General features: G+C 42.3%; 82 protein-coding genes and 1 pseudogene (1 of these 83 cut by a window edge). 36 read left to right on the plus strand and 47 right to left on the minus strand.

Annotated elements, in window-relative coordinates; translation table 11 throughout:
• The 17 genes from H8B06_RS13830 to H8B06_RS13910 all read left to right on the plus strand — a co-directional run.
• A protein-coding gene (locus H8B06_RS13830) for a WG repeat-containing protein (protein ID WP_190994860.1) crosses the window boundary here: on the plus strand, window positions 1–973 show its 3' portion. 923 nt of this gene lie to the left of the window's left edge; only the last 973 of its 1,896 coding nucleotides appear in the window; its start codon lies beyond the left edge, outside the window; it ends in the stop codon at window positions 971–973.
• Between the two features lie 156 nt (window positions 974–1,129).
• Entirely contained in the window at window positions 1,130–2,236 is a 1,107-nt protein-coding gene (locus tag H8B06_RS13835) for a WG repeat-containing protein (protein ID WP_190994861.1), read from the plus strand.
• A 19-nt stretch (window positions 2,237–2,255) separates the two neighbouring features.
• Entirely contained in the window at window positions 2,256–3,266 is a 1,011-nt protein-coding gene (locus tag H8B06_RS13840) for a hypothetical protein (RefSeq protein WP_190994862.1), read from the plus strand.
• Between the two features lie 149 nt (window positions 3,267–3,415).
• Entirely contained in the window at window positions 3,416–3,634 is a 219-nt protein-coding gene (locus H8B06_RS13845; RefSeq protein ID WP_190994863.1) for a hypothetical protein, read from the plus strand.
• A gap of 126 nt (window positions 3,635–3,760) precedes the next feature.
• On the plus strand, window positions 3,761–5,140 hold the full coding sequence (locus tag H8B06_RS13850; RefSeq protein WP_190994864.1) for a hypothetical protein: 1,380 nt from the start codon (window positions 3,761–3,763) through the stop codon (window positions 5,138–5,140).
• A gap of 158 nt (window positions 5,141–5,298) precedes the next feature.
• A complete protein-coding gene (locus tag H8B06_RS13855; protein WP_190994865.1) occupies window positions 5,299–5,523 on the plus strand; it encodes a hypothetical protein in 225 nt (74 codons plus the stop codon).
• Window positions 5,520–5,750 carry an addiction module family protein gene (locus H8B06_RS13860; protein ID WP_190994866.1) on the plus strand — a complete coding sequence of 77 codons (231 nt, stop codon included), beginning with the start codon at window positions 5,520–5,522 and terminating at the stop codon, window positions 5,748–5,750. Before H8B06_RS13855 ends, H8B06_RS13860 begins: the two co-directional genes overlap by 4 nt.
• Entirely contained in the window at window positions 5,740–6,036 is a 297-nt protein-coding gene (locus H8B06_RS13865) for a type II toxin-antitoxin system RelE/ParE family toxin (RefSeq protein WP_190994867.1), read from the plus strand. The genes H8B06_RS13860 and H8B06_RS13865 overlap by 11 nt, the downstream gene beginning before the upstream one ends.
• A 52-nt stretch (window positions 6,037–6,088) precedes the next feature.
• Window positions 6,089–6,757, plus strand: coding sequence for a hypothetical protein (locus H8B06_RS13870; protein ID WP_190994868.1), 669 nt, complete (start codon window positions 6,089–6,091; stop codon window positions 6,755–6,757).
• 10 nt (window positions 6,758–6,767) lie between these two features.
• Window positions 6,768–7,265, plus strand: coding sequence for an OmpA family protein (locus tag H8B06_RS13875; RefSeq protein WP_190994869.1), 498 nt, complete (start codon window positions 6,768–6,770; stop codon window positions 7,263–7,265).
• Between the two features lie 12 nt (window positions 7,266–7,277).
• On the plus strand, window positions 7,278–8,300 hold the full coding sequence (locus tag H8B06_RS13880) for a hypothetical protein (protein ID WP_190994870.1): 1,023 nt from the start codon (window positions 7,278–7,280) through the stop codon (window positions 8,298–8,300).
• A 69-nt stretch (window positions 8,301–8,369) separates the two neighbouring features.
• On the plus strand, window positions 8,370–9,644 hold the full coding sequence (locus H8B06_RS13885; protein ID WP_190994871.1) for an ATP-binding protein: 1,275 nt from the start codon (window positions 8,370–8,372) through the stop codon (window positions 9,642–9,644).
• Window positions 9,645–9,686: 42 nt separating this feature from the next.
• Window positions 9,687–10,292: a hypothetical protein gene (locus H8B06_RS13890; RefSeq protein WP_190994872.1), complete on the plus strand. Its 606-nt coding sequence runs from the start codon at window positions 9,687–9,689 to the stop codon at window positions 10,290–10,292.
• A gap of 14 nt (window positions 10,293–10,306) precedes the next feature.
• Window positions 10,307–11,305, plus strand: a complete 999-nt coding sequence (locus H8B06_RS13895) for a hypothetical protein (RefSeq protein ID WP_223857677.1) — start codon at window positions 10,307–10,309, stop codon at window positions 11,303–11,305.
• Window positions 11,306–11,319: 14 nt separating this feature from the next.
• The gene (locus H8B06_RS13900; RefSeq protein WP_190994874.1) at window positions 11,320–12,345 is read left to right on the plus strand and encodes a formylglycine-generating enzyme family protein; all 1,026 of its coding nucleotides are present in this window, start codon (window positions 11,320–11,322) and stop codon (window positions 12,343–12,345) included.
• Window positions 12,346–12,520: 175 nt separating this feature from the next.
• Window positions 12,521–13,153, plus strand: a complete 633-nt coding sequence (locus H8B06_RS13905) for an outer membrane beta-barrel protein (protein ID WP_190994875.1) — start codon at window positions 12,521–12,523, stop codon at window positions 13,151–13,153.
• A 116-nt stretch (window positions 13,154–13,269) separates the two neighbouring features.
• On the plus strand, window positions 13,270–13,605 hold the full coding sequence (locus H8B06_RS13910) for a MerR family transcriptional regulator (RefSeq protein WP_130141571.1): 336 nt from the start codon (window positions 13,270–13,272) through the stop codon (window positions 13,603–13,605).
• A 10-nt stretch (window positions 13,606–13,615) separates the two neighbouring features.
• Here the strand turns inward: H8B06_RS13910 and H8B06_RS13915 are convergent, their stop codons facing one another.
• Both H8B06_RS13915 and H8B06_RS13920 read right to left on the minus strand, forming a co-directional pair.
• Window positions 13,616–14,110 (minus strand): metallophosphoesterase family protein, encoded by a 495-nt coding sequence (locus tag H8B06_RS13915; protein WP_190994876.1) that lies wholly within the window; start codon window positions 14,108–14,110, stop codon window positions 13,616–13,618.
• A gap of 1 nt (window position 14,111) precedes the next feature.
• Window positions 14,112–14,819 carry a tRNA1(Val) (adenine(37)-N6)-methyltransferase gene (locus H8B06_RS13920; protein WP_190994877.1) on the minus strand — a complete coding sequence of 236 codons (708 nt, stop codon included), beginning with the start codon at window positions 14,817–14,819 and terminating at the stop codon, window positions 14,112–14,114.
• Between the two features lie 339 nt (window positions 14,820–15,158).
• Between H8B06_RS13920 and H8B06_RS13925 the strand changes: the two genes are divergently transcribed.
• Complete coding sequence (locus tag H8B06_RS13925) at window positions 15,159–16,322, plus strand: hypothetical protein (RefSeq protein WP_190994878.1); 1,164 nt, start codon at window positions 15,159–15,161, stop codon at window positions 16,320–16,322.
• A gap of 322 nt (window positions 16,323–16,644) precedes the next feature.
• Here H8B06_RS13925 and mutS read toward each other — a convergent pair whose 3' ends face one another.
• On the minus strand, window positions 16,645–19,221 hold the full coding sequence (mutS, locus tag H8B06_RS13930) for a DNA mismatch repair protein MutS (protein ID WP_190994879.1): 2,577 nt from the start codon (window positions 19,219–19,221) through the stop codon (window positions 16,645–16,647).
• Between the two features lie 141 nt (window positions 19,222–19,362).
• Between mutS and mtgA the strand changes: the two genes are divergently transcribed.
• Window positions 19,363–20,097: a monofunctional biosynthetic peptidoglycan transglycosylase gene (gene mtgA, locus H8B06_RS13935; protein WP_190994880.1), complete on the plus strand. Its 735-nt coding sequence runs from the start codon at window positions 19,363–19,365 to the stop codon at window positions 20,095–20,097.
• Between the two features lie 21 nt (window positions 20,098–20,118).
• On the opposite strand, the gene H8B06_RS13940 is transcribed toward mtgA, so the two are convergent.
• The 6 genes from H8B06_RS13940 to H8B06_RS13965 all read right to left on the minus strand — a co-directional run bounded on the left by H8B06_RS13940 (window position 20,119) and on the right by H8B06_RS13965 (window position 29,705).
• On the minus strand, window positions 20,119–21,462 hold the full coding sequence (locus H8B06_RS13940) for a DUF5125 domain-containing protein (RefSeq protein WP_190994881.1): 1,344 nt from the start codon (window positions 21,460–21,462) through the stop codon (window positions 20,119–20,121).
• A complete protein-coding gene (locus H8B06_RS13945) occupies window positions 21,462–22,949 on the minus strand; it encodes a glycoside hydrolase family 30 protein (RefSeq protein WP_223857679.1) in 1,488 nt (495 codons plus the stop codon). The genes H8B06_RS13940 and H8B06_RS13945 overlap by 1 nt, the downstream gene beginning before the upstream one ends.
• A 16-nt stretch (window positions 22,950–22,965) precedes the next feature.
• Window positions 22,966–24,492, minus strand: a complete 1,527-nt coding sequence (locus H8B06_RS13950) for a RagB/SusD family nutrient uptake outer membrane protein (RefSeq protein WP_223857680.1) — start codon at window positions 24,490–24,492, stop codon at window positions 22,966–22,968.
• Window positions 24,493–24,510: 18 nt separating this feature from the next.
• Window positions 24,511–27,474: a SusC/RagA family TonB-linked outer membrane protein gene (locus tag H8B06_RS13955; protein ID WP_190994883.1), complete on the minus strand. Its 2,964-nt coding sequence runs from the start codon at window positions 27,472–27,474 to the stop codon at window positions 24,511–24,513.
• Between the two features lie 217 nt (window positions 27,475–27,691).
• Window positions 27,692–29,311 carry a DUF6377 domain-containing protein gene (locus H8B06_RS13960; protein ID WP_190994884.1) on the minus strand — a complete coding sequence of 540 codons (1,620 nt, stop codon included), beginning with the start codon at window positions 29,309–29,311 and terminating at the stop codon, window positions 27,692–27,694.
• Complete coding sequence (locus H8B06_RS13965; RefSeq protein ID WP_190994885.1) at window positions 29,298–29,705, minus strand: RNA-binding S4 domain-containing protein; 408 nt, start codon at window positions 29,703–29,705, stop codon at window positions 29,298–29,300. Before H8B06_RS13965 ends, H8B06_RS13960 begins: the two co-directional genes overlap by 14 nt.
• A 286-nt stretch (window positions 29,706–29,991) precedes the next feature.
• Between H8B06_RS13965 and H8B06_RS13970 the strand changes: the two genes are divergently transcribed.
• Genes H8B06_RS13970 through brnQ form a run of 4 tightly spaced genes read left to right on the plus strand, consistent with a single transcriptional unit; the run spans window position 29,992 to window position 33,567 of the window.
• Window positions 29,992–30,813 (plus strand): 2,3,4,5-tetrahydropyridine-2,6-dicarboxylate N-succinyltransferase, encoded by an 822-nt coding sequence (locus H8B06_RS13970; protein ID WP_190994886.1) that lies wholly within the window; start codon window positions 29,992–29,994, stop codon window positions 30,811–30,813.
• The gene (locus H8B06_RS13975) at window positions 30,813–31,394 is read left to right on the plus strand and encodes an L-threonylcarbamoyladenylate synthase (protein WP_190994887.1); all 582 of its coding nucleotides are present in this window, start codon (window positions 30,813–30,815) and stop codon (window positions 31,392–31,394) included. The genes H8B06_RS13970 and H8B06_RS13975 overlap by 1 nt, the downstream gene beginning before the upstream one ends.
• 18 nt (window positions 31,395–31,412) lie before the next feature.
• On the plus strand, window positions 31,413–32,252 hold the full coding sequence (gene folP, locus H8B06_RS13980) for a dihydropteroate synthase (RefSeq protein WP_190994888.1): 840 nt from the start codon (window positions 31,413–31,415) through the stop codon (window positions 32,250–32,252).
• A gap of 22 nt (window positions 32,253–32,274) precedes the next feature.
• The gene (brnQ, locus tag H8B06_RS13985; RefSeq protein WP_223857681.1) at window positions 32,275–33,567 is read left to right on the plus strand and encodes a branched-chain amino acid transport system II carrier protein; all 1,293 of its coding nucleotides are present in this window, start codon (window positions 32,275–32,277) and stop codon (window positions 33,565–33,567) included.
• On the opposite strand, the gene H8B06_RS13990 is transcribed toward brnQ, so the two are convergent.
• From H8B06_RS13990 to H8B06_RS14020, 7 genes are all read right to left on the minus strand, one after another.
• Window positions 33,524–34,783: a sugar MFS transporter gene (locus tag H8B06_RS13990; protein WP_190994889.1), complete on the minus strand. Its 1,260-nt coding sequence runs from the start codon at window positions 34,781–34,783 to the stop codon at window positions 33,524–33,526. The genes brnQ and H8B06_RS13990 overlap by 44 nt on opposite strands.
• A gap of 11 nt (window positions 34,784–34,794) precedes the next feature.
• Entirely contained in the window at window positions 34,795–35,979 is a 1,185-nt protein-coding gene (locus H8B06_RS13995; RefSeq protein ID WP_190994890.1) for an AGE family epimerase/isomerase, read from the minus strand.
• A 35-nt stretch (window positions 35,980–36,014) separates the two neighbouring features.
• The gene (locus H8B06_RS14000) at window positions 36,015–36,866 is read right to left on the minus strand and encodes an endonuclease/exonuclease/phosphatase family protein (RefSeq protein ID WP_190994891.1); all 852 of its coding nucleotides are present in this window, start codon (window positions 36,864–36,866) and stop codon (window positions 36,015–36,017) included.
• Window positions 36,866–38,629, minus strand: coding sequence for a RagB/SusD family nutrient uptake outer membrane protein (locus H8B06_RS14005; protein WP_190994892.1), 1,764 nt, complete (start codon window positions 38,627–38,629; stop codon window positions 36,866–36,868). Before H8B06_RS14005 ends, H8B06_RS14000 begins: the two co-directional genes overlap by 1 nt.
• A gap of 10 nt (window positions 38,630–38,639) precedes the next feature.
• Window positions 38,640–41,813 carry a SusC/RagA family TonB-linked outer membrane protein gene (locus H8B06_RS14010; RefSeq protein ID WP_223857682.1) on the minus strand — a complete coding sequence of 1,058 codons (3,174 nt, stop codon included), beginning with the start codon at window positions 41,811–41,813 and terminating at the stop codon, window positions 38,640–38,642.
• 75 nt (window positions 41,814–41,888) lie between these two features.
• On the minus strand, window positions 41,889–43,091 hold the full coding sequence (locus H8B06_RS14015) for a DUF5689 domain-containing protein (RefSeq protein ID WP_130141590.1): 1,203 nt from the start codon (window positions 43,089–43,091) through the stop codon (window positions 41,889–41,891).
• 7 nt (window positions 43,092–43,098) lie between these two features.
• A complete protein-coding gene (locus H8B06_RS14020; protein ID WP_190994894.1) occupies window positions 43,099–45,216 on the minus strand; it encodes a hypothetical protein in 2,118 nt (705 codons plus the stop codon).
• 275 nt (window positions 45,217–45,491) lie between these two features.
• On the opposite strand from H8B06_RS14020, the gene H8B06_RS14025 reads away from it, so the two are divergent.
• Complete coding sequence (locus tag H8B06_RS14025) at window positions 45,492–46,727, plus strand: ROK family transcriptional regulator (RefSeq protein WP_130141592.1); 1,236 nt, start codon at window positions 45,492–45,494, stop codon at window positions 46,725–46,727.
• A gap of 179 nt (window positions 46,728–46,906) precedes the next feature.
• Here the strand turns inward: H8B06_RS14025 and H8B06_RS14030 are convergent, their stop codons facing one another.
• The 3 genes from H8B06_RS14030 to metG are packed head-to-tail and all read right to left on the minus strand — an operon-like array spanning window position 46,907 to window position 49,756.
• Window positions 46,907–47,227 (minus strand): hypothetical protein, encoded by a 321-nt coding sequence (locus tag H8B06_RS14030; RefSeq protein ID WP_190994895.1) that lies wholly within the window; start codon window positions 47,225–47,227, stop codon window positions 46,907–46,909.
• A gap of 33 nt (window positions 47,228–47,260) precedes the next feature.
• Window positions 47,261–47,677 carry a helix-turn-helix domain-containing protein gene (locus H8B06_RS14035; protein ID WP_190994896.1) on the minus strand — a complete coding sequence of 139 codons (417 nt, stop codon included), beginning with the start codon at window positions 47,675–47,677 and terminating at the stop codon, window positions 47,261–47,263.
• A 9-nt stretch (window positions 47,678–47,686) separates the two neighbouring features.
• The gene (gene metG, locus H8B06_RS14040) at window positions 47,687–49,756 is read right to left on the minus strand and encodes a methionine--tRNA ligase (RefSeq protein ID WP_190994897.1); all 2,070 of its coding nucleotides are present in this window, start codon (window positions 49,754–49,756) and stop codon (window positions 47,687–47,689) included.
• A 100-nt stretch (window positions 49,757–49,856) separates the two neighbouring features.
• Between metG and H8B06_RS14045 the strand changes: the two genes are divergently transcribed.
• Window positions 49,857–50,768 (plus strand): S66 peptidase family protein, encoded by a 912-nt coding sequence (locus H8B06_RS14045; protein ID WP_190994898.1) that lies wholly within the window; start codon window positions 49,857–49,859, stop codon window positions 50,766–50,768.
• 143 nt (window positions 50,769–50,911) lie between these two features.
• Window positions 50,912–52,522 carry a phosphoenolpyruvate carboxykinase (ATP) gene (pckA, locus tag H8B06_RS14050; RefSeq protein ID WP_223857683.1) on the plus strand — a complete coding sequence of 537 codons (1,611 nt, stop codon included), beginning with the start codon at window positions 50,912–50,914 and terminating at the stop codon, window positions 52,520–52,522.
• Window positions 52,523–52,524: 2 nt separating this feature from the next.
• Here the strand turns inward: pckA and H8B06_RS14055 are convergent, their stop codons facing one another.
• The 16 genes from H8B06_RS14055 to H8B06_RS14130 all read right to left on the minus strand — a co-directional run bounded on the left by H8B06_RS14055 (window position 52,525) and on the right by H8B06_RS14130 (window position 69,677).
• Window positions 52,525–52,989: an ABC transporter ATPase gene (locus H8B06_RS14055; RefSeq protein WP_190994900.1), complete on the minus strand. Its 465-nt coding sequence runs from the start codon at window positions 52,987–52,989 to the stop codon at window positions 52,525–52,527.
• 34 nt (window positions 52,990–53,023) lie between these two features.
• Window positions 53,024–53,560, minus strand: a complete 537-nt coding sequence (locus H8B06_RS14060) for a DUF420 domain-containing protein (protein ID WP_190994901.1) — start codon at window positions 53,558–53,560, stop codon at window positions 53,024–53,026.
• Window positions 53,561–53,572: 12 nt separating this feature from the next.
• Window positions 53,573–54,292, minus strand: a complete 720-nt coding sequence (locus H8B06_RS14065; RefSeq protein ID WP_190994902.1) for an SCO family protein — start codon at window positions 54,290–54,292, stop codon at window positions 53,573–53,575.
• 21 nt (window positions 54,293–54,313) lie between these two features.
• Window positions 54,314–54,691, minus strand: a complete 378-nt coding sequence (locus H8B06_RS14070; RefSeq protein ID WP_130141599.1) for a cytochrome C oxidase subunit IV family protein — start codon at window positions 54,689–54,691, stop codon at window positions 54,314–54,316.
• 37 nt (window positions 54,692–54,728) lie between these two features.
• Window positions 54,729–55,466, minus strand: coding sequence for a cytochrome c oxidase subunit 3 (locus tag H8B06_RS14075; RefSeq protein WP_130141600.1), 738 nt, complete (start codon window positions 55,464–55,466; stop codon window positions 54,729–54,731).
• Window positions 55,467–55,475: 9 nt separating this feature from the next.
• On the minus strand, window positions 55,476–56,063 hold the full coding sequence (locus tag H8B06_RS14080) for a cytochrome c oxidase subunit 3 (protein ID WP_190994903.1): 588 nt from the start codon (window positions 56,061–56,063) through the stop codon (window positions 55,476–55,478).
• Window positions 56,064–56,972 carry a heme o synthase gene (gene cyoE / locus H8B06_RS14085; RefSeq protein WP_190994904.1) on the minus strand — a complete coding sequence of 303 codons (909 nt, stop codon included), beginning with the start codon at window positions 56,970–56,972 and terminating at the stop codon, window positions 56,064–56,066. It abuts the gene before it with no gap.
• Window positions 56,973–57,044: 72 nt separating this feature from the next.
• Window positions 57,045–58,088 (minus strand): COX15/CtaA family protein, encoded by a 1,044-nt coding sequence (locus tag H8B06_RS14090; protein ID WP_190994905.1) that lies wholly within the window; start codon window positions 58,086–58,088, stop codon window positions 57,045–57,047.
• Between the two features lie 32 nt (window positions 58,089–58,120).
• Entirely contained in the window at window positions 58,121–59,998 is a 1,878-nt protein-coding gene (locus H8B06_RS14095; RefSeq protein WP_190994906.1) for a cytochrome c oxidase subunit I, read from the minus strand.
• 19 nt (window positions 59,999–60,017) lie between these two features.
• Window positions 60,018–61,361: a cytochrome c oxidase subunit II gene (locus H8B06_RS14100; protein WP_223857684.1), complete on the minus strand. Its 1,344-nt coding sequence runs from the start codon at window positions 61,359–61,361 to the stop codon at window positions 60,018–60,020.
• Between the two features lie 45 nt (window positions 61,362–61,406).
• On the minus strand, window positions 61,407–62,642 hold the full coding sequence (locus H8B06_RS14105; RefSeq protein ID WP_190994907.1) for a quinol:cytochrome C oxidoreductase: 1,236 nt from the start codon (window positions 62,640–62,642) through the stop codon (window positions 61,407–61,409).
• 19 nt (window positions 62,643–62,661) lie between these two features.
• Window positions 62,662–63,291 (minus strand): c-type cytochrome, encoded by a 630-nt coding sequence (locus H8B06_RS14110; protein WP_317170921.1) that lies wholly within the window; start codon window positions 63,289–63,291, stop codon window positions 62,662–62,664.
• The gene (locus H8B06_RS14115; protein WP_190994909.1) at window positions 63,284–63,820 is read right to left on the minus strand and encodes a DUF3341 domain-containing protein; all 537 of its coding nucleotides are present in this window, start codon (window positions 63,818–63,820) and stop codon (window positions 63,284–63,286) included. Before H8B06_RS14115 ends, H8B06_RS14110 begins: the two co-directional genes overlap by 8 nt.
• 6 nt (window positions 63,821–63,826) lie before the next feature.
• Window positions 63,827–65,311: an NrfD/PsrC family molybdoenzyme membrane anchor subunit gene (gene nrfD / locus H8B06_RS14120; protein ID WP_190994910.1), complete on the minus strand. Its 1,485-nt coding sequence runs from the start codon at window positions 65,309–65,311 to the stop codon at window positions 63,827–63,829.
• Between the two features lie 28 nt (window positions 65,312–65,339).
• Window positions 65,340–68,354: a TAT-variant-translocated molybdopterin oxidoreductase gene (locus tag H8B06_RS14125; RefSeq protein WP_190994911.1), complete on the minus strand. Its 3,015-nt coding sequence runs from the start codon at window positions 68,352–68,354 to the stop codon at window positions 65,340–65,342.
• A 39-nt stretch (window positions 68,355–68,393) separates the two neighbouring features.
• Window positions 68,394–69,677, minus strand: a complete 1,284-nt coding sequence (locus H8B06_RS14130; protein ID WP_190994912.1) for a cytochrome c3 family protein — start codon at window positions 69,675–69,677, stop codon at window positions 68,394–68,396.
• Window positions 69,678–70,078: 401 nt separating this feature from the next.
• On the opposite strand from H8B06_RS14130, the gene H8B06_RS14135 reads away from it, so the two are divergent.
• Window positions 70,079–70,456: a methionine-R-sulfoxide reductase gene (locus tag H8B06_RS14135; RefSeq protein ID WP_317170923.1), complete on the plus strand. Its 378-nt coding sequence runs from the start codon at window positions 70,079–70,081 to the stop codon at window positions 70,454–70,456.
• Window positions 70,457–70,463: 7 nt separating this feature from the next.
• Here the strand turns inward: H8B06_RS14135 and H8B06_RS14140 are convergent, their stop codons facing one another.
• A complete protein-coding gene (locus H8B06_RS14140; RefSeq protein WP_190994914.1) occupies window positions 70,464–71,444 on the minus strand; it encodes a LacI family DNA-binding transcriptional regulator in 981 nt (326 codons plus the stop codon).
• Window positions 71,445–71,545: 101 nt separating this feature from the next.
• Between H8B06_RS14140 and H8B06_RS14145 the strand changes: the two genes are divergently transcribed.
• Window positions 71,546–71,878, plus strand: coding sequence for a DUF493 domain-containing protein (locus H8B06_RS14145; protein WP_190994915.1), 333 nt, complete (start codon window positions 71,546–71,548; stop codon window positions 71,876–71,878).
• Window positions 71,879–71,947: 69 nt separating this feature from the next.
• Here the strand turns inward: H8B06_RS14145 and pnp are convergent, their stop codons facing one another.
• The 3 genes from pnp to H8B06_RS14160 all read right to left on the minus strand — a co-directional run bounded on the left by pnp (window position 71,948) and on the right by H8B06_RS14160 (window position 76,213).
• Window positions 71,948–74,122: a polyribonucleotide nucleotidyltransferase gene (gene pnp / locus H8B06_RS14150; protein ID WP_190994916.1), complete on the minus strand. Its 2,175-nt coding sequence runs from the start codon at window positions 74,120–74,122 to the stop codon at window positions 71,948–71,950.
• A 509-nt stretch (window positions 74,123–74,631) separates the two neighbouring features.
• Window positions 74,632–74,913, minus strand: coding sequence for a 30S ribosomal protein S15 (gene rpsO / locus H8B06_RS14155; RefSeq protein ID WP_130141614.1), 282 nt, complete (start codon window positions 74,911–74,913; stop codon window positions 74,632–74,634).
• An 85-nt stretch (window positions 74,914–74,998) separates the two neighbouring features.
• A complete protein-coding gene (locus H8B06_RS14160; protein ID WP_190994917.1) occupies window positions 74,999–76,213 on the minus strand; it encodes an acyltransferase family protein in 1,215 nt (404 codons plus the stop codon).
• Between the two features lie 223 nt (window positions 76,214–76,436).
• Here H8B06_RS14160 and H8B06_RS14165 point away from each other — a divergent pair, with 223 nt between their 5' ends.
• The 6 genes from H8B06_RS14165 to H8B06_RS14190 all read left to right on the plus strand — a co-directional run bounded on the left by H8B06_RS14165 (window position 76,437) and on the right by H8B06_RS14190 (window position 87,625).
• Window positions 76,437–77,636, plus strand: coding sequence for an ROK family protein (locus tag H8B06_RS14165; protein ID WP_190994918.1), 1,200 nt, complete (start codon window positions 76,437–76,439; stop codon window positions 77,634–77,636).
• Window positions 77,633–80,878, plus strand: a complete 3,246-nt coding sequence (locus tag H8B06_RS14170; RefSeq protein ID WP_190994919.1) for a SusC/RagA family TonB-linked outer membrane protein — start codon at window positions 77,633–77,635, stop codon at window positions 80,876–80,878. The genes H8B06_RS14165 and H8B06_RS14170 overlap by 4 nt, the downstream gene beginning before the upstream one ends.
• 29 nt (window positions 80,879–80,907) lie before the next feature.
• The gene (locus H8B06_RS14175) at window positions 80,908–82,509 is read left to right on the plus strand and encodes a SusD/RagB family nutrient-binding outer membrane lipoprotein (protein WP_190994920.1); all 1,602 of its coding nucleotides are present in this window, start codon (window positions 80,908–80,910) and stop codon (window positions 82,507–82,509) included.
• A gap of 66 nt (window positions 82,510–82,575) precedes the next feature.
• A complete protein-coding gene (locus H8B06_RS14180) occupies window positions 82,576–85,119 on the plus strand; it encodes a carboxylesterase family protein (RefSeq protein ID WP_190994921.1) in 2,544 nt (847 codons plus the stop codon).
• A gap of 21 nt (window positions 85,120–85,140) precedes the next feature.
• Window positions 85,141–86,583, plus strand: coding sequence for an alpha-L-fucosidase (locus H8B06_RS14185; protein ID WP_190994922.1), 1,443 nt, complete (start codon window positions 85,141–85,143; stop codon window positions 86,581–86,583).
• A gap of 7 nt (window positions 86,584–86,590) precedes the next feature.
• Window positions 86,591–87,625: a sialidase family protein gene (locus tag H8B06_RS14190; protein WP_190994923.1), complete on the plus strand. Its 1,035-nt coding sequence runs from the start codon at window positions 86,591–86,593 to the stop codon at window positions 87,623–87,625.
• A 29-nt stretch (window positions 87,626–87,654) separates the two neighbouring features.
• Here the strand turns inward: H8B06_RS14190 and H8B06_RS14195 are convergent, their stop codons facing one another.
• From H8B06_RS14195 to H8B06_RS14210, 4 genes are read right to left on the minus strand one after another with little or no spacing between them, the layout of a single operon-like run.
• Window positions 87,655–88,728, minus strand: coding sequence for a family 10 glycosylhydrolase (locus H8B06_RS14195; protein ID WP_190994924.1), 1,074 nt, complete (start codon window positions 88,726–88,728; stop codon window positions 87,655–87,657).
• Window positions 88,721–89,815, minus strand: a complete 1,095-nt coding sequence (locus H8B06_RS14200) for a carbohydrate-binding family 9-like protein (RefSeq protein WP_190994925.1) — start codon at window positions 89,813–89,815, stop codon at window positions 88,721–88,723. Before H8B06_RS14200 ends, H8B06_RS14195 begins: the two co-directional genes overlap by 8 nt.
• A complete protein-coding gene (locus H8B06_RS14205) occupies window positions 89,815–92,187 on the minus strand; it encodes a glycoside hydrolase family 3 N-terminal domain-containing protein (protein WP_190994926.1) in 2,373 nt (790 codons plus the stop codon). The genes H8B06_RS14200 and H8B06_RS14205 overlap by 1 nt, the downstream gene beginning before the upstream one ends.
• A 22-nt stretch (window positions 92,188–92,209) precedes the next feature.
• Entirely contained in the window at window positions 92,210–94,495 is a 2,286-nt protein-coding gene (locus H8B06_RS14210) for a GH92 family glycosyl hydrolase (RefSeq protein WP_190994927.1), read from the minus strand.
• Between the two features lie 252 nt (window positions 94,496–94,747).
• Between H8B06_RS14210 and H8B06_RS20980 the strand changes: the two are divergent.
• Window positions 94,748–95,776, plus strand: a pseudogene (locus H8B06_RS20980) (alpha-L-fucosidase); the annotation flags it as partial.
• Window positions 95,777–96,502: 726 nt separating this feature from the next.
• The gene (gene bla, locus H8B06_RS20985; protein ID WP_190994942.1) at window positions 96,503–97,210 is read left to right on the plus strand and encodes a BlaB/IND/MUS family subclass B1 metallo-beta-lactamase; all 708 of its coding nucleotides are present in this window, start codon (window positions 96,503–96,505) and stop codon (window positions 97,208–97,210) included.
• A gap of 72 nt (window positions 97,211–97,282) precedes the next feature.
• Here the strand turns inward: bla and H8B06_RS14225 are convergent, their stop codons facing one another.
• The 4 genes from H8B06_RS14225 to H8B06_RS14240 form a co-directional block, all read right to left on the minus strand.
• The gene (locus H8B06_RS14225; protein ID WP_190994928.1) at window positions 97,283–98,788 is read right to left on the minus strand and encodes a S41 family peptidase; all 1,506 of its coding nucleotides are present in this window, start codon (window positions 98,786–98,788) and stop codon (window positions 97,283–97,285) included.
• 153 nt (window positions 98,789–98,941) lie between these two features.
• Window positions 98,942–99,223, minus strand: a complete 282-nt coding sequence (gene ppnP, locus H8B06_RS14230; RefSeq protein WP_190994929.1) for a pyrimidine/purine nucleoside phosphorylase — start codon at window positions 99,221–99,223, stop codon at window positions 98,942–98,944.
• Window positions 99,224–99,257: 34 nt separating this feature from the next.
• Window positions 99,258–99,833 (minus strand): biliverdin-producing heme oxygenase, encoded by a 576-nt coding sequence (locus tag H8B06_RS14235; RefSeq protein ID WP_190994930.1) that lies wholly within the window; start codon window positions 99,831–99,833, stop codon window positions 99,258–99,260.
• Between the two features lie 71 nt (window positions 99,834–99,904).
• Window positions 99,905–100,225 carry a DUF6686 family protein gene (locus tag H8B06_RS14240; protein WP_190994931.1) on the minus strand — a complete coding sequence of 107 codons (321 nt, stop codon included), beginning with the start codon at window positions 100,223–100,225 and terminating at the stop codon, window positions 99,905–99,907.
• Window positions 100,226–100,676: the final 451 nt, after the last annotated feature.

Genomic DNA, 100,676 nt, shown 5'->3' on the forward strand with positions numbered 1-100,676 from the left:
GAGCTATATTTTCAAAATCGGTCAATCTACCGAGGCTGAACAGACCAAAGAAATAGATCAGGAAAATCCAACAGAAGCACAGCAGACCGATGTAGACTGGAGAAAAAGGTATCATGCCATTGAAGACTTTCACGAGGGTCGTGCGGTGGTTTTTTATAATCAAAAATATGGATATGTTGACTTAGATGGAAATGTTGTCATTCCATTGAAATATTGGACAGCTGATCCATTCAAAGATGGGCTTGCACGAGTAGGCATCAACCATAAATATGGGTTTTTAGATAAAAATGGTCGTACTGTTATACCTCTAAAATATGATATGGTACAAGAATTTAGGGAAGGACTTACTCTTGTAAAGCTGAATGAAAAAGTAGGGTTTTTAGATGAAATTGGAAAAGAGGTTGTCCCTTTAAGATATGATGACGCAAACAGTTTTTTTGGAGGAATTGCTCTTGTGAAATTAAATAAAAAATACGGATATGTAGACAAAACCGGAAAGGAAATTACGGCAATAAATTACGATTATGGAGGGATTAATTCTAATCTAGAAGGAGTGATTGTAGTAAAGAAAGATAAGAAGTATGGATATATAGGTATAACAGGAAATGAGGTCATTCCATTAAAATATGATTTCGCAAACCCTTTCGAGGAAGGATTGGCAAGCGTAAAATTGAATGGAAAACATGGATTTATAGATAAAACAGGGCAAGAGGTAATCCCTTTGAAATATGAATATACAAGTAGTTTTTCGCATGGACTTGCAGCTGTAAAGCTAAACAACAAATGGGGGTATGTAGACAAATTTGGGCGTGTTGTTATTGATTTTAAATATGATAAGGCTTATGATGCCGCAAATATTGCAAAACATGGCGGGATTAGTATGCATGTGGTAGTCAATGATAAAACGTTTTATATCAATAGTCAGGGTAAGTGTATCGAATGGTGTGAAAATGCACCTGAGGGTCACCCCTAAATGCTATTAACAATTTAAAAAGTTTAGGAATAACAAAGTATGATTAATGGTCAATAGTTAATGTAGGGGTCGATTGCATCGACGCTCTTAACCACATCGGAAGGGCCGCACGGATTAACAAACAATACAAAAGTCTAAATACTAGCGACTAGTAAAATGAAAACATACGGTTACATAAACACCAAAAATGAAATGATCATCCAATCCCGTTACCACGAGGCAGGAGCATTTTGCGAAGGCATGTCCGTCGTGGGCATTGACGGGAAATACGGGTTGATCGACCAGTGGGGAACAGAAGTCCTGCCCTTGCAATATGATGCTGTGCGCATGATGTCGGACGGGATAGCTGCCGTACAGCAGGGTGAAAAATGGGGGTTTGTCGATCGGCAAGGAAAAATCTTCATCAGTCCACAATTTGACAATGTCGGTGAGTTTGCCGAAGGTCTAGCAGCGGTTTGCGTCGATGAGAGCTGGGGTTTTGTAGATCGGTTTGGCACCTTACGCATCCCCTGCCACTACGACGACGCCTTTTCTTTCGAACAAGGTATGGCGATGGTCGCCAAAGACAAATGCTATGGTTTCATTGACAATGCCGGCTCAGAGGTCATTCCGATCCGGTATGAGAATATCCTTCCATTAAACGATGGACTCGCTCCTATATGCGTAGACGATCGCTGGGGCTGTATCGACAGTAGCGGCACAACCGTCATTAAACCTTGCTATGAAGACATCGGTCTACATCAACAAGGATTATTGACCGTCAAACAGGACAACAAGTGGGGATGCGTAGACATCTACGGCAAGACGGTCATTCCCTTCCAATACGAGGAAGCTATCCATTTTAAGGAAGGGTTGGCTCCCTTAGTACAGGAGGGCAAATATGGTTTTCTGCGCAGAAACGGAAATTGGGCAATAGCGCCTGTCTTCGATTATGCAGATCACTTTATAGCCGGATTGGCCCTCGTAGAACGTGACGGCAAATACGGCTTTATAGACCATACCGGCACCATGGTGATACCCTTGGACTACGACGACGGTTACAGCTTTGATGCAGAAACCGCTTCCGTAAAGAAAGGCGAATACTGGGGGTGTATTGATAAGAGAGGTAGTGTCTGTGTGCCGTTTGTGTATAACGAGCCGGTGTTTTTCAGTGAAGGAAGAGCGAGAGTGGGGGAATGGATTGGTAAAGGAACCCCGAAGGGCTCAACGAAGTTAATAACAGAAAGCAAAAAAATAACAAACGATACAAGCACTGACAACTGATTACTGATCACTGACTACTATGACGAAGGAACAAGCATACGAAAAACTCGAACTACCGGTAGGCACCGACCTGCAGGTGGTACGACGGAAATTCAACCAGATGTACAACGAATTTCTGATGCATATCGACGGAGTTTCCTTCAGTCCGACGATGAAGCAACGGATGGAACAACAGCTGGAGGATCTGAAAGTGGCATTCGCAATACTGAATGAAAGCAAGGGTGTGGACGATTCGGCATCGTTGCCATATACGGAAAAAACTTTTTTCCAAGAGGAAAGTTTCCAAAAAGCAGCTTATACAATCCCGCCACCACCGGTGCCGCCTATACCTTCGCAGATGCCGGAACAACAGTATATGGCGTATACGGAACGTCATGCTAGTCCGATCCGCGAGCCAAAATGGTGGTATGTCGTGATCACGATACCCATGCTGATCGCCTGTGCCCTGCTGATCGCTGAGCTAGCAACCGCAGGAGGGTATACACGCGGATTATTTGGTCAGGCATTCTGTTGGGTCATCGGAACCATTATCGGAAACAGTATCTTGCTCAACCACTTCTCCCCTACCTTGGTACCTCCATATTTAAGAGGTTCTTGGTTTCAGGGAATCCGCGGAGGCATCACTCTATTCACTATCCTCGCATTAACAGGCTATCTGGTGTATATGCTATACACGACCGGGGCCAACAGTACAAAAATATATGGTATACGGTGGAGCCATTACAAGGAGTACGCAGGCAGTGGCATCGTCATCTTACAGTTCGGATGGCTTCTATTTATGGGACTGATGTTCATTATCGGTCTGGCCAACCCCCGCACACTCTACTTCCAAGAGAGAGGCAGCATAGTCGGGGCCTTAGCAGCTTTGGTCGGCTATCAGATGATCTTGATCTTTTGCCTGTTCATGACAGTACCCTCCGATGAGCGGTTACGAAACATCTCGGACGGGTCGTATTACGGAAATCCGGATTGGTATAATGAAGAGCTACCAGATGAGGAATACGAGTATGAAACGGACAGCGTACAATAAAATAAAGCTATGGGCTTTAGGCAGTAGGCTATACTGCAATCTCACAAGTTGAAAACTTGCGAGAGCTGAGTACAATAAAAGGAAGATAAATTGTAGAGACACAGTGCCTGCGTCTCCGAATAACAAAGAAAACATTAAAAAGCAAAAACATGAGCAATCAACAAAAAACAAAAGAACGAGTGGTGCCGTATTTAACAATCGTCTGCGCAATCCTATTGCTGATCAATCTCTTTATTCTGTTTAGAAACCAAGCGCTGCTAGCAGAATGCACGGCTTTGCGCGATGAAGCCGAAGCATTACGGGATGAGGCAACTACCTTAAGAGATGAATCCGCAGCTCTACGAGATGAAACAATACAAGGGAATTAACCCATTACCAAATATGGAATACCATGAAGACAAAAAAGGACAATATAATGATTGATTGTTAATGGATACAGAGACTGATTACTGACAACTTACTACTGATAACTTACTACTTACTACTCAAAGAAAATGACAAAAGAACAAGCTCTCCAAAACCTTTCCCTGCCGGCAGATGCCGACATGGAAACCGTCCGTATGCGTTTTGCCGCTCGCTATACGCTGAGCGATGCACAATACGACCACACACTCACCGACGGTATGAAAGCTGTACACGAGCAGCACCTTCGGGAACTCGAGCAGGCCTATAAGGTCATTACCGACAACCCTGTTATTGACGATATGGGCGCCTTGCTCTCCTTGGGCAAAGGCTACGTAGAGGAAGACGGGGATACGATCCGTACGGACAGCGTCATCCCGTCTGATGAGGCATTGGCTTTCTTTGCGCTATACCCGCACGACAGCCCCGTACTTGCCGAACAGCGCTATACACAATATGTTTCGGAACTGGAGGTCGCCATAGAACAGGTAGGGCTAGAAGCGTCAAAAGAACCGTATAGAAAGGAGATTGCCCATGCAGAGGCCTGCCTGAATGTGGTCATCAATTACCTCTTGGCTAGCCAGATGCTGGCCTTCCAACAGGAAGAAGCTATAGAGGTCGCAGAACAGCAGGAATCTATCCCCGAACCGGAGTGGGACAAGATGGACAGACCGATTGATGCCGTACCTGCAGCGTCCAGGCCGTTCAACAAACGTATATATGGTCTGATAGCTATAGTAGCCATGATGTTGCTCGCTATAGGGGTCTGGATAGGCAAGCGTTCGGGCGCAGATAAAGACGATAAGCCCAATCCGGAGATGCAGGCTCTTACCGAAGCAGAAACCACCCGAGCTCATATGCCGAATACGCAAAGCAGCGCCGCCGCGCCTGAAGTAGCGAAACCATCGGTACCAGTTGCGCACGAGGTAGATGAAGCACGGCTGGACCAACAGCTGGATCCATCGCCAACGACTATCGTAGCATCACTATTAGAGCAATACATCTCGGGATATAAGGTCACCGTCTCCGATGGGCTGATACTATTGGAAGGAAATCAAACCTATCGGCTACCCATTCGGAATATCGATCATATAAACGATGAAGGAGCGTTCGTTAGCGTATTTGGCAGCTCGCTTTATGTCGATAATCAACCCAAAAGAACCAGCGAAGGCCTACAGCTTACCCGTGTATCCCGGGAAGACCGCGACCGTTTGCTGAAAGCAATCCGCAGGATAGCGCCTGCGCGCAAAGCCGCCGAAAAAACAATAGCTTCTCCTTCTACGAAACCCACAACGGAAACGGCAGATCCTGTATCTTCAACTGGGGAGCATACAGCGGGGCCTGCCAGCAGTAAGCCAACGACAGACAAAAACAATAGTACTCGGCAGGATAACACGGAGCAGAAAAAATCGCCCGACACGAAACCGACAGAAAAAACGACACCCTCCGAAAACGAAATAGCAAAAAGTTAAAGTACAGATATTGATCAATTTACCTAACCAAGAAACATAAAAAACATCTACATGATTATGGTTATGCTAACATTACTTGTTACAACATCCGGGATAATCTTAAACGAATACAATATGAACAAAGTGGCTATATTGATGGGCAGGGAGCCGTACGTGTTATGCATGTCATCGAAGCAAACAACCACTTCGAAAAGCTCACTAACAATATCCGCTTTGCTTACGACACCTCCGTATTGCCCTCGGAAAGCTATGCTGCGCTGGACAGCGTTATTTCTGTCATCAAAACATACGAACAAGAAGGTTTTCGTTACATTTTCCGTGGCGTTCCGAATTTAAACAAAAAACTTTTTGTATTTTTGATAGAAAGGAGGTATTCATTATGAGTACAATAGAACTAAAAAAACACATTAAAAATTATATTGATACCGCTGATGAGCGTATGTTGAGAATATTTAATGCTATTATTGAAAGCGAATCAGAAAACGACTTAGTTTTCAGAGATCATAAAGAAGAATTAGACCTCCGCTTACACCTGCACGAAGAAAATCCTACAGCAGGAAAAGAATGGTCGGCGGTAAAAGATTCGCTTCAGAAAAAATATGGCATATAAACTGGTCATAAAGTCTTTGGCCGAGAATGATATTCAACAGGCTATAGAATGGTATCTCGAAAACAGTCCGCCTTACGCTTCTGCCCTTTTAAAAAAGATTGACCAAACACTTCAACGAATAAAACAGAACCCTCAGCATTATCAGAAACGATATAAAAAGCTACAACTAGCATTGACCGACAAGTTTCCATATGGACTTTACTACACAACTGAGGGAGATACGGTTTATGTCCATGCCGTTTTACATACGAAACAAAATCCCGAACAGGGTGTAAAAAGAGTATAGCATTCGCAACCTTCCGAAGGAACCACCCCCTCTACATTAAAAATACCCATTAATGGGTATTTTTAATCAAATTACAACTCTTACCTTTAGAGACATGCATACCATCACCCGAAAACAAGTATTTGAAGCATACCCCATTATCGCATCGCTGATTACCGATTTTCAGCAGCAATCCTTCGATCCCGAATACAACGACGCTGACGATCCGCTGTATGATGCACTGCACTACCACACTAGCGGGGACACACAGCATCACGGTAACTTTATCGCCATGCTGCCGCATGATGATATACAACACTACCCGAAGGATCTGGCCATGCATCTCCGCGCATTGTTGCATGATCTGACATGTACCCAACTTATTATCCTGTCATTTATCAAAACAGACCTTTTTGGCAATGCTCAGCATCAGGACAGCAGACTGCTACAGGCACGCCAGCTTCTCAACCGATATACTGGAGATGCAGCTTATGATGAAGCGTTACGGACGGATCCCGATCATTTGGACGACTTGCTATATGCTTTCTTTTGGCTATCCAGACTAGACGGCGAACTGTCTGAATATATCTTTTGGGTAGACGAAAAGCAGCGTTTTTGCTTTTTCATTTGCAACCGGGGAAATATTCATTGGTTATCGCTTTCAAGCAGCAGTAGCCTGTCCGAACAGCTTTTGAAAAAACACGGCTTCGTGGTCGGACCAGATATTGATCAATTTAGCTAAACCGGGAAACATGAAAAAGATCTACATGATTATGATTATGCTAACATTACTTGTTACAGCTTCCGGTATAATCTTTAAACGAATACAATATGAACAAAGTGGCTATATTGACGGACAGGCAGCCGTACGTGTGATGTACACCATTGAAGCCAACAACCATTTGGAAAAACTCACTAACAATATCCGCTTTGCTTACGACACCTCCGTATTGCCCTCGGAAAGCTATGCCGCGCTGGACAGCGTTATTGCTGTCATCAAAACATACGAACAGGAAGGCTTTCGTTACATTTTCCGTATACATAGCCACCAACAAAACCGCAGCGATACACAAGAAACTGCCTATGCACAAGCAGTAGCCGCAGCTATCAAACAATATGTGGTGAATGCCGGCATTTCAGGCGATATCATCGACGCAGTCGGTGTTGGACGGAAAAATCGGCTCTGCCTGGACGAAACCGAACCCGATTGTTTCCACCAAAACAACCGATTGGAAATCCACGTTGATTAACTATATTTGATCATGCACGCTATATTACGTCCTATTTTCTTTCTTTGCTTATGCTTTTTAACCGCATCCTGCGGAATTACGTCCAAAAGCCGGCTCCAACAGCTGCCCACTGCATTGCCTCCGGCGAGTTATCCCAAAACGCACTGGCTTCCGACCATGGAACAAGCCATAACGTTCGATAAAAATGCTGTATATGCCAGCCTGCCCCTCCTCTGGTCTGCTTTGCAGGAACAGCTTGGAAAAACTATCCAAGCTAACGAGCAGTCGCAGGCTTTGCAACAGCTTGCTCATGCTGCGGTGGACAAAAATAGTGTCAATGAAAAGCAATTTCAGGCAGCTGTCGTGCGTGACGAAAACACGATTTCCTTAACCGCAACATTAGATGCCACGATCCTATTCGAGCCGTATTTCGAACACATGGCTTCCGGCACGACGTTTAACGGCGTACCGGTGGATGCCTTTGGCATGAGCGAAAATTCCTTTGACCAGCTACATAAGCAAATGGAGATCCACCGCTATCGTGACGATGATCATTTCATTATTGGTTTGCTGCCAACCGACCGGAAACAGCAGGTTTTAATCTACAAAACCGACAAGAAGTACCCGACATTCGCCGCTATGTATGCCGATCTGCAAGAAGAAATTCAGCACGGCCGCGCGGACATGACCATTCCGGATCGTTTATGGCGTTACAGCTGGACACCTTATGACCGCGTGGTCATTCCTCGGGTAGCACTGGGTGTTCAAGGGGAATATCCGCAGCTATCCGGCAGTGTGCTACACAATGGAAATGAGCAGCTGACATTGGCTAGCGTACAACATAAAGTAGCTTTTCTGCTGAACGAAACAGGCACCAAACTGGCAGTCGAAATGAACATGGGCGTGGATATGGACGGCCTGCCCCGAGGAGGCCCCAAACCGAAAAACATGGTATTAGATAAGCCCTTTTATATCATCGTCAAAAAACGGAACGATCATATTTCGCCGTACCTGGTACTATGGATCAACAATACCGAGCTGCTAGATATCGAATAGCAAGATTTCTGTTTTTTGTCTTGCCTACAAGACAAAAATAATGTATTTTTATCTTATCTATAAGACAAAATGAAGAAAACAGATAAAGAAACAATAAAGAATGTATTGGCTGACTTCCGCGAAGAGATCCCTAATTTCGATGTGAATCCACGTGATTTTACATTTGAGGAATTTGGCAACTATGTGTTTGTCGGTATACGCAGGGCAGGAAAATCATTTCTGCTTTATCAGCGCATGCAGCAACTTTTGGAACAGGGCGTGTCAGCAGATGAACTGCTATACATCAACTTTGAAGATGAACGTCTCATGGGTATGACAGTTCAGGACCTCAATCTTCTTTTGGAGATACATCTTGAATTATATGGCAAAAAACCTATACTTTTTCTGGACGAAATTCAAAATATCAATGGTTGGGAGAAGTTTGCCCGCAGGCTGGCAGACACGAAACACCGAGTTTACATTACAGGAAGCAATGCAAAAATGTTAAGCAAGGACATTCAGACCACCCTTGGGGGGCGATATATCGCTGTGGAAGTTTACCCTTACAGTTTCAGGGAGTTTTTAACGGCAAATGGTATCGATTTTTCTCAGAAAACATTGACTTCTACAGCCGGTAAGGCCGAAATATTAAGAAAATTCAATGATTACTTTTATTTCGGTGGTTTTCCTGAAGGAGCTACACTCGCCGCAAAAAGGGACTACCTAACAAGTGTCTATCAGAAAATTTACTTAGGCGATATTGCAGTCCGATATTCCGTCGACAATACTTTTGCTTTGCGGATAATGATCAAGAAGCTGGCAGAGAGTGTAAAACAGCCGATTTCATTTAATCGTATAGGTAATATTGTTTCATCAACAGGAGCAAAAATTGGAACAAGTACGGTAATCAATTATATAGACTATGCAAAAGATGCCTGGTTGATTACTCCCATACAGAACATCACCGATAAATTGGTTGAAAAAGAGACCAAACCAAAATACTATTTTATTGATAACGGGCTTTTAAATCTATTCTTAATTGATGGCAATACTGCATTGTTAGAAAATCTAGTTGCCATCACCTTATTACGAAAATTGGGACGGGAAGATGCCGTTTTTTTCTATCACAAAAACGTGGAAGTCGATTTTTATATTCCCGAATCTGAAACAGCGATACAAGTATGCTACGATCTGGATAGCAGCCCAGACACCTTTGATCGAGAAGTCAATGCATTAGTGAAGCTGACCAAAGTTCTGACGTGTCAAAAGTTACTTATCATTACCCGGGACACCGAAAAAACACTGCAGATCAACGACAAATCCATAGATGTTATACCTATTTGGAAATGGTTATTGGAAAACTAATTTGGACAACTAGCGTATAGCTGTAAAAAATTTGCTTAAAACATGGAACACGACAAACGTACACAGCTAGCGCAAAAACGCGAGCAACTACAGATCAAGCTAAAAGCAGAGACCTACATCGAAAGGTATATAACACCTGTACAGGAAATTTTCGACTATCTGTGTCAACAGGGGGCTGCGTACCAAATCGCCGGACTCTTGAATATACCTACGGAATATCACCCTTATATAAAACAAGCCCTTGCTCGAACACCCTACGATGTCTACGGATTTCAACCCGATCATCTGCAAAAGCCTCGTTTGAAGCAGCTAATTGATACGGTATTCGACCGATTTCCGTCTACGAACGAGCTGCGCTATGTACCGGATTTACCAGAATATGCAAATTACAACGGCATCCCCTCAGAAGACGGGACCCGCGATGCGATACAACAAGTAATACAAGCACTTGGTCTGCAAGATCAGTCGGTATATGTATATTACCTCAATTATGGTCTCGTACTGCAGCTATCCCTTGCCGCGCTTTCCGACCACGAACACGAGGACTTGTTCAACACCTGGCATGGCGATGTCATGGTTTTCCCCGAAAGCCTAGATTGGCTCATCGCTTTTTCACTGGAAGAAGAATGGTTTGGAGGACGAAAATGAAAACACCATTACATATGAACACGGCAATGTGGGTATTGCTCTGCTTTCTCATCAGCACGTTCGTCCATGCCTGTCAGTCACCACGGATTAACCAGACAACTTATGACGTCACATTGGACACCGGTAGCCTCTACTTCGCACCGACCATGCAGCAGGAGCTTCCCATGGGTAAAAACGCCGTATATGCCGTGAGCTTCCCCCTTGCCTGGCAAGTCGTGCGAAAGGAACTTAACATATCCGGACAGGTAAATACCGAATCTGCCGACCTGCACAAACTAGACGGTAGCAAGTCCATAAAAAAGGCGCTGGATGAAGACGATTACGAACGGAAAATTGTACGGGAAGGACGAATGCTCAGCGTGACCACCAAACAGGAAGTCAACCTCCATTTTGTGCCCGCATTCGTAGACTTTCCCAACGGCATAACCTTCGATGGCAAAACTGTGAATGCTTTTGGCACCAGCGGGTTTCAGAACGCGGAATATATGAACCGGCTCCATATCGCCGCCTACCGCGACGATGATCACTTTATTTTGCAGCTCTTGCCCAAAGAGCAAGACCACGAATTGTTCTTATTCAAAACAGATACGGTATATAGCACCTTTGAGCAGATGTATGCCGACTTACTAGCTGCTTGCCGACATGAGCGCGGTCAACATCAGCTGACCGACTTGGACGTGGTATATATCCCCAAAATTGAATTCGATGAACGCCATCAATTCCACCAGTTTTTAAAAAAAATATTCTTTGTAAAAAAGAAAGATTATAGCATAACCGGCGCGCAGCAACAGATTACGTTTGGTTTGAACCAACATGGGGTCAGCATGAAAACCGAGGCAGAGATCATCATCAATGACGGTGCCTATCCAATGGATGATCCGCCGGTACCGAAGCAACTCGTATTTGACAAGCCATTCTATATCCTCATGCGAAAGACCGACATGGAAAATCCATATATGGCACTTTATGTAACCAATGCTGATATACTGGAAAAAGAAAAAACGCGAAAATAAGAACCGGCACTATCATGAAATTTATACTATCCTGCCTCCTATTTTACGTAGCTTACACCACCACACTAGCCCAGCCAACAAGTGCGGCGCGATCCTTCTTGGAAACTCGATTTACACAATCCATCGGTCCGTCTGATTACACACAGTTTTTACGTTTCGCGGATGCTTTCCAACCGGATGGTTTTTCTTACAGCGTGATGGAAGGAAGCCATTATGCGGTGTATAACGTGAAGCTCCAACAGATCAAAGCGATAGATATCGTATCACCGCAGAGGGACACGGCTATAAAGCTTGTACTGACGTTCCGACAGCCAGTGGAAATAGCTATATGCGATAACTTGCACGGAAATAAGGTCGCAACCGAAAACCGCCAGACACTGGCATTACCGCTTCGCAACTACCGGGAAGCCTTGCATGTGCAACAGGCGTTATCGAATATGGACACGATGCTCGATTTCCGTATTCGCAAGCAGCATGCCGACAAAAGCTATCCAGAGATGATGCCTATGCCGGAAATCAAAGCCCGTCTGGTTTGGCTGGGCAAATACCCGGTTACCGTGCAGCAGTACCGCACCTACTGCCAGGCGCAACAAATCCCGATGCCGCCAGCACCAGCCTGGGGTTGGCATGCCGATCATCCAATGGTGGGTATCACCTGGCAGGAAGCTAAGGACTATACGTTATGGCTCAGCCAGAAAACAGGTCAGTGGTTTGATCTGCCTGCAAAACAGGTTTGGCAGTATGCCGCGCTGGACAACTTGGAGGAACGAGTGATCGATGACGTCGCCTGGTGGGGTGAAAATGCAGCGGAAAGCACGCAACCTGTCGGACAAAAGCTACCGAATGGCTTTGGGCTTTACGATATGCAGGGCAACGTATGGGAATGGTTGGACGAACCAGAAGATAATAAACAGCGCACCGCGGCAGGAGGCAGCTGGGACAGTCATTTTGCGCAATGTCAGTGGAACAGTCTAACACAATTGTATCCCAACGGACGGGATTTCAGTACAGGTTTCCGCATCGTACGATACCAACGCTGAAAACATAAACCTCCGTAAATGGAGCACATATATCAATTCCGGTTTATCAAAGAGCCTTGCGCGTGCAACAGCATGTCGACAAGAATTTTCAAAATACCCCTTACTGGGTATTCCATTACTTGGCAATCACGTGTATCTTTACCAACTCATTACACGATAAAAACATATTATTAACATGAAGAAAAACTTACAATTATTGGTCATCTGCATATGTCTATGCGGCATGGCACACGCCCAGCCCGGAAAAACAATGTACGGCATTAAAGGAGGTTTAAATCTCCCCAATATAAAAGGTCTGCATGAAGAATCCATGACATTGACTACATTTCATGGTGGTCTGTTTTACAATTTCGCGTTCGCCCCCCAATCTAGAGGCCGTGCACAGTTTGAGTTGTTGTATTCTGCGCAAGGGGCAGACCTACGTGACAATAAGCAAGAGATACGGCTGAATTATCTTGCCCTCCCGATCTCCTTACAACTCGGATTGGGAAGGAGCGACCGACCATTTTTGGATAACGTGTATCTAGAAGGCGGAATGCAGTTCGGTTATTTGTCCACTGCTAAAATGAAAAATACAGAAACCAAAGAGAGCGTAGACCTCCAAGATTATTACACCACTAAAAATCCAGATGCAAAATTATCTAAAATAGACGCTGCTGTTTTTGGCGGAATCGGCATTAATTTATCTTACACTTATCAAATCAGTTGTCGATATTTATATGGGCTAAATTCTTTTGTAAACTCTTCTAGTACGGAATACGATTTTTCAAATAGCGTTTTTCAGTTATCAATGGCCTTTGCTTTTTAGATCATATTCCTGCTTATCTTGTAACGTAGAACAATGATGCGGAGTTGTTGGATATATTTTAAAATCCAAACTTAGATTGTATATTTGTTTGTTAAGGTTACAAATTCTTGGAAGATATGCCGTACAAAGAACGTGAAATAAACAAGCTATACTATACCATGGGTGAAGTGACCGCCATGTTTGGTGTAAACGCATCACAAATACGCTTTTATGAGCGGGAGTTTGATATTATACAACCCAAAAAGAACAAAAAGGGGAATCGCCTTTTCACGCAAGACGACATCGCTAATCTAAAAATTATCTTCAATCTGGTAAAAGATAAGGGATATACATTGCAGGGAGCAAGAGATTATATCCGCTCCAATAAAAATGAAGTAAAAGAGAACCAGCGGGTTATTGATTCGTTGGAACGATTAAAAAAGTTCTTACTAGAGGTTCGGGACAGCCTGTAAGTTTTACGAATTATCGTATGCCCAATTCAATCACTTCTAGGTTTTCTATTTTATCGCCGTTGATATCAAAACGCATCAACGTACGTACCTTATGCCAGCCTTGTTTACCGGCGGCACCAGGGTTAAGGTGCAACAAACTCAGTTTTGGATCAAACTGTACCTTTAGGATATGAGAATGGCCACAGATAAAAAGTTTTGGCGGATGAAGAACAATTTCCGGCTTTACCTGCACGGCGTATCGCCCCGGATAACCGCCGATATGCGTCATCCATACATCTACCTCTTCGCAATAGAAACGTTGATGCTCTGGGCATACTGCACGTACATCCTTTCCATCAATATTACCCCACACCCCCTTAAAAGGCTTAAAAGCGGCTAGTGTATCGACGATGGCGACCGATCCAAAATCACCTGCATGCCATATCTCGTCACACGGTTCGAAATATTTAAAAACGGCGTCATCTAAAAGACCGTGGGTATCCGATATAAGTCCAATCTTTGTCATGTCAGAATGCTAAAAAATAAGGCTTTAATAATGTTTTATAGTCGGTAGAATAAATGCCTCTTTCTGCATAAATATGAAAAGCCTGTGTTTCCAAGAGTACTTCTTTCTTTCCAATCCCCCATATTTTCCGGATCGGCAATTCCTTCGAAAAAGACGATATGGTTATTTCATCCTGCACATACAATTTATAGTCAGCAAGTATAGGCGCAATTTCTTCGTCTGCCAACGCGACCGGAATAATCAGTTTGAATTGCCCGTTGTCTGTTAAGTAACGCGATACAAAAGACAACAGTTTTTCAAAAAACAACATGTCCGTATGTTTTGCTAGACGTTTTCGCATATCGGGATTATGAAGTGAATTCGTATAAAACGGTGGATTCGATACGATCAAATCATAAGCTAATTCCGGTTGGAGATCAGCAAATGAACCTGAAAACACCTGTAGACGTTCTGCAAAATCTGATTTTTGAAAATTAATATTGGCTTGCTGACAAGCATCTTCTTCAATTTCGACAGCATCGATAAGGGTATGCGGATGACTTTGTGCGAGCATCAATGCAATAACACCAGTACCCGTTCCGACATCCAATATGCGTTTCGCTTCCGGAAAATAGGTGGAGCCCCCCAACAACACACCATCTGTGTTGATTTTCATCGCACAATTGCCTTGATCTATCTCAAACTGTTTAAAACGAAAAATTGAACGCATATTGCAAAGGTAATTTTTTAACTTCTTTTTCCCGTAAAAAGAAGCAAAACCTCGTCGCTTCAAATCTTTGAGGAAAGGGATCGTACTAAGGATGGGGTTCTACAACCTCAAAAATTTGCATGCGACATTCAAGGTTAAGAATGGGACAATGCATTAATGTACAAACCTTCCCTTAACTTTAAAATGTCGCATCCGAATGTTTTACAACTGTACAAACTAATTCTTAATACTATCCCAAATGTAAAACATTCGAAGCGACGATTTTTTTTGTTTCTTTTTTTGAGGTAAAAAAAGAAAAATAAAGAAATTTCCGTACTTTGGTTGGTGATTCATGGAGCCATGGCTAAATTTTTAACATTTCTTCTGTTTATACAGCTTGCTTCCCTTCCTATGCATAGTTATGGGGAAGAACACCAGATATCTAGAAGATGGCAAGATTGCGAACAGGTAACGAAAGTAGCCTTGGATAAACTAGTTGACATTTTTCGCAAGAATAATTTTGAACAACTGGAAACCGTCTTAAACACTATACAAAGCGTATGTGGCGAAAATGAGTTTACACAGCGTCTTCGCATCCTCCGCGCATTGATGGAGAAAAAAACTACCGGCGATGTCATCGCGGATTATTTAGCAAAAAATTATCAAGAGATATTGGTCATGCGCTGGGATTATTCTGTAGAAGAAAAGTATGTGGAAATCTACCAGAACAACAAAGCAGATTTTGATTTTGTTCCCTTAAGACACCCTATTGATGCGCTTATTAAAATGAAAGCATTAGCGCTTTTAAACTCCCCTTCTTATAATTTGACCGAACAAGAAGAGAAAATTGCGCTGCTGTTTGCCGACGATATTAATGCGTTTTATGACCTTCATGGCGGGATCTCTCCGTCGGTAGTGCCGCGTGAGGAGAAACCAAGAGTTGGATCTCCCGATAAATATCGACACGGTGTGAGTATTTATGCTGGCGCTGAAGTTCCATTAACAGGGTCCAATCCCGTATTTAAAACAAGCCCCACTCTCGGTGTTTTATTTTCTTCTAGACTCTCCAATCCCTTTTTGTTTGAAGCGGGGTTAAAGGTCCGAATCAACACAAGCCATGACAGGGAGGTGGAATATAGGCTATATGACGACGTAGAAATCATCAGATCAACTGCGAGTCTGGGTATTGGCGGGACAGTCGGGTACAAGATTTTTGACAATGATAAATTTATTATCGCTCCTAAAGCTGGATTATTCTGGGAACTAGCAACCACCGGGTTGTCAGAAGTCAACGAAAGCTATTACGATGATGGTTATGACTATTACGAAACGGAGAATGTTCGCTATTTCTATATCAATACGATGCGGAGTACCCTGGCACTGTCCGCTATGCGCCATCTATCGGGAAAAACCTATGTTGGACTAGAAGCTGCTTATCATTACGTCCCCTATAACTGGGATAGCAATCTTCTAACGTCAGTCCAACCAAATTACGGAAGCTTACAACTGTTTTTTAGGTTTTAATAAGATTTTTCTTTTACTTTTTTTCCGCAAAAAATTAAACAAAACGGAGCGAAGCGAGCTCATGGATACCAAAATAAACACAAATCCATAAAACTCGTCGTTTTGGCTATTTGAGAGGATTTGTAATGCAAAAGGAATATTTCTACAAACCTAAAAAAGTTAAGGGTGGGACAATACACTGCATGAACCCCTCTTAACCTGGAATGTCGCATCCGGATGTTTTACAACTGTAGAAATTCATCCTTAGTACTACCCACAATGTAAAACATCCGAAGCGACGCTTTTTTGCATAACTTTTTTCTAAAAAAAGTTATACTATCAATCAATTCTTTAATAACCGCTGTATCTCATCCAGCTTCATAAGCGCTTCCACCGGTGTCAGCGTATTTACGTCCAGATTATTCAACATATCCCTTATCTTTTCCAAAACAGGGTCATCGATGGCAAACATCTGTAACTGATAGGCTTGCTTTTGTATCTTGCGCATACTATCTTTAATCTGCTCTCCTCCTGTACGTTCTTGCTCCAACCGTTTCAAAATTTCATTGGCGCGTCCGATTAACTTGGGGGGCATCCCTGCTAATTTCGCTACATGGATACCAAAGCTATGTTCTGACCCACCGGGAATTAATTTTCGCAAAAAAATCACCTTATTATTCATCTCTTTGACCGTCACATTGAAGTTTTTGATACGTGACATGGAATTCGTAAGTTCATTAAGCTCATGATAGTGTGTCGCAAAGAGGGTTTTAGCACGGGCAGCAGGATGGTTATGTAGGAATTCTGCGATAGCCCATGCGATGGATATCCCGTCATAAGTACTTGTTCCTCGTCCGATTTCATCCAATAATATCAACGACCTGTCAGACAAGTTATTCATAATACTGGCGGTTTCATTCATTTCCACCATAAACGTTGATTCTCCCGAGGAAAGATTATCCGAAGCACCCACCCGGGTAAAAATTTTATCTACTAAACCAATAGACGCCTCTTTTGCCGGCACAAAACATCCTATCTGAGCCATCAATACAATTAAGCCTGTCTGGCGCAACAACGCCGATTTACCGGCCATGTTGGGTCCAGTGATAATAATGATCTGTTGGGTTTCGGGGTCTAATAAGGTATCATTTGTGATATAATCTTCGCCTATTGGCAGATGTTTTTCAATAACGGGATGTCTCCCCCCCTTGATATCGAGCACTTTCCCTTCATGAAGGTGTGGTTTGACATAATAGTTCTTCTCCGCGATCAATGCAAAGTTCAGCAGTACATCCAGCTTAGCTATCAATTGTGCATTCAGCTGAATGGGTTTGATATAGGCGGCAATATCAAGTAAAAGCTCGGCGTAGATACGATTCTCAATAGCTTGTATTTTTTCCTCCGCACCCAATATCTGCTCTTCATACTCTTTCAACTCTTCTGTGATGTAACGTTCCGCATTTACCAAGGTTTGCTTCCGAACCCAAGATGTCGGCACTTTATCCTTATGCGTATTTGTCACCTCTAAATAATAGCCAAAAACATTGTTGAAAGCGATTTTCAAAGAAGGTATACCCGTAGCCTCCGATTCTCGACGCTGAATTTCTAATAAATAATCTTTTCCGCCGAAAGCTACTTTACGTAACTTATCCAATTCCTCATCCACACCGTTTGCAATTACATTCCCCTTATTAAGTGCTACCGGAGGTTCTGCTTGGAGGGTCCGCTCCATTTTGTCGCGGATGATCTGGCATACGTTCAACTGCTCTGAAATGACACGCAATGCTTCGGACGCTTCTTGATTAGTCAACCCTTTCAGTTTTTCTACGACATATAGGGCCCGCTTCAACTGTGTAATTTCGCGAGGATTTGCTTTTTGAAGGCCAATTTTAGAAATTAAACGTTCTAAATCGCCAATCTGCTTGATTTCCCTTATCAGCTCGTCCCGTAGTTCGCGGTTATTATAAAAATATTCCACCACGTTCAGTCGCTCATGTATAGACTTCAAGTCCTTCAGCGGCATCACCATCCAACGTTTTAACAGCCGTGCGCCCATAGGTGAAGCGGTTTCATCAAGTATATCGACTAACGTCGCCGCATTTTCATTTGCGGAGCCAATAAGTTCTAAATTACGTATGGTAAAGCGATCCAGCCACATATAGTGGTCTTCCTCTATACGGGAAATATTCGATATATGTTGCAGATTACGGTGTTCTGTTTCATTGAGATAATGCAGGGCAACACCTGCAGATAAGGTGCTTAAAGGCATTCGCTCAATACCAAAACCCTTCATGGATTTAACTTCAAAGTGCTTCAATAGCGTCTCCGTAGCGTAATCTCCCGTATAAGGCCATTCATCTAATGTATAGGTATAGTACTGGCCACCAAACTGCTCTACAAAATCTTTATATTGTTTTTTGGGCAAGATAATCTCCGTCGGTTTAAAACCCTGTAAAAGTTTATCTATATAGCTCGCACTTCCTTGTGCTACCAAAAATTCCCCGGTAGATATATCGAGAAAAGCCACACCATATTGACCTCTTTCATTAAAAATCGATGCCAAATAATTATTAGCTTTCTGCTGGACAATGTTGTCGTTATAGGAGACCCCCGGTGTTACAAGTTCCGTGACACCACGTTTAACAATAGTTTTAGTTTGTTTGGGATCTTCCAACTGATCACAGATAGCAACACGTTGTCCTGCCCGCACCAATTTGGGTAAATAGGTTTCCAAAGAATGATGTGGAAAACCGGCAAGTGCTGTTTCCGATTCGGTTCCATTTCCCCGCTTAGTCAATACAATCCCCAAGATCCCGGCTGCTTTAACAGCGTCGTCTCCAAAAGTTTCGTAAAAATCGCCTACTCTAAACAGCAATAACGCACCCGGATATTTCGCCTTGATCGTGTTATATTGCTGCATTAAAGGTGTTTGCTTCTTCGCCTTTGCCAATGGTTTTATGATTTTTAATGAACCGTAAAAATAAGGGAAATGATGTGATTTGGCAAGGTGAATGATATTTTGAAAAAAATCTTCTAGTTTTGCTTATCGAACCAGAAAAAAATGGCAATCAAACGGTCATCAACGAAAAAAAACACGAGGAAAAAAGCACCCCGTAAGACGTGGCGCACAGCGGTCAAAAAATGGTCGATGCGTCTTATCATTGGCTTTTTCGGGCTTACTATTACTTGGGTATTACTACTTACCTTCATCAATCCTCCCCTCACCTATCTTCAGGTCAAAAGGGCATTTGAACGAAAAGCTGTTGGGAAAGAATGGAAAATAGATAAAAAATGGTTGTCCTATGACGATATGTCTGACAATCTCAAGCTTGCAGCCATCGCAGGAGAGGATGCCTATTTCTTAACACATAGCGGATTTGATACCAAAGCCATCGAGAAAGCCATGGAAAGAAACAAAGCCGGAAAATCGTTACGGGGAGGCAGTACCATCAGCCAACAAGTGGCTAAAAATGTTTTTCTCTGGCCGCAACGTTCGTGGTTACGAAAGGGACTGGAGGCGTATTTCACGGTGTTAATCGAAGCGTTTTGGAGTAAGAAACGTATTCTGGAGGTATACTTAAATGTCATCGAAATGGGACAAGGGGTATATGGAGCTGAAGCGGCAGCACATTACTACTTTCACAAATCTGCTAAAAGCTTAACCAGAAAAGAAGCTGCACTTATTATCGCTATTCTACCAAGTCCTCAAAAGTGGGATGCCAAACGCCCGTCAGCTTACATTAACCGACGGGCGAATAGTATTGTACGATATATGGGGCATTATCGTATTCCGTGACAACGATAATCACCTGTACCTTTAACGTTTCCCGAAAGAAACTATCCCATTATCATTTCCTCCTGTTAAATCGACCGTAAGTACATACGTGGCGCCTTCCTCCAATGTCACACCATCAGCAAGCCCGATATTCCAGCTACTGGTTAGTTTTATCAGGCTTTCCGAGCCTGCTGCTAAAGTCAGACTGCTGAACTCTCCACCCCAGCCGTTCTGGAAGAAAAATTTAAAATCTAAATAATCTGTGCGAAAACGTTGTCCGAGCGATGAACCCTGCTCCGGTCCGGCAATACCGGTAAATTGATACTTTTTAGATGAAATTTCAGATACACCATATGCCGCTCCGGGATTCCAGCCGAATTGCGAATCCAATGAAGGAGAACCTATGCCCCAGCCCATCAGCCAAAGCGCACCGTGTCCATCATCGCCGAGCGTCGCTTCATTTTCGCCTTCCCTGCGGGTAACAGCAAAAGATTTCGATTCTGTATCAGCAACCACACGATATTCCCCGCTCATGGGCAAAAACGTCAAGCTGCCATCGGTTCCTTTTGCAAAATAATCCGGATCAACCCACCATTCGGCCAGTTCCACACCAGTAACTTGAACGGTTTGCCCTTGCGTCAACGTCTTTTGCACATAATAACTATTCGCATCCAGCGCAATCATATCCTCACCATCAAACGTCATTTCTACCAAAGGTCCATGTTCATAAGTCAAGACATTGAATGTCACCTCATATCCCGTTTCCGTACCAGAAAAACTGATTAGATCGGAGGTTTCACCTATGATTATTTGATTGTCGACCGATTTTCCGAAAATAAGCTCATTACCATTTTCACCTACTTTTGGCGATTTTATACGTGCGCGGAGTGCTTGCGGAAAATTACCGGTTACGCTGTAATGATACAGGGATTCTTTCTCCATCCGATACTCCTCTCCATCCGAATCCACTAAGGTCAAGTAGGGAAAGTCCGGACGAGAAAGTGCCAAGTCCTTCTGTTGCTCGTCTTTCACCATCCCGACATTTTCCAGCACAAATTTCAGTTGTGCCGTTCCATCCGGAATATTTTCCAAGAATGGCGCATAAATTTTACCCCTGTAATTACCGTATTCCTTGGTACGGATAACCGTTTCTGAAACCAGATCACCACTAAAATACAATTGCGCTTTTAGTGTGGATAAGGCCTTTCCATCGTCTGATACATGCACGTTGAAAGGGATACTATCGCCAAAAAAGGCGGCTGTAGGCACTTCATTCAATGCCATAACGGGGTTTCCGCCGCCAAGCGGGTACTCATAATCCTCTTTACAGGCTGCCACCGCAACCAAGCAGAAGACAAAGCCTATATATTTCGTTATCTTGTTCATTATTTCCAAGTATATGAAACCACCGATTGTGCCGGAATTTCTGCTCCAAAATAGTTTGTCCCGTCCGAAAAAGTAATACGCATATCCGTCGCATTCTCATTAAGCAACACCACCGCATAACTGTTATCTGGATTCTTAAAAGCCGACAGCACAACCCCATCTTCCGTAAAACCTTCTGTACCGATACGTAATGCGCCAGGTTTTACCACCGATGAGAGGTGCCCTACAATAAAGTAATGTGAATTTTTCTTTATCGTTTTATAGTCTGTCGAACTGATATCTACTGCTCCGAAACACGTTTGACAACCTCCGTCCCGGTTCGGCCCTCGTTCTGAATCTAACATCAAATTCCAAACGATAACACCACGACACCAGTTGTTAACCGTGCCCAATGCGACCTCTTTCATATCTTCCAAAAGCCGTTTGCCAAGATTCTGACCGGTATTCCAGGTGCCGATAGATGTTTCCGTGAACACCAGCTCTTTTTCGGGCGCTTTGGTATGTATATCCAATAATTCTGCTTTATCGCCTCCATAATTATGATAGGCCGCTCCGGCAAAATAAGCTGCCGCCTCCGGATCCTCATAAATCTTAACGGGATAATCTTCCTGACTACTTATATTGTCGTAGTTATAGTTATGGTCAAAAGCATATATTTTTGCGCTGATACCCGCTTGCTGAAACTTAGGTCCCAGTGCATCGCGCACAAAATCACGTTGTTCGTCCCAATACATCAACATGGAAGCCGAGTTTAAGGGGTTCAACGGTTCATTTTGTGGTGTGATGGAATAAATTTCAATACCTTCCGCTTTCAAAGCTTGAATCCACTTTACGAAATACGTGGCGTAGTCTTGATAATATATAGGATTCAGATGACCACCTGTCCACGAATCGTGTGGTGCCAAATCTGTTAGGTTATTTACTTTCATCCACTTGGGGGGTGTCCAAGGCGATCCCATGATTTTGATATAGGGATTAATAGCGAGAATTTCTTTCAGAATCGGAATAACATATTTCTTTTCTTCTTCCTGCAAAGCAAAATTTTCAATACCTGGTTGGTCGGCCAAGGTATATTCACTCATGGAAAAATCTGAACAGCCGATCGCGATACGGATATAGCTTTGTCCCATACCCTCATTTACATCGAACGTCTCTTTCAGAAATTTCGTCCGGTCAGCCTGAGCCATTTTCAACAGGTTATACGCTGTCGAACCGGTTATGGCAGCACCGAAGCCGTCCATCGTCTGATATTTTACATGCTCGTTCAGCAAGATAGTGCGTGGCGACATATTGACTTCGGAACCGAAATCCACATAGGTTTTTCTAAACTCTTGTGTACGCGCTGCTGTCGTTATATATACGGTTACATCACCCGAAGTTGGACCTGGTAGATCCGGCGTCACATCATTTTTAGTACTCGATCCGCAAGCCATAACCATCATGCTCAGGAGATTCCCTAATATCATTTTCTTCTTGAATGTTTTCATCTATTTTATTTCTTGATTAATAACCTAAATTCTGTTTTAAATTCGGATTCTGATCCAGCATACTTTGCGGTATTGGCATACGATACGAGTATTCATTGAACGGGTATACCTGCGTTCTTCTACCCGAATCTTTGGCATATACGCTATTCATCACTTCTTCCACTTTATCCAAACGCCTTAAATCATACCAACGCTGCCCCTCAAAAGCAAGTTCCAACCGCCTTTCTGTCAACAAAGCTTCCAACATAGAGGCCTTATTACCACGAACAGCAGATGAAAGCGCCCCTAGCCCAACCCTTGCGCGTACTTGGTTGATGATAGTAGCCGCTGTATTCAGATCAGGGTTGTCTTTCATAATCAGCGCTTCCGCTTTCAGCAACAGAATATCCGCATAGCGGTATTTGATGATACTGTTCACTGCGGACCGCAGCTTGTACATAAACGGATAATTATTCGCCGGATAGTAGTTGCTCCAAGTCGTTTGATAATACACTACCGATTCGCTAAAGCGTATCTCGTCGCCTTCCCGTTGAAAAGCACTGATCAAATCACGCGAGGGTGTTACCCATTTTGCCCAAGTAAAATTTTCATTGTAGTTGATCAAATTTCTCCCGAACATCCAGGTAGCCCAGTTGCCGTTACCGGAGAAAAACTGCCCTTCCAATATTGATTCCGCAGTGTTGCGTTTCTTCGCATCGGTCTGATCCGCGTTCATCCCAAACAGATTGGTAAAATCTTCTTCCAGTGCAAACCCATCCGCGGCCAACTCATCGGCATACAGAATTACCTTATTATAGTCGCGTAATGGTTTCTCCGCATATATTTTAGCCAGTAACGCGCGAGCAACCGACTTGCTGAATTTTGTCTTGTCGCCTGTGCTATTGGCCGGCGCATCCGGAATAGCCTCCAACAGGTCTTTTTCAATTTGCTGATACACCTCATCCTCCGTATTTTGTTCTGGGAAATACGTTGGATATACCTCTTGAATATTCTCGGAAGTAATATCTTTAGCTACTGTCGTGATCACCGGCACATCACCCCATAGGCGTACCATATCGAAATAGATCATCGCCCGGAATATCTTCGCTTCTGCTTTGTATTGTCTGCGCTCGGTGCTAGTTAGCGATGTATCATCCACAGAATCAATGTAAACAATCAGTCGATTGGCACGTCCTACATCCTCCATGAAACGATCCCAATCCCGCGCCAACACGCTGTTGGAACCATCAATGGCATTATTCTCAAAGGGCAATACCTCTGCACCGGTCGTTCCGGCATAAGCATTATCGGCATGTGCGTCACCTATCAGCAAATAATCCAGATACCAATGTTCCTGTCGGTCACGAATCTGGTTATACAGCAGTTGCAGGTGGCTGACCACCGCGGCTTTATCACGGAAAGCGACGTATTCGCCTGCTTCGTTCACCCCTTCGGTTACATCCGAATAAGCATCCAACGGATCCCGCATTAGCGAACAAGATTGCGTCCAAGTCAGTATCACCATCAAGAGTATACCGTTGCTTATAGTTCTATATCTTTTCATGTTCATCAGATTTGCTAATTAAAACTCTACATTTATGCCGACCACAAAAGACCTGTTCTGTGGATAAGTTCCCCAATCTATTCCCTGTACTGCACCGGAATTACCCCACTGATTCACTTCGGGATCGAAACCCAGATATTTGGTGAAGGTGAGTATATTGTTTACCGATGCAAAAGGCTGCAAGCGGTTGATACCGATACGGCTCAGTGCTCCGTTTTTCACATCGTAAGACAGTGCAATATTCTTTACGCGGAGGAAACTACCATCTTCAACAAAATAGGTGGAATTTTTCAGGTCAAAACCTGCCTTAGGAATAACCGTTTCTTGTCCGGGTACACGCCAGCGGTCCAATACACGCACCGACTGATTTTTGCCATCATACATCCCTTCGGTTTCCATACGCGAAGCATTGAAAATATCGTTTCCATAAGAACCCTGCAGGAATACACTTAGATTAAAACCTTTGTATGAAAAACTATTCGTTAGACCGAAGGTAAAATCAGGATTCGGATCGCCGATATACGTCCTGTCAGATGAAGAAATTCTTCCGTCACCATTCAAATCCCGGTACATCAGTTCGCCGGTCTCTGGGTTTACGCCATCACTGATATAGCCGAAGAAACCACCTAGGGCGCGCCCCGGCTCGTTGCGCACTGCATAATCATTGATAAAATCAGAAGTAGTCGCCGTATAATATATCTTTTGCAGTTCCAATTTATCCAGACGGTTACGGTTGAACGAGATATTGAAGTCCGTAGACCATTTAAAATCGTTCACCATATTCTTGCTGCTTAGGTTCACATCCACCCCCTTGTTCGTTATCGCACCCTCATTCCGTCGGATAGATCCTACATCCCGCGCACCGCTAGGCACTGTGGCATACATCAGCACGTCCCTTGTTTTTTTGTAATAATAATCCAGATTCACCGTCAAACGGTTAGCAAAAGCGGTAAAATCCACCCCTACATTGGTTTGTGCAGTCGTTTCCCAACGCAAATCACGAGTCCGCAGATTTGCTGCGCTTATCACCGGTAACGCGTTCTCCTGTCCGGTTGTAAACCAAGACACCCGCGTTATATTATAGGTCTGCAGATAGGAGTAATCTCCTAACCCCGATTGGTTTCCGGTTTCACCCCAACCGCCGCGGATTTTCAAATCGTTAATCCAGCTAACATCCGCTAGAAAATCTTCTGACGATAGTCGCCAAGCAGCAGATACAGACGGGAATACCCCCCAACGGTAATCTGGGTGCAATTTGGAAGAACCATCTCCACGCAGATTGGCCGTAACCAGATACTTTCCATCAAAATTATAGGCTGCCCGCCCAAATAGTGACATGATAGCCCACTGCGAACCACCTGATCCAGTTCCCGTCCACGAAATTTTGTTCGCTGCGTTTAAGGTTTGGATGAGGTCGTTACGAAAATGTGAACCATTAATCCAGCTATTCCGGTAGTCCGAAGTTGTCCAAGAGGTTCCGCCCATCAGATCAAGACCGTGTTTACCATATTTCTTATTGAAATTCAACACGTTATCAAAAGTAAGCACGGTATTAACATTACGATTATCCGTTGCTTCGCCATATTGGTTGCGCCCCCAAGAGGTAGATATCGGATCCAGGAAAGTCGTCGTCAATCCATTCCGGCGGTCGATAGATAGCATGGTTTTGAAATTTAACTCCGGCGTGAAAGTCAGCGTAGCACTTCCCGACGCGATCAGCCAGTTTTCCCGGCCATTGTTATTTTTTGTACGGGCGATATTCTCCAACGGACTAGTAATATTCACCCCATAAAAATCCGTGTAATATTGCTTCGGATTGTCCAGATCCCAAATTTCAGCATAGCTCGGGGTATTGATGACGGACAGCACCACGCCTCCGCGATTCGCGCCATTACCGGTGTTGATACCATTTATATTCTTGTCTGAATACGAGATATTGGCATTTATTTTCAGCCAGTCGCGTACATTATTCTCTATACTCGCCCGGATATTATAACGACGAAAAAAAGAGGACTTGATCACACCGGCTTCATCCAACATACCACCTGAAAGCATATAACGGAGTTTCTCATTGCCATCCGAAATAGATAGCTGGTAATTCTGCATCAGACCGTTTTGAAAAGTTTCGTCAAACCAGTCTGTTTGATCTTGAAGCCCCGATGGCACATGCACAATACCGATTTCATCTTGCAAATCTTTATATTGTGCGGCATTCAGCGATTCTATCTTACTGATGACGTTGTTCCGCGTCAGTTGTGTATTCAAGGCTATCTTGGCATCGCCTGCCCTACCCTGTTTGGTGGTAACCAATATGACTCCATTGGCTGCCCGCGATCCGTAAATAGCTGCTGATGAGGCATCTTTTAGGATTTGTATGTCGGCAATATCGTTCGGCGAGAGAAAGCTCATATTCTCTACCGGCACCCCATCCACAACATAAAGTGGTGAATTGCTGGCGTTGAAAGAAGTTGTACCGCGTATGCGGATAGACGTTTCGCCACCGGGTGCTCCATTAGGCTGTATAACAGATACACCCGCAGCCTTACCCTGAATAGCCTGTCCGGCCGATACGACGGGTCTTTCATTCAAGTCTTCCAACGAAACACTCGAAATCGCTGTGGTTACATCCTTCCTTTTGATGGAACCATAACCAATGACTACCACATCATCCAACGTAGAACTACTTGGTTCCAAAGCAATATCTACAGCCGTACTATTCACGATAGTTGTGGATCTCTCATACCCGATATACGAAACAACTAAAGCTGCCCCAGAGGGTACGTTGGAAAGCGTAAAGGTTCCCGTGTTAGAAGTAGATGTTGTGATCGACAGACCCGATACCGTGACCGTGGCGCCTACGATGGGTTCTTGTGTTTGGCCATCTTTTACTGTTCCGCGCAAGGTGGTAATGGTCTGCCCAAACAGCATTCCTCCTCCCATTAGCAGTACTATTAAAAGAAATAAAGGACGTAGCCTTTTCATCGAAAATACCATAAGTTTTTAGCGTTTGTTTTTGGATTATAACTGTAAGTTTCCTCTTCCCAAAAGGGATTACACAAAAGTAGTCAAGGAAGTGTGCAAAAAAGAGAAAAAAAGCCTTCTTACACCAGAAAAGTAAACCAAAAAAAATTATAACTACTTAAAAAAAAAGGTATTTAAGATAAAAAATCAGAAAGCAAAAAGTAAATAAAATACCCGCTTAAAAAGAACGAATGGTACCTATATCTCGAATTTTAGCTTCAAATTCATCTTTTGAACCGGCGACTTTATTACGTACTTTCACCCGATAATTATATACCGTACGCAACGAGTACCGAAGAAAGGACGCAATCTTCGCAGAATCTGTGATGCCGAGGCGAATTAACGCAAAGATACGCAGCTCGGTATTCAGTTCCCCTTTATTCGTGGTCATGTGTTCCTCCGGTCGCAACAGTTTATTGAAATCGTCCAGAAACGAGGGGTATAGATTTAAGAAAATAACATCGAAATTCCGGTATAGATCTTCGAGCTCATGTTTCACAACATCCTGTGATTTTAACATCTTGCCGATATCATCTAATTGCCCTCGTGCGAATTTCTTTCGTATTGCCGCACGTTGTTCCTCAATCTTATCGATATAGCTGGAACAGATATCAAAAAACTGGGCAATATACTCTTCCTTAATATGGTTGGCTTCAGAAAGATCGGTATTAACATGCAGCAATTGCTCATTGAGATGTTGCAGTGCTTGGTTGGCATTATGTAAATCTGCTCGCGCAATTTTCAATTTTTTAATTTGCTGATATAACGCGAACAAAACCAACATGAGCAGGATAGTAAGCGCACTAATGATGATCAGGTTTTGCCGTAGTACACGTTTTTGTTCCGCTTCCTTTTCCTGAAAGGAAGCGTTGATAATGGAATAGAACGACGAATTCTCCAGTGTACGATAACGGACATTGGAAAAGACCGCGTCGTCGATAGCTTTCTGAATAAACGTAAAAGCCTTATCTATATCACCGGTCTCATAATAACATAACGCCAAACTCTGCAAGGAAGCATTATCTTTCACCACCTGTTTAATATCAGTTATGGCCGAGACTGTAAAATAATAGCATTGTTTTTCTATATCTCCTTCGTTTTTATAAATAATCCCCATAAGATAGGCAATTACAGCCCGTTCACGTTGATTATCGGTTGTTTCCCGGAGCAGGTGCGATAATATCTCCCGGGCTTTATCCGCCTCATGATGAAAGAGGCATTTTGTCGCCAACGCCATATTATAATCCAATGATGATGAATCCAAAACAGTCAATAAAGAATCTCGATAAATTTCACTTTGCGTAAAATAGTGTTCTGTATTGCTGCTTTGTCCGTAATGGCTGTTAAATGCTAAAAAAGCATCAAAATAATCGGGCAGTAATGCCACAGACAGGCTGTCTCGTTCGATTTGTCGTAGCAGATTTCCGGATTCAATAAATTTTCCGGCGGAAGATAGTAGGCGGGCTAATAAAATGGAGGCTTGGTTAATCCGTTCCGGATCTTGTAACCGCTCCACAACGTCTTTATATTGCAGCGTGTAACGAATAGCCGAATCGATCTGATATTTACGGTATTCCTGAATAAGCTGGAACAGCAAATCCGCTTGCTGCGCAATTACCGGGTTACGCTTCAAATTGCGTTTTATTCCCTCTATTTTTCTCAGCTTATGCTGCTCAAACCGTTCCCTGTCTCGAAGCGCCTGCTCCAATTCTCTTTGCACCGAATCTACATCCGTCCCTGCAGAACAACAGAACCAGCAGGAAAATAAAATAGCGAATAGGGTTTTAGCTTTCTTCATCTTCCCACCAATCCGATTTCAAATCGTCTATCTCGCGACGATCTTTTTTAGTTGGTCGCCCCGTACCCCGATCACGCTTCAACACGGGAGCGTGGAATGTCGATTTAAACGCATACGTTTCTTCTACCGGGGTCTGATCTTCGTAAAACTGCACGGCCGTTTTCGCATCTACACGTCTTTCTAATAGTCCTAAAACATGAATCACTTTACGTTCGATACCTTTCTGAACCGAATAGGTTTCCCCTACTTTGACAATATAAGATGGTTTTACATTCTGCCCATTGAGTTTTACGCGTCCAGCTTTACACGCCTCCGTTGCCAAACTTCTCGTCTTGAATATACGAATCGCCCACAAGTATTTATCTATTCGTAGTTTTTCCGTTTCTGCTGCCATATAGCAAAAATAAGGTTTTTTTATCTTCTTTTTCCCTGCGAAAAAGAAGCAAACCGACCAACGGGAGCTTATGAACACCAAAATAAACATTTGTTCATAAAAGCTCGTCCTTCGGATTTTTGACAGGGAGAGAAGGTGCAAGGGGAAGATTTCTACAGTTGTCAAAATTCCGGATGGACGTCATAGGTTAATGAGGGGTAGTGCAATTGTATTGTTCCTTCTTTAACTTAAGGATTTTTTTTAAGTTTGTAGATGACCTTGTCATTTCATAACATTATAAGTAAAAATGGACTTACACAAACTACAAAAATTAATTGAAGATGCTTGGGAAAACAGGCAATTATTAGAATATAAAGAGCATTACGAGGCTGTTAAAGTGGTCATCGACAAGCTCGACAAAGGTGAAATACGTGTAGCGGAGCCGATTGGCACCCGATGGCATGTAAATGACTGGATAAAAAAAGCGGTTATCCTTTATTTCCCCATCCAGGAAATGAAAGAGATCAATAACAACCCTTTTGTTTATCATGATAAAATGGAACTAAAAACGAATTACAAAGCCCTTGGGGTACGTGTTGTTCCGGGAGCGAGTGCGCGCTATGGTGCTTACCTATCCAAAGGTGTCATCATGATGCCTTCTTACGTGAACATCGGTGCCTACGTGGACGAAGGTACGATGGTAGACACCTGGGCTACCGTAGGTTCCTGTGCGCAAATTGGTAAAAATGTCCATTTAAGTGGTGGTGTGGGTATTGGCGGAGTTTTGGAGCCTGTCCAAGCAGCACCTGTTATCATTGAAGACAATGTATTTGTAGGTTCACGCGCCATTGTCGTAGAAGGTATCCGTGTGGAAACAGAAGCGGTTTTAGGAGCAAATGTGGTATTAACCGCATCAACAAAAATTATTGACGTTTCGGGATCTGAACCTGTGGAATACAAAGGCTACGTTCCAGCGCGTTCTGTAGTGATTCCGGGTTCTTACACCAAGAAATTTGCTGCTGGCGAATACCAGGTACCTTGTGCCTTGATTATCGGCCAACGTAAGGAATCTACCGATAAGAAAACGTCATTAAACGACGCGCTACGCGAACACAATGTAGCGGTTTAATGAAACATACCACGGTACATAGAGAAGATGTGAATAAAGCCCTTGAAACGTTGAAAAACGGAGGGCTTATTCTTTATCCTACCGATACCATTTGGGGTATAGGGTGTGATGCTACCAATGCAGAAGCTGTAGAAAAAGTCTTTGCATTAAAAGGACGCGATCCGCATAAAAGTCTAATCGTCTTGCTGCATAACGATAATCAGCTTGCAAGTTACGTCAATGATATACCGGAGGTCGCATACGAATTGATAGAATACAGTGAAAAACCCTTAACCATTGTGTATTCGAACGCCAAAAATCTAGCTCCAAATGTTGTTGCTCCCGATGGCAGCATCGGCATACGTATTGTTCGCCATCCTTTCTGTGAACAATTACTGCAACGGTTTCGTAAACCTATTGTATCTACATCAGCAAATAGCAGTGGAGAGGTTTCTCCTTCTTGTTTCGGGGAAATTTCCGAACAGATCAAAGCCGGTGTTGATTACATCGTGGAGTACGGTCAACATGAAAAGGGGGATGGCAGGTCTTCTACGGTGATGAAGTTGGACCCTAGTGGTAAATTTGAGTTTTTACGGAAGTAACGTGGAGTGAATTCATACATGAAGCATTTACAAACAACACCTACACAAACTATCAATGCGAAGGGCCGGTTGATCACCTTCGAGAAACCCCTGATTATGGGAATTCTCAATGTAACGCCCGATTCCTTTTTTGATGGAGGAAGGCATAATAATCTTGATCATGCATTGCAAAAAGCGGAAGAACTCATTCAGCAGGGGGTGGATATCATCGACATCGGCGCTTATTCTTCCCGTCCAGGGGCAACTCCTGTCTCTTCAGAAGAGGAAATAAATAGAGCCATACCGGTTATTCGGGAATTAACTAAAAGACACCCTTACCTTATCCTGTCTATCGATACGTTTCGTGCCGATGTCGCAGAAGCCTGTGTAGAAGCTGGTGTGCACATTATCAATGATATTTCGGGCGGCACACTCGACGAGCGTATGTTTGCTATCGTAGCTCGATTACAAGTGCCGTACATCTTGATGCACATGCGGGGCACACCAGAAACGATGCAAACGTTAACAGATTATGAGGATATAGCTGTAGATGTAGCGACAGCATTAGGTGAAAAGATTTCTACATTGCGAGCCTTGGGGGTGAAAGATATTATTCTTGATCCGGGTTTCGGATTTGCGAAGACAATTGAACAAAACTATGAACTCCTATATCGTGTGAACGAGTTGCATTACTTCGGATTGCCCATATTAGGTGGAATATCCCGTAAATCAATGATTTACAAAAAGCTTAGCATCACGCCGGAAGAAGCATTAACAGGTACGATAGCACTAAACACCTTACTACTCACAAAAGGTGTTCAAATCCTTCGTGTGCATGACGTAAAAGAAGCAAAACAATTGGTGACGCTGCTATTTTAGGAACCTATAAACACCTATTATTTTGAGAAAATTACGAGATATTACCACCATCGGTTTTGCCCTATTTGCGATGTTCTTTGGAGCGGGGAATCTGCTGCTGCCTCCTTTTATCGGTCTACAAATAGGCGATCATGTTTGGACAACTATCTTGGCATTTGGGCTTACCGGCATCTTACTCCCTTTTCTGGGTATTCTGTCCGTCACCAATTCCGGTGATGATTTCAACGACTTAGGCCATCGTATCAATAAGAATCTTGCCGCCATTCTGGGATCGGTTATTATGATTTGTATTGGTCCGCTAATTGCGCTTCCACGTACAGCGGCAACAACATTTGAAGTAGGGGTGCTCCCCTCATTTCCGAACAGCCATCCGGTATGGACATCTATACTCTTCTTTGCCGTCACCTGGTTGTTTTCGATCGTCCCTTCTAAGGTAGTAGATCTAGTTGGAAACATCTTAACACCGTTTTTGCTCCTGGTCCTTGTTATCTTAATTGGTATGGGCATCGCGAACCCCATTGCTACCCCACAAACCGATATACGCTCCATACCGGCATCGTTTACCCTCGGGTTTATCGAAGGCTACCAAACGCTCGACGTATTAGCGTCCGTAATATTTGCGGGTATTATTATCTCAGCAACGAAAGCCAAAGGTTACGAGCGCATTGGGGAAAAGAACAAAGTCGTCATTGCATCGGGAGCGCTCGCCGCGGCTTGTTTATTCTTTATTTACGGCGGATTAATCTACCTTGGTGCTACTTCCAATATCGAAAACACCGACATCACACGGTCAGCCTTGCTCATTCATATTTCTAACAGTATCCTCGGACAATATGGTACGTTAGCTATCGCTATCAGTATCGCATTGGCTTGCCTAACTACTGCCATTGCGCTGACCACCGCCGTAGGCACGTTCTTTAGTAACTTGACCAACGGTAAATTAGGGTACAAACTATTGGTTACGATTTCCTGTATTGTTTCCGGCACCCTTTCTGTCACGGGAGTAGATAACATTATCCAGTTTGCTTATCCGCCATTGGCTTTCGTTTATCCTATCGTCATTACGCTGGTGTTATACGTGGTTATCTTTGGACGGTTCGTCAAAACCAAACTACCGTATGTATTGGCATTAATTGCTTCCACGATCATCGCAGCGTTAAATGTAATGAAGATATTGGGCTTCTTACATACTGATGTATTGGAGGGGTTAAACCATATCCCTTTCTTTGCTTATGAATTGGGTTGGGTAGTTCCTTCATTTGTGTTTTTTGTTATTGGCGTTGGCGTTGATAGGATGAAGACAAATAAACACTAAAACACATAATGACGACATAACTTAAAATTGGCAAAACAAACGCGGCCTCCCAAGAGTACCCGTCTTTTAATACTCCTTGTAGATAGGTCATCATAGCGCCTCCAACAATCGCTGTTGACAATAATCCCGATGCCGTCCCCGTATTGTTTCCTAATCCAGCTATAGATAGCGAAAAGATTGTGGCGAACATAATGGAATTGCAAAGCCCCGCTAAAACCATACACCAAACAGAGAAATGACCTTGTCCTATAATGGAAGATAATACCAATAAGGCCGCAATAAAGGACACGACAAATAATACCCTTGTACTTTGAAACCTTTGAAGAAAAAACGCCCCTAGAAATCGTCCCACCAACATGCCTCCCCAATAATACGAAAGATAGAAACTGGCGCTACTCTCCGTAATAGACAACCGATCTGCAATATAATTAGTCAAATACGTACCTATACCAACTTCTGCTCCTACATACATGAATAGCGCAAATATGCCGAATTTTAAGTTAGGAAAGCGTTGAATCACTTCGATCGTCGTCAGTCTTTGTACCAATTGACTTCCCTCGTTTTGTATAACTTTGACGACAGGAAGTTTAATAGAAAATATAATAATACCAATCAGAAATAAACCCGATCCTATAACCAAATAGGGTTTCACGAGAACGGAAGAAGCACTACCCTGTTCAACCACCCGGGCAAGAATAAACTGCGCCCCGAAAATAGGTGCTAACGTTGTTCCTAAAGAACCCACGCCTTGTATAAAGGTTAATCGTGAGGCGGCACTTTTTGCTGGCCCAAGAATCGTAATATAGGGATTGGCCGAGACCTGAAGCAATACGATACCAATAGCGATGACAAACAACGCACCGAGAAATAATCCATATTCATGAAATACAGAGGCTGGATAAAACAAAAGTGTTCCGAAAGCTGCAATACAAAATCCCAATACCATTCCATTTTTATAGCCGATTCGATCGACCACCTTACCCGCGGGAATGGAAATAAGTCCGTACGTCAGATAGAAATAAAATTGCACGAGAGAAGACTGGGCATAGGAAAGATTAAATCCATCTTTAAAAAATGGAACTAATGTATCATTCAACACCGTGATAAACCCCAGCATGAAATAAAGAATAGCCAGTATTAACAGGGCTATTTTGTATGAGGGAAGGTATTGTTCCGCGGATGGATTTTGGATCGCAGATGATGTTTTAGGTATCATATCTATTTAAGTTAAAAACGAACAGGTTGCATATTGTGTATCTCATTAGCTATTGTCGCAAGCTGATACAACGCACGTGGAGTATGAAAAAAGCCTTTCCACTTACCGCCTTTTAATGGAAGTAATGCTTCTCCTTCGCGTGTTAAATAGCCAAACATCTCCCCATAGGCTGGATCCACAAAATATTTCCAGATGTAATTGTGCAAACGTTGATACCATGCCAAACATTCGGGATTTTGGGTAAGCTGATAGCCTTTTAGCATAGCAATCGTTGCTTCAAGATGTACCCACCAAAGTTTTTGATTCCATTCCAGTTGTTGGGGAGGACACCCTTTCATATCCAAAAAATAAAAAATACCTTCATGTTTTGCATCCCAACCGTATTCAATGGTTTGAAGACTTATCTGGACACATTGTTCAATGAGCTTTTGATCGCCCCATTTTTTTGCGATATCCATAACAAACCACATGGACTCCAGTCCATGACCTGGATTCACTAAGCGGCCGTCAAACGAGTCATGAAGATTCCCCTGTTGATCAACATTTTCTACAATAACGCCCAACTCTTTTTTATAAAATACGTTCATCACTTCATTTACACCATAACGCAATACCTCTTCAACTTGATCTGCAGGTAAAAGATGTTCTATTTCCAAGACCAAGTTGCATAAAATCATGGGTAGAGAAAAACCTTTTAAAGATCTGGTTTCAGTCACCTGTTTGTTATATCTACCCTTCGGATTGTCCTTCCTTTCCAAAATTCGAAGAAAAGTACTTTTAGCGATATCACGATACCGTTCTTCACCTGTTGCTTTAAACAACTGCGCATAAGCCATCGTTGCGAAACAATCTGAAAATATATTATAGGGTTGCGTTAACGGATTGCCCTCTTTATCAAGTGAAAAATACCAGTCACCATTTTTATCCCGACCATGTGCCAATAGAAAATCCGCTCCTTGCTTGGCGACTTCCAGATAAACCGGGTTTTGTTCCACATTATTGTAGAGCATTGAAAATGTCCAAACTTGGCGATGCTGAAGCCACATAAATTTGTCCGTGTCGAAAATCTTTCCGTCGCGATCCAGACAGGTAAAAAAACCGCCATATTCCGTGTCCAATGAATGGTTTAACCAAAACGGAATAATATCATTTTTTAAATAGTCGATATAGAAATTTGCTCTATCTTTAAAGTTCATGTTGATGATTACTAGTTATAGGAATGTATATAGCATTAATCCTTATATTGTACCTTCATGACAACAGGTAAATGATCTGAAGCATACGTTTCGGGAAATGTTTCGTAGGATTTTATCTTAAAAGCATTATTTGCCGTGTTATTTAGGATAAGAAAATCTATTGCCGTCCGAGGATTTATAGCCGAATGTGTGCTGGGACAGTTCGTACAGGGAACGTTAAAAATAGCTTTCAGTGTATCCCAAACATCATTTGATTGATCCATATTAAAATCCCCTCCTAGTACAATATGATATCTTTGGTACGATTTTAATGCTTTCAGCAATTCACGCGATTGCAATTCCCGATTTTCATCGGATAAGTGGTCTAAATGGGTAGAGGCAAATACGAAATCTTCTCCATTCGCCAATTTAACCCGTATCCAACCGACGGTTCTAATTTCCGCACCGCTCCCCGGAACAATAGGCAACAGTACCTGATGATGTTCTTCTATCGGGTATTTGGATAATATCGCCACGCCATATTCGCCATTCGAACGGTCAATAGCTTTAAAAAATTGATAATGCAAGCCGGTGAGTTCAGCCAGTGCTGCGGCCTGATCCAAGTCTTTGCCCGAACGGTCTGTAAACCGGTCTACTTCCTGTAAAGCGACAAAATCAGGTTTGACACTATTGATCGCTTTCGCTATTGCTGCAACGTCTACGACAGAAGCTGGTTGCGACGGAGGGTTTGCAATGTGTATATTATATGTCATAAATGTTAAAACATCTCCGTCTTCCTCACCGCCATTGTTTCCTTCGTTATTTTTGTCACATCCTGCAAATACCATAAGGACAGATGTAAAAAAAACAACCGCCAGTAAAAATAATTTTCTATTTGTTTTCATCATTACCAATTTGGATTTTGTCCTAGATTAGGGTTCATTATATAATCGTTTTCGGGAATCGGATATAAATACATGCGATCTTCCCAAATACGCGGAATCGTACGCATCCAGATTATTTCTCCGCTATTGCCATTTTCGAGAATCATATTATTTGTTTGTCCATTTACTGTAGATGCAACATTGACATACATGACACCGGTTTCGGGATTTGCTGGATTACTCGTCACAAACGCCACATCATTTTTCCCGTCACTATTAAGATCGTAAGCGGTATTCAATGCCGGCACATACATACCTTGCCAGGTTTCTTTAAATAATTCTCCCCTTCTCCAACGAACAACGTCATAAAACCGGTGCCCCTCCAAAGCCAATTCTATTCCGCGTTCGCGTCTCACTTCCAAAATTGCCGGATCGTCTATTCCTGGAAAATAGGCGCTGCGCAGGTAACTGTCTATGGTTGTCGGCTTCGAATCCAAGCCCCCCGTAATGCCCGCACGACGGCGCAATAATCCGATAGTACCTGCCCAGTCGGCATCGCTCATTTCTCCTAATTCCGCTTTTGCTTCCGCATAGTTCAGCAAGACCTCTGCATAACGGATGATGGGAATATTGGTTGCATTTCTTACCCCTCCATCTAACGAAACATCTGCTTCCACCCATTTTATGGGCTGGTATCCTGTATACGTATGGGAAAACGTAGGCGGGGTTAAAACAGGTTGTCCACCATTTACGCGCGTATAGCCAGCTGTCCGAATCGTCTGCTGTAACCGTTTGTCTCTACCGGTTGTTTCTTGTTGAAATGTTTGCGTTTGATACGCTGGATCATTGGTAAATGGCGAACCATTTATATTTAAATAGGTATGGATAAACTTACGGGTAAAACTAAGTCGATCACCATAGGAAGCACTGGTATAATACCAATTGGCATCATGATAAACGCCGAGTTCCACACTATATGCTATATTAAGTATCGTTTCGTTATTTACTCCCTGCTGGATAAATAGATCCCGATAACTTGTTTCTGTGCTGGAACTGACCAGCGAATATTGCTGCGCATCCATCACGGCCTGTGCCGCAGTTGCCGCCTCTTCCAGCCAAAAATCAGCGGTAGATTTCAATCCTAATCCTTCGTGATATTTTCTAAATGTCCCCTCAAACAAACAAATTCTGGATTTAATGGATTGCGCAACTGTTTTCGTCATACGGGTCCGAGTAGGGTCCGATAGCGCAGTAATATGCGCTATGGCATAATCTAAATCCTTAAGTACTTCATTCATGACCAATTCCCGCGGATCTCTGCCGCTCGTCAACAATTCGTCTTCTGTACTTAATGTACGATCTATCCAAGGTACGTTGCCAAAACGCTTAACTTTCTCAAAATAAAACAATGCCCGAAAAAGCCGCGCGATCCCGTTGTAGTTTTCTCGGATCTCTGTCGGCACATTTTCTGATATATTGTTTTCCAAAAAATAATTAATATTTCTCAAATCAGTCCATGTCCAACCCGTACTTTGGCGTGGACCAAATGCCCCTGCACGAAAGAAATTCGGAACATCTTTACGAGCGACAAAATCGCTCATGTTATCTCCCCGGAGAATATCATTTGATGTGGGAAGAATTGTATAGAAAGAATTACTGTATAATTTTAGTCCTGATTCCGTATTAAATACAGCTTCCTTACTAACTGTCGATTTAGGCTCTTGTTCTAGTTTGTTACAAGAAGAAGCAATAGCCACGAGACATAAATAAAATAAATACCTTTTCATATTCATAAGATTAGAAGGTTAATGTGAGACCAAAAGAATAGCTTTTCAACATCGGATAGTTAAATCCGTCGCCTTGATTGGAGTCACCCAACAGCGTATCCGAATCTCCCGTGTTTTCCGGATCGATATTACCCTTGGTTATTTTAAACATCGGTGAATACGTGAACAGATTTTCGCCGGAGAAGAAAACAGACATCGATTTTGCCCTCATTTTCTGTACAACTGACTGTGGTAGCTTGTAGCCTACCTGCAAATTTTTCATCCGTACATAAGCGATATTTTGTAAGTAACGTGTTTGCGCTTCGCGTAGCGTTCCTCCTGCCGTCCAAGCGAGATAGCCTGTATATCGCGGGAAATAAGCTTCGGGGTTGTCTTCTGTCCAGATATTGCCCAATTGTGATACTAAAGGATGTCCATAGGGTGCGTTATATTGTCCCCAGAAAGAATTTGATCCGCGACTCGGATACCATGCCTGTTTACCTATTCCTTGGAAGAATGCCGAAACGAAGAAATTACTATAATCTATACCCAAGTTCAGTCCGAAGCTATATCGTGGAGATTCATTTCCGATGATGACACGATCACCGGGATTATCAACCGTATTTTCTCCATTATTAATAACGCCATCATTATTCACGTCCTTAAATTTAATATCCCCCGTTCTCCATACGCCCGATGCAGTCGTGTTGAAAAGGCGCTGATCAGGGGATGTACGAATCTGATGTTCACTTGTGAAAAACCCGTCCGTGACGTAACCCCAAATCTCGCCTAGTGTCTGTCCTTCATAGTAATCGGTTAATAACCGTCTTTCATTATTGAATTTTAGAATTTTTGATTTGCTGTCCGCAAGAGTTGCGCGAATATCAAAATTCAGCGGCTTGTCCGCCACATTTATTTTATCTCTATAGTTGACCGTCAATTCAAACCCTTTCGTTTCTAAATCCGCGTAGTTACCCCGTGGAGAGGCTGCTCCAAACACAGCAGGCAGTTCTCTTCCGGCCGTAAACATATTGGTCGTTTTACGGGAATAAAAATCAGCGTTGATCATGACCTTGTTCTTTAGCAGGCTTAAATCAATACCATAATTTACGGTAGTCGCGGTCTCCCATGTCAGTCCATCCGGTAAGACATTTGGAGCACTCGTGCTTGCATTTTGCCTACCTTCTAATATCCTTGCCATTTGGCTAAGTGCCAATTGTTCTTGGAATACATAGGAGCTAATATTCCCGTTACCTAATGACCCATAAGAAGCCCGGACTTTAAAATCAGAAACAATAGCAGGATTAACTTTCCAAAACGATTCATTCGAAATCCTCCAACCAGCGGAAATAGAAGGAAATAACGCATATCGCTCATGAGCCGGAAATTTAGATGAACCGTCATATCGGCCATTCACTTCCAGTAAATAGCGATCGTCATAAACATAATTGAATCGAAAGAAACCGCCCAAAATATTCCATTGTTCATACCCACCGGTCGTCGCCATATAGTCCCCCAATGCCAGGTTTATGTCTTCGGCATCTTCGTAAATTAAACCATTACGCTCCATGCCAATACGTTTGTAGGTGCTTAATTCATAATTATATCCTGCCAACGCTTTAAAATAATGTTTATCTGCAAATACCGTCTCATAGTCCGCATACAGATTACTGGCGATATATTGTGTATTTCGTTGAATTTCTCGAATATCATTATATTGCTCTCCTAGATATTCCACCACGCCTTGAATTCTGCTATACGGAACCGGAACACGTATCCGGTTTTCATTACTATTGGTATTCTGGTAAGTAAAATCTCCCCTGACATTTAGTTTATTATCTAAAAATTTTGCGTGAAATCCCGACATTGTACGGATAATGTTTCGATCGTAATCCATTCCGTTTTTTCCATACACATAATCACCTACTGTATACGCTGCCGAATGTGTTAATGTACCATCCGGATTAAACATAGGCACCATCGGATGTCCTTCCGCGACCATATTTCGCCATATACCACCGCCTTCTCCGATATTCATGGGGATATGAAACAGGTTTTTCGAAAACTCCGTGTTATTATGTATATTCAGCCAATCCGTTATTTCGATAGTACCTTTTGCCCGAATGTTATATCGCTTGAAATCGTCCGAATTATGTTTAAATAATCCCGGCTGCGTCAAATGACTTGCAGAGAATATATAGCTCGTTTTATTACTTTTACCGGAAATGCTTAGGTTTTGATTGACTGCATAGGTATTCTTTTTATATAAATCCGCCATCCAGTCATGACTATCGTAATAAATATACTCTCCTGTTGCCGGATCAACTTCCACCCTTGGAAGACTTGGATCTTCGGAGCGCCTTTTCAGCTCTTGGAGATACTCCTGCGAGAACCGCATGGTTTTATTGACATTTTGTGGATAGCTGGCGTAGTTGTTCCAGCTCGAAAATGCTTCGTTAAACATAGATGCCCATTGGTAACCATCGGTTACAAATTCGGGAATGTAAGTAGGGTCTTTTATGGCATAGTTACCGCTGTAATTTATCTGCACCTGGTCTTCTGTTGGATTTTTTGTGGTGATAAGAACAACACCGAAGGCTCCTCTTGCGCCATAAATAGCCGAAGAAGCGGCATCCTTTAGTACGGTAACAGATTCAATATCCTGTGGGTTTATTAATGCCGGATTACCTTCCACACCATCTATCAGAATGAGCGCCGAACCTCCTTGCCCGATAGAAGTTGTACCTCTGACATTAAAACCAGGTGATTGACTTGGGCGTCCATCTGCCGGTGTGATATTAAGATTGGCTACGACCCCTTGCAATCCTTGCGAGAGATTGGTTATCGGTCTATTTTGCAGCGCTTCACTATCGATATAGTCGACCGCACCGGTAAGATTGCCTCTTTTCTGCGTACCGTATCCAACAACAACGACTTCTTCGATATTCGTATTTTCCCCCTCAAGAAAAACCGTAACCGGATTTAGGTTTTGAAAAGGTATTATTTGTGTTTGATAGCCGACCATCGAAATTTCGATGGAACCTCGATCAGACGTAACCACAAGGATAAAGCGACCATCAGCACCAGACTTTGTTGACGTGGCCGTTCCTGTTAATTTTATGGTTGCGCCTTCAATTAAGTTTTGATCGCTATCCTTTATCACCCCAACAAGTTTTTGTTGAGACTGCGCCCATGATATGGCCATGTTTCCAAGAAAACAAAAAGCACATATAAGACACGTTATACTCCGTTTGAATTGATGTGTCATGATTTAGGAATATTAGAATTTAAAATGGATGTCATCTATATTAATCCGAGGTCTATTATTGTTGGCAAACGGCAGGGATGTATTTACAATACGTATCCGTACATTTTCGCCTAATCCAGCGTTGACCTCGAAAACAGTTGTTTCTAATGAAGTGCCTGATTTATCTACTTCACCTGTGCCGATCGGTGTATATGTATTCCCGCCATCTCTTGATACTTCGACTGTAAATACGGTAGGATTCACGTTGCCCGTCTCGGCCGCGGCTGGATAGATGCCATGCGAAACAGCAACGGTCTTGATACCTTTTAGATCAAAATTCATAGCAATGATTCCGTTTCGATTATTATTACCGACAGTACCTTGTAAACGAATACTTTGCCTTCCGTTTTTCGGATCCGCCGCGCTGGTTGCTGTTATACCGCCGTCAATTAACCAAGATCCTGTAATGAAGTTCATATTTTTCGAATCATAATTTGTATTGGACGAGAGTTCGAAATCCTCCAAAAGTTCTGTAAGCCCCACTTGAATATCGGCTATGTTCCGAGGCATTAAAAAAACTTCGTCTCCAATGATCCGGGCGAGACCTACCATAGATTCGACAAACAACGGGTTTGTCTCAACTGCGAAGACAGAGGCGTCACGAAATCTTGTTTGTATTTCTACAATCTCATCATCAATCAATAAGTCGCCACTTAGCTTTGTGGATCCATTATCGGATATATTGATCTTATTCAGACGCACCAACAATGGCCCCCAATATTTACAATTCGTCATCAAAGTAGCTATGCTTACAATTTTGGGGGTGAAGTTATTACCGGAACTTTCTACCGTTATGTTATTTAGGCTTAAATCGGAAACCGTAAGCTCACCATCCATGTATTTCAAAGTCGACTGCTCTAGATTGATCCGTACAATATCTCCCTGTTTGATGGCATCATTTTCTTCACGCAGTTGCAATAAAATAGCAGCATCATCCGTGAGATCCTGCACGACGATGATATTACCTTCAATATTTTTTGATTCGTAATCAGATGTTACTATTGCCCGAATCGCTGTCGTTCCAAACTTCAGATTGTCGTCGGTTTGGATTCGTCTCAGCGCGTATATACTCGATGGACTCGACGTTTCATAATGAGGAATTTGAGCGTCATCTCTACACCCTGAGAATGCTGACAGCAGCAACAGCATTCCAAATAAAAGGTCACGTGTCTTCATTGGTTAATCAGTTTAATTTTAACATGTGTTGTTTTCTATTTTCAAATATTTCCTGAAATTTTTTGTTCTTTCCAATATCCTGTGTTGTATCCCAAAAGTTGGTCTGTTTAATATGTGACATTAACGAATTCAGTACCCAGCTTTGCGTCCATCCAGTTTGTGTTCCCCAAGGCCCCCAGCCCGAATCCGCATTGCTTGCCCAATAATCCCATCGATTAAAATCAAAGGCACGGAACCATGCCCCGTCAAGATCGGGGTGAACCTCACTTCGTACTTGCGCTTTAACAAAAAAACTGTTTATCTTATCTAATGATTTTTTATAGAGCGTATCCTGCGTGGCAGCAAGCGCTTCGTTTAATCCAAAGGAGGCATAATTTAACGTGTATAGCAGATCTGTAACTTCATCACCGTATTCAGAAATTAAAGGGGCTTCTTTCACACCATATTCTGCATTACTTCTTACTTTATCGTATCGTCCTAAACCAACAATACCCAATCTTTCTTTAATCGCACCACACTCATCAAGATCCTGCAGCAAGGTATTAGCAACCATCTTAAGCCAATACCGATGCAATTCATTATCTTCAATCCGAACAAGCCAAGCCAAAGGCAATAACATCCTTGCATATTCCTGTTGGATACCATTCGTCCATTTCCAGACGGGAAAGTTCTCCATCGTCGTTTGAATAGCTTTAACCGCACGGGATTTGAGAGGTTCATATCCTGTTTTATCATAAAGCCACAGGTAATTGGCCCAAAGCCAACATTCGTAATGAGGATGTATATTCGTTAATTCGCTATCAAAAAGTTCTTGCCAAGTCAACGTCTGCAATTTTGCATCTCTAAACCATGGGCCTCGAAAACCAGATTTTCCTGACGTACGAAAGTTGCCTAATATCCCTTCGATAATATAAGGGAAATACGTCTCTGTCTGTAAATTACTACTTGCCCCTATCGTCGCCAGTAAAACACGCGCATTATCATCGCCGTAATAAGCATCAGGATCTGTCGTGGCCCAGCCGATAAGGCCGTATGATGTGCTTGCTGGATCGCTTCGCTCTCCACCGCGTAAATTTGATGTTTTATAGAGATACTGCAATAGATTATCTGCTATGGAAGCATATTGTTTGTCATCTGTTAATAGGTATCCTGAACTAAATGCAAAAGCCGTTTCTGCTTGACAATCCGCCCTTATCCACCATCGAATAGGCTGCGTACCATCCTGATTAATATAAGAAGCATGCCCCTCCAATATTCCGAGTGAACCATCTCCAACAGGACGTCCATCGGAAACAGGTGGAAAAACAACATCTTCCCCATTTTTTTTAGTATACTGTCCAACAAGGTCTACCCAATCTTCGTGAATTAACAATTTCGAATGCTGATACCATTGGAGACCCCTGTTAATGGACTGCGTAAAATTTTCTGTATGAAGAATAGCATTCCTTTCGAATGTAGGCCTTACATCAACGTTTAAGATGAGCGTATCCACCTCAATTCCCACATGCCGAAAAACAAACTGCCATATCCTGTTCCAGACTTCCGTTGGCCCAAAACGAGATTTTGGTTGATTGCTTAATGCCACGCTTGAAACGAGGAACCGTCCTTCTTGAAACATTCCTGGATAGCTCTCGGTCTCGGTAAGCCCATATTCTGCTTTATCAAATCCAGCTACCTTTGCGATACTCATTATAGAAGAAGGATGCGTATAACAATAAAAATATTGATCGTTTAGTGTGACAATACTCATCGGAGCGACACCTGCTATCGTATTGGACGAAATAACTCCCCGTTCCAAATTGATTTTTTTTATCTCGGGCTTATCGCTCGTTAAATAGCTTGGATATTCTAGATAAACTTTCAGTTGCCTCTCCTTCATTTGATGAGCTTGTCGCTTCGAGATAGCTCCTGTCTTTCCAGCTAAAACCATCAGCCCATCACCTCGATTTGCGTTGGCTAACGCTTCATCTATTGTCTGATATCGTTTGTAAGATATTCCATTATCCGCTAACAGTCTTTGGAAATTATTCGTGTTTTGATCGGTTACCAACAACAATTGCGCATACGTCATACAAGCAACCAACATAAAACTTATCGTCAAAAAAAACCTATAATTGCTCTTCATAATTGTCTATATCAACAATTCAAATTTATTAAATAAAATTTTCAATATCAAAATTATTTTTAAAAATAAACTTTAATTTAACGATTATTTTAAATTTATTTTATTTAATAAGACGTTAAATACAAGAATGACTATCCCATTTCTATATTTTTATTTACAAAAAGATAATCATAACAAAATATTTTTCAATACAACTTGTCATCACCATCATTTTTTGCTTTATTTTAGCTTTTACGCTAGCAATTCAGTATAATTGCATTTCTAGGGATTGTCGGATGAAGTCAATAAATGAAGTTTTCTCTCCACTAAAGTTGGAGATGACACAGAGTAACGCGGTGCTATATAAAACTGCACTTTTAAAACAGGAAATAATAGTTTTCTTAATCAAGCATGAAAGAGCTACTATTGCCGAACTTGCGCAAGCAACAAAAACCAGTATACCCAAAATCAATGAAACGGTAACAGAACTTATTGAAGACGGTCTCGTACTTGATTATGGCAAAATTGTAAATGGTGTTGGCCGAAAACCGAATATATATGGCCTTAATCCCGATTGTGCTTATTTCGTTTCCGTGGAAGCGAACAGGCATCATATGAATATTGCCATCATCAACTTTGCTGAAGAAATTACACTCATCAAAAAAGATATACCTTTTATATTGGAAAATACACCGGCTTCTTTTGACACCCTTTGTTCTCTGGTGGAGGATTTCATACAGGAATCAGGATATGAGCGTTCTAAATTTGCGGGCTTAGGGTTGAACTTAACAGGTCGTATAAACCACGATACGGGAAATAGCTACAGTTACTTTAACTTTCATGGGAAACCATTGAGTACCGTATTGGCCGAACGGTTTTCTATTTCCGCCTATATAGAAAACGATACACGCGCTATGGCTTTTGGAGAGTATGCTAAAGGTATTGTGAAGACAGAAAAAAACATACTTTTTATAAATCTGGACGAAGGAATCGGGATGGGTATCATCATTAATGGTGTCTTATATTCCGGTAAATCGGGTTATGCGGGTGAGTTCGGACATATGCCTTTTCTTAACAATGATTTGTTGTGCCATTGTGGCAAAAAAGGATGTCTTGAAACAGAAGCTTCCGGCTTAGCGCTAATTCAACAAATGAAAACGGCCATTTCCAAAGGTGTATCCACACTTTTAACCGATACAGTACCTGATCTCGAACAGCTTAAATTGCAAGACATCGTGACCGCGGCATTACGGGACGATATGCTATCCATCGATCTTATATCCCAAGCAGGTGGGAAAATAGGCAAAGGAATCGCTATATTATTGAATCTTTTTAATCCAGAGCTCGTCATTCTAGGTGGAAAGATAGCAAGGTCTGGATCGTTAATTATGTTACCCGTACTTTCTGCGATCAACAAATACTCGTTAAGCTTGGTCAATACCGACACGCAGTTCAAAACATCGCAATTGGATGATACAGCTGGACTCCTTGGCACAAGTCTTTTGATCAGAAATAGATTGTTGGGGATATAATGCTGGTAAAAATTTACCCCTCAAAAACAGTTAAAAACATGCTGCTATTTATAAAAAAATAGCCTTTAAAACGGCTTAAACATCATTTTTTGATAACACCGCATCATCTTGTCCAAAACAAAAACAGGTAGTTGTTTTGTAAAAACAGATACATACATTAACAAAACAACTACTTCTTTTCACAGAATAGATACTGCTTCGGGAAGAACAACGACATCGGTTACAAAAACAGGTATCGATGCCGCCAAAATAACTACTTCTTTTCGCAGAAGAGATACTGCTTCGGGAAGAACAACGACATCGGTTACAAAAACAGGTATCGATGTCGCCAGAATAACTACTTCTTTTCGCAGAAGAGATACTGCTTTCGGAAGAACAACGATATCCGTTACGAAAACAAGTATCAACTCCAACAAAACAACTATTGCTTTTCGCAGAACAGATACGGCAGCCGACAAAACAACGACATCGGTTACATAAACCAGTATTGATATCGGCAAAATAGCTCCTTATTTTGAGAAAACAGGTAGTTGCTAGCTGTTTTCTAGCTCGCTCGGGAGGCTACTTTTTATCTTTTCACGCCGTTCGGCCGCGGGCGAATGACCGAAACACTTTTTGTATTGACGAACAAAATGTTTGGTATCATAAAAATGCAGTTGCCGTGCAATATCAGCTACCGGTCGCTTGGGGTAGCGACGCAACAACGCACGTCCTTTATGCAAACGTAGCAAAAGAAGGGATGATTTCAAGGTTTCCGACCGCCCTTCAAACGCTTTGCTCAACTGCCGGACCGAGCATTGAAGTGCATCAGCGATAGTAAATCGGTTCAACGCCGGATCCATATAGTGCTGCATCATATAGGCTATGGCCCTGTTGTAAAGCACGGTGCTTGCAGGCGCTACTTCTTGTTTTTGAACGCCAATAGCCGGTACTTCCTTCTTTTCAGCCATCCTAAAAACCTACCGCACCGAACTACCCGGTTTAATCGTCGAAGTTGGATTAACGAAATCTAACCTACCATCTGCATCTTCCGCCATCAAAATCATCCCCTGGGATGTAATGCCTTTGATAACACGCGGCTCCAGATTCACTAATATAGAAACTTGTTTACCGACAATGTCCGCTGGATTGAAAAACTCGGCGATGCCCGAAACAACTGTTCGTTGATCAATACCCGTATCGATTTTAAGCTTCAAGAGCTTCTTTGTTTTCGCTACTTTCTCAGCTTCCAAAATTGTTCCTACACGAATATCCATCTTTAGGAAATCTTCGTAAGTGATATTTGCTTTCGCGGGTTCGGCTTGTGCAGCCGCCGCTGCGTTTTTTGTCTTCGCCTCTTCTAATTTTTGCAATTGGAAGTCCACTTGTTCACCGGTAATCTTTTCGAATAACAGTTGGGCTTCACTTAACACATGTCCTGCTGCAATAAGATTTTGCTGCCCTGCCCTCGACCAATCTTGCGATTCCATATCCAACATCGCAAATAACTTGTTTGCTGTTTTCGGAAGAAACGGCTGTGACAATACCGCTATATTAGCGACAATCTGTGCGGCGACATACATCACGGTTTTTACGCGCTCCGGATTTTCCTTATATACCTTCCAAGGTTCTTCATCGGCCAGGTATTTATTGCCCAAACGGGCGACATTCATAAAATGGCTCAATGCCTCCCGAAACCGATATTGTGCGATCGTTTGGCTGATTAGCGGTGGATAGCTTGCTAACTCGTCCAATGTCGCTTGATCCCCTTCCGTCAATGCCTCTCCTAAAGAAACCTGCCCTTCAAAATATTTATGAGACAACACCATCACACGATTCACAAAGTTACCGAAAATGGCCACAAGCTCGTTATTTACGCGCGCTTGAAAATCCTTCCATGTAAATTCACTATCTGATGTCTCCGGCAGAATCGAGGTTAACACATAACGTAACTCATCTTGTTTACCTGAAAACTCCCGTAAATACTCGTGCAACCATACTGCATGATTTCGGGACGTAGACAATTTATCTCCTTCTAGGTTTAAAAACTCATTCGCCGGAACGTTCTCAGGCAATATATATTCACCATGTGCATGTAATATCGCCGGAAAAGTAATGCAGTGAAATACAATATTATCTTTCCCGATAAAGTGAATGAGGGTGGAGTCATCCGATGTATCAGCTTGTTTTTTCCAGTACTTTTCCCAATCTTGATTGTTATCGAGAGCCCATTGTTTCGTAGCCGAAATATATCCTATCGGTGCATCCAGCCAAACGTACAATTTCTTTCCTTTCGCTTCCTCAAGTGGAACATCAACGCCCCAATCTAAATCACGTGTCATAGAACGGGGCTGCAAGCCCGATTTTAACCAAGATTGACATTGTCCAAAAACATTCGGTTTTAACACACCTTTTTTTCCCTCGATCAGCCATTTTTCTAACCAAGGTTGATACTTATCCAACGGGAGATACCAGTGCTTAGTCTCCCTCAATACAGGTGTTTTTCCACTTAATGTTGATTTAGGATTGATGAGGTCTGTTGGGTTCAATGAGGTTCCGCATTTCTCACATTGATCGCCATAAGCACCTTCATTATGGCAGTGCGGACAGGTCCCCACAATATATCGATCAGCTAAGAATTGATGGTATTCCTCGTCATAATATTGTTCAGAAAATTTTTCGATAAATTCGCCTTTCTCGTAAAGATTCATAAAAAACTCTTGTGATAGCTCGTGATGTACCTTTTCCGAAGTACGGTGATAAATATCAAACTCAATCCCGAATTCCTCAAAGCTCTCTTTGATTTGCTGATTATACTTATCAATAATCTCCCGTGGTGTTACCCCTTCTTTCTTTGCTTTAATCGTAATAGCCGCCCCATGTTCATCCGAGCCACAGACAAACACTACATCTTTATGGTTCAAACGAAGGAAACGTGCGAAAATATCAGCAGGTATATAAGCGCCTGCAAGGTGCCCGATATGTAAAGGGCCATTTGCATAAGGCAAAGCCGATGTAATAGTAAAACGATTTTTAGATAAGATACTCAACGTATACAGATTTTTAAGTTGACAAAAAATTAAACCGAAGAAATACTTGTTTCTTTGGCAAAGATAACTCAAATTGCGCGTATAATAATAAGGACGGGGCATGAAAACACCAGAATTTCTTAAAGAAGGAGATAAAGTCGCCATTGTTTGTCCGGCGAGTTATATCAAAAGAAATATCGATATAGCGGTGAAAGTCTTGAGTGACTGGGGACTTCACGTCGAAATAGGCAAAAGCGTAACCTCCCAATTTCACCAATTTGCCGGAACAGATGATGTACGCAGACAGGATTTACAGGCTGTACTTGACGATCGGGACATTAAAGCTATTTTCGCTGCTCGCGGTGGTTATGGTACAGTTAGGATTATCGACCAATTAGACTTCCGAAAGTTCAAAAAACATCCGAAGTGGATTGTCGGATTCAGTGATGTTACCGTACTTCATAGCCACCTTCACAACAAAGTTGGTATATGCAGTATACACGGACAGATGCCGAAGTCTTTTGATGAAAGTACTACAGCAGCCTTAACATCTTTAAGACATGCCCTTTTTGGAAAAAAAACAGATTTCAACTACCGTCAAAATACATTCCCCAACCGCTCTGGTAAGGGATATGGCCGCTTAATTGGCGGTAACCTAGCCATCCTTCACAGTATTTTAGCCTCTCCCTCCGATGGAAAATATGATAACAAGATACTCTTTATCGAAGACGTGGGAGAACAGCATTACAATATCGATCGCATGTTATGGACACTTAAGAGGGCCAATAAACTTTCCAAATTACAGGGTCTAATTGTAGGTGGCTTTACGGCATTAAAAGACAGCAATCCGCCCTTTGGCCAACGGTTTGAAGAGATTATCATGGACAAAGTCGCCGAATACGATTTCCCGGTGTGCTTCGGTTTTCCTGCTGGACACATGGAGAATAATCATAGCCTTATTTTTGGAAAAGAAGTGATGCTGAAAGTGAATCAAAAAGAGGCTTGGTTGAGCTATAGCGACACCAAAGCTTGATGTGTTAATTATTCTGCAAAACACAACAAAAACCAAATATTCATCTATTTTATCCAATAGTATGCGAAAATTATCCTGCACTGTCTTTCCATAGATATTCTACCTACTTTCGTTTCATAAACTAAATCATGATTCTTATGGTTATGGAAACGAAACATCCGAACCCATTTCGCGCCGATTACTTCTTGGCTGCTGCTTCTTCAACAATCTATCTTAATCAAGATGCAAATACGTTAGTCCAACAGACGCTAGATCGCGGACAAGGGAAACTAAGCAACACCGGGGCGCTTTGCATCCAGACCGGAAAGTTTACGGGACGTTCTCCTAAAGACCGGTTTATCGTTCGCGATAAATTCACGGAAAATACCGTTGACTGGGGAGAAATCAATATTCCGATCGCCCCCGAAATCTTCGATAATCTGTTGGAGAAAATGGAAGCGTTTATTCAAGACAAAGAATTGTGGATACGCCATTGTTATGCCGGAGCAAATCCCTCCTACCGACTCCATGTTACGGTTATTAATACCACACCTTGGGCGAATCTGTTCTGTCATCATCTTTTCTTACGACCTGCTGTCGATGACCCTGAAAACGATCAACAAGAATGGACCATATTACAGGTACCGGAGTTCTTAGCGAATCCCGCAATTGACCAAACACGACAAGAAAATTTCACCATGATCAATTTCAGCAAAAAAATGATTTTGATAGGCGGCTCCGCCTATACCGGTGAAATGAAAAAAGGAATCTTTTCTGTCTTGAACTTCATACTGCCTCACCAATATAATGTACTTCCGATGCACTGTTCAGCAAATGAAGGAGAGCAGGGCGATGTTGCCCTATTCTTTGGATTAAGTGGTACAGGTAAGACGACACTATCCGCTGACGTTAACCGGAAGTTAATTGGCGACGATGAACACGGCTGGGCCGACGATAGCGTTTTTAATTTCGAAGGAGGTTGTTACGCCAAATGTATCGATCTACACCCGGACAAAGAACCTCAGATATATGCTGCCATAAAACATCCTACACTTCTGGAAAATGTAGGTTTTTTTTCAGGCACAAATAAAGTTGATTTTAGTGATGCTGGTATTACGGAAAATACGCGGGCAGCCTACCCCATTGATCATATTAAAAATGCAAAAGAATACGCTGTCGGAAAAATACCGAAGAATATCTTTTTCTTAACTTGTGACGCTTTTGGCGTGCTGCCCCCGATCGCTAAACTTACTAAGGTGCAGGCAATGTACCACTTCTTATCTGGATATACGGCCAAAGTGGCTGGAACAGAAGTCGGCGTCCGCGAACCGCAAAGTACCTTTTCCGCATGCTTCGGAAGAGTTTTTCTTCCGCTTCATCCGACAAGATACGCCGAATTGTTAGGGAAGAAATTAGATGCATATCCCGAAGTGAACGTTTGGCTAGTGAACACCGGCTGGACAGGAGGTGCCTATGGGATTGGAAAAAGAATCAGCCTACATCATACCCGTGCGATGGTACAAGCGGCTATTCAAGGACACCTTACGGATCAACCCTATACCCGCCACCCTCATTTTGGTATTCTAATGCCCAAAACATGCCCCGGTGTTCCGGTAGAAATACTTAACCCGCGGAATACTTGGAAAAATAAGGAAGCATACGATAAACAAGCTGAAACGTTGGCAAAGCTTTTTGTTCAGCATTCCGAACAATATCAGGCAGAGGCCAGTCAGGAAATACGAAATGCTTCACCTGGACTGATCCAGAAGGTTTGATTCTATAAAAATACTTTGGAGTGCCAACTTGCTTTCATTGGCACTTCCCATTTTGTCGCCAATTCTTCAGCAGAGGTTACCATATTATTAAAGACAACAACGGTATCGGAATTAACCTCGTCCTTCGCCAACAAGCTCCGAAAAACATTTTGTGGAACTACCTGAATAGGTTCGTTCGCCGCTCTTCGAAAGGCTATTTGTAAGCGATCAAATAACGATACCTCCAACGCTTGCTCTATTTTCTTTAAGAGATGAACCGACTTATCAATAGAACATCCTGTTACCATTGCCTTCTCTTCGTCTACCATTAGGACAATAAACAAGTCGTAACGAATCTCGAATGATCCCGCCAATTGGTTGCCATGGGCTGTCCATTGTGCTACAAATTCCTGTAAAACTTGCTCTATTTTACGAATCTCATCCTGTAGAAAAAAACGATTGCTTTGATAAATCCAAACTCTTTTCATTTTTTTAGTATTGTGAAGTTGTTATTTACAGCTCTCAACTATAATAAGGTGAAATCATCAAATAGACAATAACCCCCGTTACGGCCACATATAACCACATAGGGTAGGTAATACGCGCCAGCTTCTTATGCCGCTCATACGCGCCTGCAATACCGCGTACAAATGTAAACAATACAAACGGTATGATGATAATGGACAATAGAATATGGGATATCAATATAAAGAAATAAATATACCGGATTACCCCTTCACCACCGTAAGATGTAGATTCGGAGGTCATGTGGTAAGCGACATACATCAATAAGAAGGCAACAGAACAGCCCATACATACCTTGATAAGATTTTCGTGCAATTTCACATTGCCTCTTTTAATCGCCGATATCGCTACCACCAACAATACAGCGGTTATTCCATTGATCGTGGCATAAATTGGCGGTAGAAAGGTTAAGGGTTCTACATCATAACCCAATTTTCTTAAATTGACCCCAAATAGCACCGCTACTGCTAACGGAATAATGATGGAAAGCGTTACAATCCACTTTTTGTACTTCTTCTCTTCTGCTGTCATCATGCGAATGTATACTTATTGTTTTTCTACTTTCATTGGTCTGTTCCTGATCTCCTCTACCATCAGCAATTTTATCTCATCTTCCAAGCGATCTATCTCCCCCTTTAGACTTATATCGTAGAAACCACGAATACGGCCTTTGGAGTCCAGCAACACCAATTGGTTACTAATCAAAAAACGGGTTGAATCAGTCGGATCCGGCATCGCATCAATAAGCAATTGTTCCCGAGCGTAGCCAAAGATATCCACATTCGCATTATGGACAACATGCCAATGCTTCCCGGTCATGTTTTTATATCCATGCATAAAGGCGTTCACATCTGTTTGGGTATCTGTACTATCAACCGAAATAGAGAAAAAATTCACCTTAGAATTCTCTTGAAAACGCGTGGCTAACATATCCATGTGATCTAACATCAATCGTGAAAAAGCAGCGTCCCGAGTATAAAAAAGATGTGCTATGCTTATACAAGTATCTGGTGCGGGAAACGCCACATTTGCTCCTGCTCCATCATTAAAGCCAATATGGGATACCGTATGAAAAATCGTATCCGGGTACTCCCTGCCCCAGTTACGTTTCATTTCGCCACTCAGCTTCTTCTCTCCAAAAACGGGTAGCGAAGCATATTCATTAAAGCCAAATCTATTAACGGCTATATATAAAAATCCTGGCACCAGTAAGATTAATGCCAGGATAATTATCTTTGATTTACCTCTTTGAGTATGCTTACTCATTTAAAGCCTCCTCGTTACAACTTAATTATTGGGAAATAATGGATGTGATTGTAAATGATATAATAAATAATCACCTTCGATTAACATCAATACAATAAAGTATACAATAAAGATGAAACCGATACTCACACAGACAATAAAACCCGATTTCTCAAACTTCAGGTGCATGAAATAGGCAATGATGTAAAAAGCTTTTACCAACGTCAATGCAATATAAATTACATTAACGAATATCCCTTTTTGGAGGATACCCCAGTGGTGAACAAAACCTAAAGCGATCAAAAACTCTAGGGCGGTCAACGCTAAAAGGATAAAGAAAACTCTCCAAATTCCTTTTTTATCCATACCACCATGATCATGGTGGTCATGTGTTGTTGCTATATTTTCGTGATTAGACATTTCTGTTATATAGTAATGTGATAAATTCCGTAACCAATTAAATCAAATAGAAGAACGTAAATACGAATACCCATACTAAGTCTACAAAGTGCCAATAAAGACCTACCTTTTCAACCATTAAGTATGTACCTCTTCTTTCGAATGTATTATTGAGCGTCATGCTCAAAATGATAATATTCAATAAGATTCCGATCGATACGTGAAATCCGTGAAAACCTGTTATCGTGAAGAACAGATTAGAGAACTGTAAAGCAGCAGTATAGGATATATCCTTTGTAAAATAAGGCGCCAACGCTTGTGCTACAGCATCACCTTCCAAACCTGTTGCCGGGTTTCTTCCAAACCAAAAACCTTGATGATGTAAGTGTGTCCACTCGATAGCCTGACAGCCAACAAAAGCTAAACCACCCAAAATCGTCCACAGCATCCATTTTACGACCTCATCTTTCCTGTTCCGATGACCTGCATCAACAGCCAATACCATGGTTACAGATGACATAATCAAAATAAAGGTCATGATACCGACGAACACCAAAGGTTGTCCAGACTCGGCAATACCTGGAATAGATTGGAAAACCTTATCTGCGTCAATCCACGTAGGCTGCGCAAATTTTTGCGCGCCATAGTAAATCAGAAATGCAGAAAACGTAAAGGCATCCGATACCAAGAAAAACCACATCATGATTTTTCCATACTCCAAGTTCCAAGGCGACTTACCACCACTCCAAGGGCCGTCTTTTACCTTATCCAATTGCGATACAGTTGTTGTACTCATTGTTTACTATTATTGATTCAAAAGTAAGAAAACATAAATATAAATCCACAAAAGATCGAGAAAATGCCAAAAAATAGTGGCTAAATTCATGCGGAATTGGTTGTCCGGAAATGGGATAGGCTTCATAGCTCCCCATAAACATCTTACCAACACGATCAAACCCGCAATAATATGTGCTAAATGCATCCCCGTAAACACATAGATAAACGATTGTGATGCATTATTATTTATAAAAGTAATATCCCGACTCACCAATACTGACCAAGCATCCACCTGCAAGACAAAAAACACAACCCCCAATACAATGGTCAGCAATAAAAATAACTTTTGTTTACCTAATTGCTCCAGCTTCGTCGCGCGATAACCTAAATGCAGTGTCAAACTGCTGAATACGATCACGATCGTACTATATATAAAAGTATTAGGCAAAATAGTCTTTATTCCTTTATCAACTCCACCAGCTGTATACACGATGAATCCGCTGGACAACGCCGCAAACATCATAAACATACCAATCATTCCCAGCCAAAGGTTAAACTTTTTAGCCTTCCTTGATTGCATCAATTCTTCCGTTGTATAATCGTCCGTATGCTCCATCTATTTCAAAGGAATAAAATCAAATAACAAAACCAATTGCGTTAGTGGCAAATAAATGAATGATGTGAACATCACTTTCTTTGCCGTGGCATCGGTCATTTCTTTTATGTGCTTAAAACCATAATAAGCAAACAACAAACCGCCCACCAGCGACACCACCGTAAATACCCAACCACCGAAACCGTAATATAGGGGCAGTACACCTACCGGAACCATTAATACGGCCGAAATAAAAATCATCCAAGCTGAGATTGTATCTTTTTTTGTTGTCGGTAATAGCCTAAACCCCGCTCGCTTATAATCCTCATCAGCAACCCAGGCAATCGCCCAAAAATGTGGAAATTGCCAAAAAAACTGAATCAAAAACAATACCCACGGCGTGATTACAATAGCCGCTTCACTAACTGCTGCGTATTCAAAACCAAAGCCCGCAGACTTAAAAGCGGCATAATACCCAATCAGGGGCGGCAATGCGCCTGGAAACGCACCTACAAACACCGCTATTGGCGATTTTTGCTTTAATGGCGTGTATACAAACGCATACAGGATGATCGCAAAAACCGAGAGTAAGCCGGCTAAAAAATTAAGCCTGACCAGCAACAAGGTACCGAAAATCCCCATAAACAAGCTTAATACCAATGCTTGTCCAGTAGTCATCCTACCCGCCGGCAGCGGTCGATCTTCCGTCCTCTTCATCAGCTTATCGAGGTCGCGCTCGATAATTTCATTAAAACCGTTTGCAGAACCGGTTATCAGAAATCCACCAATTGTCAAAATCAACCAGTTTATCCAAATAATATCGTCCTGTTGTCTGGCTCCAATCAAAAACGAAATAGAAGCTGAAAAAACAACGGTTAGGGTCAACCTAAGCTTAACTAATTTATTGAAATCAGAAATGAACTGCTTCATGAAAATCTTTATCCTCTTCTAAAAATGAACAAGTATGCGTTAAAACCACAAATGTCTGCAACTTTGCTCATACTATCGTTTTAATTTTGTCATTAATAGCATCAAATAGTACAAGGCGCCAAAAAACAAGCTAGCGATAACCAAATGTGTAGTTTGTGCAACCGCCGGCACATTAAAACGAGCTAGAATAATTCCGGACATCATCTGAATGCCAATTAAAATTAGTACAGCCCAAGCGTATTTACTTTGCAATGTCAATGAACTAAACTTATTTTTCACAAGAAAGAACAATACCACTGTTGTCCCTAATGATACATAAGCCAATATACGATGTATATCATAAGACGATCCTAACCGGGAAATCCATTCCTGACGAGAAACGCCTTCATCGTTTAAATGATCTATAGCTTCCCTAACTCCTGTTCCATACACCACCTGTACCACCGTTAATACCAATAGAAATATAGCTATCCCCTTCAACAGATCAAAACGATGATTAATGAGGATACTTTTATTTCGCATCGTTGTGGCCAGGTAAAATGTATATATACTAATGGCCACAATAACCAATGCTAAAAGCATGTGCACGGTAATAATCCAAGGCATCAAATTCGTCGAAACAACGATAGATCCAAGCCAAGCCTGAATAATTACTACAAAAAGATTCAGAACGCTCCACCAAACAATAGATGGCTTACTTTTCCAATACGTAAACGAGAACAGGGCAGAAAACAACAAACAAAAACCCACTATAACACCAGCCAAACGGTTAATGTACTCTGTCCAGGTTTTTGCGGCATTAAATTCTTCGTGCTGCAGAATGGACTCATCGTGGCGTATTTTATCCGCCATTTCCGGATAGCCAAAGAACTCCACGATTCTTGCAAAACGTTGATTCTTTTTAGCCCTTCCTTCAATATAATGTTCCTCATATCCCGCGGGAAGTTGTGAAACATCTGTCGGCGGGATTATGCGGTTAAAGCATTTGGGCCAATCGGGACATCCCATTCCTGATCCTGTACTTCTGACGATTCCACCTGCTGTGATAACAAGGAACAGAACAAAGATCGTAATCCTGTTTGTTCTAATGAATCGCTTTTCCGTACCGGGATACATAACACACCTCTTCTCTCTACTTCTACGTGATTTTATCCTTCGATTATTTCTCTATTATTCTCCTTGTTCCATTCATTCTGAATGCGGATAGCCTCTTCGTTGCCTTCAAAATCATGCGGCAAGTTCGAGCTCATCGTTTCAGAGAACGGTACGGTCTGCGGGATGAAATCCGTATCATGACCCGGTTTACTATAATCGTAAGGCCAACGATAGACCGTAGGAATTTCACCCGGCCAGTTTCCGTGTATATGTTCTACTGGTGTAGTCCATTCCAATGTATTGGAATTCCATGGGTTTTGTGTCGCTTTCTTGCCTTTCCAAATAGAAGCAAAGAAATTCCATAAGAAAGCTACTTGTGCAAGACCCGCAATAATAGCAGCCCAAGTAATTAGTAAGTTTACGGAAATCCACTTATCCATGAACGGGAATGCCGTAAATGTATAATAACGACGAGGTACACCATCGATACCCATAAAGTGCATCGGGAAGAACACCAAATACGCGCCGATAAATGTTAACCAAAAGTGAAGATATCCCAATTTTGTATCCATCATACGTCCAAACATTTTTGGATACCAATGATAGACACCAGCCAACATACCGAAAATAGATGCCGATCCCATCACTAAGTGGAAGTGGGCTACCACAAAATATGTATCATGCAGGTTAATGTCCAAGGCAGCGTTACCCAAATACAAACCTGTAAGACCACCCGACACAAAGAATGAAACCATACCGATAGCGAACATCATCGCCGGTGTGAAACGTATATTACCTCTCCATAGTGTAGCTATATAGTTAAATGCTTTCACTGCAGACGGTACAGCAATAATCAACGTCGTAATCATGAATACGCCTCCTAAGAACGGATTCATACCGGTCACAAACATGTGGTGCCCCCAAACGATAAATGACAACACGGTAATACCAACCAAAGAGTACACCATCGCATGGTATCCAAAGATTGGTTTGCGGGAGTTTGTAGATATAATTTCAGAAGTTAAACCTAATGCCGGCATAACTACGATATATACCTCTGGGTGACCTAAGAACCAGAACAAGTGCTGGAATAAAATAGGTGATCCACCTTCGTTTGGTAAAATTTCACCTTGAACCACTAAATCGGAAAGGTAGAACGATGTGCCTACCGAACGGTCAAAGAATAGAAGCACAACAGCTGAAACCAATACGGGGAATGACAACAAACCAACGATAGCTGTTAGGAAGAATGCCCATATTGTTAATGGCATTTTCCAAAGGTCCATCCCTTTTGTACGCATATTCAATACGGTACTGATATAGTTTACGCCACCCAATACCTGAGAAGCGATAAACAAGGTCATACTAATCAACCACAATGTCATCCCCAAACCAGACCCCGGAATGGAAGTCGGCACGGACGATAATGGAGGATAAATAGTCCACCCGGCAGAAGCAGGTCCGCTTTCAACGAAGAAAGACGCTACCATGATAACACACGCCGTAAAGAAGAACCAATAAGACAACATATTCATTAAAGGTGACGCCATATCACGTGCACCCAATTGATATGGAATCAATAAGTTACTGAAGGTACCTGACAAACCAGCTGTCAATACAAAGAATACCATCATGGTACCGTGAATAGTCACCAACGATAGGAAAAATTCGGGTTTGATTCGTCCACCTTCGGCCCATTTACCTAAGAAGACTTCTAAAATCGGGAAATCTGTATCCGGCCAAGCTAATTGGATACGGAATAAGATGGAAAGCAACATAGCGAAGACTGCCATCACAATACCTGTGATCAAAAATTGCTTCGCAATCATCTTGTGATCCTGACTGAAGATATACTTCGTCAAAAAGGTCTCTTGATGATGATCATGTGCGTCATGATGCGCTGCGCCGTGCGATATAACTGTACTTGACATATTCGTTTTATAAATTTCTTTAGTTTAATGAAGCTGTAGTGAATTCTTTCGAATCTCCCGAATCTACCGCGGCAAATTCTTTCTGCAAATCTTCAGTAAAATACTTATTCTGCGTACTCAACCATTCTTTATATTCTTCCTCCGTAACTACAACAACTTTTTTCTGCATATTGTAGTGACCCGATCCACAAATCTTGTTACAAAGCATTACAAAATCGTACTTCGGATCGTTCATTTTCTCACGCATATCTTCCGTAGTCATTGTTGGCGTAAACTGGAAGTAGTTGGTCATTCCCGGTACTGCATTTATCTGTACACGGAAGTCAGGAATATAGAACGAGTGAATAATATCTTTTGAAATAATATGGAAACGCACAGATTTATTTACCGGAATAACAATGTCTGATGCCTGGATATCATCCCACGCATGCTTATCATTAAAATCGATACCATAGGAGTTCATCGGTGTCGTCATTTTATAGTTACGTTTCCCGATTACCCCATCAGCTCCTGGATAACGAATTTGCCATTGGAACTGCTCGCCCAAAACTTCCACCTGAATAGCAGATTTCTGCAAATCCTCCGGAACATTGGTAATAGATCTCCAAGTAAAGAAACCGAACAATACCAAAACCGTCAGTACAACAGCTGGTACAATTGTCCAAATTTTCTCTATCGTATCGTTATGTGGATAATAGTACGCTTTTGTTCCTTTACGCATTCTATAGATATACGGGAACGTCAATAGTAAAATATGTACCAGTACCAATACAATGGTGATGATCACCGTCGTAATGATAAACATGGTATCTATACGTTCACCGTGTTCCGTAACTGCCGAACGCCAAGCCCAATCTCCCCAAACTGCATACCCATAGTATACAAAGCCTAAAAAAGCAACTAGGAATATAACCAATAGAACCGACTGAAACGTGTTGTTCGCAAAAGGATTGTATTTGCCATTCATTTTACGAGTAAGCTCATAAATAGCCAATACCTTACCAACAACCGCCACAACTGTACAAACAATTAAAAATAAAAGAATGTAGTAAGTCATGTTTTTATAAACCTGTGGGTCTATCTGAGACCCCTCATCAACTACCGTAGAAGATGATGATGACGATGATGAGGTCGTTGTTGTTGCGGTCGCAGCCTCACCATCCGCCGCCGTCGTATCCGCTACCACTCCTGTTGCAGCGGTATCAGCCTCCCCCTCATCAACCGTATCAGCAGTGGCTGAAACAGCGGTATCTTGGGCTAATGAATCTTGCTGAAACGCAAAACTTGGTGTAGAGAACAACAATCCTACGGCTAGTAAGCATCCCAACACGGCTCTGAATCTGTTATTAATTTTAAATTTCATTTCTTATTAAAACGTTTAAACGTATTCTTATGCAATGATTAGAAACTATATTTGATGATGTAAACTCTCCTCCAAAAACGGATGATTCTTAGGAGCCAACGCATGTTTGCTCAACTTACTCATCACGAGGAATGTGAATAATCCGACAAAACCTATAGCTGTTCCAATCTCGATAAATCCAAATCCACGATGACTTTCAACGGTACCTGGCATAATCATAATATAATAATCTAACCAGTGTCCACATAATAATAAGATAGCGGTGAACAGCAGTGCGTTTGAACTCCGTATCCGACTTCTATCTACCAAAAGCAACAGCGGAGCTAAAAAGTTGATCACAATATTCAACCAAAACCAAGGTTTATATTCAGGCTCCCATCTTTTGTAGAAATATACGGTTTCTTCCGGAATATTAGCATACCAAATTAACATAAACTGGGCAAACCACACGTAAGTCCAAAAGATCGAGAAACCGAACAATAATTTACCCAAATCATGCAAATGATTTTCGTTTACCCATGACAAATATCCAGCTTTCTTCACCAACACCAAAATGATAATAATAGTAGCCAGTCCACTAACCCACATAGCGGCGAAGTTATACCATCCGAACATGGTCGAGAACCAGTGTGCTTCTAATGACATCACGGTATCAAAAGACCATATTGGTGTCGTAAAACCAAAAATAACCAAGAAAATAGCAGATAATTTAAAACTCTTTTTATAAGAATTCAATCCACCCTCTAAATCCTCTTGATAAGACAATTTCGCTAAAATAAAGGCAAATATACTATATGATCCCATGAACAAAATTTGACGAATCAAAAATCCAGGAACATTCAAAAATGCTTGTTTGCCCGCGACCAAAGCGTCATAGTTCGGACTATTTTCATCCATTAAGCCATCCGCATGCCAATGGTGATATAAATTATGAGTGAATAAGCCTAAACCTACGATAACAAACAAGATAAACGCCGCTATAGGCAATACGCTAGCCATGGCCTGCGGTATACGGATTAAACCCGCTGACCAACCTGATTGCGTGACAAATTGCAATGCTAAGAAAAATGCACCCGCGGCACATACGCAAGTGAAATAATAACCCATCAATAATAGGTTAGCGTATGTACGTTCAACCATAATATGGTCACTTGATAGAAGGCCGAAAGCGATAGCTACCACCCCTACAGCAATTCCAACCAAGCTGAGTATCTTAGCGATACCAGCGAATTGAAATTTTTCGCCGAAATTATAATCGTGATGATGATTGTGAGTTCCCATTTACTATATTGATGTTAGATTATTTTTTTTGTAATTCCTGTACGTACATGACAACCTGCCAACGTTCCTCCGGTGACAACTGTGAAGCATGCGAGCCCATCGAGTTGTGCCCATAATAAATCGTATGGTATATTTTACCTACCGAAAGTTCGCTCATTGCTCCACCACGTGATGAATTTGCGCCATCAGATTTCTGATAGGATGGTGGAGGAGGAAAATTCTCTAAGGCACGGGTGCCACGTGAATCCGTTACAGAACGATCTTTCGTAATAGGACCATCTCCCTTACCGTCTTTACCGTGACATACTGCACAGTACGTATGATATAAAGCATCTCCTTTCGCCAAGTTTGCCTCTGTAACAGCCAACGGATTAGTCAGTTCCCTGCCCGCACGTTCGTATTCCTCTAATGAGTTGTCAAATTCAAACCGCTCAAAACCAATCGGCGTCGTGTTCTCCGGTGGAAGTTGCGCCGTCATTTTATTCTTAAAATTATTATTTGGCTGATCCGGATTGTAAGCAATCGGATCATACATATTTCTGGAGAATTCCCATCCTGTACTACGCGTCTTTCCATCGCCACAGCTGGAAACTACCGCCGCCAAAGCAAATGCGGCGCATACAGATCCAAGAAAATTCTTCTTATTCATAGCTAACATATTTTCTTTCATTGTATTTAACTTCAACCGCACCAGCATCTTTTAACAAGGACTCGATTAGCGCGTGGTCTGTGTTTTCACGAGCATCTATTGCAATAATAAAACGATCATCTGAGGCTCTCAGATCCATTACGCGCGGTGCGCGGCCCGGAAATAAATGGTTGCGGAAAAAGAACGTTGCTACCATGCCCAACGCACAGAGCAAAATAGTTACCTCAAACGTAACCGGCACAAAGTTTGGTAATGGTAGTGATGGCTTTCCCCCAATATTCATCGGCCAGTCATGTGCCATAGTATAATACAACAAGCTAAAACCTAAACAAGTTCCTAATGCGCCAAAACAAAAAGCAGCAATAGGTAAGCGAGACGGCCTCACACCTAGTTTAGCCTCGATTCCGTGAATAGGCATCGGCGTAAAACAATCATATATGCCGATATTGTTTGCCTGCAACTTGTCGATACCGTGCATCATTTCATCGGGATCGGCAAAACTACCTAATATATATTTTGTATTGCTCATTGCTTATTATTTTCTAACGTCTAATGCCTTAATATCTTCTTCTGAAACCGTATCATATTTTTCTAATGAGTTCTGGAAGAATTTCACTTGTTCATCTGGGAATACTCCTTCTTGCGCCAATTTTGTCTTCTGCTGTAAACTTGCAGATTTCAATAATAATTTAACTTCTGCAATTGCGATACCAGGCAAGAAGCGTAAGAACAATAAGAATAGTGTGAAGAACAAGCCAATTGAACCTACGAATATACCTACGTCAACCCATGTCGGATAGAACATTGCCCAAGAAGATGGCAGGTAATCACGGTGTAAAGAAGTTACGATAATCACAAAACGCTCAAACCACATCCCGATGTTCACTACGATAGACAAGACCCACGAGATAGGAATACTCGTACGAATCTTCTTAAACCAGAACAACTGCGGAGAGATTACGTTGCAGGTCATCATCGCCCAATAAGCCCAAGCGTAAGGACCGGCAATACGGTTTGCAAAAGCATACATCTCATATTCTGAACCTGAATACCAAGCGATAAACAACTCCGTTAAATAAGCGATACCCACAATAGAACCGGTTACCATAATAATCTTGTTCATCGACTCGATGTGGAACATCGTAATGTAATTCTCAAAGTTCATCACCTTACGGAGAATTAACAAGAGTGTTTGTACCATCGCAAAACCGGAGAAAATCGCCCCTGCAACGAAATACGGCGGGAAGATGGTCGTGTGCCACCCCGGAATCACCGAAGTCGCAAAGTCCATAGATACAATCGTGTGCACGGAAAGTACGAGTGGCGTAGAGATACCCGCAAGAATCAAAGAAACGATTTCAAAACGTTGCCAAGTCTTAACCGAGCCATTCCATCCGAAAGACAAAACTTTATATATCTTTTGTTTAAGTCCCGTTGCGCGGTCACGAACCGATGCAATATCTGGTAAAAGTCCACAATACCAAAACACCAAAGACACCGTGAAATAGGTGGAAATCGCAAATGCATCCCATACCAATGGTGAATTGAAATTTACCCATAAGGATCCAAATTGGTTCGGTAATGGAAAAATCCAGTATGCTAACCATGGACGTCCCATGTGTGCAACAACATACGTAGCTGCACAGATAACGGCGAATATCGTCATCGCCTCTGCTGAACGGTTAATGGAGTTACGCCAATTCTGACGGAAAAGTAACAATACGGCTGAAATCAACGTTCCGGCGTGACCGATACCTACCCACCATACAAAGTCGGTGATATCCCATGCCCAACCTACCGTTTTATTCAGTCCCCAAGCGCCGATTCCCGTCCAAAAGGTATATCCGACACTCACTACCCACAACATGGCTCCTAGAGCGGCTACAATAAAACCGATCCACCAAGCTTTGTTTGGTTTATTTTCAACCGGAAGCAAGATATCATCTGTCACTTTAGCATAAGTGATATCCTTGCCGGTTACTAATGGTTCTCTTAATATTGATTCGTTATGCGATGACATAGTTGTTTTATTTCAGATTAGAATAAAATTATGCTTCAAAGGTGTTTCTAACTTTCGTCATATACCCGATGTTAGGTTGAACGTTGATTTCTTCCAACACATAGTACACGCGTTCGTTACGTAAAGCTTTTGAAACCTCTGATTCCGGATCATTAACATCACCAAAGATGATAGCATTTGCCGAACAAGCCTCTTGACAAGCCATTTTCACATCGCCGTCTCTCAACTTGCGATTTTCCATCTTCGCCTGTAGTTTACCGCCTTGAATACGTTGGATACACATAGAACATTTTTCCATAACCCCACGCGAACGTGTTGTTACATCCGGATTCAACACTAACTGTGTAAACTCGCTATTCAAATAGTTATCAAAACGGGAATCATTCCAGTAATTAAACCAATTGAAACGGCGTACTTTATACGGACAGTTATTTGCACAGTAACGTGTACCGAAACAACGGTTGTAAGCCATGTGGTTAAGTCCTTCTGAAGAGTGTACTGTCGCCAATACCGGACATACCGTCTCACAAGGAGCATGATCACAGTGTTGACACAACATCGGCTGGTGAACGACCGTAACGTTCTCGTAATCGTAATCTGTAGCTTTCGCTATTTCTTTTTCTTTCGTTAATTTCGAACCGTCTTCTTGTTCTAGCGTATAATAGCGATCGATACGCAACCAGTGCATCTCACGACGACGGCGAACCTCGTCTCTACCAACAACAGGAACATTGTTTTCCACACTACAAGCGACGATACAAGAACCACATCCTGTACATGCGTTCAGATCGATTGCCATCACCCATTTGTGACCAGGTGATTCAAATTTATTCCACAAGTCATACGTTTTATGCGAATCTGCAAAACGTCCTGACTCCGAGTTTGGATCTTTCAAATATTTAGCAAATGTCGTTTCGCGGACAATGTTACGACCTTCGATAGTATGGTGTGTTTGCGTTTGTGCTAACTCATAGGTACCACCTGCTTTCGCAACCGTAGCTTTTGCTTCAAACTGAACAGTACCATTAACCAAACGTGCGAATGGATAGGCGTTCTGTCCTACGTTGTTACCGGCTTTACCTACTTTTGTACGGCCATAACCAACAGCGATAGAAACCGTACCTAAAGCCTGCCCCGGTTGCCACACAACAGGTAGCTCTACCGTGTAGCCATTTGCTTCCACAGTTACCTTACCATTTTCGCCCAAACCTAGCTTTTCTGCATCACGAGGGTTCAATGCCGCATAGTTGTCCCAAGTTACCTTAGAAACAGGATCAGGTAACTCTTGCAAGAACGCATTGTTTGCATAGCGACCATCACGCATGACAGTTGATTCATACAACTTCAGTTCGAAATCACCAACGACAGCTTTAGAAGCTGCACCAATAGCAGTTACTACTGCATTGACATCCACATTAGCCGTATAGGAAGATCCTACCGACGAACCTTTGTAAATAAAGCCCGTTTGTAAAACATCATTCCATGATTTACCTGTGCCTGCAAGGATATTTTCTTCCCAATTTTTTCTTACGAAATCATAGATATTGGTATTGTCACCTGCCCAGACCAACAAGCTCTGTTCTGCTTGACGCGTATTGAAGACAGGGTTGATTGTTGGTTGTATAATCGTAAAATACCCTTCTTTCGAAGAAGCATCTCCCCATGATTCTAAGAAGCTAGAGGCTGGGGCGATGGCTTTCAATGTAGATGCCGTTTCGTCTGCACGGTCAGCAAAAGAAAGCGTGAAATCTATTTTTGCAAGTGCATTGGTTACATCTTCCGCTTTGAAGTAATCATATACAGGATTACTGTTTAAGAAAAGAGCCGCACCTATTTGTCCCGCTGCAGCTGCAGATATAAACTGTTGAAATGCAGCATCCGAACCTTGATATTGCTTCGAGTAATTATCTAAGTCGATGATAGCACCATAAGCTCCTAGCGCACTATTGATGGCATTCGTTAGAAGCTGAATATTTACGTCATTAGAACCTGCAACTACAACAGCATTACCTCTATTATTCGTCAGCTCTTTCGCTGCTAAGGCAATCGCAGTCTGTGCTTTTTTATTAGAAACACCACCAGCTATAGACTGCCCAGTAATCGCATTGTATAAAGAAACCAACACCGCGCCTTCCTCTGAAGGTTTAATAGCAATACGCACATCCGCATTAGAACCGGTCATGCTCAATCCGGATTCAAATTGGATATGACGTGACATCTTACCGTTTTTCAACGATTTATAGTCACGATTCTGAATATAATCTTGTGTATGTTCTTCACCTGCCAACCAAGAGCCTAAAAAGTCAGCAGCCACCGAAACCACAACATTTGCATTTGCTAAATGGTAAGAAGGTATAACAGCTTTTCCAAAGCTTGTTCTATTGGCCTCTATTATACCGCTGTACGACACCGCATCAACCTGTACATGCGCTGCTGTTGGATATTTAGCTACAAACGCTGCAATGGCAGCCAATGCCGATGGACTATTTACTGTATTCGATACAATCGCAATTTGCTTTCCTGCTGCTGCAGCCTTATTTAACGCATCTATTACCGTTGCATCTAAGGTAGACCAATCTACATCCTTACCATCCAATTGTGGGTTTTGTAATTTGGACATATCGTACAAATCCAAAACAACAGCGGCAGTAGTTGCGTCTGTACCTTGGTTTAATCCAATAGAATTTGGATTTGCGGCAAGAGAAATCGGACGCCCTTCACGGGTTCTCACCAATACACTCTGACCATTAAAAGAAGAAGCGTAATAATTCGGTATACCCGGTGTTACTTCCTCTGGTTTGATTACATATGGTACTGCTTTATGAACAGGTGTACGATTACACGCTGCCAAGGTCACAGCCCCTAAACCGAATCCCAAAGCTTTCAAAAAGTCACGACGGGGTGTTCTCGTGCTTAAGCCTGCTTCATTTAATACATCTTCTACAGGAATAGGTTCAGCAAACTCACCTTTATTACTTTCCATGAAAGCAGGTGTTTGTTGCAATTCTTCCAAACCTTTCCAATATTTTTTATTGCTATCCATTTAAGCTGTATATAAGATTGCGTATTTCTAAATTAATTATTAATAGTGACACTTACCACACTCCAAACCACCGATCATCGCAGCAGTCATCTTCTCACCTTTCTTCAATTTTTCGTGTGCCTCGATCAATTGGTCGTAGTATTCATTGTTCGTATTCACCTCTGTCGTTTTGTGACAGTCTACACACCATTTCATCGTTAAAGGAGAATACTGATAAACTTCTTCCATAGTCTCTATTGGTCCGTGACATGTTTGACACTCTACTCCAGCCACAGAAACGTGTTGCGAGTGGTTAAAGTAGGCAAAGTCTGGCAAGTTATGGATCCGCACCCATTCAATAGGTTTCGGATTATTTCCGTACTCACGTGTAGCCGGATCATAATCTAATGCTTTATATATCTTCGCAATTTCCGGAGATGTTTCACCATCATAGTGGTCTGCAGCAGTAACCGTGTTATGACAGTTCATACATACGTTAGCCGAAGGAATAGATGCATTTTTCGATTTAAACGCTCCTCCGTGACAATACTGACACTCAATCTGGTTAACACCCGCATGGATCTGATGCGAAAACTTAATAGGCTGTACAGGCTGATATCCTGTGTGAACACCTACATTCCACATGGTATTCCATCCCCAAACACCTAAAAATGCCACCAACATCAACACCGCGAAACCAACTAATTTCTTATTGCGAACAAAAGCTCTGGCAAATTTACCAAAACGATCCTCCTTATATTCTTCGTTCTCCGCTTGTGCAGCTTCAATCGCAGCCTGGTTACCAGCAATCACCTTCTCTAAGGTACGGATTACGCGATTTAAGACAACAATGACAATGACAGCCAAAACAACAATAGCGAGCAAACCAAGAATCATCAATGTATTCGCGTCGCTTGATTGCGCCCCGGCAGCACCGCCAGCCGCGCCTTCAGCCGGCCCAGCAGCAGCTTTAGCTTCTTCTGCATCTACATAAGCAATGATACTTTTGATTTGGTCATCAGACAAATCCGTAAAAGATGTCATTACCAATTTATTCCAATCATTGAAAAGCTGAACTGCGGCCTCATCGCCAGAAGCAATCATTGCCTGCGAATTGTGAATCCAAGAGATCAACCACTCTTCCGAATGTCTTTCTGACATCCCCGCCAACGCAGGACCTACCATGTTCCTCGTCACACTGTGACAAGTTGTACATTTCGATTTGAAAAGGGTCTCTCCCTCTTTAACATCCTGCGCATGCGCCATTGTAACGGCAAAAAACAGTACCAGACCAACCGATACCGACTTTGCAAGTCTTCCCAAAACGGATGAGATATTTCTCATATTTAGCACTTTATACTATTTATTTGTGATATAAAACTTTTTAAAACATGTTGTCTAGATGGTCTAGACCCTTCAAACAATGCACAAAAGTATAACTATTTAAGCAATCAGTGACAATTTAATGACGCAAATTATCAATTTAAAACAATTCTAAATAATTCTAAAAAACCCTATAAATACGGCATATCTACCCCCTCAAAAACACATGGTACAGAAGCTTCCTTCTTAAAAAAAGTAACAATTCTTGACATATACCAAACAAAATTATACGGAAAGTTCGCGAACTTAGAGTTATGTTTAACTACCGGGTACTTTTACTGTTATTAGCTGCTAGCCTATATGCTTGCAGCCAGACATCTGTATCGCAAACAGATAGTAAACAAACATCAACACTTATGACTATGGATGATAGCACAAAATACAACAAACTGACTTCGGAAGAGGAATACATTATTGTACATAAAGGTACAGAAAGGCCTTTTACCGGGGAGCTACTTAACAATAAGGAAGAGGGAACATATATCTGTAAAAGATGCGAAGCACCTTTATATCATTCACACGACAAATTCGAATCGCATTGTGGATGGCCAAGTTTTGACGACGAAATCCCGGGAGCAGTAAAACGAGTGCTCGACGCGGATGGACGGCGTGTGGAAATTCTTTGTGCTAAATGTGATGCTCATCTTGGGCACGTATTTGAGGGGGAAAGGTTTACACCAAAAAACACACGGCATTGCGTCAATTCACTATCTATGAAATTCGTACCTACCAAGAAGTAACGGGTTTCTATTTTTTCAGTTGACAAGGAATTATTATCCGAGACACTTCTTGTAGTCTCCCTTCCATCTCGCCCACTAAAATCTCGGTAAGTTTTTTAGCCAGCTGTGCCGCATCTTGCTCCACAACCGAAATCTCAGCGACACCATACTCGAGCAAAACACGATTGCCAACCGCTACTATTTTCGGCATCACTATATCCTTTTCCTTTATTCCCCTTAATCCCTTAACAGCTAAAGAATGGGTCGCAAACAATACTGCATCCAGTTTATTATCAACGATAAACTCGATCACTTGTTCCTTTATCTCATCCGGCGAGCTTTCCACACTCACCTTCTTAATAAAAGATTGCATCCGAAATTCATCCATAGCATCCATATAACCATCCAGCCGCCCTCGTATATGCGTCTGATTAGAATATAAACTGACCAACCCTATCCGTTTACTTTCCTGCTCCAGCAAGTATTTAGTTGCATCATAAGCCCCTTTCCGGTTATCCGAAACCACATAACTGATTTCAATCTCGGGTATAAATCGATCGAACAAGACTATCGGAATACGCTGCTTCGTCCTCATGATTGTTTCTTCAAAATCTTCCGGCGGGATAACAATCAATCCATCAACTTCCTTTTCTATACATAATTGAATATGTTGTGTAGCCTTATTTAAATCGTTAGCTGTGTCGCAATAAAGAACTTGATATCCGTATTCAGCAGCTATATCTTCTATATATCTGCCCGTTTCTGAAAAAGACGGGTCTGCGACATTGTCGACCAATAAGGCAATGACTTTTGTCCGGCCCGCTGGCTTTCTGACTAATTGGCTTGGTTTATATCCCACCTTTTTCACGTAATCCAATACCCTTTTATTCACGGCATCACTAATTCTTCTCTCCTTCGCTTTGCCGTTCAAGATAAAAGATACCGTGGTAATGGAAGTCCCCATCGCTTTTGCTATATCACTAATCGAAATTTGCTTTTTTCTTGCCATGACGCAGGCTAAGCTAATAAAATGTTTTCTTTTTCTGCAATGAAGGAAGAAACAAAAGCTGGTACACTTCTTGACAATAGTAGTTCAAAGGAGAAAAATTAATGAGTGAATTTAATAATGATATTCGTATCCAGGATCTTCCGGATGATGGAAACAACAATTCAGCAGACTTCTACGATAATTTTCGCGTAAAGTTAAATTCCGTTGAACAGTTTCCTTCGATGTATACATTTAAATTTATCGTCAAAGCTGGAAGCGATGCACAAGAAGAAGTGAAACAGCTGTTTACACATGATAGCACTAAGTTTTCAGAAAAAGCATCGTCTGGCGGGAAATATACATCCATCACCGTGGAAACGTTCGTAAACAATGCAGAAGATGTCATTGATTATTACAAGAACGTTTCAAAGATAGAATCGGTCATCATGCTTTAAAAGAAGCCATAAAGAGAAACGGCTGTCAAATTGACAGCCGTTTCTCTTTATTATAATTAGACAACAGCCTTACGCCTGCGGTCCGTTCTTTGTTTCCGTCTCGGTTTTGGGTTTCTCTTCCCGTGGTGGGCGAGGTAGCAATACTTTACGAGATAGCTTTAATTTACCTTGTTTATCAATATCCAACAATTTAACCTTTACGACATCTCCCTCTTTCAACACCCCGTCCATGCTCTCCAGACGTCTCCATTCTATTTCAGATATATGTAACAAGCCATCCTTACCCGGCATAATTTCCACAAAAGCGCCAAAAGGCATAATCGACTTCACTTTACCTTCGTAGATTTCGCCCACTTCCGGTTTTGCTACAATAGCTTTAATACGTGAAACAGCAGCATCGATAGCGGCTTTGTTATCCGCAAATACCTGTACGATTCCTTTTCCGTCGACTTCCTCAATAGAAATAGTAGAACCTGTTTCACGCTGCATCTCCTGAATAATTTTTCCACCAGGTCCGATGATCGCTCCGATAAATTCTTTATCGATACTGAAGGAAACAATACGAGGCGCATGCGGTTTATAGTCTTCGCGAGGTGCATCAAGCGTTTTCTTCATCTCACCCAAAATGTGCAGTCGTGCTTCTTTGGCCTGATCCAAAGCTTGCGTCAATACTTCCCACTTCAATCCGTTAATCTTCAGATCCATTTGACAAGCCACAATACCGTTTTCTGTCCCAGTCACCTTAAAATCCATATCACCTAGATGATCTTCGTCGCCTAAAATATCGGAAAGGATAGCATACTTACCTGTTTTCTCATCTGTGATAAGCCCCATCGCAATTCCCGAAACCGGTGCTTTCAATTTTACACCTGCATCCATTAGTGCCAACGTACCGGCACATACGGTAGCCATAGAAGATGAACCATTGGATTCTAAAATATCAGAAACCACACGGATCGTATAAGGATTTTCGTTCTCCGCAGGTAACACCTGCTTCAACGAGCGCATAGCTAAGTTACCATGCCCTACTTCACGACGACCTGGCCCACGGTTTGGACGTACCTCACCCGTAGAAAATGCAGGGAAATTATAGTGTAAAATAAATTTATTGTATCCATGAATGAAGGCACCATCAATCATCTGCTCATCATCTTTTGCACCTAATGTCACCGATGTTAATGATTGCGTCTCTCCACGCGTGAAAACAGCTGAGCCGTGTGCTGCAGGTAGATAATCCACTTCAGACCAAATCGGACGAACAGTACGCGCATCACGACCATCCAAACGAATTCCTTCATCCAACACAAGATTACGAACAGCATCATACTGCACGTCATGGTAATATTTCTTTGCCAAGAATGCCGTTTCATCGTCAATATCCTCGCCCATTGTCGCAAAAAACTCCTCTCCTATTGCTGCAAATTGTTCCGTACGCTCGTGTTTCGTAGAACCGGATTTCGCTATCGCATATACCTTATCATAGGTCGCTGCAAAAATCGCATCACGTAAATCCAGATTCGAAGGTTCGTGATTACCTTCACGTTTTACAACTGCACCAACCAAATTTGCCAACTCCACTTGAGCCGCCACCTGCTTCTTTATTGCCTCGTGAGCAAAAGCAATTGCTTCAACCATTTCCGCTTCAGAAATTTCTTTAGCCTCTCCCTCTACCATGACAATATCTTGTGCAGAACCCGCCACGATGTATTCCAATGTCGCATTTTCTAAAGCCGACAAACGAGGGTTAATAACCAATTCACCATTAACTTTCGCAACACGAACCTCTGAAATAGGACCGTTGAAAGGAATATCGGAAACCGCTATTGCCGCCGATGCCGCCAAACCAGCCAACGCATCTGGCATGATATCTTTATCGGCAGAAATCAAGGAAATCATCACTTGTGTATCTGCATGATATGTCTCAGGGAATAGCGGACGTAATGCTCTATCGACCAAACGCGAAATCAAAACTTCATAATCCGACAACCTTGCCTCCCGGCGAAGGAAACCGCCCGGTATACGACCGGCTGCTGCATATTTCTCTTGATAATCAACAGAAAGTGGAAGAAAATCCACCCCTTCTTTTGGTTCTTTTGCAGATACCACCGTCGCTAATAACATGGTATCCCCTTGTTTCAACACTACTGAACCATCAGCTTGTTTCGCCAATTTACCAGTAGACAACTCGATCGGAGCCAATCCATTGCCCAAGTCGATCGTTACTTTTTTTTCGTTATAACTCATTTGTAATTCCATTCGACATACGGGTTCATCTTTTTTATTATTCTTTCGTATGTCACCTTATTTATAGACTTTTAAAATTCCTACAAATGTAATAATTTTTTTCATCTTCTTTTTCTGTTGAAAAAACGAACTATTTCATACAACTTTTTTTAGAAAAAAGTTGTGCAAAAAATCGTCCTTCGAATCTTTGAGGAGAAGGGATAGTACTAAGGATAAATCTCTAAATGTCTCAAAAATTCGGATGGACTTCAGAGGTTAATGAAGGGATGTGCGATTGTAGTGTCCCTCCTTTAACTCTTAGATGCCACATGTAAAATTTTGAAATATGTAGAACTATCGTAGATGCACAATCCACCCCATCAAAATTTTAAAGTGGCGATTTTTTTTGTTTACTTTTTTTGAGGTAAAAAAAGTAAAAGCCCTGCCGCGGCTTGAGCGGCAAGAAAGCTATATAATAAAAAAGCCGTTTACAATCGCAAACGGCCCTTTCTTGTTGATCAACTAAAAGCTTATTTTTTGATAATATCACGTAAGCCTAGTCCTTTGATAATCGCACGGTAACGCTCGATATCTTTTTTGTACAGGTAAGCTAATAATGAACGACGTTTACCTACCAAAATCTGTAGGGCACGTTGTGTGTTAAAATCTTTTCTGTTTTTTTTCAAATGCTCCGTTAAATGAGCAATTCTTTTAGTGAATAAAGCCACTTGTCCTTCTGTAGAACCTGTGTTGGTTGCTGAACCTGCAAATTCTGCGAAGATATCAGCTTTGTATTCTTTACTTAAATACATCTCTTGAATAATATTAAAGCGTTAAAAAATTATTAATTGAGCGCAAAGATAGAAATTAAAAAATGAAAATTAAAAATTTTAAGCTTTACACTTTAATATATATCTTTTTCTTATCCAATACATAACAAATCCCCCACATTACACCTAAAAAACAAAGGGAATAAACAAACGAGCCTAATTCCGGCGGCCCCGGAATTTTTGCACACATATATTTATAAAACCAAGACAAAGCCGTTACATACTGTGGCACACCATCAGAAGAAACGCCATCCGAGATCCGGAATAATCCCAAGAACCGAGGCAACAAGCCGCTAAGCACAAAAATAAACAGCGGGTTTTTACCGAAAACATCAAAAAACTTTGTTGTGCTGTTTTTTATATGCTGTATTTCCAGAAACCAAATCATCGCACCTAGCGAAAGGATACCCAACCCTGTCGTATAAAGTACATAAGAACTTGTCCATATTTTCTTATTGATCGGAAACCCAAGTGACCACGCCCAACCCAACACCAACATGATGAATCCGGTCACCAACAATCCGGATAGCAGTTTAAAATGAGGTTCGCTTGTGGCAGGCACCTTTGCCCATAACCAATCAACTTGTCCCTGCTTCCGAATAAACATCCCTATCAAATAACCAAATATCACTTGCACGATTGCGGGTATGGTGCTCATCAGACCTTCGGGATCAAAAGGCACACCCTCTCCTTTATACATATGTGCAACACCCAATACTAATTTGTCGATAGCGGTTCCGAACCACCCTTCCAATGAATAGGGATCTCCCTCTCCTAAAAATGCGCAAAGCCCCCAATAACCTAATAATAGTATAGTCGAGATATAAATTAAACTTCTGGGCTTAGAGAAATAAACTAAAATAGAAGCAAAAAAATAGGAGACCGCAATACGTTGCAAAACACCGAAGATACGGACACCACGCTCCACATTATCCAGATCCACCCATTCCCGGAACTGCAAATCATCCCCTACCCACTGTACAAATGGCCACCAGTTCAGAAACAAACCTATGGCAAAAATCAACAAGGTTCTTTTAATTACTTTCCTCCAAAACACCGGTTGTCCCGCATCTTGCAGCTTAGGTATCACAAACGCCATCGCATTTCCAACAGCAAACAAAAAGAACGGAAACACCAGATCTGTTGGCGTACAACCATGCCAGACTGCATGCTTTAAAGGTGTAAACATATACGCCCAAGTGCCTGGATTGTTAACCAAAATCATTAACGCCACGGTTGCTCCTCTAAATACGTCTAAGGAATAATAACGTTGCTTTGTCATCAACATTTAGATTTTATATAAAAACGAAGCTATAAAATTAAGTAAATATCCCCTTCTACGACCACAACTTTGTTACAATAGCACAAATGTTTATATAAAAAAACATATGTAAAGCCATACTTTTAAAAAATTTTAAAAAGTATTTGGAAGTTAATAATAAATACATATATATTTACGACAGCTAAGTAAATAGGAAAAACTACACAATAAACATATAATCACCATGGAGAGCCTAAAACTATCTATCTTACAGGCTTTATATTTTTCTCCGAACCAGTCTATTGCGGAATTGAGCAGTCAGATTGGCAAGAGTATCCCCCTGATCACGAAAGCGATTAATGAACTTCTTGTTGCCAAACTAGTTATAAGTTGTGGTCTGCGGGCATCTACCGGTGGACGGCGTGCTATACACTTTATGCTGAACAGTGACAAACAGGGGTGTATTATCGTTGTGGCTATGGATCAATATGCTACCCGTATTTCTGCCGTTGACCTCGCCAATCAGCAGCTTCTGCCTACGAAGAAAATATCGTCTCATTTATTGGATGACCCAAATATTTATACCAAAATAATCGCCACGTTGACGACGGTTATTTCTGAATTTTCAACAGATAAAATCTTAAGTATCGGCATTACGATGCCCGGCTTTGTAGATTCAAAAAAAGGCATTAACAACTCGTTTTCACCACAATCTCCTTTATATAATCTTCGTGAAAATATTCAATCACATTTCGAAATCCCGACTTACCTGGAAAATGATTCTGCCGCAATAGCCATTGCAGAAAGGAACTTCGGCTTGATCCAGGACGCTCCAGATGCACTGGTCGTCAACTTAAACTGGGGTGTCGGTCTAGGCATGATTGTCGACGGCAAGCTTTTTAAGGGGCATAGTGGCTTCGCAGGCGAGTTTAGCCATATCCCTTTGGCAAGTGAAGACAAACTCTGCTCATGTGGCAAAAAAGGTTGTCTGGAGGTAGCCGCATCGTTATTATGTGCTATTGAATATATCATTGACGCTATACAAGAGGGACAACCTTCATCGCTGGAGGCGACCTACCATCAGCACCAAAATATTTCATTGGAGGATGTTTATGAAGCGTACGTCAGGGGTGATCAGGTAACAATTATCGCCATCAGGAAGATAGCTTATATGTTGGGAAAAGGTATAGCAACACTTATTCATATCTTAAATCCCGAAACCATTGTTATTAGTGGAAGGGGTGCTATGTTTGGAGATGTATTATTACCCCAAATTCAATCGTCCATTCAAGAATATTGTATACCGCGCTTGGCAAAATACACATCCATCCAAATATCAGAAATTAAGGATATCCAATTGCTCGCATCGACCTGCATAGCCGTGCAACAAATGGATTGGGACATACACACACACAACAAACAATTAACTAATGTAAAACTATGAACAAATTTTACAAACAATGCTGCAGTTTAATGTTGATTATGCTTTTTAGCGTAACAACGTTATTTGCACAGCAGACCGTTACGGGGAGAGTGACGGATGCAAACGGAGCACTCGCCGGCGTTACTGTCGCTGTCGTCGGCGCCACGGTAGCTGCGCAGACAGATGCGGATGGACGTTATTCCATTCAGGCCAATAACGGCCAGACCTTGAGATTCTCGACTGTTGGTTACATTTCACGTGAACTAACCGTATCTGGCGCGAGCTTGAATGTAACGTTACAGGAAGATGCTGGGGCGATTGATGAAGTGGTAGTTACGGCGATGGGGATTAGCAGGGAGACAAAAGCCCTCGGTTACGCTACCACGACTATCTCTGCAAAAGAACTAACAGAGGCTGGTAACACGAACTTAGGTTCCGCACTTTATGGCAAAGCGCCTGGGGTACAGATTTCCACGGCTCCTGGTGGCGCGTCGAGTGCGGTTAATTTGCAAATCAGAGGTATCAATTCGCTTAACTACAATCGTCAACCTCTCTATGTTGTTGATGGTGTAATGATCAGAAATGACCAACAAGGAGGGTCTGCCGGCGTTAACAATACTGGTGGTATTACCAATCCGGGAGGACAAGCGATTTGGTCAGACAACCGTATCCGTGGAAATGGTATGCTTGACATCAATCCAAACGATATTGAGTCACTGACAATTCTTAAAGGCGCTAGTGCCACCGCTTTATACGGTTCAGATGCAGCAAGTGGTGTTATCGTCATTACGACAAAAAAGGGTTCTAAACAACGTGGTCTTGGTATCGATTTTAACTATACTGGTTCGGTAGAAAGCGCGGCTTTCTTGCCTAGACTACAATATGAGTATGGACCAGGATATGATGCCGCGACAAATCTTCAAGCAGGGGCTACCGAAGAAGGTTGGATGACCAACCCCTCATATCCAGGTGAACGGTTACTAAACTACAATGCCTGGGGACAATTCGGCCCGAAATATGATGGTCAGGATGTAAGGTGGTGGGACGGCTCTATACGTTCATATTCTGCGAATAAGGGAAATTATAAGGATATATTTACAGGTGGGCACAACAGCAACTTTAATGTAAGCTTATCCAACCAGACAGACAAACTGAACTACAGGCTATCCGCGTCTAATATGGACTACAAAGCCATAGTACCTGGCAGTAAACAAAACAGAAGCACATTTAATCTGAACAGCAATGTCAAACTACATGATAATTTAAACTTTGATGTGATAGCCTCTTACGTCCATACTAATACCAAAAACAGACCTGGTTTGATGGGCGATGTTTTAGGATCATATGGTGGATTCTTTAGTGGAGCCGAAGATGTTGCGAAAATGCGTGATCAATTATACCAAACCTCTGACGGGTATAAATTTTCACCTGTTGGCTCTAATAGACCAGAGGAATTTCCGTTAGCTTATAGAGGCGTTAATTTGCTAAACTATTTTTGGCAACAACAACGGAATGTTTATGCAGAGAAAGAGGATCGTTTCATTTCCAGTGCTACGATGAACTGGTCTATTATTGACAAACTTAAACTTAGAGGACGTTTAGGTACCGATGTCACTTCGCGCAATATTGAAAATAAGGAACATAACGAATACGCTACTCGATTCAATGCAACAAACAGTACAGGTAAATATGAAGTTTCGAAAGGTCTTTACTCCATATTATATGGAGATGCCCTCCTGACCTACCAAGAAACTTTATCTGATGATCTCGAGTTTAGTCTAAGTGGTGGATTCCAGTCTAGGATGGAGAATTATGATGATCAAATGTCTCGTACTGAAGGTGGATTAGTTACCGCAAACTGGTTTAGTTTAACGAATACTTACGCGCAGGCAGTCACTACCCATACGCGTAAAGAGCTGTTAAAGTACGCGTATTTTGGACTAGCCAATTTTGCATTCAAAAATTATCTATTTGTTGAGGCTACGGGGCGGCGCGAGTATTCCTCTGCTTTACCATCGGAGAGCAACCCTTACCACTATGGTTCGGTAAACACAGGGTTCGTTTTTTCCGATGCATTTGAATTACCACAGTTTATAAACTTCGGAAAGCTTCGCGCATCTTATGGTGTGGTCGGAAATGACGCTCCTATGTATGTCTCAAATATCGCGTACAAACAATCGGCATTAATTACCGGAAGAGGACCTGTTTCAGCACTGAATGTGAATGAGAATTATGGTAACTTAGGATTAAAACCGGAAATGAAAACCGAGGTAGAAATCGGTTTAGACCTGAAGTTTTTCAATAGTCGCTTAGGTCTAGATGCCTCATATTATAAAAATAATATTAAGGACCAAATCATGCCTTTATCAAATGCGTTCTCTACTGGCGCGGTTACACAAATTGTAAATGTAGGCAAGATTTCAAATAGAGGTTGGGAAGTATCGTTGACTGGCACCCCTGTTATAGGAGAGAATTTCTCATGGAATACAAGATTGAATTTTGCGAATAACAAATCAAGACTAGAGGAGCTTATCGATGGGGTTCCACGTCTTATCTTTTATGATGCAGACCAAAGCTCTATACGCATAGAAGCTCGTCCTGGTGAAATACTAGGAAACATCTACGTACATCCTAGATCCACTAATGCCGATGGACAGTTCTTGATCTCCGATGAGGGAAATTACATCATGGATAAGAGTACTTACATTAATGCGGGTAATATTATGCCTAAAGCAATCGGTGGTTTAAGCAATACCTTCAACTACAAAAACTTCAGTTTAGATTTTACAGCAGATTATCGATTTGGTGGGCAAATGGTTTCAACTCCTCATAAATACGCTTATGGCGCAGGAAGGTTAGAAAGTACACTAGATTATAGAGAAACAGGTATCGTCTTGGATGGAGTAAATGTTAATACCAATCAACAAAATGATGTACGGTTAAGTGGTGCTGAATATTATATGAATAACTTCTACTGGGGGAACGATGCATGGAATGAAAAAGCCGCCGTATTGGATAATAATTTCATTAAACTACGCGAAGCCGTTATCAGTTACCGAATTCCGAATTCTTTTAGCGAACGGCTTAAACTGAATAATTTGAGAGTATCTATTATTGGCCGTAACTTGTTTTATTTCTATCGCACCATAAAAGATATCGACCCAGAAGCTCCCGTCGGTAACTACTGGTATTCACAAGGAGTGGACATCGGATCTAATGCAGCAACGCGTAGTTTTGGATTTTCATTAAACGCGAGTTTCTAGTAGAGCTAAGAACATAAAAATTTATAAAGATGAAAAAACTATCATATATAATCTACACGGCCATCACGCTCTTGTCTGTGGGGCTATTCCAGTCGTGTAAGACGGAACTGGACAATAAATATCTTGACCCCGAACAAACGGATATTCCTAATATTAGGGCATTCATGACACAGGTACTAAACAATTCTAGGCTTCGCTCCGAATATTGGCATTACAGAACTTTCATTTTAATGCATCACGCACGTTATACCCAAACAACGTATTTTGCAAATAACAATACAATGTATCAGCAGCAGGATGCATATACGAATGACTATTGGCGGGACTTTTATTCGCCTGGAATAATGGGTGTTTATCGGGCAATGGAAAGAACATACAACGCGTTACCGGATGGAGAAAAAAGTAGCTATGATGCTTTTATGTTTGCAGCTCGTATTGTTTTGTATGATCAAGCCTCCAAACTTGTCGACAACTTTGGAGACATACCATTTAGCGAAGCCGGCAGCTTGCCCTCATCTGACCAAATTTCTTTGGGTAAGTTTGATGATCAGAAAGAATTGTATAATTATTTTATAGAAGGGCTTAAAGATGCGGCTACATTCTTCAAAAGCTATACAAGTACACCAGACTTCAATCGTGCAGATATCTTAAATGATGGTAACGCGAGAAAGTGGGAAAGCTACGCAAACTCTCTACGTTTACGACTATTAATGCGTATATCGCAATTTGATGAAAACCGGGCAAGGACAGAAATTATGGAGATGTTGAATTCTCCAACAAATTACCCGATCATTGATGGAAACAACCAAAGTTCCTATGCGGTAAATAATGTTGATGTATTGAACAAGAGATTAAATACATATACATCAAGCCTTATCGATGCATTACGGGAAATAAACAGCCACTATGCCCCGGATTATATGTTAAATACGGCACTTAAAACTGCTAACGACCCCAGGATTCATGTACTGTTCGACAAATACGGAAAAACCGTATCAGACGTCTTTACTCCAAACACTGATTATCAGGCACTTCCTATTACAACAACGGAAGCAAATGCAAATACAGAGTATGGTACAGCATCGCTGAGAAGATATGCAGTGGTAGACTCTGCTACAGGATGGATAAATAATGAGTTGCCAGGTATTCTTATGACTGCTTCCGAAATAAACTTTATTAAAGCCGAAGCACATGAACGCTGGGGAAACACATCCGATGCAAAAACTGCATACGAGACTGCTGTTAAACAATCCATTAATTTTTATTACTATCTTAATAACAATTCATCACATGCCACTAAGGTTGACAAACCATCCGATGGTGAAATAGATAATTTTGTTATAACTTCTAATATAAAATATGAAGGAAGTGCCGTACAGAAGTTACAGCTGATAGGAACACAGAAATGGTTGCATTTCGGTTGGCTACAGGGAGAACAAGCTTGGGCTGAATATCGAAGAACAGGTTACCCTCTATTACCTGCATTTCCTATATCTAACCTAAACGGTTTCCAAAATCCTCCAGTTCGTTTAGTCTATCCCTCGAATGAGGTGACCAACAATAGTGAAAACTATAAGGCTGTACAAGCAAAAGATACCCGTGACACCAAAATATTTTGGGATGTAAATTAATAAAAAATATAAATAGTAAAAGAGCCTGGGAAATCAGGCTCTTTTACTATTAACACTTCGTACACTATGAAAAAAAAAACACGTTATATTCATTATTTTTTCACCCTATTCACGAGCATCTTCCCTTTCTTTAGTTACGCCCAACACAGCATCCATCAATTCAAAGAAGCACTCTACATAACCCTACCCCAGAACTACGGACGGGAAGCCATATACACCGACGAGTTTCTTTGGAATTACTACAACGGTACTGTTGCCGAGCCGAAAGCAGGACAAAATATCGTAGGCAAGCCAGCTGCCGAACAATCAACTTGGATAACACTCATAGCAGACACTTCCGGATTTTTTAGGCCCAATCCGGGGACAGGTGGCAATCTTCGCAGTCCAAACAACCCCGCCGGTCCAGGTCGGTTAGAACGAGTTACAGCATCTACCAACCAACGTACAAACTTTCAACGACGTGGGATCAGAACAGGTTACCTATATACCACCTACTACTCCGATAAATCACAATATGCCGTCCTTAATGTAAAAGGCAACAGCGCCGTACTAATAAACGGAGAACTCCACGCCGGAGACCCTTACCGTATGGGCTGGCTGAATATACCTATACAGCTCAAAAAAGGAACAAATAAATTTTATATCCGCGGTATGTTCGTAAGCGCACAGCTTCATTTTCCCGTGAAACCCGTCTATATACAAACGGAAGACATGACACTCCCCGACGTGGTATTGCAAAAAGAAAAAGAGCAGCTCGTTGCGGGGATGGTAATCGTCAATTCTACCGGAAAAACACTAAAAGATCTTCAAGTAGAAAGCACAACCGATGGCAAAGCTGCTGTAACCGCTGTCCCCACTATCCCTCCTTATAGCAGCAGAAAGATTCCCGTGATGATTAATGCTTCACGTATCAATCAGGTCGGCGAAGTCACGACTCACGTAAGCCTATCCAGAAAAAATAAAATACTAGATGAGCAGCAGATTAGCTTACGTTCTATGGAAGCCAATAAGCCATACCGCGTTACCTTCATCAGCGAAATCGATGGTAGTGTGCAGTATTATGCTGTCCATCCCGCCATCGGTGGTGAAAAACCAAACGATGCGCTTTTCTTCTCTGTACATGGTGCCGGTGTAGAGGCCATCGGACAGGCGCAGGCTTACAAAGCTAAAGATTGGGGAACATTGGTAGCACCGACCAACAGACGCCCCAGAGGGTTTAACTGGGAAGATTGGGGTCGGCTTGATGCTCTCGAGGTATTGGCACTTGCTAAAGAAAAACTCCAACCCGATTCCCAGCGCATTTACCTCACCGGTCACTCGATGGGTGGACATGGGACGTGGTTTCTTGGAGCTACATATCCCGAAAAATGGGCAGCTATCGCCCCCTGCGCCGGATACCCGACCCTCAAAGGATATGGTTCAGCTGATGGGATCGTGCCCGAGAATGGTCAAAACGAAATGGAGAACACCTTGCTACGTGCTAGCAATCAAAGTGACGTCATTGCCTACGCCAGCAATTATAAGCCCTTAGGTGTTTACGTGCTTCATGGCGATGCTGACCGGACTGTACCTGTACATCATGCAAGACAGATGCGGGAGGTACTTGGTCAATTTCATCCAAACTTCAATTACTACGAATACCCCGGCGGATCACATTGGTATGGGGATGAAAGCGTCGATTGGAAACCTCTATTTGACTATTTTAAATGGCATAAACGCCCGGTAGATACAGCCGTCCACAGCATAGATTTTAAAACAGCAAATCCGAATATCTCATCCTCTTATTATTGGGCATCCATTATCCAACAGCAGAAACCATTGGCCTATTCCCATATTGCTATAGATAGAGATGTTGAAAATTTGCAGGTAATCGGGAAAACGGATAACGTGGAGTTATTGCAGTTAGATCTCCGCATCTTTCCAATAGGACAGACGATTAAAATCACATTGGATAGCCTGAACGAAATCCATTACGCACATCAGGACGACCAACCTACCATCTATCTACAAAAAAAGGATAACAGTTGGCAACTTGTAGAACATCCTCCGAAAGACGATAAAGGTCCCCATCGCAACGGTATCTTTAAGGAAGCCTTTAATCACCGCATGGTTTACGTATACGGCACCAACGGAAACAAAGAAGAAAACAAATGGGCCCTAGCAAAAGCTCGCTACGATGCGGAGTCTTGGTATTATCGGGGGAACGGATCCTTCGATATCATTCCAGACCATGAATTTCAGGCGGATCAGTATACGCATCAAAATATCATCCTGATAGGCAACGAGAAGACAAATAGTGCTTGGTCAGATTTACTAAAAGATTGCCCAATCCGGGTAGATGCATCAGGCGTACTTGTGGGTGATACATACTACGAAGGCGATGATCTTGGCGGATACTTTACCTGGAAAAAACCAGCTAGCGATACACATACCGTGGGCGTCATCACAGGCACAGGCATAAAAGGTATGCAGGCTACTACCGCTAATCAGTATTTTGCGGGCGCAAGTGGATTTCCTGATTACATGTTCTTCCGTTTTGACATGCTAGAAAGCGGTTCTGACGGTCTTGTAGATGTAGGATTCTACAACAATCAGTGGAAAATTAAATAATTTGAAATATTATAGATAAACATGCTGAAACACAATCGAAAAAAAAATCTAATACTGGGCTTCATCAGTTTATGTTGCCTGTCGACCTATTCCCAAGAGCACAATGTATCCGCAGGCTACCAAAAGCCCAGTGACCCACAGGTGCTGCAAAATCTCGAGACCTGGCAGGACCTTAAATTCGGCCTCTTTATGCATTGGGGAACCTACAGCCAATGGGGCATTGTCGAAAGCTGGAGCTTGTGCCCGGAGGATGAAGGTTGGACTCAACGCAAGCCCCAACATGGAGAAACATATTACGATTATATCAAGAATTATGAGAACCTCCAGAAAACATTCAATCCCATAGATTTTAATCCGCAGAAATGGGCAGATGCGGCTAAAGCTGCTGGTATGAAATACGTCGTCTTTACTACAAAACACCACGACGGCTTTGCGATGTTTGACACCAAAGAATCTGACTACAAAATCACGTCGCCTAACACACCGTTCTCCATAAACCCAAAAGCCGACGTTACGAAGGAGATTTTCTCTACATTCCGAAACGAAGGCTTCAAGATCGGCGCTTACTTTTCCAAACCCGACTGGCACACCGAATACTATTGGTGGCCTTACTTTCCTCCAAAGGACCGTAACGTGAATTACGACCCGTTAAAATATCCCGACCGCTGGGAGAAATACAAGACATTCACCTATAATCAAATAAACGAGTTAACATCCAACTATGGAAAGGTGGATATTCTTTGGTTGGATGGCGGTTGGGTAAGACCGTTCAAAACGATCGACCAAAACGTCGAATGGCAACGCACCATCAAAGTAGAGCAAGATATCGATATGGATAAGATAGGTGGAATGGCACGCAAAAACCAACCGGGCATCATTGTGGTGGATCGAACAGTTCCGGGTGAATGGGAAAATTATGTAACTCCCGAACAAGCGATCCCCGAACATCCCCTCGATATCCCATGGGAAAGCTGTATCACTATGGGCAATTCATTTTCCTATGTCCCGAACGATCATTACAAACCCACTCAGAAAATCGTAGAAACATTGGTCAAGATTATATCCCGTGGGGGAAACTACCTGTTGAATATCGCTCCGGGACCCAATGGCGACTTTGATCAAGCGGCATATGACCGGTTACAAGAGCTATCTTCCTGGGTGGCTATTAATGAATCCGCTATTTATGCTACCCGTGCAGTTACTCCTTACCATGAAGGAGATTACTATTACACGCGCAGTAAAGATTATAAAACAATAAATGTATTTCACCTTTCCGAAGACAATGATTATCAGCAACCGGAAACATTCCAGTTCACCATACCAGAGAATTTTGAGGTAAAAGATGTAAAACTCTTAGGCTATAAAAAGAAGATAAAATGGACTAAAAACAACGATACAATGGTGGTTAAAGTGCCCAAAATGGACGCAAAGTATGCCACAGTTATTCAATTAATCACAAAATAAAAATAACATGAAGCAACTCTTTACCATATTTCTCTTTCTCGTCCACGTTGTTGCATGGTCTCAGCAGCCTAACCTGAAAATAATAAAGGAAGAGTTGCTCTTTCAAGAAGGTCAGTTTTTTAAACAATGTCATGCCTCCACTATCGAAGAAACAACAGATGGCCGATTGCTTGCCAGCTGGTTCGGCGGCTCTCATGAAGGCAATGAAGATGTCGTTATCTGGGGAGCATCATTTAACGGCAAAGAGTGGTCTACTCCAGTAATCTGGGCCGATGGATTAATCGAAAAAACTAGATATCCTTGTTGGAACCCGGTGCTTTTCCGCGCAAAGGATGAGCAAACAGTATATCTCTATTACAAAGTTGGACCAAACCCAAGAGAATGGTGGGGAATGATGAAAAGTTCTGAAGATGGTGGTAAGACCTGGAGCATTCCAAAGAAACTTCCAGATGGTGTATTTGGGCCAATTAAGAATAGGCCACTCCAACTTGAAAACGGCGATATAGTCTCCCCTTCCAGCGTAGAAATCAGTGAAGACAGATGGGTCGCACATATAGAAAAGAGTATAGATAATCAAAAATCTTGGACGGTATTTCCCATAGACCATCAATCGGCATATAATGTTATCCAACCGAGCATATTATTGTACGACGAGGGTCAGCTACAGGTGTTGTGTAGAAGCAAAGAAGGCGCTGTCATGAGTTCGTGGTCCTATGATCAAGGTGAGACTTGGACTCCTCTAGTAAAAACTAATTTGATAAATCCAAATTCAGCTACAGACGCTATTCGTTCGGACAAACATTTCTTCATCGTTTATAATCCTGATATCCCCGGAAAAGACTGGTGGGAAGGACGAACAAAACTCCGCTTGGCCTACTCAACAGATGGCATACAATGGACAGATATCTTACAACTCGAAGATCAAGAAAACGGAGAGTTCAGTTATCCCACCATTTTCGAAGACAATAAAGGCTTTTTACACATCACTTACACTTACGATCGTAAAAACATCAAACATATTCTAATACAAAAAAATAGATAGCATGCACGTATCATCCAGATACAAAAATATTATCTAAAAGATCGAAGCAATTCAATCGTTGCAGTATCAAAATCTGATTCGCCAAACAAAGATACACCAGCTGCTCCATTATCCTTCGCCAGGATAATTCCCTGTCGCAATTCCTCCAGATTGCTAAAATCCGGCAAATACAACCCGGCATATAGCGGAAATTTACCATGTATCCCTTCTACACCTTCCGCAACAGCCGTGCCGATCCAATGTATAGGTTCTTTGTAGAAACCATGATAAATCATTGGAAAAACGCCCGACAGATTCCAGTTCGTCCAATCCTGCCGTACAATCCGACGTGCCAAATCCGGTGTAGGAAATACCGCTGCCGTGACCGGTTTTCTATATTCTTTAGCCACCTCACAGATACGGTTGACTACTTTAGTAATCTGCCTATAGCGGAAAGACCGCCAAGATAGGCTTTGTTCCGGACGTTCCACCTTATCGATATCAATGCCCGTTTCCTCCAAAAACGCATTCTTGCTAAATTTACTATAACAAAAATCATATGCTGGTAATTCGGCAGATTGATCCAAATCGTAGTTCGTCCATAGATTAACCGGTAGAACCACATCCGGATAACGGATATAATCCAGATGTAGCCCGTCCACATCCTCTTTTTCCATTTGTTCCCTTGCCTTTTCCTCTAGATATTTCGGAACATCGGGATGCGAAGGGCATAAGAAACGGTAATACCCCACATAGGGCGGTTGGTCTGCACAGGATTGCCCTAAACGGTTGACCGCATAATATTCTGGGTGTTTTTCCAAAAGTTCCTTTTCTCCGCGGTTCATCGTCCACATCCAACGATGGGTTTCCAATCCATATTCTTTCGCTAGCTGAAAATGTCGTTTACTGTAATCTTCAAAAAATATGCCCCTAATTCCAGCATCTCTATAACTTTGATAACGCTTTTTAAGTTGAACCTCCGTCTCGGTATCCTGCGGCCGCACCCATAGCCAAAAATCAAATAATAGCGGGCTCCTATTAGCCGCCCATAATGCAGTGGGCTTTAACTGTAACGCAGCGATTCCCAAACCCGCCGCCTTAATAAAATTTCTCCTACTATTCATAATTAATCCTATAATGTCCAAAATTATCCAGTATCACTGTGAAATGACTTTCTAAATCTTTTACTTCTAAAACATACCCTGCTTTATAACTGTTTATAAAAATCTCACAACACAAATCGTCGGCATCCTTCGCCAATAAATGCCGCCCCTCCTCCAATTCTTCTATGCTATCTGCGAAGTACTTATGCTCTTGTTTATATAACTGCTGTAAATAAAAAATATTCCACGCCATCTTTTCAGCACGATATGACTTCGGCAGGCTAACCTCTTGAAGCGAATCAATAAATTTCACGTATCCCCACCGCTCCGGATAATGCATGTTGATAACCCCTATTGGGGACCACACCCAGTTCTCCTCCGGCAAAAGCTTACCATCCTTAACCTTTCTGGCATATTCCCCATGATGGACTTCGTGCTGCCACTGTACACGCGAAAAATTAATCCTCCAATAATCATTTACATTCGGAGCTGCCTTGCTACTGAAAGTAGTTAAAGATTTAAAGGGAATAGCCATTTCAACAGCCCAATATTGATCCCTATCATTGGCATTATTTAATGTACCCTCAACATGAATCGCAGATTTTAAATTTTTGACATCCCAATGCATCAGCGCATCACCTCCCAAGCGGTACGGTTTTGGCATTATCAGATCCAAAATCGTATTCAAGGGATTGACTTCTATCTCATAATAAAAGGACTGCTGTTCAAATGGCTTTATGAAAATTTCAAAATCGTTGTCATGATAAATAATGGTGTCACGTTGTGTCAAGCGTCCCCAAACATGAGGCTCCTCCATCCTCGCATAGATATAGAAGTGCTCGTTATCCCACAGCATTTTGATCTTTGTGGTGTAAGGAGGTTTTGATTTCACATCACCTTCGATGTCGGTAAATTCTTCCGTCCAAGGTGTCAAATTCCATACTTTTTCATCGTCCCGACCATCTATCTGTATCGGAACATCAATTTTCATTATACCATAACATGATGGCGCTTTTTGCATATTTTCCACCTGGACCAGCGTTTGTGCACGAACAAAATATCCGGACAACAAGATGGGCATAAAGGCAAAGAGTAAACGTAATTTCATTAAAGCGTATAATCCTTTTCTAAGACAAATGTTCTTTCTAAACGTATATCATCGGAAGAAGACCCCACCAACACCTTAAACCTCCCCTTTTCCGTTTTCCATTTCCGGTCTGTTCCCCACAACTTCAAATCCTCTTTTGTCAGTTCAAAAACAAATTGATGCGTTTCTCCCTTTTTGACCAATTGGCGTGTAAAACCCCTTAATTGTTTAACTGGCGTAACCACGCTACTCACTTCATCCACCACATAGAGCTGGGCCACCTCTTCCCCATCTCTACCACCGGTATTCTTTACCTCAAATTGAACCCTACAAATAAAATCGTCATTTTCTTCCTGAACGTCAACCTGTAAATTATCATACGCAAACGCCGTATAGCTTAGACCATATCCAAAAGCAAATAAAGGCTTTGCATCAAATTCTATATAATCATGGTGTTTCGGTTTGACGTGGTTGTAATATACCGGTAACTGACCGACAGACTTTGCAATCGATATAGGCAACCTACCTGCCGGGTTATAATCACCAAATAGGACATCCGCGATCGCCAGTCCACCTTCTTGCCCGGGATACCATGCATTGACAATAGCCGGAACGTACTCGGCTGCCCAGTTCAAGTTCAACGGACGCCCCATAATGGTCACTAACACGACCGGTTTTCCCGTAGCCACGATAGCCTGCAGCAATGGTAACTGATCGCCCAGTAAATCCAATGTTGCGCGGTCAAATCCTTCTCCGCTTTCCATATCGCTGACAGAAGTTTTCCCACTTTCCACATTTGCCGCACCTGTGGCCTGATAGGATGTCTTAAAATCCCGTGCGCTGGAACCACCCAATACCACAATAGCAACATCAGCCAATTCCGCAGCCTTTACAGCAGACGCAATATCCGTTGCACTTGTATCACGGATCGCACAACCTTTAATGTAATCCACATCCGTATCCTTAGATACCGCCGCACGAACGCCTTCTAACACCGTTTTTATTTTTTCGTCTGGTTGCGGGGCCGTATAATCGCCTAATTGATTATATATATTATCGGCATTGGGTCCTAACACCACGATACGCCTTAAAGACTTACTAAGCGGCAAAAGATTGGTCTCATTCTTTAGTAAGACGATAGCCTCCCGGGCTACCTGTCTAGCCATAGCCGTATGTTCCGAAGTCGCGACCTTTTGTGCTACTAGATGCTCGTCGACATAAGGTCGTTCGAAGAGACCGAGGGCGAACTTTTGATATAAGAGGCGTGCAACGGCACGGTCCACGTAATGCATATCTACTTGTCCCGATTTTACAGCCTCCAATAAGTTGTCCCCAAAACCCGAACCGCTCAAATCCACATCTAGGCCTGCTTCTATACTTTGTTTTGCCGCATCCACAGCGTTTATTGCTGTCGCATGACTGCCGTTCAAGCCCGAAATACTCAACAAATCTGAAACTACGAATCCCTGAAAATCCCATTGCTTCCGCAATACCTCATCCAATAGCCAAGGATTTGAAGAACAAGGAATACCATCAATCGAATTATAAGCCGTCATGACCGAACCGGCACCAGCCTTTACCGCTTGCTCAAAAGGCGGTAAAAAACTTTGGAGCAGCGCCCGTTCACCTACACTCACACTACCGCCATTGTGACCACCTTCCGGCACACCGTAGGCTACAAAATGTTTAAGCGTAGCGATTATCCTATCCTCTTCTCCCGACACGCTTCCTTGAAATCCTTTTACCATGGCTTTGCCCATCTGTCCTACCAAATAAGGGTCTTCGCCATAAGACTCTTCTGTACGAGACCACCGCGGCTCTCGCGCCAAATCCAATACCGGACCATAGCCGTTTTTACCGCCCACGGCAAAGGTCTCTTTTGCGATAACGGATGCCATCCGTTCAATCAATTTGGGGTTCCATGTGCTCGCTTGTCCGATTGCCGTGGGAAACACCGTGGCTCCGATTGCCATATGCCCATGTGGAGCCTCTTCAGATAACAACAACGGAATTCCCAAGCGCGTACTATCCACCATGTAACGTTGGATCGCATTCGTGGCTTTGGCCGCTTCCTGCGGACTTAAACCATTATCCAATGTCTTTTGCGTCCAAGGATCTGCCCTTAACGTCGCCCAAAGTAACCCGATATGCTGCGTCTTGACAGCCTCTTTAAATTTTTCACTCACGCGGACACCCGCCACATCTTTCTCATACATCTCCCACCCCAACAATTTGGAAAGCTGTCCCACTTTCTCCTCCACCGTCATACGTCCTATTAAATCACGAACGCGATCTTCAATAGGCAATTGGCTATTCTTATAAGGTAAAACTTGCGCGTGAAGACCCGCTCCCAAACAAATTAATCCGCTTAACAATATATATTTTAACTTCATCCGTATATTTTTAAAATTAAGCTTAACGTACAGACATAGGTCTACTTTCCACTTCTACACCAAACGTAGCCGAAGGCGTATTTCCCATATCGAACTCCAAACGTCCACCTTGCATGAGATCTTCATACGATATGTAAGATTGTGTATAGGGCTTACCATTAAACCGAACCTGTTGAATAAATTTATTTTCTTTGCTATTGCTATGCGCTACAAGTTCCAAGGTTTTTCCTGCACCCAAGGCAATCGTTGCTTTATCAAACAACGGGCTTCCAAAGATAAAGGGACCACCGGCGGGCGATACTTGATAAAATCCCAGAGCCGACATGACATACCAAGCTGACATCTGCCCGACGTCTTCATTACCGGAAAGACCGTCCACTTGATCCGTATACATCGTCGCCAAGGTTTGTCGGACACGCTCTGCAGCTTTCCAGGGCTGGCCTGCATACGGATACATATAAATGACGTGATGACTTGGTTCGTTTCCATGCGCATATTGACCGATCAATCCGCTGATGTCCGGTGAAGCATGCTCGCCTAAATCACCTTCCACCACGAACAACGAGTCCAACTTCGTAATAAATTTATCCGTTCCTCCAAAAAGATCGATAAATCCGTTGACATTATGCGGTACCAGCCAGGTGTATTGCCAAGCATTACCTTCCGTATAATCATTGGCAAGGTGTGCCGAATGGAAAGGATCAAATTCTTCGGGTCTGAAATTCCCTTTGGAGTCTACACCCCGCAAGAACTGCAAATCTTTATCGAAATAATGTTGGAAAGCATCACTACGCTTGATAAAATAATCATAATCCTCCTGCTCTCCACGCAACTTCGCCACTTGTGCCAAACTCCAATCGGCGATAGCAAACTCCAATCCTTTTGCTACCGATTCTACCTCTTCTTTATCAAAAGGCACATATCCGTATTGCTTATGCCAGTTCAGACCACGATCATCCTTCATGGCAGAAATCTTCATCGCCTCATAAGCCAAATTTTTATCAAATCCTTCTATACCTTTCAGATAAGCGTCAGCCACAACGATAATCCCAGGATTACCCACCATACAATCTGTCTCATTTCCTACAAGATGCCAAACAGGCAACTTTCCCTGTTCCTGATAAATACGCAACATACTGTTGACCATATCCGAAACACGCTCACGGTGTATGATACTCATTAAAGGATGTGCAGCACGATAGGTATCCCATAACGAAAACGTTGTATAATTTTCACCCGAACCCAATTTATGCGGTCTAAAATCGCTCCCCATATATTCCCCATTCACATCACTGAAGACCGAAGGTGCAACCATGGTATGATAAAGCGCGGTGTAAAAAATCTTACGCGCAATGGTATCCTCCGTTTCAATCTGTACTTTCCGCAATTGCGCATTCCAAGCCGCATCGGCAGCTTGTTTCGTTGCCGCGAAATCCCATCCAGGAAGTTCTTCCTGCATATTCCCTTTAGCATTCGCTATACTGACCGGCGATATCGCCACCTTCACATAAAGATCCTGGGGTTCTTCTGTTTCCGCGAAAACGAGTGCCGCATAAGCACGGGAAGCTGTTACCGTATTACCTTTCTGAACAGTCGTACTGTCCGCCAGTTGAAAGCTAGCAACCGGCTGCGAAAAGGTAGCTGTAAAATAAATCTTTTGGTTTTTAGCCCATCCCATTGAATATCGATACCCGGAAACAACAGTGTCATTCTCTATGGTTATCTGACCTTCTTTCTCCCCTTCCCAACCAATACCAGCATCCAGATTAATCAATACCTTTGGTGTTTCATCCTTCTTATAGCTATATTTGTGAAAGCCTACACGCGACGTCGCTGTCAGTTCTACATCTACATTAAACCGATCTAGATGCACCGCATAATAACCGGGCTTGACGCACTCCGTATTTCGATTAAACAGTGAATAAGCTCCAGTTTCGTCGTCACCATGCTCTCCCCGGTCAAACCGTATATCACCCGTAAAAGGCAATAACACGATATCGCCCAAATCACCGATTCCCGTACCACTCAAATGTTGATGGGCAAATCCAATAATTGTAGAATCGGAAATATGATACCCCGATACCCAATCCCAACCAGCTGAAAGATTAGAGGGTCCGAGCTGAATCGCTCCATAAGGAACATTCGCCCCAAGAAAGACATGCCCATGTCCTCCGGTGCCGATATAAGGGTCAACATACGCCGTCAGCGAATCTGCTTTTTGAAACCCCGAGCCTATATTACACGCCCCTAAAATTCCAAGGGTTCCCCCAATAAAGGTCAGTTTTGTTACAACATTTTTAAAATTCATCCTATTTAATTTTGTCGAAACCACAATTGGCTTTCGCTGCTTGTGGCACACATCCTATTTTGTTGTCCTAAAATAACGTTTTAGCAAGTAACAAAGGTAACTTTAGTCACTTTTTTACATTTCTAAATCACTTAGAACCTATTGTCACTTTTAGACATGATCTGTCCTGAAATAATTCGTAACGAAAATATAAGGATAGTCTTCATTTTAAGTATTAGAAACCCTATTTTAGAGGCTATAAAACCGCTGTATATGTATCAAAGCAATCTTAAAAATCACCTTACCATCATATTATATTTCTTCAGTTTTTCAATTGTTTCAGCCCAAGCATCCCGTACCGAATGGTTCGAGGAAGCGCGCTATGGAATGTTTATTCACTGGGGGCTATACAGTGCTGCCGAAGGACTATGGAAGGGTGAGCCACTCCGTTATGCCAACAATTACGCGGAGTGGATCCGATATCGGAATCGTATTTCCAAAGAAGAATATGGCGACCTAGCAAAGCGTTTTGTATGGGACAGAATCGATCCAGAAGAATGGGTCCTACTCGCCAAGAAATCGGGCATGAAATATATTATCATCACTTCAAAACACCACGATGGCGTAGCTCTATGGAACACCAACATCGGTGATTATTCCCTACCTAAACTGTCTGGAACGAACCGTGATGTCATCAAAGAGATTGCCGACGCCTGTCGCAAACATGATATGAAGCTCGGATTTTATTACTCTCATTGGCTCGATTGGGAACACCCCTATGCATGGGATCATAATCAGGAATTAACCGGACATGTAACGGACGAACAGTTTGACCAATACTGGCAAGAAAAAGCTATCCCGCAGATGCGGGAACTTTTGACCAATTATGGCGATATCGCTATCATGTGGTTCGATATGTGGATTCCCTACGAGAAGACAATATTTAAACGAGAGCAGCTGGAACAAGCAGTTGCTCTTATCCGCGAACTACAACCTAATTGTCTGATCAATTCCCGTCTCGGATTACCGACTGACGCCAAATATATTGATTTTGAGACATTAGGAGACAATCAATTTGGCACGAGCTATGTTGATCACCCCTGGGAGACACCCGGCACGATTGCCCATTCCTGGGGTTACAACGGGCAGGAAAAAGAGTGGAAATCAACCGGTCAACTTTTTGAGTCATTGATCAGCAATGTAGCCCTCAACGGAGGTTTCTCGTTAAACATTGGTCCCAGAGCCGATGGCGCAATACCTTATGAAAGTATCAGCCGCCTCAACGAGATCGGAAAATGGCTTGGGCAATATGGCGACGCGGTGTACAATAATACCGGGCTTGATCTGCGGTTTGATCAGCACGACTGGGGTAAGATCACTAAAAGTAGAAAAAGTAATACGGTTTATCTCCATGTATTCAACTGGCCACTGGACGGCAAGCTTCGTTTATCGGGAATAAACAGTAAGCCTCAAAAAGCAGAATTATTATCCGTCGAAGGAAGTCAACCGCTATCATTCGAGCAACATGGCCCGTTGATACATATAAAATTGCCACAACAGCAGAGCGACCCTTTTGTATCGGTTGTACGATTAACCTATGACAATATCGTAACATCTCCGACTATTGTAGCAGAATCTACTTTCGGCGGATTTGCCCTGACGGGGCAGAACGTCGCAAATAGCGGCAACCTTAAACTTTTGAAAGCGGATAATACACGTCCGGCTCATGTACAGACAGCTGGCGAAAAAATAACCTGGGAACTGTATCTTCCGGAAGCAGGCACTTACCGTATTGATCTATCAGCCCACAACCCCACAAACGAAAACATTCCCCTGTCGGTAAGCGTAGGTGACCATACGTTGCGCGGTTCTATTGCACCAAATGGAAAAGTAGTCGCCGAACCCAACGAAAACAATTACACCGATGAATTTGTGGACAACCACATCGGCGAAATCATTGTCGGTCAAGCCGGCCAATACAAAGTGGAATTTCAAGTAGACGGAAACGAAGAATTATGGCTAAACCGGATTTGGATAGAAAAAGTGAAAGGTATCAAACAAGCTAGACTATCTGGACAAGAAAAACCCTTAATTATAGAACAGATTAACCCTAGCCTCTACCTCTACACTACGTATCAAGAATATGAAGGCACAAAAGTTTCAGCAAATGCGCTATACCTTATCACAAAAAGGGGTGTATTGCTTTTCGATACCCCATGGGATCCTTCCCAATATCAACCCCTCTTAGATAGCATACAGGAAAAACACGGTCTGCCGGTCATTGGCGTATATGCTACCCATTGGCACGAAGATCGCGCAGGAGGTTTCGGTTATTATAACAAAGTTGGTATCCCGACTTACGCAACAACGCGTACAAACGAACTATTGCGCGCGAATGGTAAGTCACTGGCCACACATAGCATCAAAGAAGGTAAGACTTATTCTATCGGCGGAGAATCTTTTGTATTTGATTTCTTCGGTCCGGGACACTCCATGGACAACGTAGTGGTCTGGTTTCCCGATTACAAAATACTGGACGGCGGCTGCTTTATCAAAAGTGCCGACGCGAAAAACCTGGGCTTTACGGGTGATGGCAATGTCAAAGAATGGAAACCTTCTATGGCAAGATTACTGGCCCACTATCCAGCGATCAACTTAGTGATACCTGGCCACGACGATTGGAAAGCTTCCGGACAGCATATTGAAAACACCTTTCAGCTTTTGAAAGAGGACTAAATGCAGTATGTATGATAAAATGAACCAATGGTGATATCTCTTAGTCCGAAGTATTCCCATTGAGCTTCGTCCTTACTCTTTTTTCCATTGCACACGGTCTTCCACTACTCCTTTAAACCCGGAAACGCGGTATCCCGTTTCTTCGGTTTGTACTGCCTTTGGTAAAGCCGTGCTCCGGAGGGAAGCCAATGTACCGCTTATGTCCGATAACACCATCGATAAGCTCGCTTCGCGAACATCACCGAAGTCATAACCAATATCATCTGTGGCAGGGATATCGGGTATAATGCCATCATAATAATCTCCTTCTCCGTCACCATTACGGATATGGAAACTGCTGAAATAAACCGTGTATTTATCGATATTGACCCCAAAAAAACCGACGGGTTTACCATAAGTTGTCGTACCTACAATCTTGACGTCCACATAAGGCCTGAATATCTGTATCAACATTTCGGAAGCCGAAGCTGTGTTACCACTCACGATAAAATATACTTTCTTCAAGGACTGGAAGTTTCCTGTTTTTTGGAAAATCCTGGTATTCCTCGTGGTACTGTAGTCCACATCATGATACGTCGCCGGGCGTCCTTGGATCATGACAGGTTTGCCATCTGCGTCATAATAGGGCTGATTTTTGAGGATAGTGGCTTTACCCTGTTGCATGGTCTGATTAAAATGCTCGGCATACATCGTTTTACCATTCAGCGTGGATGGAGCCATCAGGTTGCCGAGGGTTTCGACCACCTTAACGTATCCACCCGTATTGTACCGCAGGTCTACGACCAATGTTTCTACAGATTGCGAGGCAAAGGTCTGGAATACATTTTCCAGATCCTGTTCCAGACCCTCAACGTTGGCAAATCTTGCCAATGCAAGATAACCTAGTTTTTGACTATTGGATTCTATCACCTTATTTTTCAAGACACCATTGCTCGAATAGAGCCCCTTTCTTAGTGAAGCTGTTTTGGTCATACCATCTGGGCTTATAGCTTCCAAGTTGATTTCGGATTGGCTTATTAAGGTACGTACCATTCCGGTAGTGGTAATCTCTACACCGTTGATACGGAGAATACGGTCACCACGTTTAAATCCTGCATGATGGGCAACTGAACCGGGATTAACATACAATAAGCGTACATCTCCCGACGCATATTGCCCTACTTCAAAACCATAATCGTCACCGATGCCTTCCAGTGATACGGCGGCCAGCTGACCCGATGATCCATTACCCGAAACCTCCATATAAGAATATTTCAGACGGTTGCTTCCAACGGGGTGTTCATAAGGTGTACCGTTATCCCTTCTTGCATATTGCAGGAGGTTGAAGAGGCAATTTCGGTAGGAAGCTAAGCCAGACTCCGTTGTATATTTACGTGGGCTGAAAGCATCATATCCAGGCAATGCGGTATTCCACAACCATATTTCATTGGCATACATATAGATCGAATCGAGTGTTAGCTCGGTGCGATCATTTGTAGGCGGTATGTAACCATAAGGATCGGATATATCATCGTCCTTTTTACAAGCGGCAAACGCCAACAAAAGTACAAATGCATAGTATTTGACTCTTTTCTGCATTTTTTCAATAAATAAAAAGCCAAAAACGACCCGCTATCCAATTCGTTCAATACGCAACTTTCTAAAAGCGTATCTTATAAATTGGTGTTAGCAAAATAAAGCAGTGGCAGCATATCCACTTTATTATCTGGTCAATACCATAACTGATTACGATTAATCATATCGACACAGGTACGACGTCTGTGTAGCAACCTTTACCTGAAAAGTAGAATTTCCTGGCACGTCAAAGCTATTTCCATCTCCGTAAGTTGTCCAAGTATCTTCACCTTGCAGCAACACTTCCATTCGGCCTTCTATCACGATCATGGTCTCTGCACTTCCCGTGTTGAATGTATATTCTCCTGGCTCCATAACGCCCACGGTTGACTTTCCATTAGTCCGTGTGTATCCAAGAGACTTTACACTTCCTTCAAAATACTCATTTACCTGTATCATATTTCTTTGTTAAATCCGTTTAAAAAAAATCGTGCTAACCCAGCCTAGAACTTGCGAGAAGATCAGCACCATCAAACACATCTCCAAATCTACAAAATGTTTCGTTTGCTGTATCAATAGCTTTTACCTTATCCAGTTCATTTTCGGGCAGTGCATTCAGCACGGCCGTAAACGAACCCCATTTCTGTCCGGATTCTGCTCCGTAACCGCTAAAAAAGGAAAAACCTTTTTCTATACCCTTTTTCTGCAACATCTGCACGATATATGGCCCGCCCATAATAGAGCCTTCCAGTACATACAACGCGGCCATAGCCTGCACAGCATCGTTGACTTCCGGGGCAATGGCGACAGGCAATTCATCTGCCGCTCCCCCAAGCGCTTCGATATCCGCCTTGATATAGGATGAATTTCGACGTTCCCGGTAATCCGGCAATACCGTCTCGATATAAGGTGCTATAGCTTTTTCCACCGCCTTGAAATACGTGTAAAAGCATTTCAATAATTCTACATAGTCTGCATCATTGCTAATGCCCTTGATACGGAGTACTACTTTTTTCTCCGTTTCTTGATGACCTACTTTTGTGGCCTCTTTGATTTTTGCACTTAACATATTATCTCTCTTTTTAAATTATCTATTCTTAATCAGCTTCGCTGAACTCACTGCGTTTTGGTCATCTACTCTCAGTTCTCCATTATCACATACACCTCATGCATTAACAATGCCTGCTCCATGGCGTCCCTGAAATCCGAAAATTCATTTTGCCCCAGTGCAAAACGTATTTCGGGGCTAGGCGTATCAATGATGACTTTCCATTCACCGCCGGGGAATTCTACACAATCTGCCTCAAACAGGATTCCATTTAGGAATTTTGAAAAATTTCTTAATCCTGTAATGCCCAACCGCAGGATGAGGTTGTTGTGCCATATATGTATGACTCCACAACACGCCGCCTGTGTGACGAGTGTTTCTCCTACTTGGCTCAATGTTCTTATATGGCACATGTAACTAATGGATTATATCTGAATTATTGAAGGATGTCAATGATCATTTTCTTATAGTCGTTTCAACAATTTCATATCGCTGTCATAATAATGAATGTAAAACCTATTTCTCAATAACAGTAACGCTACCCAAATTTGAAGATATAACACCTTGGTTAGCGAATACAGTATATGATTGAAGCATATCATAAGGACCAACGACGGCATTTTCGGGTACTTTAACAGTGACACTTGTTAAAGTATAACTCTCTATGATCAATGGTTGGTAAAAAAGACTCGCTTCTCCCAGTTTAAACATTCTCATAGATGAGAGGGACCTAAGTTCTGGAGTTGCTACCTTTAGTGCGAGACAGATTTAATAAGTAATTTTAAATTTGTAGAGATGCATAGAAAGTTTGATGATTCATTTAAGATAATGGCGGTGGATCTGAGCGTTGTTAGAGGTTCGGTG

The sequence above is a fragment of the Sphingobacterium micropteri genome, from assembly GCF_014692515.1.
Classification (GTDB): domain Bacteria; phylum Bacteroidota; class Bacteroidia; order Sphingobacteriales; family Sphingobacteriaceae; genus Sphingobacterium; species Sphingobacterium micropteri.

What these genes read in the sequence shown, in the direction of transcription:
- H8B06_RS13835 (WP_190994861.1), top strand. Translation starts at nt 1,130, where the DNA reads ATGAAAACATACGGTTACATAAACACCAAAAATGAAATGATCATCCAA.
- H8B06_RS13840 (WP_190994862.1), top strand. Translation starts at nt 2,256, where the DNA reads ATGACGAAGGAACAAGCATACGAAAAACTCGAACTACCGGTAGGCACC.
- H8B06_RS13845 (WP_190994863.1), top strand. Translation starts at nt 3,416, where the DNA reads ATGAGCAATCAACAAAAAACAAAAGAACGAGTGGTGCCGTATTTAACA.
- H8B06_RS13850 (WP_190994864.1), top strand. Translation starts at nt 3,761, where the DNA reads ATGACAAAAGAACAAGCTCTCCAAAACCTTTCCCTGCCGGCAGATGCC.
- H8B06_RS13855 (WP_190994865.1), top strand. Translation starts at nt 5,299, where the DNA reads ATGCATGTCATCGAAGCAAACAACCACTTCGAAAAGCTCACTAACAAT.
- H8B06_RS13860 (WP_190994866.1), top strand. Translation starts at nt 5,520, where the DNA reads ATGAGTACAATAGAACTAAAAAAACACATTAAAAATTATATTGATACC.
- H8B06_RS13865 (WP_190994867.1), top strand. Translation starts at nt 5,740, where the DNA reads ATGGCATATAAACTGGTCATAAAGTCTTTGGCCGAGAATGATATTCAA.
- H8B06_RS13870 (WP_190994868.1), top strand. Translation starts at nt 6,089, where the DNA reads ATGGGTATTTTTAATCAAATTACAACTCTTACCTTTAGAGACATGCAT.
- H8B06_RS13875 (WP_190994869.1), top strand. Translation starts at nt 6,768, where the DNA reads ATGAAAAAGATCTACATGATTATGATTATGCTAACATTACTTGTTACA.
- H8B06_RS13880 (WP_190994870.1), top strand. Translation starts at nt 7,278, where the DNA reads ATGCACGCTATATTACGTCCTATTTTCTTTCTTTGCTTATGCTTTTTA.
- H8B06_RS13885 (WP_190994871.1), top strand. Translation starts at nt 8,370, where the DNA reads ATGAAGAAAACAGATAAAGAAACAATAAAGAATGTATTGGCTGACTTC.
- H8B06_RS13890 (WP_190994872.1), top strand. Translation starts at nt 9,687, where the DNA reads ATGGAACACGACAAACGTACACAGCTAGCGCAAAAACGCGAGCAACTA.
- H8B06_RS13895 (WP_223857677.1), top strand. Translation starts at nt 10,307, where the DNA reads ATGAACACGGCAATGTGGGTATTGCTCTGCTTTCTCATCAGCACGTTC.
- H8B06_RS13900 (WP_190994874.1), top strand. Translation starts at nt 11,320, where the DNA reads ATGAAATTTATACTATCCTGCCTCCTATTTTACGTAGCTTACACCACC.
- H8B06_RS13905 (WP_190994875.1), top strand. Translation starts at nt 12,521, where the DNA reads ATGAAGAAAAACTTACAATTATTGGTCATCTGCATATGTCTATGCGGC.
- H8B06_RS13910 (WP_130141571.1), top strand. Translation starts at nt 13,270, where the DNA reads ATGCCGTACAAAGAACGTGAAATAAACAAGCTATACTATACCATGGGT.
- H8B06_RS13915 (WP_190994876.1), bottom strand. Translation starts at nt 14,110, where the DNA reads ATGACAAAGATTGGACTTATATCGGATACCCACGGTCTTTTAGATGAC.
- H8B06_RS13920 (WP_190994877.1), bottom strand. Translation starts at nt 14,819, where the DNA reads ATGCGTTCAATTTTTCGTTTTAAACAGTTTGAGATAGATCAAGGCAAT.
- H8B06_RS13925 (WP_190994878.1), top strand. Translation starts at nt 15,159, where the DNA reads ATGGCTAAATTTTTAACATTTCTTCTGTTTATACAGCTTGCTTCCCTT.
- mutS (WP_190994879.1), bottom strand. Translation starts at nt 19,221, where the DNA reads ATGCAGCAATATAACACGATCAAGGCGAAATATCCGGGTGCGTTATTG.
- mtgA (WP_190994880.1), top strand. Translation starts at nt 19,363, where the DNA reads ATGGCAATCAAACGGTCATCAACGAAAAAAAACACGAGGAAAAAAGCA.
- H8B06_RS13940 (WP_190994881.1), bottom strand. Translation starts at nt 21,462, where the DNA reads ATGAACAAGATAACGAAATATATAGGCTTTGTCTTCTGCTTGGTTGCG.
- H8B06_RS13945 (WP_223857679.1), bottom strand. Translation starts at nt 22,949, where the DNA reads ATGAAAACATTCAAGAAGAAAATGATATTAGGGAATCTCCTGAGCATG.
- H8B06_RS13950 (WP_223857680.1), bottom strand. Translation starts at nt 24,492, where the DNA reads ATGAAAAGATATAGAACTATAAGCAACGGTATACTCTTGATGGTGATA.
- H8B06_RS13955 (WP_190994883.1), bottom strand. Translation starts at nt 27,474, where the DNA reads ATGAAAAGGCTACGTCCTTTATTTCTTTTAATAGTACTGCTAATGGGA.
- H8B06_RS13960 (WP_190994884.1), bottom strand. Translation starts at nt 29,311, where the DNA reads ATGAAGAAAGCTAAAACCCTATTCGCTATTTTATTTTCCTGCTGGTTC.
- H8B06_RS13965 (WP_190994885.1), bottom strand. Translation starts at nt 29,705, where the DNA reads ATGGCAGCAGAAACGGAAAAACTACGAATAGATAAATACTTGTGGGCG.
- H8B06_RS13970 (WP_190994886.1), top strand. Translation starts at nt 29,992, where the DNA reads ATGGACTTACACAAACTACAAAAATTAATTGAAGATGCTTGGGAAAAC.
- H8B06_RS13975 (WP_190994887.1), top strand. Translation starts at nt 30,813, where the DNA reads ATGAAACATACCACGGTACATAGAGAAGATGTGAATAAAGCCCTTGAA.
- folP (WP_190994888.1), top strand. Translation starts at nt 31,413, where the DNA reads ATGAAGCATTTACAAACAACACCTACACAAACTATCAATGCGAAGGGC.
- H8B06_RS13990 (WP_190994889.1), bottom strand. Translation starts at nt 34,783, where the DNA reads ATGATACCTAAAACATCATCTGCGATCCAAAATCCATCCGCGGAACAA.
- H8B06_RS13995 (WP_190994890.1), bottom strand. Translation starts at nt 35,979, where the DNA reads ATGAACTTTAAAGATAGAGCAAATTTCTATATCGACTATTTAAAAAAT.
- H8B06_RS14000 (WP_190994891.1), bottom strand. Translation starts at nt 36,866, where the DNA reads ATGATGAAAACAAATAGAAAATTATTTTTACTGGCGGTTGTTTTTTTT.
- H8B06_RS14005 (WP_190994892.1), bottom strand. Translation starts at nt 38,629, where the DNA reads ATGAAAAGGTATTTATTTTATTTATGTCTCGTGGCTATTGCTTCTTCT.
- H8B06_RS14010 (WP_223857682.1), bottom strand. Translation starts at nt 41,813, where the DNA reads ATGGCCATATCATGGGCGCAGTCTCAACAAAAACTTGTTGGGGTGATA.
- H8B06_RS14015 (WP_130141590.1), bottom strand. Translation starts at nt 43,091, where the DNA reads ATGAAGACACGTGACCTTTTATTTGGAATGCTGTTGCTGCTGTCAGCA.
- H8B06_RS14020 (WP_190994894.1), bottom strand. Translation starts at nt 45,216, where the DNA reads ATGAAGAGCAATTATAGGTTTTTTTTGACGATAAGTTTTATGTTGGTT.
- H8B06_RS14025 (WP_130141592.1), top strand. Translation starts at nt 45,492, where the DNA reads ATGAAGTCAATAAATGAAGTTTTCTCTCCACTAAAGTTGGAGATGACA.
- H8B06_RS14035 (WP_190994896.1), bottom strand. Translation starts at nt 47,677, where the DNA reads ATGGCTGAAAAGAAGGAAGTACCGGCTATTGGCGTTCAAAAACAAGAA.
- H8B06_RS14045 (WP_190994898.1), top strand. Translation starts at nt 49,857, where the DNA reads ATGAAAACACCAGAATTTCTTAAAGAAGGAGATAAAGTCGCCATTGTT.
- pckA (WP_223857683.1), top strand. Translation starts at nt 50,912, where the DNA reads ATGGAAACGAAACATCCGAACCCATTTCGCGCCGATTACTTCTTGGCT.
- H8B06_RS14055 (WP_190994900.1), bottom strand. Translation starts at nt 52,989, where the DNA reads ATGAAAAGAGTTTGGATTTATCAAAGCAATCGTTTTTTTCTACAGGAT.
- H8B06_RS14060 (WP_190994901.1), bottom strand. Translation starts at nt 53,560, where the DNA reads ATGATGACAGCAGAAGAGAAGAAGTACAAAAAGTGGATTGTAACGCTT.
- H8B06_RS14065 (WP_190994902.1), bottom strand. Translation starts at nt 54,292, where the DNA reads ATGAGTAAGCATACTCAAAGAGGTAAATCAAAGATAATTATCCTGGCA.
- H8B06_RS14070 (WP_130141599.1), bottom strand. Translation starts at nt 54,691, where the DNA reads ATGTCTAATCACGAAAATATAGCAACAACACATGACCACCATGATCAT.
- H8B06_RS14075 (WP_130141600.1), bottom strand. Translation starts at nt 55,466, where the DNA reads ATGAGTACAACAACTGTATCGCAATTGGATAAGGTAAAAGACGGCCCT.
- H8B06_RS14080 (WP_190994903.1), bottom strand. Translation starts at nt 56,063, where the DNA reads ATGGAGCATACGGACGATTATACAACGGAAGAATTGATGCAATCAAGG.
- cyoE (WP_190994904.1), bottom strand. Translation starts at nt 56,972, where the DNA reads ATGAAGCAGTTCATTTCTGATTTCAATAAATTAGTTAAGCTTAGGTTG.
- H8B06_RS14090 (WP_190994905.1), bottom strand. Translation starts at nt 58,088, where the DNA reads ATGTATCCCGGTACGGAAAAGCGATTCATTAGAACAAACAGGATTACG.
- H8B06_RS14095 (WP_190994906.1), bottom strand. Translation starts at nt 59,998, where the DNA reads ATGTCAAGTACAGTTATATCGCACGGCGCAGCGCATCATGACGCACAT.
- H8B06_RS14100 (WP_223857684.1), bottom strand. Translation starts at nt 61,361, where the DNA reads ATGAAATTTAAAATTAATAACAGATTCAGAGCCGTGTTGGGATGCTTA.
- H8B06_RS14105 (WP_190994907.1), bottom strand. Translation starts at nt 62,642, where the DNA reads ATGGGAACTCACAATCATCATCACGATTATAATTTCGGCGAAAAATTT.
- H8B06_RS14110 (WP_317170921.1), bottom strand. Translation starts at nt 63,291, where the DNA reads ATGAATAAGAAGAATTTTCTTGGATCTGTATGCGCCGCATTTGCTTTG.
- H8B06_RS14115 (WP_190994909.1), bottom strand. Translation starts at nt 63,820, where the DNA reads ATGAGCAATACAAAATATATATTAGGTAGTTTTGCCGATCCCGATGAA.
- nrfD (WP_190994910.1), bottom strand. Translation starts at nt 65,311, where the DNA reads ATGTCATCGCATAACGAATCAATATTAAGAGAACCATTAGTAACCGGC.
- H8B06_RS14125 (WP_190994911.1), bottom strand. Translation starts at nt 68,354, where the DNA reads ATGGATAGCAATAAAAAATATTGGAAAGGTTTGGAAGAATTGCAACAA.
- H8B06_RS14130 (WP_190994912.1), bottom strand. Translation starts at nt 69,677, where the DNA reads ATGAGAAATATCTCATCCGTTTTGGGAAGACTTGCAAAGTCGGTATCG.
- H8B06_RS14135 (WP_317170923.1), top strand. Translation starts at nt 70,079, where the DNA reads ATGGATGATAGCACAAAATACAACAAACTGACTTCGGAAGAGGAATAC.
- H8B06_RS14140 (WP_190994914.1), bottom strand. Translation starts at nt 71,444, where the DNA reads ATGGCAAGAAAAAAGCAAATTTCGATTAGTGATATAGCAAAAGCGATG.
- H8B06_RS14145 (WP_190994915.1), top strand. Translation starts at nt 71,546, where the DNA reads ATGAGTGAATTTAATAATGATATTCGTATCCAGGATCTTCCGGATGAT.
- pnp (WP_190994916.1), bottom strand. Translation starts at nt 74,122, where the DNA reads ATGAGTTATAACGAAAAAAAAGTAACGATCGACTTGGGCAATGGATTG.
- rpsO (WP_130141614.1), bottom strand. Translation starts at nt 74,913, where the DNA reads ATGTATTTAAGTAAAGAATACAAAGCTGATATCTTCGCAGAATTTGCA.
- H8B06_RS14160 (WP_190994917.1), bottom strand. Translation starts at nt 76,213, where the DNA reads ATGACAAAGCAACGTTATTATTCCTTAGACGTATTTAGAGGAGCAACC.
- H8B06_RS14165 (WP_190994918.1), top strand. Translation starts at nt 76,437, where the DNA reads ATGGAGAGCCTAAAACTATCTATCTTACAGGCTTTATATTTTTCTCCG.
- H8B06_RS14170 (WP_190994919.1), top strand. Translation starts at nt 77,633, where the DNA reads ATGAACAAATTTTACAAACAATGCTGCAGTTTAATGTTGATTATGCTT.
- H8B06_RS14175 (WP_190994920.1), top strand. Translation starts at nt 80,908, where the DNA reads ATGAAAAAACTATCATATATAATCTACACGGCCATCACGCTCTTGTCT.
- H8B06_RS14180 (WP_190994921.1), top strand. Translation starts at nt 82,576, where the DNA reads ATGAAAAAAAAAACACGTTATATTCATTATTTTTTCACCCTATTCACG.
- H8B06_RS14185 (WP_190994922.1), top strand. Translation starts at nt 85,141, where the DNA reads ATGCTGAAACACAATCGAAAAAAAAATCTAATACTGGGCTTCATCAGT.
- H8B06_RS14190 (WP_190994923.1), top strand. Translation starts at nt 86,591, where the DNA reads ATGAAGCAACTCTTTACCATATTTCTCTTTCTCGTCCACGTTGTTGCA.
- H8B06_RS14195 (WP_190994924.1), bottom strand. Translation starts at nt 88,728, where the DNA reads ATGAATAGTAGGAGAAATTTTATTAAGGCGGCGGGTTTGGGAATCGCT.
- H8B06_RS14200 (WP_190994925.1), bottom strand. Translation starts at nt 89,815, where the DNA reads ATGAAATTACGTTTACTCTTTGCCTTTATGCCCATCTTGTTGTCCGGA.
- H8B06_RS14205 (WP_190994926.1), bottom strand. Translation starts at nt 92,187, where the DNA reads ATGAAGTTAAAATATATATTGTTAAGCGGATTAATTTGTTTGGGAGCG.
- H8B06_RS14210 (WP_190994927.1), bottom strand. Translation starts at nt 94,495, where the DNA reads ATGAATTTTAAAAATGTTGTAACAAAACTGACCTTTATTGGGGGAACC.
- H8B06_RS14225 (WP_190994928.1), bottom strand. Translation starts at nt 98,788, where the DNA reads ATGCAGAAAAGAGTCAAATACTATGCATTTGTACTTTTGTTGGCGTTT.
- ppnP (WP_190994929.1), bottom strand. Translation starts at nt 99,223, where the DNA reads ATGATACAGGTAAATGAGTATTTTGAAGGAAGTGTAAAGTCTCTTGGA.
- H8B06_RS14235 (WP_190994930.1), bottom strand. Translation starts at nt 99,833, where the DNA reads ATGTTAAGTGCAAAAATCAAAGAGGCCACAAAAGTAGGTCATCAAGAA.
- H8B06_RS14240 (WP_190994931.1), bottom strand. Translation starts at nt 100,225, where the DNA reads ATGTGCCATATAAGAACATTGAGCCAAGTAGGAGAAACACTCGTCACA.